Raw genomic sequence first — 101647 nt, 5'->3', positions numbered from 1 at the left:
CGCAGCCGCCGCACGGGCCCGGCTGCGCCCGGTGCCCCGCCGCGCCATCATCGGGACATGGACGTCACCCTTCACCTCGCCCAGGATCCCGAGGCCGACGCGTTCCTCGGGCGCAGTCCGCTCGCGCCGCTGATCGGGATGCTGCTGGACCAGCAGGTCCCGATGGAGTGGGCGTTCAAGGGGCCGTGGACCGTCGCGCGACGGCTCGGCACGGACGACCTCGACGCGCACGAGATCGCGGCCCACGACCCGGAGGCGTTCGCCGCGCTCCTCTCGGAGAAGCCCGCGGTGCACCGCTACCCCGGGGCCATGGCCAAACGCATCCAGCAGCTGTGCCAGTACCTCGTCGATCACTACGGCGGGGACCCCGAAGCCGTCTGGAAGGACGTCGACAGCGGACACGAACTGTTGCGGCGGCTCCAGGACCTGCCCGGGTTCGGCAGGCAGAAGGCGCAGATCTTCCTCGCGCTGCTCGGCAAGCAGCTGGGCGTACGGCCCGAGGGGTGGCGGGAGGCGGCCGGGCCCTACGGCGAACCGAAGGCGTTCCGGTCCGTCGCCGACATCACCGGGCCCGCGTCCCTCACAAAGGTCCGTGCGCACAAGCAGGAGATGAAGGCGGCGGCGAAGGCCGCCAAGGCCTCCGGGCGGTAGCCGTCAGCCGGTTGGACCGCCCCGGGTGGCAGGGCGCCGGCGGCCGCTCACAGCATGGATCATGACCGACGTACCGAGCGGCTCCTCCCAGGGACCCGAATTCGACGATCGCCGCGTTCATGCCGCGCGCGACGCCCACGCGACGAGGCCGCCGTCGGAGGAACTGGAGCCGCCCTTCGAGGGGCTCCTGCACGTCCTCTCCCGCACCGCCTGGCAGGTCGTCCTGGCCACGGGCGTCGCTTCCCTGATCCTGGGAATTCTGGTGCTGATCTGGCCCGGGCCGTCCCTCCTCGCCGCCGGGGTCCTCTTCGGCGTGTACCTCATCGTCAGCGGCGTGCTCCAGCTGGCGGCAGCGTTCGGCACGCACAGGGCGACCTCGCTGCGCGTCATGGCGTTCATCAGCGGCGCCCTGTCGATCCTGCTGGGCCTGTTCTGCTTCCGGGGCCCCATGGAGTCGATCCTGCTGCTCGCGCTCTGGATCGGCATCGGCTGGCTGATCCGCGGGATGACCCAGACCGTGGCGGCCGCCCATGACCCGTCGGTGCCCGCACGGGGCTGGCAGATCTTCCTCGGCCTCATCACCTTCCTCGCCGGGATGGTGCTGATCGTCTCGCCGTTCACGTCGATCGCGGTGCTCACCCTGGTCGCAGGCTGGTGGCTGCTCGTGGTCGGTGTCGTCGAGATCGTCACGGCGTTCCAGATCCGCGGCCGCGCGGAGCGGATCCCGCGCACGGTGTGACCAGCGTCAACCTCGTGCACGACAGGTACGCCGAGAGAGCGGTTTCGCGGCCGACACGATGAACGGGGTCCGTCCGGCGGGGAGATGACCTCGTGTGAGCCCCACCCCGCACGCCCAGCCCGCCGTTAGCCGGTGTGCCCGGCTGTGGGTGCTCCTGGTGCTCGTCGCCCTCCTCGCGGCCGGCGCTCACGCCGAGGCCATGGCGCCCGAATCCGACGCGGTGTCCGCGTCCCAGGCGTGCGACGCGGAGCACGACGTCCTGGCCATGGCGCCACGGCCCGAGGACCCTGAGGGACAGCGCACCGCCACGCCGCAGCGGCCTGGCCGCCAGAAGCCCGCCGGGCCGTCGGGCCCGGACCGCCCGGGCAGCCCGGCCACCGCTTCCGCACGGGCGCCGCACTCGGCCGCCCTGCGCGCTGTGCACACAGTCGTCCTGCGCTGCTGACAGATCCGGTCTCGCCCGGAACCGTCACCTCTCTCAGCAACGCGAGGACACCGTCATGTTCAGCGACCCCTATGCGGTCCTGCGCGCCCTGATGCGTGCCGAGGCCATGCGCGACAGGAAACCGCGACCGACCCCCGAACCGGAACCCGACGCCGGGCAGGAGGCAACGCCCGCCGCCCCACAGGAGAGGGAGCGCGAGTAGCGCACCCGGCGGCCGCCCGCACACCGGGCGGCCGTCCTGCCCCGTTCGCACAAGTCGGCGCCGCCCTCGGCCCGCGCACCCGCGTCCGCAAGCGGTACCGCGGATCCGGCCGAGCACGTGAGACACGCCGAGGGCCGGGCGGTCCCCCGGCTGCCAGGGAGCATCCAACGGCGCCCGGGCCGCCCGAACGCACAGAGTGCCCATCGGCCCACGAACACAGCCGACGCCCCGGCCCACCCCGCCAGTGCCCAGCCGCCCGCGCGCCCGCGCTCACGCCCTCACGCCCTCACGCCCTCACGCCCTCACGCCCTCACGCCCTCACGCCCTCACGCCCCTGAGGCTGCGCCGCGGTTGCCGCCGACGGGACGGAACCGGGCCGACAACCGGACGTTCCCCGGACGCGCGACGAACGCCTGCCCCGCCACCCACGAACGCCCGTCGACATCCCGGCCGCCGCCCCACCGGGCGCCCGCGGAACTCCCGTCAATGCCCAGCCCGCCCGCGGACCGGCCGACCCCTCACCCCACCGGCCGTCCGGGCGGCACGGTCCGCGCACTCACGCCCCAAGCCCGCACCCCGGCCCCCGCCGAGGACCGGGGACACGCCGAAGGCCGGACGTTCCCCGGCCGCCAGGACGCCTCCGCCGATTCACCGAAGCCCCTTCCGGCCCGCGGACGCCGCAAAGCCCGGTGCGGGAGGCCTCAGGAAGCGCCGGGCGCCAGATCCCCCGAGCGGGCCCGGACCGCCTCCCATCTGCGGCCACTGTTCCTGTTTGACCCCGTTTACCGCACCTTTTCCGGAGCCCCACTCCGTCTCCATGGCTGCGCCCGGAACGTCTTGACCGGTAGGCTTTCCGTGTGATCTTCAAGCGCATCGGAAACGGCCGGCCGTACCCCGACCACGGCCGGGAAAGCACCCGGCAGTGGGCGGACGTCGCGCCGCGCCCGGTCCGCCTCGATCAGCTCGTGACGACCAAGCAGCAGCTGGACTTGGAGACCCTCCTCGCCGAGGACTCGACCTTCTACGGCGACCTCTTCGCGCATGTCGTGAAGTGGCAGGGGGACCTTTACCTGGAGGACGGCCTGCACCGCGCGGTCCGCGCGGCGCTGCAGCAGCGTCAGGTCCTGCACGCGAGAGTTCTCGAACTCGACTGACTCGTCCGGCACCGGGTCCGCCCTGGGCACACCTGCCCACCCACCCACCCGCACACACGGACCCGTACGGATCACCTTTGACCCTTTCGGGTTGGACTGTGCGGCATCCAATGATCATCTAGTAGGCATTGCAGCCCAGGCGCACTACGCTGCGCCCATGAGCATGCTGACTCCCCCCGGCATGGGCGGCCAGTACCGCATCACGGGGGACAAGTACCCGCGGATGCGCCGGCCCCGCCGCCGCGGCAGGCTCGTGTTCGCCGTCGTCGCGTCCGTTGCCGCCATCGGCCTGATCGGCTGGGGCACCCTGCAGCTCATCGACGTCTTCACCGGCCGCGGCAAGACGTCGGCGACCGGTGCGAAGGCGGTCTGCGCGAAGGGGGCGAGCGCGTCGTCCACGGCCGCCGCCAGGGCACTGCCCCAGCCTGGCCGGATCACCGTCAACGTCTTCAACGCCACGCCCCGCGGCGGCCTCGCCAAGACGACCGCGGACGAGCTGAAGAAGCGTGGCTTCCAGATCGGAACCGTGGGCAACGCGACGAAGGAGTACGACAAGAAGGTCAAGGGCGTCGGGATACTGCTCGGCCCCAAGGCCTCCGCCGACACCTCGCTTCCGGTCCTCGGCACGCAGCTCGCGAATGCGGAACGGCGCACGGACGCCCGCACGAACGCGGCCGTCGACCTGATCCTGGGCGACGGCTTCTCCTCGCTGACGAGCAAGGCGGACGCGGACAAGGCGCTCGCGGAGCTGACCAATCCGGACGCGTCGCCGTCGCCCGGTACAAAGGCCGGGAAGGGCTGCTGAGCAGACGGGCTGCCGAGCAGAGGAACCGGAGCGCCCACGACGTTCCTTACGCGAGTCCGGAACCCCCGCGGCCGTGTGCGGTCCCCCTGGGAGAACCGCACCGCGTCCCGAACGCGCCTACTCCGCCGCCCCGTACAGCCGGTCCCCCGCGTCCCCGAGGCCCGGCACGATGTAGCCGTGCTCGTTGAGGCGCTCGTCGACGGCCGCCGTCACGACCGTCACCGGCCTGCCCGCCAGCTCGCGCTCCATGACCTCGACGCCCTCCGGGGCGGCGAGCAGCACCACGGCCGTCACATCGTCCGCGCCGCGCTTGATCAGCTCCTGGATCGCCGCGACGAGCGTGCCGCCGGTCGCGAGCATCGGGTCCAGGACGTACACCTGGCGGCCCGAGAGGTCCTCCGGCATGCGCGACGCGTATGTGGAGGCCTGGAGCGTCTCCTCGTTGCGGATCATGCCCAGGAAGCCCACCTCGGCGGTCGGCAGCAGCCTGACCATGCCGTCGAGCATGCCGAGCCCGGCCCGCAGGATGGGCACGACCAGCGGGCGGGGACGGGCGAGCTTGACGCCGGTGGTCCCGGAAACCGGGGTCTCGATGTCGACCTGCTCGGTGCGCACGTCCCGGGTGGCCTCGTAGGCGAGCAGGGTGACGAGCTCGTCGGCGAGCCGACGGAAGGTCGCGGAGTCGGTGCGGCGGTCGCGCAGCGTGGTGAGCTTGTGAGCGACCAGGGGGTGATCGACGACGTGGAGACGCATGTCCCCAACATTAACCGGGCTTTCCGCGCCCGCCGCGCCACCGTACGACCCGGCGCCACTCCCCGCCCGGCAGACCGCTCACCTCGGACCCCGCTCCTGGCATTGGACCCGCCATCAGAGGGAAAGTGGGAGACACGGAACTGGGGTGGTGTGCCTATGCCCGACCGGGAGTCCCACGAGGAACCCCAAGCACAGGACACGGACGCCGAGCGCAGGCGGCGCCGAGCCGTGTTCCTGCGTGAACTCGCCGAGGCACGTGAGCTGCGCGACCGCGTCCAGCCCCGCCGCGCCAAGGCCGCGCGCCTGCGTCACGCCATGCGCATGCGCACCTTCCGCTGGTAGCGACGCGGCCGCCTTGGGGGTGGCCGTGCGACCACATCGCCCCGGGCCGCGTACGATCCGCAGGTGGCGGCAATGAGTGCGCTGGTGAGTGGACTGCTTTGGTCGGAGCATCCGCGATCAAAACAGCCAGACACAGGGAGCCGAAGACGTCCCCTGAACGCCTTGTTTCTGCCACGATTCCGAGTGGGTGGGGCTCGGAGCAGCACTCCCCGCCCGCAACCTCCGCCGGGGGGACCCCCAACCGGCACGCCTATGACCAGTGGGAGAGTCACGGTGTACTTCGCCGCACTGCTCGCGCGCACCGAAGACGGGTGGGAAGCGAGCGACACGGAGCTCGACGATGTGGAGACCCTGTCGGATCTGACCGACCTGGCTCGCGACGCCTCGGTGGACGAGGACACGGTGCTCGTGCTCATCGAGCAGGAGGACGCGTGGTTCGGTGTCGTCCGCGTCGACGGCGAGGACGACCCTCGTATCTACGTCTCGGACGCCGCCGCCGCAGCCCGCAGCTCGTACGGCGAGATCCTGCTCACCGACGAACTGCTCGGGAGGGAGCCCGGCGACGACGGCGCCGACCTGGACTCCCTCGACCTCGACGGCACGGAGGACGGTGAGCCCGACGACTCCGACGAGGAGGCGGCGAGCCTGGACACCGCCGTCCCGCACGGCCCCGTGGGCGACAGCGAGATCCTCGACGACCTCGGCGTCGGCGAGAAGGAGCTGCGTGCCCTGGACGCCGAGGACGCCCTCAGCTCGATCGCCGACGCCCTGGGCGCCTCGGAGGTCCTGGAGACCGTCCGCTAGGTGCACCGGGTGAGCGAGGACGTGAGGCCGACGCCGGATCCGGTCCGCGACCGGTGGCGGGCCGCGATGTGGCTCGCCCTGGACGAGGCCGGACAGGCCGCCGAAGGCGGTGACGTGCCCGTCGGCGCCGTCGTGCTGTCCGTGGACGGCTCAGTGCTCGCCACCGGCCACAACGAGCGAGAAGCGACGGGCGATCCGTCGGCCCACGCGGAGATCCTCGCGCTCCGCCGGGCCGCGCTCGCACTCGGCGAATGGCGGCTGCCCGGCTGCACGCTCGTCGTCACCCTCGAGCCCTGCACGATGTGCGCGGGCGCGATCCAGCAGTCCCGGGTGGACCGCCTGGTCTACGGAGCGCGCGACGAGAAGGCGGGCGCGGTCGGGTCGCTGTGGGACCTGGTGCGCGACCGGCGCCTCAACCATCGTCCCGAAGTGATCGACGGCGTGCTCGCGGACGAGTGCGCCCGGCTCCTCACCGACTTCTTCCGGGCCCGCTGAGGCCCCGGTCCGGGGGTCCCGGAAACGGATTTCGGACCACGGCCCACCTTGGGGTAGGGTCTCCCTCGGTAGCGTGTCCGAGCGGCCGAAGGAGCTCGCCTCGAAAGCGAGTGTGGCGCAAGTCACCGAGGGTTCAAATCCCTCCGCTACCGCAGATGGACGAAGGGTCCGGCTCATCGAGCCGGACCCTTCGTGTGTCTCCGGCTCAGTTTCCGTCTCAGTTGACCCGTCAAGCGCGGAAACCCTCACCGTCCTGGTGCGTCCCCGCCCGGGTGACGGCTTTGCGTACCCGCTCCGCCCTGCGGCAGGCCCGATGGGCTTTCGAACCCCCAAGTGCGCCCTCAGCCGACGGCAGCGTCGAACCACTTCGGCAGTCGGCTCAGGAGGTCCCGCTGGTCTTCGCCGACCCACGCCACGTGGCCGTCCGCGCGCAGCAGCACGGCGGGCACGTCCAGTTCCTCGCCGACGTCGATGACGTGGTCGACACGATCCGCCCAGCCTGCGACGCAAGCCGGCCGGTCTGGTCGAGCAGTAGTCCGCGGCCGCCGTGCACCAGCTCGTAGAGGCGGCCCTGCTTCAGCTTCACGTCCCGCATCCGCCGACCGAGCAGTTCATGGCCGTTGCCGAAGTCGTAGCGGACCCCGACCGCGGTGATCATCTCGGCAACGTACCGGTTCACCTCCTCGAAGTCCATCAGCTTCGAGAACAGCTCCCGCAGCGCGGCCGCACCCGGATCGGTCCCCAGCAGAGCGATCTGCGCGCGGGTGTTGTCCAGCACGCGGGCGCCCACCGGGTGCCGTTCGGCGTGGTAGCTGTCCAGCAGCCCCTCCGGCGCCCAGCCGCCCACCGCCGCGGCAAGCTTCCAGCCCAGGTTGAACGCGTCCTGCACTCCGAGGTTGAGTTCCTGCCCGCCGGTCGGAGGGTGGATGTGCGCCGCGTCGCCGGCCAGCAGCACCCGGCCGACCCGGTAACGCTCGGACTGCCGAGTGGCGTCGCCGAACCGGGACAGCCAGCGTGGCGAGTGCGCGCCGAAGTCGGTGCCCGCCATGGTCCGCAGGTGCTGCTTGAACTCCTCGAGGGTCGCCGGGACCGTGCGGTCCTCGGCCACCTCTTCGGCGGGCACGACGAGGCGGTACACCCCATTCCCGTCGGGGGTGGCGCCGAACCGCGGTTGGGTCCTGCGGACCTCCGTGACGACGGCGGCAACCGTCGCCGGATCCTCCGTCAGCTCCATCTCCCCCAGCAACGTCTCGACCTTGGCCGACTCGCCGGGGAAACCGACGCCGAGCCGCTTGCGCACCGTGCTGCGGCCGCCGTCGCAGCCGACGAGGTAGCGCGAACGCAGGTGGGTGCCGTCCGCCAGCTCGACGGTCACCGCGTCCTCGTCCTGGTTCAGCCCGACCACCTCGCAGCAGCGGCGGATCTCGGCGCCGCTCTCGAGGGCACGCTCGTTGAGCAGCCTCTCGGTGACCGGCTGCGGCGTGGCGAGGCCGTAGGGGTGAGCCGTGTCCAGCCGCTCCGGCCACGGCTTGGCGATACCGCCGAAGAGACCGCCGAAGAGACCGCCGACCTGGAACTTCTCACTGACCGCGAGAAGCCGGTCCAGCAGCCCGCGCTGATCCATCATCTCGACGCTGCGCGCGTGCAGGCCCTGCCCGCGGGACTGCTCGCTCGGCTCGGTCAACTTCTCCAGTACGACCACGTGTACGCCGTGCAACCGCAACTCGCAGGCCAGCATCAAGCCGGTCGGTCCGCCGCCGACCACGATCACGTCAATCAGCAAAACCCCCCGTTCAAACGAGATTGGACTTCGGCCAGACGCTAGGCGAGTCCACCAGCGGTACCACGCCTGTTCAACCCATACGTCAGCAAAAGCAAATGCACGGCGTGAAACCGTCAATTTCCGCAGGTTCGGGCCCTGGTCGGTCATTCTGCGCACGCGGTGGCCCGGCTCGTGCGGTCGTCAGGTCCTCTTGCAGGTGAGGAACGCGGCACCGCTGGACAGCACCGTGTGGCCGGTCAGCGTGAACGCGCGCGGACCGCCCTCGGCCTTCCCCGCGAACAGGGGAATGCCCACGCCGACGGTGACCGGGTTGACCTTGAGCACGAGTTCGTCGATCTCCGGGTAGAGGGCCCCGGCCAGCTCGCCGCCGCCGACGAGCCATATCCCCTTGCCTTCCTGGGTCTTGAGCTCGCGGACCTTCGCCGCCGGGTCGGTGGAGACCACTTCCACGCCCGCATCCAGGCTCTCCCTGAGGCTGCGGGAGAAGACGTAGTGCCGCTTCGGGCGCACCGCCGAGCGAGTGCACATCTCTCCGTCCCGGGTCAGCCACGCCATCAAGAAGCAGGAACGGCGCATCGGCGCGCCGTTGTTCGAACGCACCTCCCGCACGGTCCGACTCACACCGGTCGGCCGGCAACTGCGCGACGACCTGCTGCCCGCGCATGTCCAGATCCAGCAGGCCGTCGGCCGGGCCGTCGCCAACGCGCGGGGCTTCACTGGTGCTCTGCGTATCGGCTACTCCACGCCCTGGTGCGCCGATCCCGTCTTCGAGGCCGCCGAGGCCTTCCGGGGCCGGTACGCCGGATGCACCGTACGGATCCAGGAGATCCAGTTCGACGATCCATAGGGCCTGCTGCGCCGCGGCGAGCTGGACCTACAGGTCGGCGAGGTGCCCGTCGCCGGGCCCGGCATCGCCGCCGGACCCGTCCTGCTCCGCGAGCCCCGGGCGTTGATGGTCCCGGCCGACCATCCCCTCGCCCGCCGCGACAGCGTGTCGCTGGAGGACCTGGCCGGCGTGCCGATGATCATCCCGGGCGGGAACGTCCCGAAAGCCCTGCTGGACATCCACGTGCCAACCCGCACCCCGATGGGCCGCCACATCCCGCGCGGGCCGTCCTGCACCTTCTGGCCCGAGGTAACCTCGCTGGTCGCCGCCGGTCTCGGCGTCTCCGTCGTGGCGGCCCGCGCAGCCCGCCACCACGATCGTCCCGGCATTGCCTTCGTCCCTTTCCGGGACGGGCCCACCCTGGACTACGGCGTGCTGTGGCGCACCGCCGGTCAGGCACCATCCGTCCCTTTGGCCTTCGTCGACTTCCTCCGCGACCTCTCCCACACCACCGAGACGACCTCGTCCTCCGTTGGATCGTCATGTGCACGACGCTGGGCCCAGACGTCGAGCTCCGTGGACGCGCGCCGAAGTGGTCACTCGTTGTCGGCCGTGCTCTCCGGCGGCGTGACCGCTGTTCCTGGCCCGGCCGCCCCAGCGCATGGCACGCCTCCAGGGATCAGGACGGACCGCGGACCTGCCGGGGTTCTGCCGCGGGCCGTTTGCGTCCTCAGCGAGGACCCGGGGGATCCTTCGTGACTGCCGCCTCGATGGCGACGGCGTCCACCACGCCATGCCGGGCATCGCCCGCCTGCACAACCTGCTCCACCGGATAGGTTCCGGCCGCGCAGATCCGCGCCGCTCAGGGGACTGTGCAATACCACCTGGGACGGTTCAGTCGGCCCCGCCGGGCACATCGTCTGCACTGGAATGAACAGCCCTGAACGGGGTCGGATCGCGCTCTGTTCTGCCGCAGTAGCCGCCTCGGCTTCCTCCAGGCAAGCGAGTCCGAGTCCGGGGACACACCCTGGGTAAGTAAGGAGCATATAGGATAAATAGTCGAGAAAAAGGACAGGCCATGAAGATCGCAGTTATCGGAGGAACGGGACTGATCGGGTCGCAGGTCGTGGAGAACCTGAAGACAGCCGGACACCAGGCCGTACCGCACTCCCTGTCCACAGGCGTCGACGTCATCACAGGCCAGGGCCTGGACAACGCCGTGGCGGGCGCCGACGTGGTCGTCAACCTGACCAACTCCCCGACGTTCGACGACGCCTCGACGGACTTCTTCCGCACATCCATGACCAACCTTCTGGCCGCGAGCGAGAAGGGGGGCGTCGGCCACTTCGTCCTGCTCTCCATCGTCGGCGTGGACCAGGTGCCCCAATTGGACTACTACCAGGCCAAGGTGCTCCAGGAGAACATCCTCGCCAGCGGTCCGATCCCGTACTCCATCGTCCGTGCCACGCAATTCATGGAGTTCATGGACGCGACCCTGTCGTGGACGGCCGACGGCGAGACGGTCCACCTGCCGCACACGCCGATCCAGCCGATCGCCGCCGCTGACGTCGCCGCCACCGTCGCCGAAGTCGCCACAGGCACGCCGCTGAACGGCATCCTCAACATCGCAGGCCCTGACGTCTTCGCCCTCGACGAACTCGGCCGTATCACCCTCACGGCCAAGGGCGACGAACGCTCGGTCGTCATCGATGACACCGCCGGCATGTTCGCGGCCGTCCAGGGTGACGTCCTGATTGCCCACGGTGACGCCCGCATTGCCCCGACCCACTACGCCGATTGGCTCGCCTGAGTCCGTCAAACCGACCCGGACCGGGGCTCGGTCACCCCTGCCCCGTGGCCGCGTCGCGCCGGGGTCCGCAGAATACGGTCACAGGGGCAGGGGCCGCGTGAGGACATGGTGCGTTACGTGATCTTTTGCGAACCCCGAACACCTGGCCGGGTTAGACTCACCGGCGGCGAACGGGCCCCGAGGGGCGGAGGAGACGGGGGAGGCGACCGTGGCGGTATCGGGAAAGAAGATCGCACTGTATGTGCTCGTGGTCTTCGTGCTGTACGTGATCATCACCGACCCGGCCAAGGCCGCCAGCTATGTCCAGATAGGGTTCGAGGGCATTTCGAGTGCCGCCAAGGCCATCGGCCACTTCATGACGTGGCTCGCCAACGGAGCGAAGTGAAGCTCCTCCCGGCCGGGCGGCCCCCGTCGTACCCCTGGGAGCGCCCGTGATCCGGCACCTGGTCCTCTTCAAGCTCAAAGAGGGCGTCCAGCGCGACGACCCCCGCGTCATGGAGGGGGTGCGCGCCTTCGAGGCCCTCGGCGGCCTGATCGACGAGCTGCGCATCTGGGAGTGCGCCTGGAACATCAGCGACCGGCCCATCGCCTACGACTACGCCATCAACTCGGCGGTCGACGACCTTGACGCGCTGCGGCGCTACATCGAGCACCCGGCGCACCAGGCGGGCGTCGCGCTCTGGCGCGAGTTCGCCACTTGGGTGATCGCCGACTACGAAATCTGAGCGACAGCACGCACCGATTCGGGCGACACCAGCCGCAAAGCCCTCCACCGCCGCGTTGGGGGGCTTTCCTGCGTGTGTACGCACCTCTCTCAACACGGAGTTATCGGGTGCTTGCACACAGTGTCCATTTCTTGTGATGCTATGACCGCTTTTGACGGTGAGTTGACGGATGTGTGGACGGACGAAGAGGTGGCGTTGACCGTGTCGGCCAGTACTGCGCCACCCCAGGACGGGGCTCCGGCCCCGATCCCCGACCGGCCCCAGGAATCCGCCACGACTCCCGCACCGTCCCCTCCGTCCGCCTCCGCACCCGCCTCCGCCTCCGCACCGGCACCCGCACCTGCCTCCGCACCCGCCTCCACACCCACACCCGCCTCCGCCTCCACACCCACACCCGCCTCCGCCTCCACACCCGCCTCCGCCTCCACACCGACCCCCGCCCCCAGCGCGCAGAAACGCCGCGGCGCCGACACCAGAGCCCTCACCCAGGTGCTCTTCGCCCAGCTCAAGGAACTGGAGCCGGGCACGCCGGAGCACCACCGCGTACGCGGGGCGCTCATCGAGGCCAACCTCCCGCTGGTGCGCTACGCCGCCGCCCGCTTCCGCTCCCGCAATGAGCCCATGGAGGACGTCGTCCAGGTCGGCACCATCGGACTGATCAACGCGATCGACCGCTTCGACCCCGACCGGGGCGTGCAGTTCCCGACGTTCGCGATGCCGACCGTCGTCGGGGAGATCAAGCGGTACTTCCGAGACAACGTCCGCACGGTCCACGTCCCGCGCCGGCTGCACGAGTTGTGGGTGCAGGTCAACAGCGCCACCGAGGACCTGACGACGACGTACGGGCGCTCCCCGACCACCGCGGAGATCGCCGAACGGCTCCGCATCACCGAGGAGGAGGTCGTCTCCTGCATCGAGGCGGGCCGCTCCTACCACGCCACGTCGCTGGAGGCCGCCCAGGAGGGCGACGGACTGCCCGGTCTCCTCGACCGGCTCGGCTACGAGGATCCCGCGCTCGACGGGGTCGAGCACCGCGACCTCGTACGGCATCTGCTCGTCCAACTGCCGGAGCGGGAACAGCGGATCCTGCTGCTGCGCTACTACAGCAATCTGACCCAGTCGCAGATCAGCGCCGAACTGGGTGTCTCCCAGATGCATGTGTCAAGACTCCTCGCCCGCAGCTTTGCGCGCCTGAGATCCGCAAACAGGATCGACGCTTAACTCACGAGGGCGAATCGCCCGCACGCGCATTTCCCGACAGTTCTGCACTGAAACGCCATCAGATTGCTTCCAACCAGGGCGCATTCGCATCTCGCATGTCGACATGTCACTACAGCGTGTTGCCGACATGTGACATTCTTCCGGAAGCGCGTTTGCCGCAGCCTCGCAGCCGGTATTCAGGTGGAGGCTGCGTTCCTCCGACGGGAGCGTCCGCCGCGACCGTCCCGCGACCCTAAGGGGGTGGCATGTCCGCAGATCAGGGCAGCTCGAAGGTGCTCACGCTCATGCAGAGCGACTCCGAGCCCGACGTGCTTCAGGACCCTCAGGCCCCTCAGGACCTCCCGAGTGCCGAGACCCTTCCCGCCCAGGACCTCCCGGGCGACGAGGGCCTGCCGGCGACCGCAGAGGTCCCGGACCTTCCGTCCTCGGAAGCCATCGACACCCGCACCCTGTCCCGCTCCCTGTTCCTGCGGCTCGCCACGCTCGACGAGGACAGCCCGGAGCGCGCCTACGTCCGGGACACGCTCATCGAGCTGAACCTCCCGCTCGTGCGGTACGCGGCCGCCCGCTTCCGCAGCCGCAACGAACCGATGGAGGACATCGTTCAGGTCGGCACGATCGGGCTGATCAAGGCGATCGACCGCTTCGACTGCGAACGGGGCGTGGAGTTCCCGACGTTCGCGATGCCGACGGTGGTCGGCGAGATCAAGCGGTTCTTCCGGGACACGTCGTGGTCCGTGCGCGTGCCGCGCCGCCTTCAGGAGCTGCGCCTGGCCCTCACCAAGGCGAGCGACGAGCTGTCGCAGAAGCTGGACCGCTCGCCGACGGTCTCCGAACTGGCCTCCGTGCTCGGTGTGTCCGAGGAAGACGTGGTCGACGGCCTCGCCGTGGGCAACGCGTACACGGCGTCCTCGCTGGACTCGCCGGCCCCCGAGGACGACGGCGGCGAGGGCTCGCTCGCCGACCGCCTGGGCTACGAGGACTCGGCCCTGGAGGGCGTGGAGTACCGCGAGTCCCTGAAGCCGCTGCTGGCCAAACTCCCGCCGCGCGAGCGGCGGATCATCATGCTTCGCTTCTTCGCCAACATGACACAGTCGCAGATCGGCGAGGAGGTCGGCATCTCGCAGATGCACGTCTCCCGGCTGCTGACCCGCACGCTGGCACAGCTGCGGGAGGGGCTCATCTCGGACTGAGGTGCGCGGGAGCCACGAGGGTTCTCCGGCGCCTTCCGTGCGCCTGAGGGTTCCGGATTGACGGAGCGTCAGCCACACTGGCGCGATGCTTCGAGCGACGTGGTTGCGGGGCCGTCGAGGGGCCGTGATCGGTGCCTCGACGGCTGTCGTGTGTCTGGGCGGCATCCTGGCCGCGTGCGCGGGCGGCGGGGGCCGTGACGGGTACGTCGCGGCCGGACCGGCGGGCGGCACGTCCGGTACGGCGGTGGCGCCGACGGGAGACGTGACGCTGGTGCCGCTCGAGGGGACGCAGAGCCCCGGGAGCGGGGTGACCCCGGGCTCGACCGGCGGTGCCGTCCCGGGTGACCCGGTCGCACCGGGCACGAGTGCGACCGGCACACACGCCCCGGGCAACGGCACACCGGGGAGCGCAGGCCCCTCGCCGCGCCCCGCCACGCCTGGGCCCACGAGCACGGATTCGCCTTCCGGGACGGCGACCGATCCTCGTACGACACCCGCTGGGCCCGCCGCGCTGAGCGTGGGCGAACCCGTGCGGCAGGCGACGGACCGGCGCTGGTGCGAGGAGGTGACCGTTTCCCTCCACAACACCGGGGGCAGCGCGATGCGTTCGGGCACGGTGATCTTCGGGAGCCATGTCATCGGGGCGCTCGGGATCGACTGGGCGACGGTCGAGTCCGCCGAGGCGCTGCCCGCGCCGATCGACGCCGGGGCATCGGTGAAGAAGACCTGGACGGTGTGCGTCGACGCCTGGAGGGTGCCGCTGGGCATGCACATCGAGACGCGGGACGTGTCCGTCCAGTGGAAGTAGGGCCTGGGCCTGCCCCGTCCTGCTCGCTTCGGCGTTACATCAGCGCGAGCCAGGCGACCGCGGCGACGATCACCACGGCGGCGACGACGCCGACGATCAGGCCGATCCGGGGTCCTGCCGGGGCGGCGGCCGTCTGACGGCCCTGTGGGGCCTCGTCGACGAACGCGCGGAACATCTGTGTGCTGCCAGCGGGGTCGTAGTTGCCCTGGGGGCCTTGGGTGTTAGCCATGGCCCCGGACCCTAGCGAATGCGTGTGGTGCTGCCCAAGGGGGGCCGGGCCTCCGCACTCCGCCCGCAACGGAGGGCCCCGCCGTTCGCAGCATGGAGGGGCTGGTCAGAGCCACTCCCACCTGCACGTTTACGTCCGCCAATGCTTGCCTTTGCCAAGTTTTTATTCCCGGCGGCCCCATTTCATTTGCCTGCAGCAACCAATTTTCCTATGGTTGCCCTAAGCAACGAATGATACCGGGAGGTGCGATGGCCGAGCGAGCGCAGTACGAGGAACTGGCGCGTCAGCTCAGCGCCATCGGCGCCGTGAAGAGGGACCTCGGGCGGATCCTGCCGCCCGACTGCCCGGGCGGCTCCGCCGCCGTGCTGACACTGCTCGGCCGTCACGGCGACATGCGCATGAGCAAGCTCGCGGAGCTGCTGGCCGTCGACATGTCGGTCACCAGCCGCCATGTCGCGCACGTCGCAGACCGCGGCTGGATCCAGCGCTCCCCCGACCCGGCGGACAAACGCTCACGCATCCTGCGCCTGACGGCGCCCGGCCGGGCCCAGCTCGACGAGCTGTCCCGGCGCATCGCCGAACTGCTGGCCGAGCGGCTGAAGGACTGGTCCGACGACGACGTCGGCCGGCTCATCCAGCTGATGGCACGGCTGCGGGAGAGCTTCGGCGACTGCCGCGCCGCGCCCCGGCTCGCGCAGACCGCACCCGCAGCGGACCCCGTTGCAGACCGGACCACCCGTACACCCGCATAAGGAACGTAAGAAAAGGAATCCCATGGCAACGACCACACCAGCCGGTGTGCGGGCTCACGCCAAGCACGGGGGAGGCTCCCCGCACGACGCTCCGATGACGCACCGGCAGATCATGGAGGCCCTCTCCGGGCTGCTGCTCGGCATGTTCGTGGCGATCCTGTCGTCCACGATCGTCTCCAACGCGCTGCCGCACATCATCGGCGACCTCGGCGGCGGCCAGTCGGCCTACACCTGGGTCGTCACCGCCTCGCTGCTGGCCATGACCGCGACCACCCCGCTGTGGGGCAAGCTCGCGGACCTCTACAGCAAGAAGGCACTCGTCCAGATAGCCCTGGTCATCTACGTCCTGGGCTCGATGGCCGCGGGTCTGTCGCAGAACCCCGGCACACTCATCGCCTGCCGTGTCGTCCAGGGCGTCGGCGTCGGCGGCCTGTCCGCACTGGCGCAGATCGTCATGGCCGCGATGATCTCGCCGCGTGAGCGAGGCCGTTACTCCGGCTACCTGGGCGCCACGTTCGCCGTCGCCACCGTCGGCGGCCCGCTGCTCGGCGGTGTCATCACCGACACCTCGTGGCTCGGCTGGCGCTGGTGCTTCTACGTCGGCGTGCCCTTCGCCGTGATCGCGCTGATCGTGCTGCAGAAGACCCTGCACCTGCCCGTGGTGAAGCGGGACGTGAAGGTCGACTGGGCGGGCGCGTTCTTCATCTCCGCCGCCGTCAGCCTGCTGCTGGTCTGGGTCACCTTCGCCGGTGACAAGTACGACTGGCTGTCGTGGCAGACCTACACGATGGTGGCCGGCGCGATCGTCCTCGGACTGATCTTCGTCCTCGTCGAGACCAAGGCCGACGAGCCGATCATTCCGCTGCGCCTGTTCCGCAACCGCACCATCACCCTGTCGTCGCTGGCCTCGCTCTTCGTGGGTGTCGCGATGTTCACCGGCACCGTCTTCTTCGCCCAGTACTTCCAGCTGGCGCGCGACAAGTCCCCGACGATGTCCGGTGTGCTGACGATCCCGATGATCGGCGGTCTGTTCGTCTCCTCCACCGTGTCCGGCCAGGTCATCACCCGGACCGGCAAGTGGAAGGCCTGGTTGGTCGCCGGTGGCGTGCTCGTCACGGCCGGTCTGGGTCTGCTGGGCACCATCCGCTACGACACGGCGTACTGGAAGATGGCGATCTTCATGGCGCTGCTGGGTCTCGGCATCGGCATGATGATGCAGAACCTGGTGCTGTCCACGCAGAACCAGGTGGCCCCAACCGACCTCGGCTCGGCCAGCTCCACGGTCACCTTCTTCCGGTCCCTGGGCGGTGCGGTCGGCGTCTCCGCGCTCGGCGCGGTCATGGCCCACCGGATCACCACGTACGTCAAGGACGGCCTCACCGACCTCGGCCCCAGGTACGCGCGCCTCGCGGCCCACTCCGGCTCCAGCGGCTCCATCCCGGACCTGAACAAGCTGCCGAAGCCGCTGCGCACGGTCATGGAGAGCTCGTACGGCCACGCCATCGGCGACGTCTTCCTGATCGCGTCCTGCCTGGCGTTCCTCGCCTTCGTGATCACCCTGTTCATCAAGGAGGTCCCGCTGAGGACCAAGGGCGCCCTGGCGCAGGCCGCCGTCTCCGAGTCCGAGCCGGAGCAGACGCCCTCGGCGGCCGAGGCTTCCCCGCCCGCCGAGGCTTCTGCCCCCACCGCGTCTTCCGCCGCCGAGGAGAAGGTCCCGAGCTGGGCCTCCCCCGAGCTCTCGGCTTCGGAGACCGGCCCGGAGGGCACGCAGCGGCTGGCCGCCGTCGCCACCATTGCCGCGCCCGGCGAGCCCGGTCCGTCCGGTGGCATCCCGGTCCGCGGCTTCGTCCGCGGCGCCGAGGGCACGCCGGTCGCGCAGGCCGCCGTCACACTGATCTCCCTCGGGGGACGGCAGCTGGGCCGGTCGGTGGCGCACGGTGACGGTTCCTACGGGGTGCAGGCGCCCGGCACGGGCTCGTACGTCCTGATCGCCTCCGCGGACGGCTTCCAGCCGCAGGCCTCCACGATCGTCGTGCACGAGGACCCGGTGTCGTACGACATCCTGCTCAGCGGCACCAGCGGCCTGAGCGGTGTCGTCCGCGCCGCCGGAACCGCGCTGCCGGTCAAGGACGCGATGGTGATCGTCACGGACGTCCGCGGTGATCTGCTGGCCACCGCCGTCACCGGCGAGCAGGGCGAGTTCGCCTTCGCCGAGCTGGTGCCGGGTGCCGTGACCGTCGCGGTGAACGCCGCCGGCCACCGGCCGCGGGCCCTGCCCGTCGAGATCGGTGCGGCCGGGGTCACCCGACTCGAGGTCGACCTGGACTCCGGTGCCCAGCTCCAGGGAGTCGTGCGGGCCCCGCACGGCCCCCTCGCGGATGCCCGCGTGACGCTGGTGGACGCGGCGGGCAACGTGGTCGGCACGGCCACCACCGGCGCGGACGGGGCGTACGCCTTCACGGACCTGAGCAGCGGCGAGTACACCGTCATCGCGACGGGCTACCCCCCGGTGGCCACCGCGGTGGCCGTCTCCGGCCGCGGGATCGACGACCACGACGTCGAACTCGCCCACCCGGGCGAGTAGGACGGACCCCGGCCCGTGGGGGCGCGCTCCGAGCGGAGGTGCGCCCCCACGGGCCGGACTTTTTGAGCCTTCTACGGGGATGTTCAAGGATTTAGAGGGAGACCACACGATGGGACTGACCGCACGGATCCGTACGCGGGACGGATGGGCCGTGTCGCACGCGGTCGTCACCGTGACCGACATGACCGGCACGCAGATGCTGCGCGCCGAGGCCGACGCCGAGGGGACGGTACGGGATGCCACCGCGCTGGCCCCCGGCGCCTACACCGTGATCGTGACCGCCGTCGGGTACGCGCCCGCCGCCTCCAGCGCGATCGTCACGGCGAGCGGGCGGGCCGAGATCGGGACCGTGACGCTGGCCCGCAAGGGCGGCACCGAGCTGCCGCCGCCCGGACCGTGGACCGTCGACCCGGTGCACTCCTCGGTGGCCGCGGTCGCCCAGCACCTGGGGATCTCCAGCGTGCGGGGCCGGTTCACGGAGTTCGCCGGGCGTATCGAGATCGCCCCGGACGAGGTGGAGAAGTCCCGCGTCGAGGCGGTCATCCGCGCCGCGTCCATCGACACGGGCAACGGAATGCGCGACGACCACCTGCGGTCGGCCGACTTCCTGGACATCGAGCGCCACCCGGAGATCAGCTACCGCTCGACCGGTCTGACGGCGGCGGGCTCAGACCGCTGGACGGTCCACGGGGAGTTGGACATGCACGGTGTCCTGCGCCCGGTCGACCTGGACCTCGCCTACCTCGGCACCGGCTCCGACCCCTGGGGCGGAACGCGAGCGGCCTTCCGCGCGACGGCGGAACTGCGCCGTGAGGACTTCGCGATGAACTACAACCAGGTCGTCCAGGCGGGCATCGCCGCGATCGGCACCTCGCTGAGGGTGGAACTGGACATCCAGGCGGTGCAGGGGGAGTCGCTGCCGCAGGCGTAGGCACAGCAGGATCAGCCGGGCCCGGCCCGACTGCCCCTAGGCTGCCGGCATGGCACCGAACATCGCGAGGAACACCGCCGTATCGCTGGACGAGCTGCTGGACTTCGTACGACCCCGTCACCGCGCGATCCTGCTGACGCGGCGCGCCGACGGGAGCCCCCAGGGGTCGCCTCTGACCTGCGGGGTCGACGACTCCGGGCGGATCGTGGTCTCCACGTACCCGGAGCGCGCCAAGACGCGCAACGCCAAGCGGGACGAGCGGGTCAGCCTGGTCGTGCTCAGCGACGAGTGGAACGGGCCGTGGGTCCAGATCGACGGCACGGCCGAGGTCATCGACACGCCGGACTCCGTCGAACCGCTCGTCGAGTACTACCGCAACATCGCGGGAGAGCACCCCGACTGGGACGAGTACCGACAGGCCATGGTCGAGCAGGGCAAGTCGATCATCCGGGTCACCCCGGTCCGCTGGGGGCCGGTGGCGACGGGCGGCTTCCCCGCCAGGCTCGCTCCGCAGGAATGACTAGCCCCGGGCCACCATCGCCTCGATTCCCGCGATCAGCGTCTCCAGCGCGAAGGTGAAGTCCCGTTCGCGCATCTCCTGCACCGTGTCGCCGCCGCGGGCCTCCATGAGGTTCGCGGAGTGGTGCACGACCTCGCTCAGGTCGGGACTCTGCGTCACCGCGCTGACGGCCTGACGGAAGTACTCGTCCTGGCTCATCCCGGCCGCCGCGCAGCGCTCGATGAAGTGGCCCTCGATGGTTCCGAAGCCGTACACGAACTGGAAGACGGCCGAGATCGCGCCCATCTGGCCGTGCGCGGGCAGTCCGGTCAGCCGGATCACCCGCTGCACGGCCAGCGAGAAGGCGGTCGAGTGCGGACCGATGTTGAGGAAGGTCCCGGCCAGCGGAGACAGCCAGGGGTGGCGCACCAGCAGCGTCCGGTACTCCGCCGCGAGCGCCCGCAACTGGTCACGCCAGTCCTCCTGCGAGTCGGCGGCCGGCAGCCCCATCTCACCGAAGGCCGCGTCCAGCGCCAGCTCGAGCAGGTCGTCCTTGGTGTCCACGTACCAGTACACCGACATCGCCGTGACCTTCAGCTCGGCGGCCAGGCGGCGCATGGAGAACTTGGCGAGGCCCTCCGCGTCCAGCAGCCGCACGGTCGCCTCGGTGATCCGGTCGCGGTCCAGGCCGGACGGCTGACCGCCGCCACCACGAGAGCCACCGCCCCGGGGCGCCTTGCCCTCCAGCCAGACGCTGGTCCGGGCCGCATGCCCCGCCCGCTGGGCTGCCTTCACCATGGCGCACCTCTCTCGACACTCCGACCACTGCTCACGATGCTAGGCCCCCCCTGGGGGCGCGATGCCGTCCCGTCATGCGGCCCCGCCCTGCGGGCACGGCCTGCCATGAACGCCCCGCAGCCGCACAGCCACCCCGCGGACCGAGCTACCGGGCGACCGGCACCTCGGAGTCTGCCCGCTCCGCCCCACGCACCAACGCCACCGCTGCCTGGTCGTCCACCTCGGGGACAGGCCGGGGAAGTTGAGCGCCATGGCCGGGAGCGCGAGCGGTGTCGTGCGCAGGCCCGCCTCCAACTCCCCCTGTCGAGCATGGCCCGGAGCGTCCGTGCGCCCCGGGCCACCGCCTGCGGAAGGAGACCGTCGGCCCCCCGAACCGTCAGCCGCTCGTCTTCTGCGTGAGGTCGTAGAAGGTGGCCGAACCGACCGTCACCTTCTTGAAGTTCTTCTCGACCCACGAGGTGATCTGCGAGGAGACGCTCGAGGCGCTGCTGCCCCGCCCCCCGCCGAAGCCGCCGCCGGCGATGAAGTAGTGGATCCTGCCCTCCTTCACGTACTTCTGGAACTGGGCCGGCGTCGGGGAGGGGTCACTGCCGTTGAAGCCGCCGATCGCCATCACCGGGTCGCCGGTGGCGAGTTGGTAGCTCGCGGCGTTCTGCGAACCGATGGACGCGGCCACCCAGGTGTAGTTCCCTGCGTCCTTCTCCAGCAGCTTCCTGGCCGCGGAGCTGACGTTCGCGCCGTTGAGCAGTCCGCCGCCGACGCCGCCACCGCCCATCGCGCCCTCGCCCGTGCGGCCGCCGCCCGGGAATCCTCCCTGCTGGTTCGAGCCGTTCCGGCCGGGCATGCCTCCGCCCGGCATACCGCCGCCGGGCGCGCCTCCGCCGGGGAAGCCGCCGACTCCACCGGCGCCGCCCGGGAAACCTCCGCCCTGCAGGCCGTTGGGGCCCTGGGCGTTGCCGTTGCCGTTCCGCCGGTTCCGGCCCGGGATGCCGCCGCCGAAGCCGCCGCGCATACCGGCGCCGGGACCGCCCCGGCCGCCCATCATGCTCGCGCCGGCCGGACCGGCCGTGACGATCGAGCCGGTGTGGCCCTGGCTCACCGTGGAGAGTGTGTACGCCGTCGGACCCGCGAGCGAGGCCACGAAGCTCACGCCCACCGCAGCCAGGGCGAGCTGCCGTCCGAGCCGGGCCGCGAAGATGAGACCGAGGGCGCCCGCCAGTCCTCCGACGAGGACGAGCCACTTCAGCCAGGGCAGATAGTGCGGGGTGCGGTTGAGGAGCACGTACCCCCAGGCCGCGGTCGCCGTGACGGCGCCCGCGAGGGTGAGCGACGCCCAGGTCCTGGACCGCTCCTCCCACAGAACCGTGGCGCCCATGCCGACCAGGGCGGCGATGTAGGGGGCCAGGGCCACCGTGTAGTACTGGTGGAAGATGCCAGCCATGTAGCTGAAGACCACCGCGGTCATCAGCAGCGACCCGCCCCAGGCAAGGAAGGAACTGCGGGCGAGATCCGTGCGCCGTGCCCGCCGGGTCAGCACGAGGCCCGCCACGAGAAGGATCAGCGCGGCCGGCAGCAGCCAGGAGACCTGGGAGCCGATCTCGGAGCTGAACATCCTGTTCCAGCCGGTCGCGCCCCACTGGCCGCCGTTGCCGCCGCCCCTACCGCCCATGCCGCCGACGCTGCCGGTCTCGTCGCCGTTGATGCGGCCGAGGCCGTTGTAGCCGAAGGTCAGCTCCAGGAAGGAGTTGTTCTGGGAGCCGCCGATGTACGGGCGTGAGGACGCGGGCCACAGCTCGACGATCGCCACCCACCAGCCGCCCGAGACGACCAGAGCCACGGTCGCGAGGGCCAACTGACCGAGCCGCTTCTTCAGCTTCACGGGCGCGCAGACGCCGTACACGACGGCCGGCGCGGGCAGGATCAGGAAGGCCTGCAGGGTCTTCGTCAGGAAGGCGAAGCCGACCGCGACCCCCGCCCACACCAGCCAGGAGGTGCGACCGTCCTCCAGGCCCCGGATGACGAAGTAGACCGTGACCGCCATCAGCAGCGCGAGCAGCGCGTCCGGGTTGTTGAACCGGAACATCAGCGCCGCGACGGGGGTGAGCACGAGCACCGCGCCCGCGATCAGGCCGGCCGCGGGGCTGAAGCGGCGCCGGACGGCCGCGTACACCACGGCGACCGTCAGGACGCCCATGACGACCTCGGGGGCGAGGATCGCCCATGAGTTGAGACCGAAGATCCGCACCGACAGAGCCATCGGCCACAACGCGGCCGGGGGCTTGTCGACGGTGATCGCGTTGGCCGCGTCCAGCGAGCCGAAGAAGAACGCCTTCCAGGACCTGCTGCCGGCCTGGACCGCCGCCGAGTAGAAGGAGTTGGCGTATCCGGAGGCGCTCAGGTTGTACAGGTACAGCAGCCCTGTCGCGAGCAGCAGACCGAGCAGCGCGGGGCGCGCCCAGCGCGGGTCCTCGGACCGCCCCCGCAGGCATCTGCGCAGGAACGGCTGCTCCGGCTCGCCGGCACCCGGGGCCGGAGTCGGCCCGGTCATCGGCTCCCGCACGGCCGTCGGGTGCGGCGGCCCCCAGGAGGACGACCCCGTACCCCCCTGATGACTCGTGTGGTCGTAGTCAGTGGTCATCGTGAGTCCTTCGGGTCGGTGTCGTGCGGACGCACCGGCTGCAGTGGCATGGTCGCGTCCCTCCAGGGGGAGCCGGCCGCGTCGCTACCGGCGGGGAACTGTGCTGTGTCGTACGGGGCTTGGGGCGCCGTGGGTCGCTGAGGCAGCGGCGCCTGCTGGTACCCCTGGTCCTGGGGGGACTGGGGGGACTGGGGGTCGTACCGGAACGCCCCGGTGAGGTAGGCGGGCGAGGACGCGCCCTGGGCCACGACGGGCGACGGGAGCGCCGGGAAGTCGTCGCGCCGGTCCGGGAACACCCAGGCCCTGAAGAGCAGGAACCGCAGCACCGTCGCCGCGAGGTTGGCGGCGATCAGCACCGCCAGTTCCGTGGAGTGCGAGGGGTTGCCGGTCGCCGCGTTCAGGGCGGCCAGGGAGCCGCTGGTGAGGACGAGGCCGATGCCGAGGACGACCAGACCCTGCGCCTGGTGACGGACGGCACCGCCCCGGCCGCGCACCCCGAAGGTGAGCCGGCGGTTGGCCGCCGTGTTGGCCACGGCGGAGACCAGCAGGGCGAGCGCATTGGCGATCTGCGAACCCGAGAACTGCCGGAAGACGCTGTAGAGCCCCAGATAGAAGAGGGTGGACAGTCCCCCGACCACACAGAACCCGACGAGCTGACGGGCCAGCCCCCGCGGCACGTCCTGGATCTCCCGGTCGCGCGGATCGTCGCCGAAGGGCCGAGTGAGCCGATCCAACGGCAGTGACCCGGTGGCCATGGCCTTGCCGATCCGCCACACGCCCTTGAGGTCGTCCGTCGCCGTCTTCACGATGTGCACCGTGGAGTCGGGGTCGTCGACCCAGTCGACCGGCACCTCGTGGATGCGCAGGCCCGCGCGCTCGGCGAGGACCAGCATCTCGGTGTCGAAGAACCAGCCGGTGTCCTCGACCAGCGGCAGCAGCGCCTGGGCCACATCACGGCGGATCGCCTTGAAACCGCACTGCGCGTCCGAGAAGCGGGCCTGCAGCGAGCCGCGCAGGATGAGGTTGTACGCGCGGCTGATGAGCTCGCGTTTGGGGCCGCGTACGACGCGGGAGGTGCGGGCGAGCCGGGAGCCGATGGCCAGGTCGGAGTGGCCCGAGATGAGCGGGGCCACCAGGGGCAGCAGTGCGTTGAGGTCGGTGGACAGGTCCACGTCCATGTAGGCGAGGATCGGGGCGTCCGAGGCCGACCAGACGGTCCGCAGCGCCCTGCCGCGGCCCTTCTGGTCCAGCCGGAAGGACTTCACCTCCGCGATCTCCGCCTCCAGCCGCGCGGCCACCTGGGGGGTGGTGTCCGTGGACGCGTTGTCCGCGATCGTGATGCGGAACGCGTACGGGAACGTGCGCTTGAGGTGCTCGTGCAGTCCGAGCACACATGGCTGGAGGTCCTTCTCCTCGTTGTAGACGGGGATCACTACGTCCAGGACAGGCGTACCGGCTCCTGCGGCCGGGAGGTGCTCCCGCGCCGGCAGAGTGCCGGGAGAAGTGTCGGTTCGCATGGAACCGACTCTTCTCAAGTGCCCTGTTGCACCCGTGTGGTGGCGCTGTGCTGTACCTGTGAGTCCCGTTGCCAGTTCGTTTCCGGAGCGGGCGTCGGCACGTAGGGGGTGAGCGCTGGCAGATGCACGGTGAACACCGTTCGTCCGGGAACGCTGTCGACCGTCACCGCGCCGCCGTGTGCGGTCGCGACAGCCTGCACGATGGCAAGGCCGAGTCCGGTCGAGCCGGTGGACCGGGAGCGCGCGGAGTCACCTCGCGCGAACCGCTCGAAGACGTGCGGCAGCAGATCGGGCGGAATGCCCTGGCCGTCGTCCTGGACGTCCACGCACAGCCACGGCCCGCGCCGCCGCACACGCGCGGTGACGGTCGTACCGGGCGGGGTGTGGGTGCGGGCGTTGGCGAGCAGGTTGACGAGCACCTGCTGCAGTCGTGCGGCGTCGGCGGACGCGAGGGCGGGCTCGTCGGGCAGTTCCAGACGCCAGTTGTGACCGCGTCCGGCGGCGCGCGCGTCGCTGATGGTGTCCACGACCAGCGGTACGAGGTCGGTCCGCTCGAACTGGAGCGGGCGCCCCGCATCCAGCCGGGCGAGCAGCAGCAGGTCCTCGACCAGCAGGGTCATGCGCCCCGCCTCCGACTCGATCCTGCCGAGGGCGTGCCGGGTGTCGGGGCCGGTCTCTTCGCGTCCTCGCCTGGTCAGTTCGGCGTATCCGCGGATGGACGCGAGCGGAGTGCGCAGCTCATGACTGGCGTCCGCGACGAACTGCCGTACGCGCGTCTCGCTCTGCTGCCGCGCGTGCAGGGCGCCGTGAACATGGTCGAGCATGCGGTTGAGGGCGGCCCCGACCTGCCCGACCTCGGTGTGCGGGTCGGTCTCCGACTCCGGGACCCGCTCGTTGAGGGTCACCTCGCCGGTGTGCAACGGGAGTTCGGAGACACGGGTGGCGGTCGCGGCGACCTTGCGCAGCGGTCGCAGAGCGAGCCCGACGAGTACGGACCCGGCGATCCCGGCGGCGACGAGCCCGGCGGCGGTGACGCAGACCTCGACGAGGATGAGGGTGTCGAGGTTGTCGGTGACGGCCCGCGTGGGGAGGGCGACGTAGTAGTTGCCCTTTGCGCCGGAGAGGTACTTGACGCGGTACTCGCCGAGACCCGGGACCGTGACGGTGTGCAGCTTGTTGTCACGGGGGACGGAGGCGAGCGCGGACGTCTGCGCCGCGCTGAGGTCGACGGCGTTCATACGCTCGAAGCCTCCGCCCGTGGAGGAGACCTCCTTGGCGATGACCGCCCTCCTGATCACGCCACTGGAGTCGATCTGGGCGGCGACGGTTTCGGGCTGCGTCGGGCCACGGGTGACGAATTCGTCCAGCCTGTCCTGTGCCGTGACGGGGCCGGAGGAGTTCCTCGACGAGTCACCGTTCAGGTTGCCGGGACCCTGATTGCCGGGCCACTGACCGTCGTTGCCCGGGACCAGGTTTGCGGACGGCCCCGCGGCCCGCCTGGCCGAATCGGTGACCTGTCCGTCCAACTGCCCGTACAGGCGCTGACCCAACGCGATGGTCGTGACCGTACCGATCACGGCACCCACCACGGCGATCAGGGTGACCGCGGAGACGACCAGCCGCGTTCGCAGCGTGCGCGGCTGTCGTCCTCGCTTCTGCGTACGCGGCCGTCGTCGTCGCCTCATGACGCCGCGGGCTTGATCAGGTAGCCGGCGCCGCGCCGCGTGTGGATCATCGGCTCACGGCCCGCGTCGATCTTCCGCCGCAGATAGGAGATGTAGAGCTCGACCACATTGGCCTGCCCGCCGAAGTCGTACGACCACACGCGGTCGAGGATCTGCGCCTTGCTGAGTACCCGCCGCGGGTTGCGCATCAGAAAGCGGAGCAGCTCGAACTCGGTGGCGGTGAGGTGGATGGAGTCACCGGCCCGCACCACCTCGTGGCTGTCCTCGTCCAGCGTCAGGTCCCCCACCACCAGCACGGATTCCGACCGCCGGTCCGCGGCACCGGCGCGGCGGATCAGCCCGCGCAGCCGGGCCACGACCTCTTCCAGGCTGAACGGCTTGGTGACGTAGTCGTCCCCACCCGCGGTCAGACCCGCGATCCGGTCCTCGACCGCGTCCTTGGCGGTGAGGAAGAGGACCGGCACGTCCGGCAGCTCGCGCCGCAGCCGCCCCAGGACGGCAAGACCGTCCATGTCCGGGAGCATCATGTCGAGGACGACGGCGTCGGGCCGGAACTCACGCGCTGTCTGGAGCGCGCCGTGCCCGTCACCCGAGCTGCGGATCTGCCAGCCTTCGTAGCGCAGGGCCATGGACAGCAGTTCGGTGATCGACAACTCGTCGTCCACTACCAGCACGCGGACGGGGCTCCCGTCCGGCCTCAGCAGTTCGGTGCGCCCCTGGGGCGAGGTCGTGGTCATGGTGGACACCTTGTCGGGGCCCTCTGAGAGCACGCTTTCACTAATCTGTGATTTCCCTAAGAAACACACAGGCGCCTCTCAGGGAACTCCTGGGAAGACCTCCAAACCACCTGGCCTCAGGGGCCGGTGGCCTCTCCGCGTGGCGCCGACGAGAACGGGATGAACGGGCTTGCCCTCATGAACTCCCTGTGCATCACCTGGAGGTGACGGTGACGGTTCCTCAGTCGGTCATCCCGTCCGTCACTCGGTCGCGCGCCCGCTCGAAGGTGTGACTGCGCTCGACCTTGGCGACGTGCGGGCTGCGGCTTCGGCTGCGACTCGCCCCAGGGCAGGAACCCGCCGACCTCGCTGCTTCGGCTGAGCGGCTGCGGCATGCCTGGGGTGTTCACGCCGTGTACGTCACGACCGTCAAGCCGGGTGTGGTTGAGCTGCGGCTCGTCGGCTTCGACGTGCTGCGGCGGGTGCAGATGCCCCGTAAGGCCGGTGGGGGGTTTCTCAAGGTGCCGGTGGCGCTGCGGGAGGACGCCACGCCGTTCGTGCGCGACTACCGCACCATCCCGCATCAGCTAACCCTTGGCGCCACGCTGTCGGGTAAGTCCATGTACTTGCGTCACCTGATCGCCGGGCTCGCCCCTCAGCCGGTCGCCCTGGTCGGCATCGACTGCAAGCGGGGCGTCGAGCTGGCACCGTTTGCCGCCCGGCTCTCGGCGCTGGCCACCGACCCGGAGCAGGCGGCCGAGCTGCTGCCCGTGCTCGTCAAGGAAATGGAGGACCGATACGACCTGATCAAGGCCCGGCAGGGCATCGCCCCGGGCATCCCGGACGAGGAGATCACCTCCGACATCTGGGGCCTGCCCGAGGAGGAACGGCCGGTGCCGATCGTGCTGTTCGTCGACGAGGTGGCCGAACTGTTCCTCGTCGCCACGCGCAAGGACGAGGAACGGCGAGACGAGATGGTCACCCAGCTCATCCGCCTCGCCCAGCTCGGGCGCGCCGCCGGCATCTATCTGGAGGTCTGCGGGCAGCGCTTCGGCGCCGAACTCGGCAAGGGCGCCACCATGCTGCGGGCACAGTTGACCGGCCGGGTCTGCCACCGCGTCAACGACGAAGCCTCCGCCAAGATGGCGCTCGGCGACATCGCGCCAGAAGCGGTCTATGCCGCCTGCGCCATCGCGCCCGAACGGCCCGGCCTCGCCGTGGCCGGTGACACCTCCGGCGGCTGGTCCCGCATCCGCACGCCCTACCTGTCCCTCGGCGACGCTGCCGAAATCTGCCGCGAGTCAGCGCACCTGATGCCCGACCTGCCCGCACTCAAGCCCTTCCGGCCCGACGTGCCCCTACTGCCGCCGGTTGAAGCTCCGGTGTCGCTGGTCAAACCGCGACCGGTGACCGACTGACGTACTGCCCCAACACGGTTGGCGTGACCGTCTCGCGCCATGTCCCTACCCCTCCCATGCCCGAATCCGAAAAGGAGCCGCAGCATGCGCGCCCACCTGGCCCGCGTCGACGCGGTACTCATCCAAGCGGTCATCGCCGCCGCGCTGTCCTTCGCCCACCTGCACGACATCGCCTCGGCCGCCGGACAGGGCGGGTGGAAAGCGTGGGCCTACCCGATCAGCGTTGACCTGCTCCTCGTCGCCGCCTGGCGTCGGCTGCGATCCGGCGATGCGAAAGCGGCCGGGTGGTGCTGGTTCGTCATCGCTCTGACCGCGTCCCTCGGCGCGAACGTCGCGACCGCCGGACTGCTCGACATGCACCAGGTGCCGGCATGGCTGCGCATCCTCGTCGCGGGCTGGCCCGCGGTCGCCTTCCTCGGCGGCACGCTCCTCGCCCACTCCGCCCCGACCGCGACCACGGGGACTGGTGTTGAGGTCATCGAGGACCAGGAGCACGCGCCCGAACCCTCTCCCGAGCCACCCACCCAACCCGCCATCGAGGCACCACCGGAACGACCGGCACAACCGGCCGTAGCCGTCCCGACCGCCCTCGTCGAACACGCCCGCAAGGTCGCCGCCGACCACCACACCCGCACCGGAACACCCATCGACACCCCGACCCTCCGCGCCCGCCTCGGCGTCCCGGCACCCATGACCGAAGCCATCGCCGCCCGCCTCACCCCGACAGGGAGCTGACCTGTGCCCCTCTTCTCCTTCAACACGGTCGCCGACTACCTCAAAGCCGCCCACGAGATGGCCGCAAGCGGCCGGACGGCACTCGCCCGGCTTCTCGCCGAAGCCGCCGCCGAGTTCACCCCTGACCCCGTCGAAGCCGCCCGCATCCTCAACGGCTTCCCCGCCTCGACCCAGCGAGAGGAGGACTGAACGCATGACCGCAAACCGACGATTCCGGGACGTCACCCGCATCGGTCCCGTCCAGGTCGGCACCGCCTACGACCACCGGGGCCGCGAGAAGCACACCGCCGCCTGCACCGCGCCGCGCTGCGGTTTCTCCGCCGACTACGACAGCCGCGCCGCCGCTGAGCTGGCCGCCCGCACTCACGGCTGCCCTGTGCGCTGAAAGGACTCCACACCTCGTGACCGTCAGCCTGCCGCTCGTCGTCGTCCTCGGCCTCTTCGCCTGGGGAGCGGTCAAGTTCCTCGGCGTCCGCACCTGGATCGTCGTCCTGATCGCCCTCTTCGGGTTCTGGCTCGCGCACACCTTCCTCGCCCCCGCCATCGAGTCCGGCACGCGCTCCGGAGTCGACGTCATAAACGGCTCACATGCCTAGACGAGTAGATAAGGAGATCGGCTCGTGTTCCTGCCCAAGTACCCCGACAGCCCGACCCCGCCGCCCGCGCACACCCACGCCCCGGCCGACCCGGCGCCCGTACGACGCTCGCTCCCGCCGCTGTCCATCGACCACAAGGCGGTCATAGCCCTGGTCGTCGGCGGGGTCGTCCTCACCGCGCTCCTGGCCGCCGTCGCCGTCACGGCCATCTCCGTGGCCGTCGCCGCCGTGGTCCTGCGCTCCATGCTCCGCGACCACCACCGCCGCTGAACCCCGCCCGGCACCCGGGGCGGCACGACACGACCAAGCATCCGCCGCCCCGGGTCCGATCACTCCTGACCGAGCCAGCCAGAAGGAGAACCGCCATCTTCACCGGCAACACCCCGCCACCGCTTCCGGAACTGATGAACCTGGCCGAGGGCGGCACCCTGCCCGGTATCCTCCGCCAGCTCTCCGGACTCGGCGGCTGCACCCACCCCATCCGCCTCGACGGCCACCGCACCGAGTACGACCTCAACACCACCACCGGCGAGATCGGCCGCGTCCTTCAGCACCTCGACTCCTCCAGCCTCCCCGCCGGCCAACTCCTCGTCCGCTGCAACAACCGCCGCACCACCCGCTGCCCAGCCTGCGCCGAGGTCTACCGCCGCGACACCTTCCACCTGATCACCTCGGGCCTGCACGGCGGCAAGGGCATCCCGGAACACGTCGCCGCCCACCCGCGCGTCTTTGCCACCGTCACCGCCCCGAGCTTCGGCCCGGTCCACAACCGCCCCTCCAGCGGGCGCCCCTGCCGCTGCGGCGTCCACCACGACCAGGACGACGACACCCTTGGCACCCCGCTCGACCCGGACAGCTACGACTACGAAGCCGCCGTCCTCTGGAACGCCCACGCCGGTGCCCTGTGGCGGCGCTTCTCGACCTACCTGCGCCGAGAGGTCGCCAAGCGAGCGGGGCTGTCCCAGCGCCGGTTCCGCGAGCACGCCCGGGTCTCGTTCGCCAAGGTCGCCGAGTACCAGAAGCGCGGCGCGGTCCACTTCCACGCCGTCATCCGCATCGACGGCCCGACGGGAGGCGACACCCCGCCGCCCGCCTGGGCAACCGCCGAGCTGCTCACCGACGCCATCGGCGCTGCCGCTGGCAAGGTCCGCGTCGACGGCCCGGTCATCGACGGCCGCACCCACACCTTCACCTTCGGCCGCCAACTCGACGTCCGCACCATCCGATCCGCCGACTTCAACGACGGCCAGGAGCTGACCGAACGGGCCGTAGCCGCGTACATCGCCAAGTACGCCACCAAGGGCGCCGAGACAGCCACGGGAGCTCTCGACCGCCCCCTCAAGTTCCTCGCCGAACTCGCCCAGCTCGACATCAGCGACCATGCCCGCCAACTGGTCCGAACCGCCTGGACCCTCGGCGCACGCAAGGACCTGGAACACCTCCGCCTGCGCGCCTGGGCCCACATGCTCGGCTTCCGCGGCCACTTCTCCACCAAGTCCCGCCGCTACTCCACCACCCTCGGCGCCCTCCGCGACGCCCGCGCCGAATGGCGACGAGCCCAAGCCGCTGCCGCAACGGAGACCACCTCGGACACGACCCTCGTGCTCGCGCACTGGGTCTTCGCCGGGACCGGTCTCTCCGACGCCGAGGCCTGGCTTGCCGCATCCCTCGAACCCGCCCCCGGAACGGAAGGAGAACCGACCAAGTGACCTCGGTGACGATCCAGCGGAAATGGCACACGACGGCCGAGGTCGCCGAAATGCTCGGCTTCGGCCTCTCCAAGACCAAGGCCCTCGTACTCAGCGGGGAGATCCGTTCCGTGAAGGTCGGCCGCAACCGACGCATCCTCCCGGCGTGGGTCGACGAGTACGTGAACCGCTGTGCGGCTGACACCGAGGAGTGGGCGGCATGAGCGGCAAGCGGGCAAACGGCGAAGGCTCGATCTACCCGTACAAGAACGGCTTCGCCGCGTACGTCTGGGTCACGACCCCCGACGGCGACCGCAAGCGGAAGTACGTCTACGGCAAGACCCGCGAGGAGACGCACGAGAAGTGGATCAAGCTTCACGGCGAAGCCACCAGGGGCCCGGTGCAGACCCGTCACCGGACGGTGCAGGCCTTCCTCTCGTACTGGCTTGAGTCGATCGTGAAGCCGAACCTCGCCCCGCTGTCGTACGTCTCGTACGAGGGCTCGGTGCGGCTCTACATCGTTCCGCGCCTGGGCGGGAAGCGGCTCGACAAGCTGACCGTCCGGGACGTGCGCGAGTGGCTCACCAAGCTGGCCGGCATCTGCCAGTGCTGTGCTCAGGGCAAGGACGCGAAGCGGCCTATGGAAAGGCAGCGCTGCTGTGCCGTCGGGGAGTGCTGTGAGGCGTACCCGTCCCGACGAGTGGTCCAAGCCGCACGCGATGCCCTCCGCGCCGCCCTCACCCACGCCGTGACCGAGGAGGAGATCAGCAAGAACGTGGCCTCCTTGGTCAAGGTCCCCAAGCCTCGTCGCCGCCGGATCAAGCCGTGGTCCGTAGTCGAAGCGGGGCGCTTCCTCGCTGATTCCCTGACCCGGGAGGATCCGCTCTTCGCAGCCTGGGTGTTGGTCCTCTGCCTGGGGCTGCGCCGGGGTGAGGTCCTGGGCCTCACCTGGAAGTCGATCGACTTCGAGACGGGAGAGCTATACGTGGATCACCAGATCCAGCGCGCGGGCCGCCAGATCCTCCACCGAGAGACCAAGACGGAGGAATCCGACGACTACCTTCCCCTCCCCGAGTTCTGCCTCAAGGCGCTCCGCATGCGTCGCGCTCAGCAGTTCGGCGACCAGAAGGCGGCCGGGGAGCTCTGGCAGGACACTCGCGGCCTGGTCTTCACCACGAAGTACGGGACGGCCATCGAGCCGGGGAACCTCACCCGCATGTTCGCCCTGCGTGCCCGTCGCGCCGGACTCCGCGTGATCCCGCTCCGGAACACCCGGCACACGTGCAGCTCGCTCCTGGTCGCGCTGAAGGTGCACCCGAAGGTGGCGCAGCGCATCCTCCGGCACTCGCAGATCGCCATGACGATGGAGGTCTACGCGGAAGCGAGCGAGGAGGAGGTGCGGGCCGCGCTCGGCAAGCTGTCCGCTGCGATGGGCGGCACCGGTACGGGAACCGGCTGACATCAACCGTTGCTGTACTTCGCTGCTGTACGCCCCCGAAATGCCAGAGGCCCCGGAGTGATCCGGGGCCTCTGAGCTGCGCGCACTCGGCAGGATTCGAACCTGCAACCTTCTGATCCGTAGTCAGATGCTCTATCCGTTAAGCTACGAGTGCTTGTTATGTTTTTCTTCCCCGCTCCCGGCCCTTCCGACCCGCTCGCGGCGACAGGAAGAACATTACATGACTGCCGCCGCCATGTGAAATCCGTTTGCCCTACCCCTTGTGACCTGCGGAAACGTGCTGGGCGGACGGTGGAGGAGTGGTGCTCGCGGCGGCCCCGGAAACGCCGAAACCCCGGTCGCGGAGACCGGGGCTTCGTGATCAAGCGCGGAGGCGGAGGGATTTGAACCCTCGATGGGCTTTAAGGCCCAAACCGCATTAGCAGTGCGGCGCCATAGACCGGACTAGGCGACGCCTCCAGCACAACCGCCCGCGCAAGCGCGAGTGGTGCGTGCAGATGATGACACAGCCGAGCGGGGTGTCACCAATCGCCCCCCACGGTACTAGGCGGAAAGGCCGCAGGGCAAAGCATTGGGCCGCAATCCGTGGCCGGATCCGGTGGTGATCGCTCCGGGAGCCGCGCAACCTCTTCCTCCAGCCGCTTCGAGCCGCTTTCCTTGCTTGCTCGAAGAGCTTCCTCACGGTTTCGTCGAACAGCTTCCTCACGGTTTCGTCGAGCAGCTGCCCCGAGCAGCCTCCCCGAGCCACTTCGCTGGGCCTTGCCTCGGGGCATCCCTGGAGCCCCTCCCGGGACGCCCCGGGACGCCGGTCCCTCCTGCCCCACCGGCAACAGGCGCCACACAATCCCGCGCAACCCTCCCGCCTTGTCCGCGTTAGTCACGGCATGTTCGAGTTCATGCCTCGCGGCACGCTCCTCGGTGCCGTCGCACTCCTCGCCGCCGCCACGGCGCCCCTGACGGCGTATGCGCACGGCCGTCCCCCCGTCCCCCGCGGTGACCGGCTCGTCGTCACCATCGCGCATGCCGGGCGTGCCGACGGGACGTATGTGCTGCGGTGTCATCCGGGGAGCGGCAGTCACCCGGACCCCGCCGGAGCGTGCGCCATCCTCGACCGGCGGACCATCTGGGGCCGGAACCCTTTCGCCCCGGTGCCGAGGGGCCGGATGTGCTCGATGGAGTACGGCGGCCCGGCCACCGCCCGCATCTCCGGCGTCTGGGCCGGGCGTCCGGTCGACGCACGGTACGACCGCCGGGACGGCTGTCAGGTCGCCCGGTGGAACGACCTGGTGCCGCTGTTGCCGGACGTTCGTTCGTGGACTCCGCCCCGCCGGACCCCGGCCGGAGCGGGCGGGCGTCACGGGTGAGAGCGGGGTTCCGCCCGGCGACCTGCGCGGTCACAGCTTCTGCGTCACTTCCGCGTGCGACCTCCCTCTCATCCGGCATCGCCGACCGGGCCGCTGCCCGTAGACTCCCTCGCGTGACACGCTGCGGGCCGGTTGGCAAGATGGCCTCCGCGGTCGGAAGGGTGCGGTAACAGGGAGGAAGCGTCTCGTGAGCAGCAGGCCATCCCGAGGCGCTGCTCGCCTCGCTGCGATACTGGACGCGCTCCCGGACGCGTTGGTACTGGTCAACGCGAACGGGACCGTCGTCAACGCCAACACCATCGCTCTGGAAGCCTTCGAGACGCCCGGAACCGCCCTGGTGGGGCGCGGGCTGCTCGACCTGCTGCCGGAGTTCGACTCGCGGCTGATCCCCGGGTCCATGCGGCGTCCCGACTCCATCGACCCGCACGGGCGCACCAAGCCGACGCGGATGACCGCCCGGCGGACGGACGGCAGCGAGTTCCCCGTCGAGGTCACGAGCGCCAACCTCGAGGACGGCCGGCAGGCGTACGACGGCTACGGCTACACCGGCGACGAACTGCTCATGCTCGTGGTGCGTGATCTGTCCGGAACCGTTGACACCGAGGCCGAACTCGCGCGCTCCCAGCGGCAGACCGAGATGATCCTTCGGGCCGCGGCCGAGGGCGTGGTGGGCACCGACACCGACGGGCGGATCGTGCTCGTCAACCCGGCCGCCGCGCAGATCCTCGGCTACCGCGCCAGCGATCTGGGCGGCAAGGAGCTGCACACCCTCGTGCTGCACTCCCGGGAAGACGGCTCCCCCTTCCCGTACGGTGAATCTCCGCTGCACGACACCCTGCGCTCCGGGCGCAAGCACCGGGTGCGCGGGCAGGTGCTGTGGTCCAAGAGCGGCGACAAGGTGCCGGTCGACCTGACGACCGCGCCGGTGCGCGACGGCGACCAGCTCGTCGGTGCCGTGTTGACCTTCACCGACCGGCGCCCGCTCGACTCGCTCGTGGCGGAGAAGGACGAGGCCGACAAGCAGCACCTGCAGGAGCTGGACCGGGTCGCCAAGGAGCATCGGGAGGAGCTGGAGCGGCTGCGTGAGGAGCATGCCGCCGAGCTCGCCGAGCTGCACGAACGGCACGCGGAGGAGATCGCGGCCGCCGACGAGCGCCACGCCGCGCTCGGCGAACGCGAGAAGGACCGCTACGAGGCGCTGACCGCCCGGCACGATCAACTGCTCGCCGTACTCGGCCAGTCGCTGCGCGGTCCGCTCGACGAGCTGCGCGGTGAGCTGGCCAAGCTCGCCGCGGACGACGCCGGCCAGCTTTGGCCCGAGGCCAACCAGGTGCTCCACCACCTCGCGGCCGGCTACTCGCGCATCACCACGCTCGTCGACAACGTCCTCGGCTACCAGCGGCTGGACGCCGGCGCCGACGAGCTCGTACGGACGGCCGTCATGCTCGACGCCGTCGTCGCCGCCGGTGTGGACGGCGCCGTCGAACTGATCGGGCCCGGACGCGTGCAGTTCGCCGTCCACGCCCCGCCCATCGAGGCAGAGGTCGACCCACAGCGGCTCGCGCAGGCCCTCGCGCACCTCGTCGCGGACGTGGCGGGCGTCGACTCCACGGGCAACGCGCCCGTCTCGGCGGGCGGTTACATGGACAACACCGTCGTCGTGGCGGCCGCGCAGCGCGGCGAGGTCGTTCGGATCGAGGTGCGCGGCCCGTATGCCGGGGGAGACCCGGTGCACCAGCCGATCGTCGGCGGGATCGTGCGGGCGCACGGCGGTGTACTGCAGACGCACGAGGTGCCGGGGATGAGCGGCAGCGCGTACGTGCTCGAGGTGCCGCTGGGCGGCGGCGCCGGGGCCGTGGCGGCGCCGCCGGCCGGGACGCCTGCCGAGGAGTCCGCGGCGTCCGAGGCCAAGCTCACGATCCCCGAACAGGCCACTCAGCAGGGCGGCGGACGGCGGCGGGCCCGCCGGTCGTCCGTGGACGCCTTCCTGGGGAGCGAGGTGGGCGACGCTGCCGCCTCCTCCGGTTCGGCCCCGACGGCGCCCACCGGGCGACGTCGGCGGAGGGCGGCGGAGGAGCCCGTCGAGGAGACGTCGGTTCCGGACGAGGTGACCGCGGACGAGGGTGTGGAGGCCCCGGCATCCAGCGGTACGGGACGGCGGCGCGGACGGCCGAGCCCGGCCGAGAACGGCGCCGGGGGCGTGGCCGAGGGGTCGGTGGTGACCGCTGCCGAGCACGCCGCAGGGGCCCCGGCCGCCGCGAACGGGCTGGGAGCGGCCGTGCCGCCGCAGGGCGTTCCCGCGCCCACCGGCCGACGCGCCCGCCGGGAGGTGGAACCGCAGGCGCTGCCGGCCGCGCTGCCCGCGGCCTCCGGTAAGCCGTCCCCGAACGACGCCCAGGCCGCCCCCGCACCGACGGGACGCCGTCGCCGCGCCCTGGCCGCGGCGAACGAGCGTGCCGCCGCCGCGGATTCCGGCGCCCGGACGGTGTTCGCGCTGCCGCCCGCCGAGGCGGACCGCACACCGGAGCCCGCGCCCGGGCCCGACGAGGGCCGTCATGACGCGGTGCCACGCGATCAGGCCGAGGACCACACGCCGCCGCAGCCGCACCCGGTGGCCGCTCCCACGGGTCGCCGCCGCGCTCGCCGGGAGACCGCGCCCGGGCAGCGGCCGAGCGGACCGGACGGGGTCGCGGCCACGACGTCCCCGCAGGACGCGCCCGCACAGACACCTCCGCACAGCGCACCCGCGCAGATGACGCCCGCGGCGCCTGCCCAGGACGAGCCGGCTCCCACGCCGGAAGGGCCGGGGCCCCTCCCGGCACCGCGGATGCCCGCCCCGGCGCAGGGCACGCCCGCCCCGCAGACCGCTGCCGCGCAGGGACTTGCGGTTCAGGGCGCACCCGGCGGACAGGGAGCGCCCGGCCTGTCGCAGCCGACGCAGAAGGCTCCCGGTCAGCCCGGCCCTGGTACCCAGCCCGCGCTGTCGGCACCGGGCCGGCCGGTCCCCGCGGCGCCCGCTCAGTCCCTCCCCGGGCAGAGCGCCGCGACACCGGCTCAGTCCCTTCCCGGTCAGCCCCCTGCCCCGGCGCAGACCGGCCCGCATCCGGTGCCCGACGGGGCGACCCCCCCGGGTGGTGTTCCCGCCGGGGCCACGCCCGCTCCCGGCGTGGCCGTGCCCCCGGGAGCCGCCCAGCCGGGGCCCTGGCCCGGTTCCGGTGACACCTCGGGCGCCGGGATGCCGGTATCGGGGCCCACCCCTTCGGCGGGCACCCCGCTGCCCCCGGAGCGCGGCGCCCAGCCACGGGCCGCTCAGCCGCTGCCCGCCGAGGCGTCCGCGCCCGTCGACCCCAACTCGACGCAGGGGCGGGCAATCAGCGTGCGGACCCTCGGGCAGGGAGTGCCCTTCGCCCGTCAGGGGGCGCAGCCGGAGGCCCAGCCCCGCTCCCAGTCGGCCACGCCTCCACCGCACCAGTCGAACGGTTCGGGCCGTCGCCGCAAGCTCGGCACGCCTCCCGAGCCCGCGGGTGAGCGTCCGGAGACGGCAGCGCGCCCGCATCCACAGGCCGCTTCGACCCCGCCCCCGGCGCAGCCGTCCCTGGCCGGGCAGTCTCGTCTGGCCGCGGTCACGGAGGGCGCCGGACGGTCGTACGCCATAGGAGCTCCCGACGAGAACGCCGACGAAGGTCCCGAGCCGCTCGACGGCCCCGGTGGCGCCGTCGAGATCGCCGACCGGCCACACCTGCAGCCGATGGACGACGAGCTGCCTCCGGAGCCGCTCGACAACCCGCGACGGCTGCTCGTGTGGCCCGCGCCGGACGTGACGACCCAGCAGGCTCTCAGTGACCGTGGCTACCGGCCCGTCACCGTCAACTCCCGTGAGGAGGTCGACGCGCAGATCGCCGCCTTCCCGGCCGCGCTCTTCGTGGACCCGCTCACCGGCCCGATCACACGGACCGCGCTGCAGTCGCTGCGTCAGGCGGCGGTGGCCGCCGAGGTCCCCGTGCTGGTCACGGCGGGGCTCGGACAGGCCACGCGCGAGGCGGCGTACGGCGCCGACCCGGCCGTACTCCTGAAGGCGCTCGCCCCGCGCGACTCCGAGCAGCACCCGCCGCGCGTCCTGCTCATCGAGGAGCACGCCGAGATCGCGCTCGCGCTCACCGCGACGCTGGAGCGACGCGGCATGCAGGTCGCGCGGGCCGCGTCGGACACGGACGCGGTCACGCTGGCCGCGCAGATGCGGCCGAACCTCGTGGTGATGGACCTGCTCCAGGTGCACCGCCGCCAGGCCGGAGTCGTCGACTGGCTGCGCGCGAACAACCTGCTCAACCGCACCCCGCTCGTCGTCTACACCGCCGCAGTGGACCAGGCCGATCTGCCCCGCCTGGTCTCCGGGGAGACGGTCCTGTTCCTGGCGGAGCGCTCGACGAGCCCCGAGGTGCAGGAGCGGATCGTGGATCTGCTGGCACGGATCGGCACAAACTGAGCGCGCCCGTAACACGAACTGAACGCGCCCGAAGGGGAATTGGCTCCCCATAAGCGGTGTGGGGCGCTGTTTCACGTGAAACAGCGCCCCAACGTGCCGATGTACAGCGCTAGATGTGAGTGACGTCCAGCTCACCGTCCGCGTACCGTCGACGCAGCACCTTCTTGTCGAACTTGCCGACGCTCGTCTTGGGCACGGCGTCGATGATCGTCCAGCGCTCGGGAAGCTGCCACTTGGCGATGTTGGCCTCCTCGACGAGGAACAAGCGGAGGGTGGCGAAATCGACGTTCGCCCCCGCCTTCAGCACGACAGTGGCAAGCGGGCGTTCGCCCCACTTGTCGTCCGGGACGGCGACGACCGCGGCCTCGGCGACCTCCGGATGGGACATCAGGGCATTCTCCAGATCGACGGACGAGATCCACTCGCCGCCGGACTTGATGACGTCCTTGGCGCGGTCGGTCAGGGTGAGAAAGCCATCAGGGCTGATGGTGCCGACATCACCGGTCTTCAGCCAGCCGTCCTCGCTGAACTTGTCCGCGGGACGCAGGGGTTCGGCGTCCGGCCCGTTGTAGTACGCGCCCGCGATCCACGGTCCACGCACCTCCAGCTCTCCGGCGGATTCGCCGTCCCAGGGGAGGCGTTCGCCGTCGGGGCCGGTGAGCCGGGCCTCGACACCGGCGGGGAAGCGGCCCTGGGTGAGCCGGTAGGAGAACTCCTCGTCCGTGCCCACCGCATGGGCCGGGGGACGGGACACGGTGCCGAGCGGAGAGGTCTCCGTCATGCCCCAGGCGTGGCAGACACGCATGCCGAGCTTGTCGAAGGCTTCCATGAGCGAGGGCGGGCAGGCCGAGCCGCCGATGGTGACCTGAGTGAGGGACGAGACATCACGGGGACGGGCGGTCAGCTCGGCGAGCAGGCCCTGCCAGATGGTGGGGACGGCGGCGGCGTGCGTGGGCCGCTCGCTCTCGATCATCTCGGCGAGCGGCGCGGGCTGCAGGAAGCGGTCCGGCATCAGGAGATTGACGCCGGTCATGAAGGTGGCGTGCGGCAGGCCCCAGGCGTTGACATGGAACTGGGGGACCACGACGAGCGAGGTGTCCTGATCGGTCAGGCCCATGGACTGGGTCATGTTGACCTGCATGGAGTGCAGGTAGATCGAACGGTGGCTGTAGACCACACCCTTGGGGTCGCCGGTGGTGCCGGAGGTGTAACACATGGCGGCGGCCTGGCGTTCGTCGATCTCCGGCCACTCGAACCTCGTCGGCTTGCCCGCGATCAGCTCCTCGTACTCGTGCACCCGTGCATGAGCGCCCGCGAGCGGGGAGCGGTCGCCGGGGCCGGAGACAACGATGTGCTCGACCGTCGGCAGCTTGGGCAGGAGCGGCGCGAGCAGGGGGATCAGCGAGCCGTTGACGATGATCACGCGGTCCGCGGCGTGGTTGACGATCCAGGTGAGCTGCTCGGCGGGCAGACGCAGATTGAGCGTGTGCAGCACCGCACCCATGGCGGGGATCGCGAAGTACGCCTCGACGTGCTCGGCGTTGTTCCACATCAGCGTCGCGACCCGGTCGTCCTCGCGGATGCCGAGGTCGTCACGCAGGGCGTTCGCCAGCTGTACCGCGCGGACACCCGCCTCGGCGAAGCTGCGCCGCTGCGGCTCGCCCTCTCCGGTCCACGTGGCGATCTGGGACCGTCCGTGCACCAGTACCCCGTGCACGAGGATGCGGGTGACGGTCAGCGGTACGTCCTGCATGGTGCTCAGCACGGCGTCCTCCTGGGCGGCATTGCCAACGCGGTAGTAGAGGTTGCGCTGATTCTGCGCACATACCGCGCGGTATGTCACTAGGCCCCGACATGATCGATCAGAGCACATGCCGGGTGACTAGCGCACCGGCTCCAGTTCGGGATCGTCGCGGAGCTTGCCCAGGGCACGGGAGACCGCCGACTTGACCGTGCCGATGGAGACGCCGAGCACCTCTGCCGTCTGGGCCTCGCTCAGGTCCTCGTAGTAGCGCAGGACCACCATCGCCCGCTGCCGCGCGGGCAGTTTCATGATCGCGCGCCACATGGCGTCGTGCAGGGCCTGGCCCTCGGCCGGGTCCACGGCCGGCGCCCCCTCCGGCTCGGGCAGCTCGTCGCAGACGAACTCGTCGACCTTGCGCTTGCGCCACTGCGAGGTCCGCGTGTTCAGCAGCGCCCGGCGCACGTACCCGTCGAGCGCGCGATGGTCCTCGATCCGGTCCCAGGCGACATACGTCTTCGTCAGGGCGGTCTGCAGCAGATCCTCCGCGTCGCTCGGGTTCGCGGTCAGCGACCGGGCGGTGCGCAGCAGCACCGGCTGGCGGGCCCTCACGTACGACGAGAACGACGGGTAGAAAAGAGTCTGCCTCGCTGATGCAGCGGCGTTCGAAGCGCTGGTGCAGACGGGTGTGGTCATGGCTCAACGCTAGGGTCGCCACCTGCTGCGGCGGATCGGCCGCAGGTCCCGAAGCGGCCTCCCCCTCAGGTTGTACGCGGAGGGCCGCATCCACCTCCTGAAGGTGGACTGTCTTGTACGTACGCCTGAGGGTTCACCCCTCAGGGACGCGTACGGGAGCAGTGCCCTTCATCGGTCTGCCGTCAAGATCAGGCCAGAGGTGGGGACGCCGGTGCCCGCGGTGACCAGGGTGCGGGCGGCGCCCGGTATCTGGTTGGCCGCCGTGCCGCGCAGTTGGCGTACGGCCTCCGCGATGCCGTTCATCCCGTGCAGATACGCCTCCCCCAACTGCCCTCCGTGCGTGTTCAGCGGCAATCGCCCGGCGGCCACGAAGTCGGCCGCCGCGCCCGGCGCGCAGAAGCCGAACTCCTCCAGCTGCATCAGCACGAATGGCGTGAAGTGGTCGTAGAGGATGCCCACGTCGATGTCCGCCGGTCCCATCCCCGACGTCCGCCACAGCTGGCGGGCCACCACGCCCATCTCCGGCAGCCCCGTCAGGTCGTCCCGGTAGAAGCTGGTCATCTGCTCCTGGGCGCGGCCCGCGCCCTGCGCGGCGGCCGTGATCACCGCGGGCGGATGCGGCAGGTCGCGGGCCCTCTCCGCGGTGGTGACCACCAGCGCCTGGCCCCCGTCCGTCTCCTGGCAGCAGTCGAGCAGCCGCAGCGGCTCCACGATCCAGCGCGAGGCCGCGTGGTCGGCGAGCGTGATGGGCCGACCGCAGAAGTACGCCGCCGGATTCGTCGCCGCGTAGCGACGGTCCACGACGGCCACATGGCCGAACGCCTCGGGCGACAGGCCGTACGTGTGCAGATACCGCTGGGCCGCCATCGCCACCCAGGACGCCGGGGTCAGCAGCCCGAACGGCAGGGACCAGCCCAGTGCCGTTCCCTCCGCCGACGGTTCGCGATGCCGCACCCCCGAGCCGAAGCGGCGGCCCGAGCGTTCGTTGAACGCGCGGTAGCAGACGACGACTTCGGCCACCCCGACCGCCACCGCGAGCGCGGCCTGCTGGACAGTCGCGCATGCCGCCCCGCCCCCGTAGTGGATCCGGGAGAAGAAGGACAGCTCGCCGATCCCCGTCGCCTGGGCCACGGTGATCTCGGGACTGGTGTCCATCGTGAACGTGACCATGCCGTCCACGTCGGCGGGCCGCAGCCCGGCGTCGTCCAGCGCGGCCCGCACCGCCTCCGCCGCGAGCCGAAGCTCACTGCGCCCCGAGTCCTTGGAGAACTCGGTCGCCCCGATCCCGACGACCGCCGCCCGTCCGCCGAGGGCGTCCTTCGACCGTACGCTCATCCGGCGCCCCCTTCCGGAACGGTGACGGTGACGGTGCCCGTGACGTGCAGGCCGATGCCGTTCGCCCCGACCACCCTGACCGTGGCCGTGTCCCCCTCGACCGACTCGACCGTTCCGGTCAGCACCATCGTGTCGCCCGGATGGTTCGGCGCGCCCAGCCGGATGGCCACCTTGCGCAGGACCGCGGCCGGGCCGAGGTGATCGGTGACGTACCGCCCGACAAGGCCGTTGGTGGTCAGGATGTTCATGAAGATGTCGGGGGAGCCCTTCCGGCGGGCCAGTTCCGCGTCGTGGTGCACGTCCTGGTAGTCGCGGGAGGCGATCGCCCCGGCCACGATCAGCGTGCGTGTGATCTCGATCTCGAGCGGCGGCAACCGTGTCCCCGCCCGCACCGCTCCCGCCCCCGCTCCACCGGCCGTCATCGCGTCTCCTCCCCGTCGCGGGCCCGGAACACCGGGAGCTCGAGCTCCTCGTCGTACCGCACGAACGCGAGGCGCACGGGCATGCCGATGCGCACCTTGCCGGGCGCCACGCCGATCACGTTGCTGACCATCCGCACGCCCTCGGCCAGCTCGATCAGCCCGACCGCATAGGGAGGTTCGAAGGCCGGGAAGGGCGGATGGTGCATGACGACGTACGAGTACACCGTCCCCTCGCCGCTCGCCTCGACCGTGTCCCACTTGGGCGAGCCGCACGCGTTGCACCCCGGGAGCCAGGGCAGGCGCAGGGTGCCGCAGCCCACGCATCGCTGGATCAGCAGCCGGTGCCGGCCCACGCCCTCCCAGAATCCGGCGTTGTCCCGGTTGACCACCGGGCGGGGCCTTGTCCCGCCGGGTTCCCTGCGCGCGGGCGCATACTTGAGGATCCGGAACCGGTGTGTCCCCACGGGCTCGCCGTCCACGCGTACGTCCATGCGTGTGGTCACGAAATAGCCCGTGCCGAGCTTCGTCCGCTTCCGGTCCGAGACCGACTCGATCACCGCATCGAAGGTGACCTCGTCCCCGGGCCGCAGCGGGCGCAGATACTCCTGCTCGCAGTCGGTGGCGACGACCGAGGTGCAGCCGGCCTCGTCGAGCAGTCCCAGCAGTTCGTCGTACGCCCCGGTGCGGCCCGTACGACCGGAGAGGCCGCCCATCGTCCAGACCTGGAGCATGGTGGGCGGGGCGATCGCGTCCGGGCCGGTGTACGCGGGATGGGTGTCGCCCATCGCCTCGCACCAGTGCCGGATCATCGGCACGTTGACCGGGTCCTTGCCGACGCCCGTGACCGCGGCCGACAGCCCCTCGTACGCCTTCAGCCGCGCGCCGAACGCCTCCTCACCCTCGTTGCTCATCGTCATCCCTTCCCCTCAGGGTTTCTGACTGTCCGTCAGACAGCCCTGGGTGTCAAGGTCGCGACGATCCCGGGAAGCCGGGGTGCACGCGACCGGACCGCTTGCACGGGGCCGAGCGAAAACGCCCGCGCGGCGGCACCGAAGTACCGCCGCGTGGACGTGTGATGACCCGGAAAGCGCACCCTGCAGGGAGGTTCAGGGCCGATGACGGAGCATCGGCCCATCGCTCACCACAGCTTGGTGAAGTTGATGGCCAGGTTCTCGCTCCGCTGGTCGATGGCCGTGAACGCGGAGCGGTTCACCTGAGCGGTGTTGCTCTGGTTCGAGGCGTGCGAGCCGACCGCCTGCTGTTGCGTGGTGGACGAGTTGCCGCTGTTGTCGTGCCCGACCCCGCTGTGGCCGATGCCGGCGGCCGCCGCGTTCGATCCGTCGTCCGCGAACGCTCCGTCGTCCGCCGAGGCGACGCCCGTGAAGAGGGCGGCCGCCAGGGGCAGGGCCGCTACGGCGGCCAGGACGCGAGCGGTACGGATGCTTGCCATGTGTTTCCTCCAGACCCGGTACGCACCCGCCTCGCGGCCGGGGCGTACGTGAAGTGGGGCTTGCACCAAGGCAGTTGGCCGACCGCCTCGGACAGTGCACGACGTCGCGACTTCAGAGTTGCCCACCGAACCCCGGCGAATCACCCTGGAAGCCGTGATTCGCCCTCAAGCGTGAGGATGCGTCGATAAACCCCTTTAACTACGCTTCCTCACCTGGAAGCGGAGCGTTGAGCGCCCGTCCCCCGTCGAGCCCGCCGACCGCTGCCCCCGATCGTCCCCCGTCGAGCCCTCAGTTCAGCCGAGCCCATCAAAAGCCCCTTCCCATCTTCGAACAAATGTACGAGCATAGAGTCATGGCCACCACCGACCGGCAGGCCACAACCCTGACCCTGGCCCATGCCCTGTCCGCCGCGGAGCGGGGACTGGCGGTGATCCCGCTGTCCAAGACGAAGCTGCCGGCCCTGCGCTCCCCGCACCACGACCACCCCGATCCGACGGCGCCCGCCTGCCACGGCGAATGCGGCCGTTTCGGACACGGTGTGTACGACGCCTCCACCGACCCCCGCCGCATTCGCGAACTGTTCGCCGCCGCGCCCCGGGCCACCGGCTACGGCATCGCCTGCGGACTGCACCCCCACCATCTGATCGGCATCGACCTCGACACCAAGTCCGGAACCGACTCCTCCGCCGCCCTGCGCGAACTCGCGCTGCGCCACCTCTTCACCATCCCCGCGACGGTGGTCGTGCTGACTCCGAGCGGCGGCCGCCATCTGTGGCTGAGCGGCCCGCCGCACGTCGTCGTGCCGAACTCGGCGAGCCGCCTGGCTCCCGGCATCGACGTCCGGGGTGCCGGCGGCTATCTGGTCGGCCCCGGTTCGCGCACCGAACACGGCGTGTACAGCACGGCGCCGGGCACCGCCCAACTGGCGCCCGCGCCCTGCCCACCCGCCCTGCTGCGTCTGCTCGCACCTCCGCAGCGCACACGCCACCCCACACCCTCCTCGACGGGCCGACACGGCCAGGGCCTGGTCCAGTTCGTCCTGGCCGCACACGAGGGCCAGCGCAACACCCGCCTCTTCTGGGCCGCCTGCCGGGCGTACGAGAACGGCATCGGCCCCGACCTGGCCGCCGCCCTGGTCGACGCGGCGGTCCGCACCGGCCTCACGGAACGCGAGGCCCGCTCGACGATCGCGTCGGCGGCCCGGATGACGGGGCAAGGGCCGCGATGACGGGACAGGGACGGCCCGGATGACAGCGCAGAGGCCCGGATGACGGGACCGACGGTGGCCTGGGAGGCGGCATATTCGAAGTCGGCGGCGCCCTGGCGCGCGGCGGAGGACGGGTGCTACTTCAGGCCGATTGCCGCGCAGTCCGCCTCGAACTTCGGGGTGCAGATGTCCTTTACGGAGTAGACGCCGTCCGCGATCACCGTGTCCTTGATGTTGTCCCTCGTGAGGACAACCACCGGGACGAGCATCGCGGGGATCTTCTTCTTCGTCGGGCTGTCGACCGTGTCCCGGGTCAGCGCGTCGAACAGGATGTCACGGCCCTGGACCTTGTCCACCGCCATCCTCGCGGCGTTGGTGGCCTCGTCCAGGAACGACTTGTACACGGTCATGGACTGCTCGCCCGAGACGATCCGCTGCACCGCGTCCAGATTCGCGTCCTGCCCGGTCACCGGCGGGATCTTGGTGGCGCCCGCCTCCTTCAGCGCGTCGATGACGGCGCCCGCCATGCCGTCGTTGGCCGAGTAGACGGCGGCGATGTTGTTGAGGCCGATGGCCTGGATCGCCTTCCTCATATTCGCCTTGGCGACCGCCGGCGACCATTTGTCGGTGTCGTACTCCTTGGCGATCTGGACCCTGTTCTGGAGTTCGCCGAGGGCGCCCTCCTTGAACTTCGCCGTGTTCGGGTCCGCGGGGTCGCCGTTCATCATGACGATCTTGCTGCTCGACGCATTCGAGCCGAGCGCCTCGATGATGGAGCGGCCCTGCACCTCGCCGACAAGCTCGTTGTCGTGGGAGACGTACGCGTCGATCGGACCCTGCGCGAGCCGGTCGTACGCGATGACCGGTATGCCCGCGTCCTTGGCCTTCTGCACATCCGGCGCGATGGCCGTTGCATCCACCGCGTCCACCAGAATGATGTCGACCTTCCTGTCCACCATCTGCCGGAACTGCCGACTCTGCGTGGCCGGGCTCGCCTCGGCGTTGGCGTAGACGACCTTCCCCTTGCCTTGCGTGAGGGAGGCGACCTCCTGCTTGATGATGGGGTGGTCGAACTTCTCGAAGCGCGCCGTGTCCTTGTCGGGCAGGAGCAGCCCGACTGTGATGTCGTCGCCCTTCTTCGGGGATGCGGAGCTGCCGCTTCCGCCGACGTTGTCGATGACGCCGCACGCGGCGAGCGCAAGAGCCGACGTGGAGGCGGCCAGGGCTACCGCGATATGACGCACGGGGGTCCTGTAGGTGGTGGGAGCGCTCACGTCAGGTGCCTTCCGAATGAGGGAACATCATGGCAACCCATGCGACAGAAGCAAACGCGGAATCAGCAGGGAACGTCAAGATGTAAGGACAACAGGATGGTTAAGACATGTCGTTCACATCGCCGTCGATGACAGCGGCTACCGCTGCTTTCGGCGCGACCAGGTCCGGACAACGCAGCTGATCCGTGCCCTGCGGCAGTTGGACGTTCCGATCGACGAAGTGCGTTGCCTGCTCACGCGCCACGAGGACGGTGAGAACCTGGCTTCGGCCCTGCATGCGCACCTGAAGGTCGCGGAGCGCCGACCGGAGATCCAACGCTCGGTGCTCCACAGCCTGTTGGCCCCTCTCACCGAGGGAGCAGGGGTGAACCACATTCTCGGCGACAGGTGCGCAGCCGGGGGACTTGCCCGAGGGTGTGTACGTGCTGGAGGCCGCCTACGCCGGCACGATGATGGAAGGCGAGACGGCAGCGCTCCCAGAGATCCACACCGCATACGATGCCGTCGCGGGCCGGATCACCGAGCTGTCCGCCTGCCGTACAGCAGTGAGTACAGCAACCCAGAAGCCGACAACGTCCGGCAGCGGCTCCCGTGGCCCTGGCGCGACCTACATGAGCTTCGCTGAGCGATCTCCTCAGAGCTACGGATCAGAAGCTACCCGTGTCCCATCCGCGCCCGATGGCGCGGCAGACCACGGAGCACCACGGTGACGAGCGGGCACCCAACAGCACAACGGCCCCTGACAGTCTTGCCTGGTCAGGGGCCGTCACTCGTGCGGTGGGTGTGGGATTTGAACCCACGGTGGCTTGCGCCACGACGGTTTTCAAGACCGTTCCCTTAGGCCGCTCGGGCAACCCACCTTCGCCCCGTCCCACCTGGGGCGGAGCGGGTACAGCGTACCGGTCTCGGGCCTCGTGCGGAGGCTGTGGTCCACACAGGGTCCACTACCGCTCAGCTCTGGCTCACGGTGTCAGTAGCGACCGACCAGCACCGTGTTGGAAACCTGCCGAGTACCGTTAGGCAACGAGGGGCGGGATCCATCGCGATTGAGGTTCTTGCTCATCTGATCATAGGCCGACCCGTCCATGAGGACGACGTACATTCTCCTCACCGAGCCGTGCGCCGCCTTCGACAAGTTGACCTCATAGGTGTACTTACCGGGCTGCCCCAGGTCATCCCGCTGGTAGTAGTTGGGGTGCGGGTCGGGAGTCCCGACATCGTCGAGTTGCACGATCCAGAGCAGGTGCCATCCCGGCTGAAGTCGGCACGCGACGTTCGCCGTGAGAGTCCCTGTCGAAGCGACGGACAGCTGTCGGGGTTCGATGGTCACTTCGTCGCCGGACCCCTCACCACATATCGCCGTGCTCGCCGTAGGCGTCGCAGCAGCGGACGCGCCACCAAGAGGCGAAGCGGTCGAACCAGCGCTGCCGACGCCATGGCTTTCGCCACCAAAGGCACCGGACCACAGACCAATGATCGCAGCAATGATCGCTGCTGCCGCTGCGATGTACGCCCCCTTGACAGTGACGTGCAGGCCACCCCACCAACTGCTGACCCCGCTCACGGCGCGCCCCCCAGCTCCTCGCCGATGTCCGGCCACCGGTGGGTGGAACTCGTCACGCACCAGCCTCACCGGACGCCAACTACGCAAAGGAGGATAACCACCCTTTGTAATGGGGCACTCACAATTCGGATACAGATCTATCCGCATCCGTCGGCGGGGGCAGCATGGCGTCGCAGCATCCTGAAAGGCAGCATGAGCACAGCCATGAGCACACCAATGGCCTGATCACCGCATGTGAATCGATTGCTTGCTTGAGCTGGGTACTCCTCTCCCCCAACCCCGCCAGCTTCACATCCGCCCCCCGGTTCCCGCGTCCCCAGTTGCGGCCCCGAGAAGCTGTGTCACAACCTCTTTTCGCAGGTCACGGTGACCTGAAGAGCGGTAGTGATCCCGTTTGCCGTTCGGTTGGGCGTCGATGGACGTACGCGCCTCAACCGCCCGGCGTCACCAGCCCCGTTTCGTACGCGACGACGACGGCCTGCGCCCTGCTGTTCAGGTCGAGCTTGGTCATGGTGCGGTTCAGGTGCGTCTTGACGGCCGCTTCGCTGATGTAGAGGCCGTCGGCGATCTCCAGGTTGGACAGCCCCCGCGCGGTCAGTTTCAAAACCTCCACCTCGCGCGTGGTCAACGCGGCCAGGCCCGGGGGCGGTTCGGCCCCGTCCCCGGCTCCAGTCGAATCTGCGCAGGTAGCACGACCAGACGAAGTCGGCGTCGGCCGGGATGGCGCCGGTGGCGGAGGACCACAGCCAGACCGGCGGTGCGTCAAGGTCGCCGGGGCAAGTGCTCGACCTTGAGCTTGACTCCGTCAACGCCCAGCGGGTACGCGGACGCGTCGTTCTCCCTCGTCGTCTCCCAACCCGGCGGCGGCATCGTCGCCTTGCTGGCAGAGGGCTGATCAGGCGGCCTGCGCCAGGTAATTCGGGTTCACGTCGCGTCGGTCGGCGGGCAACCCACCCCGCGTCCACCGTGATCGGCGGCGCGGGGCAAGAGCAACGGGTTGGCAGGCGCGCGCGTGGGTCACCATGGATCACGCTGCCCGGCGCGGCCCCTCGGGCTCAGTTGTCGCCGACGCGAGCGCCCAGGGTGAGGTCGACGGTGTGGGAACTGCCGTCCCGCTGGTAGGTGACCGTGACCTTGTCACCCGGCTTATGGGTCCAGATCTCGCCGATCAGGGTCGGGCCGCTGTCGATCACCGTGTCGTCGAGCTTCGTGATCACGTCACCCGGCTTCAGACCCGCCTGGTCCGCGGGACCGCCCGACTCCACCGCGGCGGAGCCGCCCGCGCCCTGGTCGGTGATCTTCGCGCCGCTGGTGCTCTCCTCCAGCGAGACGGAGGCACCGATCTTCGCGTAGACGGGCTTACCCGTTTTGATCAGCTGCTGGGCGACGTACTTCGCCTGGTTGATCGGGATCGCGAAGCCCAGACCGATCGAACCGGACTGGCCGCTGCTGCCCAGACCGCTGCTGCCCGTGGACTGGATCGCCGAGTTGATCCCGATGACGGCGCCCTGTCCGTCCAGGAGGGGGCCGCCGGAGTTGCCCGGGTTGATCGAGGCGTCCGTCTGCAGGGCGTTCATGTACGACGCCTTGTTGCTGGAGCTGCCGTCGCTGGAGGCCACCGGGCGGTTCTTGGCGCTGATGATGCCTGCGGTCACCGTGTTCGACAGGCCGAAGGGCGCGCCGATCGCAATCGTCTCGTCGCCGACCACGACCTTGTCCGAGTCGCCGAGGGCGAGCGGCTTGAGGTCGGACGGGGCGTTCTTGAGCTTGATGACGGCGACGTCATAGCCCTGCGCGTGCCCGATGATCTCCGCGTCGTACTTCTTGCCGTCGGGGAAGGTCGCCGTGAGCTTGCCGCCGTTGACGGCGTCCGCGACCACGTGGTTGTTGGTGATGATGTGGCCCTGGGTGTCGAAGACGAAGCCCGTGCCGGTACCGCCCTGGCCGTTGGAGCTCTCGGACTCGATGGTGACGGTGCTCGGCAGCGCCCTGGCGGCCACGTTCGCGATCGAGCCGGTGGCGCGCTTGACGTCGCCTCCGGTGGTGGCGGCGGAGACGGTGGTCGAACCGCTGGAGTCGTCGCTCTTGGCCAGCTGGTAGCCCAGGCCTCCGCCGATGCCGCCCGCGACCAGCGCGGCCACCAGGACCGCGGCCACCAGTCCGCCGCGGCCGTTCCTCGGCTTGGGCGCCTGCGCCTGGTAGGAGGCGCCCCAGACGTCGCCCGCTCCGCCGCCGCCCGCGTACCCCGGGGTGGCCGGAGGAGGCGGCGGCCAGCCCGCCTCGGACGCCGAGGGAGCGGCCCCGTGCCCCGGCGGCACGGGCGGGAGCTGGGCGGTCGACGGCTCCGGCTGCGGAGCGCCCGGCGCGTTCCCCGCCGGCGGAGCGCTGCCCGCGTCGGGACCAGGCGTCCCCGCGGACGCACCAGGCGTCCCCGCGGGCGACGCGTGTCCTTCGGGGGTCACGCCCGACGCGGAAGCGGGAGCGTCCACCGGCACGGGAGGTGCAGACGGGGCCGGGGGTACCGCAGTGCCCTCGTTCTCGGTGCTCACAGCTCTTCTCCTCGTTCCACGGCTGTTCTTCTTGGGTCGCACTCGGCCACACTCATTCGCCCTGCGCGGCGTCGGGCGCGCTTCAGCTGTGCATGTCCTTTTGTACGCCGTCAAGCTTTTCCCACGGGACGTCAGGGCACCATAAGCGGTGGCTGTGGGTCCCTGACCTACCTTTATATCTGACCTTTCCGAACAAAAATCTGCATTCCCGACACCTCGCCGATGCTCCGGCGTCGCCTTCCGACCCCACACTTTCCCTCTGACGGTGGCACCATGACGCGGTGACCCATGCACGACAGCACCCGATCCAGGTGGTCGCCCACCGGGGAGCCTCCGAAGAGGCCCCGGAGCACACCCTGGCCGCGTACAAGAAGGCGATCGAGGACGGTGCCGACGCCCTCGAGTGCGACGTCAGGCTGACCGCGGACGGACACCTCGTGTGTGTCCACGACCGGCGAGTCAACCGTACGTCCAACGGCCGCGGCGCGGTCTCCGCCCTGGAGCTCGCCGACCTGGCCGCCCTGGACTTCGGCTCCTGGAAGAGCCGCGACGAGGAGCCCGACTGGGAGCACCGGCCGCAGGACCCCGAGGACACCTCCGTCCTCACGCTGGAGCGTCTGCTCGAATTCGTCGCCGACGCCGGACGCCCCATCGACCTGGCCATCGAGACGAAACATCCGACTCGCTGGGCCGGGCAGGTCGAGGAACGGCTACTGATCCTGCTGAAGCGATTCGGCTTGGACGCCCCGGAGTCCCCGAGCGAGTCGTCGGTACGGATCATGAGCTTCTCGGCGCGCTCGCTGCACCGAGTGCGGTCCGCGTCCCCGCACCTGCCGACGGTCTACCTGCTGCAGTTCCTCTCACCTCGTCTGCGCGACGGACGACTGCCCGCGGGTGTCCGGATCGCGGGCCCTTCGATGCGGATCGTGCGCAGCCACCCGGCGTACATCCAGCGGCTGAAGCGGGCCGGTCACCAGGTGCACGTATGGACGGTGGACGAGCCCGAGGACGTCGATCTCTGCGTGGAGCTGGGTGTCGACGCCATCATCACCAACCGCCCGCGCGCGGTGCTGCGCCGGCTCGACCGCTGAGCTGCGCACGCCCTCCCCTGCGCATTCCTCCTCAAAGCGGCTGGGATCCCGCCGGATGATTACGGAGAGTGCTCCGGCGCGTTCAGAAAGTGTTCGCCCAGGACGAGTGCGTCGGTGGACGGACAGGGGTCGGTTTCCGGTCCAGTCCTATGGGGCATCCACACCGTGGCGTGGGGCGAAGGAGGTCTCGGGGGTGGCGTTGGTGGTGGCACAGGAGGTGCCCACGTCGTCGAGCATGGCCGTACCCCATGGTCCTGCGGGCGTGGGGGAGGCACGACACCGGATGCGCGATCAACTGCGTACGGGCGGCGTGTCGGAAACGGTCATCGACGATGCCGTATTGATCCTTTCGGAACTACTCAGTAATGCGTGTCGCCATGGCAGACCACTCGGCGGCAGCCTGACCGGGGACGGGGACGTGCGCGCCGCGTGGCGTGTGGACACCTCCGGTCGGCTCACGGTCGAGGTGACGGACGGCGGGGGCCCCACTCGTCCCGTTCCCTCGACACCCTCGGTCACCGCCCGCGGCGGCCGCGGGCTGAACATCATCACGGCACTGGCCAAGGACTGGGGCGTCCGGGACGACGTCCACGGCGAGGTCACGGTCTGGGTCGTCGTCCAGGACGACGCCGTCTCGGCGCACCGTCGCGACGACTTCGCTACGCGCGTCACAGCGCCCTCCGTGGCGCAGCTGCCCGATCTGGACTTCGCGGACGCGTTCGACAACCTCGACTGAGACGGCCCGTGCCACGGTACGGAGCGAGACGGACCCCGAGTGAAGCGGGTCCCTGCCACGGTCCCGAGTGAGACGGTCCCGCCCGAGTGAGACGGTCCCGACCCAGACAGCTCGGACCGAGACGGCTCGGACCGAGACGGCTCGGACCGAGACGGCTCCTACGGAAACGGCTCAGACGGAAACGGCTCGGATCATGGTCTCCGCCCCGGCGCCCAGGCGGTCCGCCCCGAGAGCGCCGGAATCGGCCGGGAGAGCCCGAACCAGCCGGGAGAGCCCGGGCCGGGAGCCCGGACCGACCGGGACGGCCAGGACCGTCCCCGACACGCTCGTAGGACGCCGCGACGCCCTCGGACAGATGTTGCCGACCTGGAGCGAAGCCCGTTCCGGCGACGACTCGGTGCGTTGTCCACAGGATCCCTTCGGGCGTCGTACAAACGGCTAGGCTCGCGCCAGTACGAAACGAGCCGTAACCGGGAGACACCCACGATGGCCAAGAAGCGAACCCAGACCAAGGCCAAGCGCCCGCAGCTCACCGAGGGTGCCCGCGCCGTAGGCGCTGATGGGAGCATTCCGGTCGTCGGCGCGCGGGAGCCCTGCCCCTGCGGCAGCGGCCGCCGCTACAAGGCGTGTCACGGTCGTGAGGCCGCGCACGCGGTTACCGAGCTGGTGCAGCGACCGTTCGAGGGGCTTCCCGGCGAGTGCGACTGGGTGGCGCTGCGCGAGCTGGTGCCGGCGGCGACCGTCGAGCTGAAGCTCAGGGGCGGCCTCCCCGCAGACGTCCCCGCGGTCACGTTGGCCACGGTCCTGCCGATGGCGTGGCCCGCGCTGCGCCGCGACGACGGCTCGGTCCTGCTCGGCCTGCAGAACGACACGGCGTCGGGCGACATCAGCCGCGACCTCGCGGACACCCTCCAGCGCGCCCTCACCGCCGAACCGGGCACCCCCGTCCAGGGCCGCCGCGCGCCGTCCGACAGCCCGCGGCTCCAGGATCTGCTCGACCCGGAAGGCACCTTCGAGCCAGTCGTGCACAGCGGCTTCGAGTTCTGGGTCCCGGACGCGGAGCATGCGACGCCGGAGGTGGCCGCCTCCCTGGAGCGGGCCAACGCGGCCGCCATCCCCACCGTCAAGCTCCAGAGCGTGGACGCCGCATACTGGTGCGAGACCCCGGACAAGAACCATCTGCGATGGGTCATGCCGCACCCCGAGGAGCAGCTTCTGGACGCTCTCGCGCGGCTGCACGCGGCCGGGCGGTCGAGCCTCGGCGAAGGCACGCGCCTGGTCGGCTCCTTCCGCGCGCACGGGCTCACCGTGCCGGTCTGGGACCTGCCGAGCGGGATGAGCGCGGACGATGTCGAGAAGCCGGCGGCCGAGTTCGCAGAGCGTCTCGCGGCTGCCCTGGCGTCGGACGCACCGCTCACGGCGGAGGAGCGCCGGGCACGCGGCGGGCTGACCAACCGACAGGTGACGCTCAGCTGAGGCACAGCCCTTCGGCTGACCGACCGGTCAGCTGGTGCAGGAGTCTCGTCGCGGGTGACTCCTGTCACAAGTCGTCGTTGTGACGGGTAAATCCGTGTCCGAATAGCCGAGATCGAATTTGCGAACCGCCGATCTCTTGTTACGGTTCCAGTAGCCCGGTTGCTGGTGCATCCCCCGTCGCCAGCAACCGGGTCTTTCCATGTCCGCAGGCGCTCCGTCACCGTGGTGTCCTCAACTGCCCTGCTGGACCGTAGAGTTACTGTCCATCCGGCTCGACGGAGTCACTTCCCGAGCGCAGCAGCAGCGGCCCGCTCCCGTCGCCCCCGGCGAACTCCGCGACGGCCGAGTACGCCCCCGTGTCACCCACCACGTGCTGCCGTGGCGTCTCACAGGTCTCCGGATCGTCCGCGGCGCTCACCGCACAGTGCATTTCGACGCTGCGCCCACCGGGCCCCATGAAGCTCAGGACGGAACTCAGCGTCGCACCGGTGGCGTTGCGGTAGTACGTGCGCGCCCAGGTCTCCCGCCCCTGCGTCACGACGCAGGTCTGCGCCTCGATGCCGTCGAGGGAGGAGAGTTGGGGACCACAGCGGACGGCGGTGGCGAGACCGGTGCCCAGCATCGGTGAGCCGGAGGAGACCGGCCTCTTCGCGTCATCGTGCGCGGGTGCGCGGGTCGCGGCGCGGCCCGCGTCGCCGAGCGGCCCCGCGGCCTCGTCCCCGACCGGCACGGCGGACCTGTCGCCCACCGGTCCGGCGGACGCGACGGCGATCGGCAGTGCGGCCACGACCGTCACCACGCCCATGAGCGCGAGCAATCGCACCCTGCGGGGGTCGGGCCGGCCACGGCCCGGCGCGTCGCTCTCGTGCCCCAGATTCCCGCGTCCCCCAGGACGAATCAGCATGAGGCCGAAGATATCCGCCGATCACGGGCGCCCTGTCCGCCGCGCGCCCGACACCCCTACAACTCGGGGGCGCTCACACCCGTACGAGTGAGGGCTTCCACGACGGCGTCCACGACCGCCTCCACATCGGGCACCCAGGGCGAGGCGGAGCCGGGCAGCGGCGCGCGCTCCCAGCGGATCTCGCCGTGGCCGGTCCCGGACGGGGGCAGCGCCAGATAGCCGCCCTCGCCGTGAAAGCGCAGCGACCCGGGGACGAAGTCCTTGGCGTAGAGCAGCTCGCCCAACTGCTCCATGGAGTACGGCGCCACGAGGATCGCCCAGCGGTGCGGTGCCGCCACCACCGGGCCGAGGCGCATGCCCTGACGGTCAAGTGCGGCGAGAGCCCGCGAGGCCGCGAGGGCAGGCAGGCTCACCGCACACGGCGCCCTGCCCCCGGTGGCCATCACGATCGGTGCGGACGGCCGGTTGGACCACCACCAGCGCACCATGCGCTCGTCGGTGGTCGCCGCGAACAGCCCGGGATCGAAGGGGTGCGCGCCGGGCACCGTGCACTCCGGGTCAGGGCATCCGCAGCGGGCGAGCCCCCGCGGGTCCGGGGCCACACCCGGGAGAACGGGCCACTGCCATTCCGTCGCGAAGGTCAGGGCCGCGCTGATCATGTCAGGCCTCCCGTCATTCCGCCTGGACAGGAGCCTGCGTCGCCTTCCGAGGATCTCGCGCATGAGCGCTCGTTCCTTTCCGTTGCACGCCTGGCAACACCGAGGACCACATCACACCATGTGTCGATCACTTCACTGTGCGTACCTGCTGGCGCATCACACCCCTGTCCTGGACAGGGGGAACCCCTATGGGCCGAGCGTTGGCTGCGTCCGCGTCCATACTGCGCCCATCACAAGCATGGGCATGGCGTGGGGTGGCGGCGCCTGGCGATTTGCCGTCCCGCTCTTACTCGCCGCCTCCACCACGGGAGGATGGGGCTCGGTCATCGGTGGTTAAGACGCCCGGGTCCTGCGCCAGGTTCCGGGTGGTCCCCAGCCACCCCTGGCCTTCACCGAGTACGTACCCATCACGACCGCTGTGACGCTCCGTCGAACAAGGCCAGTCGACCGCAATACGGCGATACCCGAGGCAGTTTTAAGCCAACTTTGCTGGCGCGTAAGAGAGTAGGAATGCCCCACGGACACCAGGAATCCCAAGAGGACAATGCTGGACATCCCCTCTCGAGTGCGTGTACATGTGGAGACACTGCTAGCGGCGCAGATTGACATGGGGGTTTGCGATGCTATCGAGCAATACGCGCCGGTCCGAGAGCCGGACGCCATGAACGCCCCTCACCCTCCGAAAGTGGCTGGAATCGATTCAACGGTTCCATCGCCCGCACACACTGTCGCGCCGACGCCTGCCGCCACGGACGTCCCCTCGGCCACCTCGCCGTCCGTCGTCGGCCCGGGAGCCCTCCTCCAGGACCGCCTCGCCGGCTGGGTCTCGGACCTCACGACTCTTCACGAACTCACCGAGCGCCTGGCGCGTACGGACTCACTCGCCGAAACGCTCGAGGAAGTGCTGCGTGCCGGAGCCGCCCTCGTGGGTGCCCGGCGCGGTCTCGTCGTCCTGGAGCCGCACGACGGACTCGGCCCCGACACCACGATCGGCCTCGGCCTGGCCCGTGCCGACCTCGGGCACATCGAGACCGTGCCGCGCAGCTCCATGTCGTACGGCAGGATCCTGGACGGGCTGCCGGGCGGTGAGCGCGAGATCGCCGAACCCGACCTGCTCGCCGAGGACGGCCTCGACCCCCGCCACCGCGAGGTGGCCGCCCGTCTCGGCTACGCCGCCAGCTACGCGCTCCCCCTGTCCACGGAGACGGCCGACCGCCTGGGTGCCGCCGTATGGCTCTACGACGAACCGGCCGAACCGGTCGAGCGCCAGCGCTACCTCGCCGGTCTGTACACCCGCTACGCCGCCGAGCACGTGGCGCGGATGGTCGAGATCGAGCGCACGCGCGCGTGCATGGCGACGATCTCCGAGGAACTGCTCCCCGCCCGGCTGCCCAGGGTCCCCGGCGTCCAGCTCGCCGCGCGGCGCCGCACCGGTCCACGCGGGGGCGGCGACTGGTACGACGCGTTGCCGCTGCCCGACGCCGCGCTCGGTCTCGCGGTCGGCTCCGTCACCGGGTCGGGGCCCAGCGCGGTCGCCGCAATGGGCCGTCTGCGGGCTTCGCTGCGCGCCTACGCCGTGATGGAAGGGGAGGATCCCGTGGCGGTCCTCTCCGACCTGGAGCTGCTCCTGAGGCTCACCGAACCGGCTCGCTCGGCCACCGCCCTGTTCGCCTACTGCGAGCCCCAGCTGCGCAAGCTCACCCTCGCCGGGGCCGGGCACAGCCCGCCGCTGCTGATCGGACGGCGGCGCACGGAGTTCGTGGAGACATCGCTGTCGGCACCCCTGGGGATGCTGGCCTGCTGGGAGGCGCCGAGCGTCGAACTGACCGCGGAACCCGGCGAAACCGTCCTGCTCTACACCGACGGACTGCTGCAGCGCACCGGCGACCCCCTGGACCGTGCCTTCGCCCGGCTGCACGCGGCGGCCGCGAGCGTACCGAGGCCGGTGCGCGCCGACCCGGGAGCGGTCGCCGACCACATCCTGCGGACGGTGCTGCCGGAGGGGCTGGACCAGATGGAGAGCACGGAGGACGTGGTGCTGCTGGCGGCGCGGTTCGAGTGAGTCCGGAGCCCCGCGTGTGAGTGCCCGGTAACAGGCCTTCCGGCCCTGGGCCCCCTTCCGTACGACCGTACGATGGGGGAGGCCCAGTGCCGTATCCAAGGAGGATGACCGTGGCGGACGAGCTCACTCCGGAGACCCCGGAAGAGACCGAAGAGCCGATCAAGCAGCGCAAGAACGGCCTGTACCCGGGCGTGTCCGACGAGCTGGCCGAGAACATGAAGGCCGGCTGGGCCGACACCGAGCTGCGCGACCTGAAGCCGATCGCCCAAGCCGCCGAGACCGCCGCCCGCCGCGCCGCGCTCTCCGCGCGCTTCCCTGGCGAGCGTCTGGTGATCCCCGCGGGCAACCTGAAGACCCGCTCGAACGACACCGAGTACCCCTTCCGCGCCTCCGTCGAGTACGCGTACCTCACCGGCAACCAGACCGAGGACGGCGTCCTGGTCCTCGAACCGGCCGGGGACGGCCACAGGGCGACGATCTATCTGCTGCCCCGCTCCAACCGGGAGAACGGCGAGTTCTGGCTCTCCGGCCAGGGCGAGCTGTGGGTCGGCCGCCGCCACTCGCTGGCCGAGGCTGAGCAACTGCACGGCATCCCTGCCTCGGACGTGCGCGAGCTGCCCCAGAAGCTGAAGGAGGCCACCGGCCCGGTCCGGCTGGTCCGCGGCCACGACGCCGGCATCGAGGCGTCGCTGCACGACAAGGTGACCGCCGAGCGCGACGAGGAGCTGCGGGTCTTCCTCTCCGAGATGCGGCTGGTCAAGGACGCCTTCGAGATCGGCGAGCTGCAGAAGGCCGTCGACTCGACCGTGCGCGGCTTCGAGGACGTGGTGAGGGTCCTCGACAAGGCGGAGGCCACCTCCGAGCGCTACATCGAGGGCACGTTCTTCCTCCGCGCGCGCGTGGAGGGCAACGACGTCGGCTACGGCTCCATCTGCGCGTCGGGCCCGCACGCCTGCACGCTGCACTGGGTGCGCAACGACGGACCGGTCCGCTCCGGCGACCTGCTTCTGCTGGACGCGGGGGTGGAGACCCACACGTACTACACGGCGGACGTCACGCGCACGCTGCCGGTCAACGGCACCTACAGCGAGATCCAGATGAAGATCTACGACGCCGTGTACGAGGCCCAGGAGGCAGGTATCGCGGCTGTGAAGCCGGGCGCCAAGTACCGCGACTTCCACGACGCCGCACAGCGCGTCCTGGCCGAGAAGCTCGTCGACTGGGGCCTGGTCGAGGGCCCGGTGGAGCGTGTCCTGGAGCTGGGCCTGCAGCGTCGCTGGACCCTGCACGGCACGGGCCACATGCTCGGCATGGACGTCCACGACTGCGCGGCCGCGCGGACGGAGACGTATGTGGAGGGCACGCTGGAGCCGGGCATGGTGCTCACGGTGGAGCCGGGCCTGTACTTCCAGGCGGACGACCTGACCGTCCCGGAGGAGTACCGAGGCATCGGCGTGCGCATCGAGGACGACATCCTGGTGACGGACGACGGCAACCGGAACCTCTCGGCGGGCCTTCCGCGGCGCTCCGACGAGGTCGAGACGTGGATGGCGTCCCTGAAGGGCTGATGTGGCGTCCGTGAAGGGCTGATACGGAAGTGAACGGCCGGGTACCGATGCAGGGTGCCCGGCCATTCGTGTGACATACGGGGGGTTTCGTTGGTTTCCGGTCCCGGCTCCGCGGACGACTTCTGGTCCTGTGTCGGTGTCGACCTGCACCTCGAGCCGGACGCCGCCGACGGGCGACGGGCCGGCCTGGAGCGGGCGTTGCGGGACGCCGTACGGGACGGGCGGCTCACACCCGGTACGCGACTTCCGGCGACGCGGCGGCTCGCGGCCGACCTCGGCGTCTCCCGCGGCACGACGAAGGCCGTCTACGACCAGCTGGTGGCCGAGGGGTACCTCACGGCGCGCCAGGGCTCGGGCACCCGGGTCGCCCGGCTCCCCTCACAGGTGCCCGCGGCGCCCCACGGGTCTCCACGCGCGCGTGCCCCGCGTTTCGACCTGCGGCCCGGCAGCCCGGACGTCGGCGCCTTCCCTGCGGCGGCCTGGCTGCGGGCGCTGCGCCGCGCGATAGCGACGGCACCCTCACGCGCGTACGACTACGGAGATCCGCGCGGCCGGATCGAACTGCGCAGGGCGCTCTCCGGGTATCTGGGGCGGGCGCGGGGGGTGATCGCGCCGCCCGAGCAGATCGTGATCACATCGGGGTATGTGCAGGGGCTGGCTCTCCTCACCCGCGTGCTGGGCGGCGCGGCGGTCGCCATGGAGGACCCGGGGCTGCCGTTCCACCGGGACGTGGTGCGGTACAACGGCGGGAGCGTGGTGCCACTGCGCGTGGACGAACGAGGCGCCTGCGCCGGGGATTTGGGGGATGCGGCGGCCGTCGTGGTCACGCCGGCTCATCAGTACCCCACCGGGGTCACGCTGCACCCGGAGCGGCGGCGGGCGCTGACGGACTGGGCACGCGCGCGGGGCGGGCTGGTCGTCGAGGACGACTACGACGGGGAGTTCCGCTACGACCGGCAACCCGTCGGCGCGCTCCAGGGCATGGCGCCGGGACACGTCGTGTACCTCGGCACCGCCTCCAAGACGCTCGGGCCCGCGCTGCGGCTGGGCTGGATGGTCCTGCCGCCGCACCTGGTGGACGCGGTGGCCGACGCCAAGCTGCACAGCGACCACCACACCGAGTCCCTCGGGCAGTTGGCCCTCGCGGATTTCGTCGACAGTCATGCGTACGACCGGCACATCCGCGCGTGCCGGCTGCGCTACCGGCGCCGGCGCGACCAGCTCCTGGACCGTCTGGGGGCGCGCTGGAGCGTCCGGGGGATCGCGGCAGGGCTGCACGCGCTGGTCGACGTCCCGGACGAGGAGGCGGCAGTGGCGCGTGCCGAGGCGGAGGGGCTCGCGGTGGGACGGCTCGGCGACCACTGGCACACGGCGGGCGAGGACCGGCCGCAGGGGCTGGTGGTGGGGTACGGGACACCCCGGGAGAGGACGTATCCGGAGGCGCTCGAGGTGCTGGGGCGGATACTGGAGGGGGATCAGGCGCTCTAGGTACTGGGGCGGATGCGGGGGTTGAGGCGCCCGAATCCTCCGCCCGCGGAAGGGAGTCCGCGAACAGCGGCCACTCGAGCGGCTCCCCCGCGAGCGGCACCCCGCTCCCCCTGGGCTCCGGCCGCGGCCATAAGGCACCCGGCACTAGACGGCCATCAGGGGTGTGTCCGCCTTCCACTTGAGGATCTTGTCGAAGCTCACCACTGCCCCGCCCTTGTCCGGCTTGTTGCCGATGTGGACGTGGTCGGCGAGTTCCTGGATGAGGCACAGGCCCCGGCCGTGCTCGGCGTCGGCGCGGGCCGGTCGCGTCAGGTTCCGAGGTCTGCCGGAGGGGAAGCCCGGGCCCGAGTCGGCGACTTCGATGCGGCACTTCTCACCGTCGAGGTAGGCCGTGACCCGGTACGCCTCGGACATACCGCCGTGTGCTGCGTCGCCCCCGTGCTCGACCGCGTTGGCACAGGCCTCGCTCAGGGCGACGGAGAGGTCGTAGGAGATGTCCGGGTCGACGCCCGCGGTCTCCATCGTGCCCAGCAGGAGCCGTCGGGCGAGCGGCACGCTCGCAGCTTCACGCCGCAGATGGAGTGACCACCAGATGCTCATGCTCCAGCCTCCTGGCCGCGGCTCGACATACCGTTACGTATTGCCACGAGTACCCGTTCGCAATCGCCCGAGCGACGAGATCCCGCCCGTACGGCGGATGCGCCGGAGCGCGGTTCGGTGTATGCGGGCGCAGCCATCACCGGAATGCGATCGTCCAGTTCGCGACCTTTCTGCACTTTTTGTCGTGTTGTCACTTTTGTCGCGATTAACGCGATCACCGCGATCACCGCGATCACTGTGAATACCGCGATCACCATGATTGCCACACGAACACCACCTTGCGGACCTGCCGTACGGCGCCGACGGACCCAGTGGGATGATGAGGCCGCCATGAGTGCCCCCGACCAGCGCACGACACGCGCCGGATGCGATCTCCGGATTCTGCGGGCCGCGGTGTTCGCCGCGGTCTGCGTCGTGCTGGCCGCGGCAGGGCACGGCATCGCCTCCTGCGCCCCTGTTCCGCTGTGGACGCTGGGCGCCGGTTTCCTCGGCGTGTTCTCTGTGGCCGCCGTACTCGCCGGGCGGGAGCGCTCGCTGCCGGGCATCGCCGCGGTCCTCGCGGTGGGTCAGGTGCTGCTGCACTCGCTGTACGGGCTCGGGCAGCACTCCGGTGCCCCGGCGATGACGTCGAAGGCGATGTCCACGGCCGACGCCACGCTCGTGGCCCGGGCCGCGCACATCCTGTGCGGCACCACCGCCGCGGCGATCTCCCCCGCTCAGGCCCAGAAGATCCTCGTCGACGCGCGGCTCACCACGGTCGCGGACACGGCCGCCATGCATCATCCGGCGGACGCCCTGCCGATGACGGCCGGCTCCTGGTGGCCGATGCTGCCGTCCGTGCCCATGCTGCTCGGCCACGTCCTCGCGGCGGTGGCCGCCGGGTGGGTGCTGCGCCGGGGGGACATGGCGCTGCTGCGGCTCATGCGGCTGTCGGCGCAGGGAGTCTCGGAGGGGGCGCTCGTACGATCCCTGCGGTCGTCGTGCGCTCTTGTGTGCGCCCTGCTGGCCGGGCTCCCCGGGGCACCCGCGGCGGGGCTCCGCGTTCCGCGCACCGCGTTCCACGTCCCGTCGAAGCCGCGGACGACCGCACTGCAGCACACGGTGATCCGGCGCGGACCGCCGTCCTGCGCTCCTCTCGTCCTCGCTGCCTGACGCGACGCGCCGCTCCCCTCGTCCTTGCGAAGGAACCGCCGTCGCGCGGCACGCGCGCGTGCCCGTGCTGCGCCCCGAGATGGCCGATGCCGCGCACGCGTACCTCTCTTCGTCAACGGACTCTCACTCGGAGTGGAGTGCTTCCTTCCATGAAGGCCATCAAGGGTTCCCTGAAGGCTTCCCGCGTCGCCGTCGTCGGTGCCGCCGCCGCATCGGCCGTCCTCGTTCTGTCCGCGCCCGCGTTCGCGCACGTCACCGTGCAGCCGGAGGGCACGGCCGCCAAGGGCGGCTACGCGACGGTCGACTTCAAGGTTCCGAACGAGCGCGACAACGCCTCGACCACCAAGCTGGAGGTCAGTTTCCCGGCCGACCACCCGCTCGCCTCGGTGATGCCGCAGCCGGTCGACGGCTGGACCGTGCAGGTCACCAAGGCCAAGCTCGCCAAGCCGCTCACGCTGCACGGACGGAAGATCGACGAGGCCGTCACCAAGGTCACCTGGAACGCCACCGGCAAGGGCATCGAAGCGGGCTACTTCCAGAAGTTCCCGCTCTCGGTCGGCCCGCTGCCCGAGGACACCGACCATCTCGTCTTCAAGGCCCTGCAGACGTACTCCGACAACGAGGTCGTCCGCTGGATCGAGCCGCAGCAGGCGGGCCGGGCGGAGCCCGAGAACCCGGCCCCGGCGCTCGAGCTGACCGCCGCCTCCCCGTCCGGCCACCACGGCTCCACGGCCGAGGACGCCTCCGCCACGACCGCCAAGGACACCGCGGCCACGGCCTCCACCGGCGGCAGCGACACCCTCGCCCGTGTGCTCGGCATCGTGGGCATCCTCGTCGGCGCCGCGGGCGTGGCGTACGGCGTCCTGGCCGGCCGTCGGCGTACCACCAACGCCTGAGGCACGACTCGTCTCCGGACGCGGGCCGGGGTCGTACGACATCGCCGTGACGCATCGCGTACGACCCCGGCGCTCGCCGGAGCCCTCACATCTGGGACATCTCTCCATGCACAAGAAGAAGACGCTCGCCGCTGCCGCCCTTCTCGCCGCCGCCGCGTTCACCCTGTCCGCCTGCGGGTCCGGCAACAGCGGCGACAAGCCGGTCGCCGAGGTCTCCGCCGAGTCCGGCTCGGGCAAGGCCGCGACCGTGCTCGACCAGCCGTTTGAGAAGCCGGACCTGGTCCTCACCGACACCCACGGCAAGAAGTACGACCTCCGTGCCGAGACCAAGGGCAAGCCGACGCTGATCTACTTCGGCTACACCCACTGCCCCGACGTCTGCCCGCTGACGATGAACAACCTCGCCGTCGCGAAGAAGGAGTTGCAGAAGAACAAGCAGCTGACCCAGGCGCAGAAGGACTCGCTGCGGATCGTGTTCGTCACCACCGACCCGGAGCGCGACAACCCCTCCGCGCTCGGCACCTGGCTCAAGGGCATCGATCCCGATGTCGTGGGTCTCACCGGTGACTTCTCCACCATCCAGGCCGGTGCCCGCACCCTCGGCATCAGCATCGAGGCACCGCAGAAGCAGAAGGACGGCAAGGTCGTCTCCACCCACGGCACCCAGGTCATCGCGTTCTCGCCGAAGACCGACGGGGGCTATCTGGTCTACGGCCAGAACGCCACCGTCGACGACTACACCAAGGACCTCCCCAAGATCATCAAGGGGGAGAACCCGTGAACCGATGCCTCGGTGGGACCGCCGTCGTGATGGCCGCGGGGCTCGCGCTCGCGGGCTGCGGCGGCTCGGCCGGCTCGTCCTCGGCCGGCTCGTCCTCGGCCAAGCCCGCGCTGAGGATCACCAGCGCCTACATGCCCGCGCCCGTCACCAGCGACATGGCGGCCGGCTTCTTCACCGTCACCAACTCCGGCGGCGCCGACACCCTCACCTCCGTCACCAGCGCTCTCGCCGGCGACGTCACGCTGCACTCCACCAAGGGCGGCGCGATGGAGGAGGAGAAGTCGTTCGCCGTGCCCGCGGACGGCACCCTCGACTTCGCGAGCGGCGGCAACCACCTCATGTTCGAAAAGCTCACCCACAAGCCGAAACAGGGCGAGAAGGTGGCCGTGCAGCTGCACTTTGCCAAGTCCGGAACGGTCACTGTCGAGATACCGGTGAAGTCGGCGACGTACAACCCGACGACCGGTCACTGAGGGAGGGATCACCGTGACACAGGCCATCGCTCCCGGCGGGCACATCGCGGGGAACGTCCGCACGGCGCCCCGGCGCGCGTTCCGCGTCCTGGCGGTGCGCGGGCTGCTGGCGCTGCTGCTCGCCGTCGCGGGCGCGCTGTTCGGCGGGGCCGCTCCCGCGTCCGCGCACGCCGCGCTGACCGGCAGCGACCCCGCGCAGGGAACGGTGGTCGACAAGGCGCCCACCGAGGTCTCGCTCACCTTCTCCGAGCAGGTCACCCTCTCCGACGGCTCGCTGCGCGTCCTGGACCCCAGGGCGCAGCGGGTCGACACCGGCAAGGCTTCCCACCTGGACGGGACGACCTACGGGGTGAACGTGCGCCCGGGGCTGCCCGACGGCACCTACACCGTCACCTACCAGGTGGTGTCCGCGGACAGCCACCCCGTCTCCGGCGCCTTCACCTTCTCCATCGGCGCCCCGTCCTCGACCACGGTCTCGCCCTCCGGCCCGACGGCAGGCGGCGGGGTGGTCGGGGACCTCTACGGGTTCGCGCGGTACGTCTCCTACGCCGGGTTCATCGTCCTGGTCGGCGGCGCGGCCTTCGTGCTGGCCTGCTGGCAGCGGGGCGCCGGGGTGCGGCCGATGCAGCGGCTCGTGGTCTCCGGCTGGGTAGCGCTCACCGCGGCGACGCTCGCGCTGCTGCTCCTGCGCGGCTCGTACGCCGGCTCGGGGAAGGTCGCCGACATCTTCGACCTGTCCCTCGTCGGACAGGTGCTGCAGACCAAGACCGGGGCGGCACTGGTCTCCCGGCTGCTGCTGCTCGCGGCGGGTGCGCTGTTCATCGCGGTGCTCTTCGGGGCGTATGTGAAGCGGGACGCCGACGACACCACCGACACCGACACCACCGACGGCGCTCACGATGCCGGCAGTGGGTCCGTTGGCGGCGATGCCTCCGTCGAGGAGACCGACGACCGGGCCGCCGAGAAGCAGGACCTCACCTTCGGGCTCGCCGTCGGCGGGACCGTCGTCGCCGCGGGGCTCGCGGCGACCTGGGCGATGGCCGAGCACGCCTCGACCGGAATCCAGCCGGGTATCGCGATGCCGGTCGACGTGCTGCACCTGCTGGCGGTCGGCGTCTGGCTGGGCGGGCTCGCTGCGCTGCTCGTGGCCCTGTACCGGGTGCCGTCGATCGACGCCGAGGCCGTACGGCGCTTCTCCCGCGTCGCGTTCGGAAGTGTCCTGACGCTGGCCGCGACGGGGGTCTACCAGTCGTGGCGCCAGGTCGGCTCGTGGTCGGCGCTGACCGGGACGACCTACGGGCAGCTGCTGCTCGTGAAGGTCGGACTGGTCGCGCTCGTCGTCGGCATCGCCTGGATCTCACGTCGCTGGACCGCGCAACTGGCGGACGCCCCGGCCACGGCGGTGGCGACGCGGCGTAGGGCGCAGGACGGGGAGAAGAAGGAGAAGAAGCGGGCGATGGTGGCGGCGAAGGCGTCGGCCGGAAGCGGCGTGTCCGCAAAGGCCGGTGGCTCGGAGAAGGGTCCCGCGACGGCCTCCGGCACGGGCAAGGGATCCAGGGCTTCGGGCAACGGTACGGACGCGGGCCCGGGGGCGTCCCGTAAGCGTGGTGGCTCGGGAGCCTCCGGTAAGGGAGCCGCAGGCAAGGGCGGCGGCTCCGGGAGCCGGGCTTCGGCCGCCCCCGGGCGCGCCGCCCAGTTGGCGCGGCAGCAGGCTGCCATGGCCACGGCGCGGACCAAGCGGGACCGGGACGCCGACCCCGTCCGTGCCGGTCTGCGCCGATCCGTGCTCGCCGAGACGGCCGTCGCGGTCGTGTTGCTCGCCGTCACCACCGCACTGACGACCACCGAGCCGGGACGGACGGAGGAGGCCGCCAAGACCGGCATCGCCTCCGCATCACAGCGCTCCGGACCCCTGTCACTGAAGATCCCCTTCGACACGGGCGGCCAGGACGGCAAGGGCACCGTGCAGGTCACCATCGACCCCGCCCGCGTCGGCGGCAACCAGATGCACGTCTATGTGGTGCGCCCCAATGGCAAGGCCTTTGACGTCCCCGAGGTGAAGGTCGAGTTCACGCTCGCCGCGAAGGGCATCGGCCCGCTGCCCGTCGCGCCCGACCGCATCGCCACCGGGCACTGGTCGGCAGGCGGCGTACAGATCCCCATGGCGGGCGACTGGCAGATCGCGGTGACCGTGCGGACGTCCGACATCGACCAGGTGACCGTGAACAAGAACGCGAAGATCGGCTGAACCCCACCATGGCTGACCAGACCACGCCGGAAACGACCGCCAAGAGCAACCCTGCCCGGAAGACCCGCACCCCCGGGGACGCCTCTTCCGACGGCCCCTCCTCCCGAAGGGTCGTCTCGCGGCGGCGGCTGCTTGGAACCGCCGGTGCCACCGGGCTCGCGCTGGGTGCCGCGGGCGGGGCCGCCGGATATGCCGCCGCGCCCTCCGAGAAGGCCGCACCCCTGACCTCGCTCGGTGCGGACAGCGTGATGTTTCACGGGAAACATCAACCCGGCATCACCGAAGGCCTTCAGGCCCGTGGCCACCTCGTCGCCTTCGACCTGGCGGCGGGCGCGGGCCGCAAGGAGGCCGCCGCGCTGCTGCGGCGCTGGTCGGCCACCGCCGAGCGGCTGATGGCGGGAGAGGCGGCGGTGCACGACGACACCTACGTTGCCCATGACGCCGGACCGTCCTCCCTGACGATCACCTTCGGCTTCGGAAACAGCTTCTTCTCCCGTACGGGACTGGAGAAGCAGCGCCCCTCCGCCCTGGACCCGCTGCCCGACTTCTCCTCCGACCGCCTCGACAAGTCCCGCAGCGACGGCGACCTCTGGGTGCAGATCGGCGCCAACGACGCGCTCGTCGCCTTCCACGCCCTGCGCGCGATCCAGAAGGACGCAGGCGGCGCGGCCCGGCTCCGCTGGCAGATGAACGGGTTCAACCGCTCGCCGGGCGCGACCGCGCATCCCATGACGGCCCGCAACCTGATGGGCCAGCTCGACGGCACCCGCAATCCGAAGCCGGCCGAGCCCGACTTCGACCAGCGCATCTTCGTGCCCGCGTCCGGCGACCCGGCCTGGATGGCGGGCGGCTCGTACGCCGTCGTACGCCGTATTCGGATGCTCCTCGATGACTGGGAGAAGCTCTCGCCCACGGCCCAGGAGGAGGTCATCGGGCGCCGCAAGTCCGACGGGGCACCGCTGAGCGGCGGTACCGAGACCACCGCGATGGACCTCGAGAAGACCGGCACGGGCGGCCAGCCGGCCGTGCCCATCAACGCGCACGCGCGCATCACCCGGCCCGACCAGAACGGCGGCGCGGCGATGCTCCGCCGCCCGTTCTCCTTCCACGACGGCTTCGACGCGGACGGGACCCCTGATGCGGGTCTGCTGTTCATCTGCTGGCAGGCGGACCCGCTGCGCGGCTTCGTCCCGGTGCAGCGCAAGCTCGACCGCGGCGACGCGCTCTCCCAGTTCATCCGCCACGAGGCGAGCGGCCTGTTCGCGGTGCCGGGCGGAGCGGCAAAGGGGGAGTACGTGGGCCAGCGGCTGCTGGAGGGATGACAGCGGCTTCCCTCGGACGGGTCGCGGTTTCCACAGGTGTCGGCCGAGTCGGCCCGGGCCCATTAGGGTGAGGTCATGCCAGCCAGCTATGCGTATCTCGGCCCCGAGGGCACCTTCACCGAGGTCGCCCTGCGTACGCTGCCGGAGACAGCGACCCGGGAGCTCGTTCCGATGGTGTCGGTGCCGGCGGCGCTGGACGCCGTTCGCAACGGCGAGGCCGAGGCCGCTTTCGTACCGATCGAGAACTCGGTGGAAGGCGGCATCACCACCACGCTCGACGAGCTGGTCGCGGGCGAGCCGCTGATGATCTACCGCGAGGTGCTCCTCTCGATCACCTTCGCGCTGCTGGTCCGGCCCGGCACAAAGCTCTCGGAGATCAAGACGGTCACCGCGCACCCGGCCGCGCAGCCGCAGGTGCGCAACTGGCTTAAGGCCAACCTCCCGGACGCCCTCTGGGAGTCCGCCGCCTCGAACGCGGACGGCGCCCGTCTGGTCCAGGAGGGGCGCTACGACGCAGCGTTCGCGGGTGAGTTCGCCGCCGCGCGTTACGGTCTCAAGGCGCTGGAGACCGGCATCCACGACGCGGAGAATGCGCAGACACGGTTCGTGCTGGTCGGCAGGCCCGCCCGGCCGTCGGCACCCACGGGTGCGGACAAGACCTCCGTCGTCCTGTGGCAGCGCGACGACCATCCCGGTGGGCTGCGCGACCTGCTGGGCGAGTTCGCGGTGCGCGGCGTCAACCTGATGCTGCTGCAGTCACGCCCGACCGGCGCGGGCATCGGGAACTACTGCTTCTGCATCGACGCCGAGGGCCATATCTCGGACCGTCGCGTGGCCGAGGCGCTGATGGGGCTCAAGCGGATCTGTCTGGGGGTGCGGTTCCTGGGCTCGTATCCGCGCGCGGACATCAAGCCGGACGATGTCCGTGTCCCGCCGCCGGGCACTTCGGACGACGAGTTCATGTCAGCCTCCGACTGGGTGGCGCGCTGCCAGGACGGCCGGTTCTAGACTGCTGGCGCCAGGACATCCAGTCCTACCTGCCGATTTTCGTTGTCCACAGAAGTTATCCACAGGTGGGCATCTCGATCTGGGGACAAGTCGACACCATGGCGTCGCGGGGTCGACAAATCTCTCTTCGGATCTCCCGTCCGTCCATCACCGCGTTCCTCACCGTTGTCCACCCGTTTCTTTCGATCAACCCTTTGGAGCGACCCCTTTCCACCCGAAAGTGCGTGTAGTGGTGGTTTGAACCGGGAATTCTCCGCCCCGTGCATCGCTCTGAGAATGATCATTTCCGAAGTCCACAGATCTTCCGCACAGCCTGTGGATAACTCCATGGCGACTGTGGACGCCTGTGGACAAGCGCAACCCAAATCCCGTTCCCCATAAGGAATTCGAGTCAACAAGCCGCCCCCGTATCGCCCCTTCCGGGCGTCAGTACTCCTTTTATTGACACACAGCGTAATTGCCTCATAACGGAAAATTGGCCACGGATGGGAAAACAGAGTCGTGGGCCGGAACTCCGCACCGGTAGCCTTGAGGGGTGATTGACCTTCGCCTGCTCCGTGAGGACCCCGACCGTGTTCGCGCTTCCCAGCGCGCCCGTGGTGAGGACGTCGCGCTCGTCGACGCCCTTCTCTCCGCCGACGAGCGGCGCAGGTCGTCCGGCGTCCGCTTCGACGAGCTCCGTTCCGAGCAGAAGGCGCTCGGCAAGCTGATCCCCAAGGCCTCCGGCGACGAGAAGGCCGAACTGCTGCAGAAGGCGAGCCGGCTCGCCGCCGACGTCAAGGCGGCCGACGCCGAGCAGCACGAGGCCGAGGAGGAGACCCGGCGGCTTCTGGAGCAGCTGGGCAACCTCGTGCACCCGGACGTCCCGGTCGGCGGCGAGGAGGACTTCGTCGTCCTGGAGACGCACGGCACCATCCGCGACTTCGGCGCCGAGGGCTTCGAACCCAAGGACCACCTGGAGCTCGGCGAGGCACTCGGGGCGATCGACGTCGAGCGCGGCGCGAAGGTCTCCGGCTCGCGCTTCTACTACCTGACGGGCGTCGGCGCCCTGCTGGAGCTGGCACTCGTCAACGCGGCGATCGCGAAGGCCGTGGCGGCCGGGTTCACCCCGATGCTGACGCCGGCCCTGGTCCGCCCTCGCGCCATGGAGGGCACCGGCTTCCTCGGCCAGGCCGCCGAGAACGTGTACCACCTGGAGAAGGACGACTTCTACCTGGTCGGCACCTCCGAGGTCCCGCTCGCGGCGTACCACATGGACGAGATCATCGACGCGGAGAAGCTGCCGCTGCGTTACGCCGGCTTCTCGCCGTGCTTCCGCCGCGAGGCGGGCACGTACGGCAAGGACACCCGGGGCATCTTCCGCGTGCACCAGTTCGACAAGGTCGAGATGTTCTCGTTCGTCGACCCGGAGGACGCCGAGAACGAGCACAAGCGGCTCCTCGAGTGGGAGAAGGACTGGCTGAACGCCCTCGAGCTGCCGTTCCAGGTCATCGACGTGGCCACGGGCGACCTCGGCGCCTCCGCGTCGCGTAAGTACGACTGCGAGGCCTGGATCCCGACCCAGGGCAAGTACCGCGAGCTGACCTCGACCTCCAACTGCGACTCATTCCAGGCCCGTCGGCTGTCGGTCCGCATGCGGGACGGCAAGAAGGTCCAGCCGCTCGCGACGCTGAACGGCACGCTGTGCGCCGTACCGCGCACGATCGTGGCGATCCTGGAGAACCACCAGCTGGCCGACGGCTCCGTGCGGGTGCCCGAGATCCTGCGCCCCTACCTGGGCGGCCGGGAGCTGCTGGAGCCCGTGGCCAAGTGACGGCCGAGCCCCCCGGTTTTCCGTACCAGCTGATCGCGACCGACCTCGACGGGACGCTCCTGCGCTCCGACGAGACGGTTTCGGAGCGCACCCGTGCGGCGCTCGCCGCAGCCACCGCGGCGGGCGCCGCGCACATCGTCGTCACCGGACGCGCGGTCCCGTGGACGCGCCCCATCCTCGACGAGCTCGGCTACCAGGGCATAGCGGTGTGCGGTCAGGGAGCGCAGGTGTATGACGCGGGGGAGCACCGGCTGCTGACCTCGCTGACGCTGGACCGGCAGATCGCGGCGCTCGCGCTGGCGAAGATCGAGGCCGAGGTCGGCCCGCTGCTGCTGGCGGTCGGCCGGGACGGGCTGGACGGGGAGGTCCTGGTCGGACCCGGCTACCGGGTCCACGACGGGCCGCTCCCCCACCAGCCGATCAGGGACGCGGCGGATCTGTGGGCGGCGCCGCTGAACAAGGTGTACCTCCAACACCCGTCGCTGGGCGACGACGAGCTGGCCGAGGCGGCGCAGCAGGCCGCCGGCGGACTGGTCGGAGTGACGATGGCCGGCGAGGGGATCGTGGAGATCCTTCCGCTGGGCCTGTCCAAGGCGACGGGACTGTCGCTGGCCGCGCGCCGCCTCGGGATGAAGGCCGCGGACACGATCGCCTTCGGCGACATGCCCAACGACATCCCCATGTTCGCGTGGGCGGCACACGGTGTGGCCATGGCCAACGCCCATGAGGACCTCAAGGCGGTCGCGGACGAGGTGACGCTCTCCCACGAGGAGGACGGCATCGCGGTGGTGCTGGAGCGGTTGCTGGGGCAGGCCGCTTAGCCCTGGCAACAGCATGGTGCGGAGGATGCGCGGATCGAACGCGCGCGGGGGTTGACCCCGACCACGACTTGCTTGTGACGGAGCACTGCGCAAGCCGGTGCCTTACCACTCGGCCAATCCTCCGGGTGGGCGGCCCGCGCGAAGCCAGTCGCGCGCTCGAAGCGGCCGCCCCGGGCAGCTCCCCGTAGGAGCGGGCTCGACGGAGGGGTAACTACTCCGGAGACCGCCGCGGGCCGCCCTGTCGGGAGCTCGACGGACTGCCGTGCATGGACATCGCCCAGCTCCTCTCCCAGAACGTGGCGCCGGCTCGGCCCGGCGTCGTGGACACCACTGTGCCCGTCAGCCGAATCGGACGCCACCGAATAAAACGCACCCGCATCGCGGAGCGAACGACGCTGCCGTCACCGCATGTCCGACCGCTACCGGCGGCGCCACCTGCGGCGGCGGGCCTTGCTGAAGAACCAGCCGGCGGGCGGTTCGTCGGAGCGCCAGGGCTGAGGACCGGGCGCCTCATTGCGCCAGCGGGCGGACAGCATCCGGGCGCGCGCGGACGGCTCGGTGGTGGACGCGGACCGTATGAAGTCCTCGTCGAACACGACGTCGTCCCAGGCGTCCCCCGCCTCGCCCGCGCCGTCGCCCCGTGGTGCCTCCGCTGCCATCCCCGGTCCCTTCCGCTGCGCATCCCCTCTGCCCAGTGTGCCCGGGCAGATGTGAAGCCGCTGTCAAAAATGCCTTCGAAAAAGCAAGAAGAGAGACCCGGTTCCTTCTCCGCCCGCGGGTGCGGTCCGTTTCCGGCCCGCACCCGCACGGCATCCCTGCCGAAGCCCTGCGGGGACGACGGTCACTCCACCCCGCTGGGACGAGGGTCACTCCACGCCCGCCGGGACGACGGTCACTCCACCCCGCTGGGACGAGGGTCACCCCTCGCCCGCCGGGACGACGGTCACTCCTCGCCCGCGAGTGTCAGCGCCCGCAGCTTCTGGCCCGCGTACCAGGTCGCGGCCACGGTCACTGCGATCAACAGCACGGTCGCGGTGGGCAGCCCCACGTCCGAGGTGACGAGCGAGCTGGCGGAGACCTTGTGCGCCACGGCGAGCGCCCACTGCTGAACGCTGAGCGTGCGCGCCCCGGAGACCAGCGAGCCGAAGAGCGCCTCCCAGACCAGTGCGTAGACCAGGCCGAAGACCACCGCGTGCCGGCTGACCGTGCCGAGCAGCAGGAACAGCGCGGCGTACGCGATCGAGGCGACCAGCGCCGCCACGGTGTACGCGACCGCGATCTGCTGGCCGTTGCCGTTGAGGATCATGCCCGCGATGAACGTCGGCAGAGCCGAGAACGCCATGGTGACCGCGATGGCGACGATCAGCTTGGTGAAGATGATCGTGGGCCGTTTCACCGGCTTGGCCAGCAGGTACACCACCGAGCCGTCGTCGATCTCGGGCCCGATGGCGCCGGTGCCCGCGATGACACCGATGATCGGCACCATCGTGGCGAGCGCGAAGCCGCCGAGGACGTCGTGGGCCACCTGGTCGTCGGCGCCGGTCAGCGCGCGAACGACCGCGGAGATCACGATCAGCAGCACGGGCAGCGCACCGAGGATGAGCGCCCGCCGGCGGCCGAGCAGGCCCCGGTAGGTGAGCCGGGCGACTGTGGGGTCGTACATCTTCGGCCTCCTACGCCGCGACCAGATACGAGAAGACGGACTCGAGGGACTCGTCCGACGGCGACACGGTGAGCAGCCGGATGCCGTGCTCGCGCGCGACCTTCGGCAACAGGGCAGTGAACCGGCCGAAGTCGACCGCCTGGATGAGCAATGCGCCCTCGGCGAGGTCGACTTCGATGCCGGAGGTCGACGGGTCGGCGATCAGCGCGGCCGCGAGCGTCCGGTCGTCGCTGGAGCGCACCAGGTAGCGGTGCGGGCGGTCGGTCATCAGGCGGCGGATCTTGCGGAAGTCGCCACTCGCCGCGTGGCGTCCGGCGACGATCACCTCGATGTGGGCGGCGAGCTGCTCGACCTCCTCGAGGATGTGGGACGAGAACAGCACAGTGCATCCCTCGGCGCCCATCCGCTTCAGCAGCTCCATGAGCTGCATGCGCTGGCGCGGGTCCATCCCGTTGAACGGCTCGTCGAGCAGCAGCAGGGACGGGTCGTGCACCAGGGCGGACGCCATCTTCACGCGCTGCCGCATGCCCTTGGAGTACGTGGAGATCTTCCGGTCCTGTGCGTACTCCATCTCGACCGTGGCGAGCGCCCGCGCGGCGGCCTTCGCGCCCAGTCCGTGCAACTCGGCGTTGGCGACGACGAATTCGCGCCCCGTGAGGAAGTCGTACATCGCCTCGCGCTCGGGGACGATGCCGATCTGCCGGTAGATCTCCTCGTTGCGCCACACGGGCTGGCCGTCGAGGGTGACGGTACCGGTGGAGGGAGCGAGGAAGCCGCCCATCATGTTGATGAGGGTGGACTTCCCGGCTCCGTTCGGGCCGAGCAGGCCGGTGACACCGGGGCCCACGGTCATGGTGATGTCGTTGACGGCGACGACGTTGCCGAACCAGCGCGAGACGTGGTCGATGGAAAGCGTGCTCATGGGCGCAGCCCATTCCTTGGAAGGGTGGTGGCGGGCGACGGGATCAGGAGGGGCGGCGCGGAGCGCCTCATCAGAAGGGTGGTGGCGGGCGACGGGCGGGAGGTCACAGTCCGGCCTTTCGGTAGCGGCGCATCAGCAGGCCGTGGCTGCCCGCGATGAGTCCCAGGACGACGAGGAGGAAGACGACTCCCTGTGCGGACGAGGGACCGTGCCCTCCGGGGAAGGAGGAGGACGCGCCGAGGAACGCGGTCTGCACTCCGTCGATGAGCGTGACGGGGGAGAACAGTCCCATCCACACCAGCGCCGTGGAGTCGGCCGCGTGCACATGGGCGATGGCCTGGATTGTGGAGACGGCGCCGTAGGAGATGGTCAGCACCGCGATGACGGCCGCGATGCCGAAGCCGCGCCGGGGCGTGGCCGCCGCGATGACCAGGCTGATGCCGGAGAACAGCAGGGAGAGCAGTGCCACGGAGACCAGCCCCTCGGCGAATCCCTTCGTCTGGTGGGCGAAGTCCAGTTTGGAGAGCAGCGCACCCACGTAGAGGACGATCAGGGGCGCGGCCGTCAGGATGAACATCGCCGACGCCAGGGCCGCGTACTTGGCGCGGACGTAGTCGGCGGTCTCGATGGGGCGCGAGAAGTACAGCGGCACCGTCTTGAAGCGCAGGTCGCGGGAGACCGACTGGGGCGCCTGCGACGCGACGTACAGACCGATGACGGCCTGCATGATGATCGCGTAGCGCGTGTACTCGACGGGCAGATCCTTCGCCTTGGTGGCGACCGCGACCGCGACCATGATCAGCGCGGGCACGCACATCACCACGAACAGCAGCATCGGCAGCACCTTGGACTTCACCGAGCGGCCGAGGCCGTAGGCGCCGCGCAGGGACTGCGAGTACAGCGACCGGCGGGCGTAGGCACGGCCCAGGCGCGGGCCGTCGTACGAGCGGTAGCCGATGTTGTGGATCCGGGTCTGCTCGGCCTCGCGGGCCGTGGGCTGCTCAACCGCCATGGCCGACCGCCTCCTTCCGCTGCGCGTCGCTCTCCTTGAAGACCTCCGCGATGTGGTGCCTGCGCTGCTCCATGCGGACCAGGCCGAGGCCCAGGTCGGCGACAACGTCCCGGACGAGGTCGTACGTCTGCTCGCCCTCTGCGGTCACGAGCAGGATGCGACCGGCTCCCGGCAGTCCGCTGCCGTCCTGTGCGGTCAGCCCGCGCGCGTGGAGCGCGTCGCGCACCGCGCTGGTGCCGTCCGGGTGCTCGTCGGTGTCGGTGACCTCGATCGCGAGGGTCGTGGTGGTCTGGGTGAAGTCCAGGGTGGAGCTGGACCGCAGGAGCTTGCCGCCGTCGATGACGACGACATGGTCACAGGTGCGTTCCAGCTCGCCGAGCAGATGGGAGGTGACCAGCACCGAGATGCCGAAGTCCGTGTGGATGCGGCGGATCAGGCCGAGCATCTCGTCGCGGCCGACCGGGTCGAGGCCGTTGGTCGGCTCGTCCAGGAAAACCAGCTGCGGGTCGTGGACCAGGGCCTGGGCGAGCTTCACACGTTGCTTCATGCCGGTCGAGTAGCCGCCGATGGGACGGTAGCGCTCCTCGTACAGGCCGACGTGGCGCAGGGTGTCCGCGGTGCGCTCGCGAGCGGCCGCCGGAGGCAGTCCGGACATGCGCGCCATGTGGACCACGAACTCGGTGGCCGACACGTCGGGCGGCAGACAGTCGTGCTCCGGCATGTACCCGACGCGTTCCCGGATGGCGCCGCCCTTGGTGGCGACGTCGAGTCCGAGCACCTCGGCGCGGCCCTCGGTGGCGGGGGACAGACCCAGCAGGATCTTGATCAGTGTGGACTTGCCGGCTCCGTTGGCACCGACGAGCCCCGTCACACCGGGTTCGACGTCCACGGAAAGCCGGTCAAGCGCGGTCACCCTCGGGTACCGCTTGCTCAGGCTCTCGGTCGCGATCACAGTCACGTCGTCGACGGTAGTGAGGCAGGCCACTGCCGTCGTCAGACCGCAGAGCGGGATACGCGTCAGACTCCAGTCGTACGGGCCCGTAGGGGTCACCCCAGAGGCCGACCTTCCCCGATGCCATGCAGGCCGTGTTGTCCACATTGCCGTGGTTGTCCACAGCCGCGGCGTTCCCTGTTGACGCAGCCTCTAACAACTGCCACATTCGCCGGTGTCATGTTGCCGACACGTAGTGCGGTCGGGTCGACGGTCGGGACGGTCCTGCTCGAGGGAGGACGTGTGAGTCTCACGGGGGCGCGGGAGCGCCGGGTGCGGACGGGTGGAATCGAGCTCTGTGTCGCCGAGTTGGGAGATCCCGGGCGGCCGACGGTGGTGCTCGTGCACGGCTACCCCGACAGCAAGGAGGTCTGGTCGGAGGTGGCCACGCGCCTTGCCGACCGGTTCCACGTCGTGCTGTACGACGTCCGCGGCCACGGCCGGTCGACGGCGCCGAAGCCGCTGCGCGGCGGCTTCACGCTGGAGAAGCTGACGGACGACTTCCTGGCGGTCGTGGAGGCGGTCAGCCCGGACCGGCCGGTGCATCTGGTGGGGCACGACTGGGGCTCGATCCAGTCCTGGGAGTTCGTCACCGTCCGGCGCACCGAGGGCCGGATCGCGTCCTTCACCTCGATGTCGGGACCGTCCCTGGACCACTTCGGGCACTGGATCAAGCAGCGGATGCGCAGGCCCACCCCGCGCCGAGTGGGCCAACTGCTGGGCCAGGGCGCCAAGTCCTGGTACGTGTACCTGCTGCACACGCCGGTTCTGCCGGAACTCGCCTGGCGCGGTCCCCTCGGCAGGCGCTGGCCCGCTCTCCTCGAGCGCGTCGAGAAGGTCACCGGTGACGGCTATCCGGCCCCGTCGCTGCCCACGGACGCGGCCCACGGCGCCTGGCTGTACCGCGACAACGTACGGTCCCGGCTGAGCCACCCCCGCCCCGACGCTTACGCACACGTACCCGTGCAGCTCATCACGCCCCTCGGGGACGCGTTCCTGTCGGAGCGGCTCTACGACGGACTGGAGCGGTGGGCTCCGCGGCTGACCCGCCGCACTCTGCCCGACAAGCACTGGATCCCGCGCACCCGGCCCGACCAACTGGGCGCCTGGATCACCGAGTTCGTGACCACGGTCGAGAGCGGCCGACCGGTGCCGGTGACCGACAGGCGGTACGCGGACCGGTTCGGCGGACAACTCGTGCTGGTCACCGGCGCGGCAGGCGGCATCGGGCGGGCCACGGCTCTGGCCTTCGCCGAGGCCGGCGCGCGCGTGGTGGCCGTCGACCGGGACACGGAGGGCGCGGCCCGTACGGCGAGGCAGGCTCGGCTGACCGGCGCCCCCGAGGCCTGGGCCGAGACGGCCGACGTCTCGGACGAGCAGGCCATGGAGAAGCTCGCCGAGAAGGTCGCCACCGAGTACGGGGTGGTGGACGTACTGGTCAACAACGCGGGGATCGGTCTGTCGGGGTCCTTCCTCGACACGACCACCGAGGACTGGCGGAGGGTCCTCGACGTCAATCTCTGGGGCGTCATCCACGGCTGCCGGCTCTTCGGCAAGCAGATGGCCGACCGCGGACAGGGCGGCCACATCGTCAACACCGCGTCCGCGGCTGCGTATCTGCCCTCGAGGGCGCTGCCTGCCTACAGCACCTCCAAGGCGGCGGTCCTGATGCTCAGCGAGTGCCTGCGCGCGGAGTTGGCCGGGAAGGGCATCGGGGTGTCGGCGATCTGCCCCGGTCTCGTCAACACCGACATCACGTCGACCGCGCGCTTCACCGGCATGGACGCGGAGGAGGAGAAGCGACGGCAGCGGCGGGCGGCGCGGCTGTACGGCCTGCGGGGATATCCGCCGGAGAAGGTCGCCGACGCGATCCTGCGGGCCGTCGTGCGCAACCAGGCCGTCGTGCCGGTCACTGCGGAGGCGCGCGGCGCGCACCTCATGTCCCGTTTCGCACCGAGGGCGTTGCGTGCGATCGCGCGATGGAAGCCGCCCATGTAAGCAGAGTTGACGTCTCGTCACTTTTCGGAAGCCAAGGTCGTCTCACGCGGATGCGAACAATGCGACCGATGCGACCGGCCAGCTCGATTTTGAAGGGTCGTGCTTCGTCCGGACCCCAAGTCAGCGCGGTGAAACGTCACTTCACAGGGCGAGATCCCGAGCTGGAGACGTTTCGGGTCTCGATGCAGGTGAAGGTGATCTAAAGTGGCCGTGAAGGCCAGTTGAATACGCAGCACTGGCCAGTACCACTCGCGCCACCCATGAACACGCCTGCCTGCGGCTTCCTTTTGAGTGGATCACCAATCCTGCGCAAAGCACGCTTAGTTGGCTAACAACACAAAGCGGGCGGCTTGTTGTCCACAGAATCGCCAAGTCCCCTGTGGATAACCGCACTTGGTTGTGGATCAAACATCCGGAGCAAAATCATATGCGTGATCCGCATCTCTCCCGCACGCTGGACACATGACGGAAAGGTACGACGAGAGACGCACCGTGAAGGTGTCGAAGTACCTCTCGAAACATCTGCGGCACCAGCCGGAGCGCATCGGCCTCACCCTCGACGAGGGCGGCTGGGTGGAGATCGACACGCTGCTCGCGGCGGCGGCCGCGCACGGCTTCAGGATCACACGCGACGAGCTGGACCATGTGGTCGCCGCCAATGACAAGAAGCGCTTCGCGATCCAGGGCACCCGCATCCGCGCCAGCCAGGGCCACACCATCGACGTGGAGCTCGGACTGCCCCCGGCCACCCCGCCCGCGTACCTCTACCACGGAACCGTGGCCCGCAATCTGGACGCGATCCGCGAGGAGGGCCTCAGGCCCATGAGCCGGCATGACGTGCACCTCTCGCCGGACCGCGAGACCGCGACCCGTGTCGGAGCCCGCCGCGGACGTCCGATCGTCCTGGCGGTGGACGCCGGAGCCATGTACCGCGACGGCCATGTCTTCCATGTCAGCGCGAACGGGGTGTGGCTCACCAAGGCCGTACCACCGCAGTACCTGCGCTTTCCGGGTCCGCACTGACCCCCCGCCTGCGATTCCCGGTCCGTTGTGATCACGTCGGGGACGCGACCACGCTTCGCCTCCGCTTACGCTCGATGCATGAGTCTGCGTCTGAGCACCGTGATCCTGCCGTACGTCCGCTGGCACGAGGGCGGGCGTTCCGCCTGGCAGCGTGCGGAGCAGCTCGGCTTCCACACCGCGTTCACCTACGACCACCTGTCGTGGCGGTCCTTCCGCGACGGCCCCTGGTTCGGCGCCGTGCCGACGCTCACGGCCGCGGCCGCCGTCACCGACCAGCTGCGCCTCGGCACCCTGGTGACCTCGCCCAACTTCCGGCACCCGGTCACCCTCGCCAAGGAGCTGATCTCCCTCGAAGACATCTCCGGCGGCAGGATCACGCTGGGCATCGGCGCGGGCGGCACCGGCTTCGACGCCACCGCGCTCGGCCAGGAGCCCTGGACGCCGCGCGAGCGCGCCGACCGGTTCGCCGAGTTCGTGAGGCTGCTCGACCGCCTGCTCACCGAGGACTCCGTCTCGTACGAGGGCGACCACTACTCCGCGCACGAGGCCCGCAACATCCCCGGCTGTGTGCAGCGCCCCCGGCTGCCGTTCGCGGTGGCCGCGACCGGGCCGCGCGGCCTCAGGCTCGCCGCCCAGTACGGTCGGGCATGGGTGACCACCGGCGATCCGAAGCTGTACGAGACCGGCACCCCCGAGCAGTCGCTGCGGGCCCTGCGCGCGCAGACCGAGAAGCTGGCCGACGCGTGCGCCGAGATCGGGCGCGACGTGTCCGGCCTCGACAAGATCTTTCTCACCGGTTTCACCCCGGACCGCGGTCGTCCGCTGGAGTCCCTCGACGCGTTTGTCGACTTCGCCGGCCGGTACGCGGAGCTGGGCTTCACCGACCTCGTGATCCACTGGCCCATTCCCGATTCCGAGTTCGCGGCCGACGCGAAGGTCTTCGAACAGATCGCCATGGAGGCCCCGGCCCAGCTGGCCTGAGCAACGGGGCACGGGGCGTGACGGCGCTGGTGAGCAGCGTCACCACTCACCTGTGCCATCTCTCGCACGGCCGTGCGGGCATATGCGCCAGAATGAGGCCCGTGACCTCAGCGACCAGACAGCCCGAGACCCCTGCCGCCACCGTTCCGCCCCGGCTGATCGCGACAGACCTCGACGGCACTCTCCTGCGCGACGACAAGTCGGTCTCCGAGCGCACGGTCGCCGCACTGGCCGCCGCGGAGGAGGCCGGCATCGAAGTGTTCTTCGTCACGGGGCGTCCGGCCCGCTGGATGGACGTCGTCAGCGACCATGTCCACGGTCATGGGCTGGCGATCTGCGGCAATGGCGCCGCCGTGGTCGACCTGCACGGCGGCCCGGGCACCCACCGCTTCGTCAAGGTCCGGGAACTGACCAGGGACAACGCACTCGACGCCGTACGACTGCTGCGGGACGCCGCACCCGGCACGGTGTACGCCGTCGAGCAGACGTACGGCTTCTACCAGGAGCCGGCCTACCCGAAGCTGCACATGGAGATCCCGGACCTCCTCGCGCCCGCCGAGGAGCTGCTGGCGCCGGACGCCCCCGGCGCCCACGAGCCGGTCCTCAAGATCCTCGCCTACCACCCGGAGCTGGACCCGGACGCCTTCCTCACCCTGGCCCGGCTCGCCGTAGGAGACCGCGCGAACATCACCCGGTCCAGCCCCAGTGCCCTGCTCGAGATCAGCGGCCCCGGCGTCTCCAAGGCGAGCACGCTCGCGCTGTGCTGCGCCGAGCGGGGCATCTCCCACGAGGAGGTCGTCGCCTTCGGGGACATGCCCAATGACGTGGAGATGCTCACCTGGGCGGGTCAGTCGTACGCGATGGGCAACGCGCACCCGGACGTGGTGGCCGCGGCCTCCGGCCGGACGGTCGCCAACAACGAGGACGGGGTGGCCGTGGTGATCGAGCACATCCTCGCGGAACGGGCGTAGGCCACGACCGGAGCCGGCGCGCGGCGGCCCGGCAGAGCGTGCCGTCACTTGGACACCGGCCCCCGCACCTGTACGCCCCGGGCCGTCAGCCATGGCACCGGATCGATGCTGGACTCCAGGTCCTCGGTGGTCCGCACCTCGAAGTGCAGGTGCGGGCCGGTCGAGTTGCCCGTGGTGCCCGACTGGGCGATCCACTGTCCTGGGGTCACCCGTTCGCCCTGGTCGACGGTGACGGCGGCCAGATGGGCGTACTGGGTGCAGTAACCGCCCGGATGCCGGATGACGATCTGGATCCCGAACGCGCCCCCGCACTCCACCTTCACGACCTTGCCCGCCCCGACCGCCCGCACCGGCGTCCCGATCGGCACCGCGAAGTCCTGGCCGGTGTGCCGGTTCGCCCAGTGGTCGCCGCCACTGCCGAATCCGGCCGACAGGCGGTAGGTCTCCACCGGCGCGACCCAGGTCCGGGTGGTCTTCGCGCGGGGCCGGCCCAGTCGTACGGCGCCCTGGCACGAGCCCGCGGCGGCTGACTCGTCGGCCCGGCCCTGCAGTACCTGCCGTGCCTCCTCCAGCTGCGTCTGGAGGGTGCGCTGCTTCCCGGCCAGTTCACCGTTCCGTTTCTCCAGGGCCCGCCACTGCGCGGACGCCCGTGCCTCGTCCACGGCCAGCCGGGCCTGGGCCCCCAGACTCTTCACGACCGCGTGCTCCACGGCGAGATCCGCCTGCTCATGCACGTGCTCACTTCGCATCAGTTCTTCGGGGGTGCCCGAGAACAGGGTCCGCGCGGTGCACGGCAACCCGCCGCCCTGGCGGTACTGGGCGCGCGCGATCCGGCCCAGATCCTTGCGCAGGACCGCGACGCGCCTCCGCTCCCGTGACAGCAGCCGACCGGACCGCAGCGCCTTGGCGCGCTGCTTCGCGGCCTCCCGGCGCCCCGCGTCGTACCTCCGTGTCACCGCGCCGGCATCCTCGGACAGCCGCGCCACCCGAGCGCTGACGCCGGAGTCCGTCTCACCGCCGCCCGCCCCGCTCTCGGCCGCCGTGGGGCGCGCCAGGAACACCGCGAGCGCGCACAGGAGCAGCGGAACGAACAGGGAGCTGCCGCGAGATGAGCCCATGTCAGCGAGCATGACGCGCGGCGGGGACCATGGTCCTGTTCGCGTCGTACGGATGGGGTAACGGGCGACCACGGATGGCCCATGCCGTCCCCCATCCGATGGGAACTCCGGTCCCACGTCGAGGTGTCCTATGCGCCCGCGAAGGTGCCGGCCGGCGGCCCCGCGTCTCGCGCCGGGCCTCCCAGCAGATCCCCGCGGGCCTCCCGCTCCGCCATCTCACGCAACGGCCCGTCCACCGCCGCGAGTTCCGCGTAGGGGCCCCGCTGGGCCACCCGGCCGTCCGCGAGCACGATCACCTCGTCGACCGCTTCAAGACCGGCCAGCCGATGAGTGATCAGCAGCGTCGTACGGCCTTCCGTGGCGGCCAGCAGGTCCGCCGTGAGCGCGTCCGCCGTCGGCAGGTCGAGGTGCTCCGCGGGCTCGTCGAGGACGAGGACGGGGAAGTCGGCCAGCAGGGCACGGGCCAGCGCGAGCCGCTGCCGCTGGCCGCCGGACAGCCGTGCGCCATGCTCGCCGATCAGCGTGTCGAGACCGTCGGGCAGCCCGTCGGCCCAGTCGAGGAGCCGCGCCCGCGCGAGCGCGTCACGCAGTTCCCCCTCACTCGCGTTCTTCCGCGCCAGCAGCAGGTTCTCCCGAACCGAACTGTCGAAGAGATGCGCGTCCTGCGCGCACAGCCCGACCAGACGTCGTACGTCGTCGCCGTCGAGCGCGTACGCGTCCGCGCCGCCCAGCGTGTAGGAGCCCTTGGCCGCGTCCAGGAACCGCAGCAGTACCTGCGCGAGCGTCGTCTTGCCCGCACCCGAGGGCCCGACCACGGCGATTCTGCGGCCCTGTTCCAGAGTGAGGCCGAACCCGGTGAGGGCGTCCCGCCGCTGACCGTCGTGACGCGCCACCAGCCCTTCCAGGACGAGCGGGAAGGGCGACACGGGAGCCCGCCGCGGCCGCTCCGGTTCACGTACGGGCTCGCGGGCGTCCAGCACCTCGTACACACGCTCGGCGCTCCTGCGCACCCGCTGCCGGTGCTGCACGGCCGACGGCATTCCCAGAACCGCCTCGAAGGCGGCCAGCGGAGTGAGCACCACGACCGCCATGGCAACGCCTCCGAGCCGTCCGTCGGCAACGGCCTGCGCGCCCACGAGGGCGGCAGCCGCGACGGTCAGCCCGGTGACGAGCGCGGCGAGCCCGTCACCGAGGGCGGTGGCGGTGGCGGCCCGGGAGGCGATGCGGGTGAGCACGCCGTCGGCCCGCCGAGCCTCGTCGGTCCGCGCGGGCAGGGCCCCGGCGACCGCCAACTCGGCCGTCCCGGTGAGCAGGTCCGTCACCCGGGTCGCCAGCACGCCACGGGCGGGCGCCAGCCTCCGCTCCGCGCGGCGCGCCACGGCACCGGTCACCAGGGGCACCCCGGCCCCGGCCGCGAGCAGCCCTGTGGCGAGGACCGCACCGGCCTCGGGCAGCAGCCATGCGGTGAAGCTGATGGATGCGGCCGACACGAGGAGCGCGGCGCCGGCCGGCAGCAGCCAGCGCAGCCAGTAGTCCTGCAGTGCGTCCACGTCGGCGACCAGCCGCGACAGCAGATCACCGCGCCGGGTCGTACGCAGCCCGGCCGGTGCCAGGCGCTCCAGGCGCCGGTAGACCCCAACCCGCGTGTCGGCCAGCATCCGCAGCACGGCGTCGTGCGACACGAGCCGCTCCGCGTACCGGAACACCGCCCGCCCGATCCCGAACGTCCGTGTCGCCGTCACGGCGACCATCAAATACAGCACGGGGGGCTGCTGGGAGGCCCTCGAGATCAGCCAGCCGGAGGTGGCCATCAACCCCACGGCGCTGCCGACCGCGAGAGCGCCCAGCAACAGGGCGAGAACGAGCCGACCGCGGCGGGGACCGGCCATGGCGCGGACGCGGCTGAGCACGTCGCCGCGGTTCGCGGGGGAGTGGACGGAGGTCCGCCCCTGAGGGGGCGGTGACGCGTCCGGCATCCCGTCGCTCGGCGAGGCAGCGGCTGGAGCCTGCGGGGTATCGCTCGTCGTGGCGTGTTCCTCGGCGTCCAGCCGGATGACCCGGTCCGCCACCCCGAGCAGCGCGGGCCGGTGCACAACCAGCAGCACCGTCCGCCCGACCGCCAGCCGGCCCACCGCGTCCACGACCTCCGCCTCGGTCGCCCCGTCCAGAGACGCCGTCGGCTCGTCGAGCAGCAGCACCGGACGGTCGGCGAGGAACGCGCGTGCCAGGGCGAGCCGTTGCCGCTGACCGGCCGACAGCCCCGTGCCGTCCTCGCCGAGCACCGTGTCGGCCCCGGCGGGCAGCGCCTCCACGAACTTCAGCGCCCCGGCGTCGGCCAGTGCCCTCCGTACCGACGCGTCGTCCGCCTCCGGCCGCGCAAGCCGTACGTTCTCGGCGATGCTGACCGCGTACAGATGCGGCCGCTGCGACACCCAGGCGATCCTCGAGCGCCACTCCTCCAGATCGGCCGAGGCGAGATCGACTCCCCCGACCCGTACCCGTCCCCCGGTGGGCTGCACGAACCCCAGCAGGACGTTCAACAGAGTCGACTTGCCCGCGCCGCTCGGTCCGACGAGGGCGACCGTCTCACCGGGTACGACCGTCAGCGTGACCTCGGACAACGCGTCGGACGAGCGACCGGGGTAGCGCACGGTCACGTCCTCGAAGGCGATCTCCCCCTCCGGCAGGCGCCGAGTGCCGGAGGCCGGCACCGGCGTCTCCAGCACCGCGAAGATCTCCTCGGCGGCGGAGAGGCCTTCCGCTGCCGCGTGGTACTGCGCGCCCACCTGCCGCAGCGGCAGATACGCCTCCGGCGCGAGGACGAGGATGACGAGCCCGGTGTACAGGTCCAGGTCGCCATGGACGAGCCGCATGCCGATCGTCACCGCGACGAGTGCGACCGAGATCGTGGCCAGCAGCTCCAGCGCGAAGGACGACAGAAAGGCGATGCGCAGCGTCCGCATGGTCGCCTGCCGGTACGCGCCGGTGATCCGCTTGATGGACTCGACCTGTGCCTTGGCTCGTCCGAAGACCTTGAGGGTCGGCAGTCCGGCGACCACGTCGAGGAAGTGCCCGGACAGCCGGGACAGCAGCCGCCACTGACGGTCCATCTGGGAGCGGGTGGCCCAGCCGATCAGCACCATGAAGAGCGGGATCAGCGGCAGCGTGCCGACGATGATCGCCGCCGACACCCAGTCCTCGGTCACGATCCGCGCAAGCACCGCCACCGGTACGACGACGGCGAGCCCCAGCTGCGGCAGATAGCGCGAGAAGTAGTCATCGAGGGCGTCGACTCCCCGCGTGACCAGGGCCACCAGCGAACCCGTCCGCTGTGTGCCCAGCCATCCGGGACCGAGTGCCCCCGCCCGCTCCAGCAGCCGCCCCCGCAGCTCGGACTTCACCGCCGCGCTCGCCCGGTGAGCGGCGAGTTCGGTGAGCCATGAGACCAACGCGCGGCCGACCGCCACGGTCAGCAGGAGCAGCAGCGGCGTGCGCAGTTCACCGGCCGACTGATGGTGCTGGAAGGCGCCGACCACCACCTCGGCGATCAGCATCGCCTGGGCGATGACCAGTGCCGCGCCCACGGAGCCCAGGGCCACGACCGACCCGAGGAAGAGGCGGGTGGCGCGGGCGTGGCGGAGCAGTCGTGGATCGATCGGTTTCACGTGAAACACACCCACCGGTTGGAATCAGTGCGCCGCTTCAGTGGCGATGTGCTGGGTGCCGATGCGCTTGCGGAACACCCAGTACGTCCAGCCCTGGTAGAGCATGACGATCGGCGTCGCGACCCCGGCGCACCACGCCATGATCTTCAGGGTGTAGGGGCTCGACGAGGCGTTGCTGACCGTCAGGCTCCAGTCCGCGTTGAGCGTGGACGGCATGACGTTCGGGAACAGCGTCAGGAAGAGCATCGCGACCGCCGCCACGACGGTGATGCCGGAGAACGCGAACGACCAGCCCTCGCGCCCGGCCCGGTTCGCCACAAGCGCCGCGACGAGCGCGGCGACCGCAACGGTCATCGCGACCAGACTCCTGCCGTTGCCCCGGTCGATCTGCGCCCAGGCGAGGAAGAGCACCGCCAGAACAGCGGTCACCAGTCCGACCCACAGAGCCACCCTGCGCGCCCGCTCCCGGATCTCCCCCACGGTCTTGAGCGCCGTGAAAACCGCTCCGTGGAAGGTGAACAGCGTCAGCGTCACCAGACCGCCGAGAAGCGCGAACGGGTTGAACAGATCCCAGACGTCACCCACGTACTCGAAGTGCTGATCGATCTTCACGCCCCGCACGATGTTGCCGAAGGCGACACCCCACAGGAACGCGGGAATCAGTGAGGTCCAGAAGAGGGCGGTCTCCCAGTTCCGCTGCCAGCTCTCCTCCGGCCGCTTCACCCGGTACTCGAAGGCGACACCGCGCACGATCAGGGAGACCAGGATGACCAACAGCGGCAGGTAGAAACCGGAGAAGAGCGTGGCGTACCAGTCGGGGAACGCGGCGAAGGTTGCGCCACCCGCACTGAGCAGCCACACCTCGTTGCCGTCCCACACCGGACCGATCGTGTTGATCAGTACGCGCCGCTCGAGGCGGTCACGGGCCAGCAGCCGGGTGAGGATGCCGACCCCGAAGTCGAAGCCCTCCAGGAAGAAGTAGCCGATCCAGAGAACCGCGATGAGGACGAACCAGACGTCGTGAAGTTGCATGATGTGAGCGCTCCCTCGGCCTAGTACGAGAAGGCCATCGGCTTGTCGGCGTCATGGGAGTCGCCGCCGATCCTGGTGGGCGGGTTGAGATCGGACTCGCTGAGCTCGGGCGGTCCGGCCTTCACGTACTTCGCGAGCAGCTTGACCTCCACCACCGCGAGAATGGCGTAGAGCAAGGTGAACACGGTCATCGACGTGATGACCTCGCCCTGGGAGACACCGGGGGAGACCGCGTCACGGGTGCGCAGCACGCCATAGACGACCCATGGCTGACGGCCCATCTCGGTGAAGATCCAGCCCCAGGAGTTGGCGATGAGCGGGAAGGCCAGGGTCCAGATCGCGATGCGCCAGTACCACGTGGTGAGCGTCGGGCCGAGTGCCTTCTCCCTGAAGAGGACCAGGTGCGGCACCTCGTCCTCACCGACCCGCAGATGGTCCGGCAGCATGAACCTCTTGCGGGTCAGCCAGAGTCCGGCGAGGCCGATGGCGAAGGACGCCATACCGAAGCCGATCATCCAGCGGAAGCCCCAGAAGGTGACGGGGATGATGGGACGGTAGTCGCCGGGGCCGTACTTCTGCTGCTCGGCCTTGTTGGTGTCGTTGATGCCGGGGACGTAGGAGCTGAAGTCGTCGTCGGCCAGGAACGACAGCACCCCGGGGACGGAGAGTTCCACGGTGTTGTGGCCCTTGCTGACATCGCCGTACGCGAAGATCGAGAACGGGGCGGAGCTCTGACCGTCCCAGAGGGCCTCGGCAGCGGCCATCTTCATCGGCTGCTGCTTGAACATGACCTTGCCGAGCAGGTCACCGCTGACAGCGGTGAGCAGGCCGGCTATGACCACGGTGACCAGACCCAGCCTCAGCGAGGTCTTCATCACACGGATGTGCTTCTTGCGGAACAGGTGGTAGGCGGAGATGCCGACCATGAACGCGCCGCCCGTGAGGAAGGACGCGGTCAGGGTGTGGAAGGCCTGGGTGAGCGCGGTGTTCTGGGTCAGGACGTGCCAGAAGTCCGTGAGCTCGGCGCGCCCCTTCACCTTGTTGATCCGGTAGCCGACGGGATGCTGCATCCAGGAGTTGGCCGCGAGGATGAAGTACGCGGAGAGGATCGTGCCGATCGAGACCATCCAGATGCAGGCGAGATGGAGCCTCTTCGGCAGCTTGTCCCAGCCGAAGATCCACAGCCCGATGAAGGTGGACTCGAAGAAGAAGGCGATGAGGGCCTCGAATGCGAGCGGCGCACCGAAGACGTCGCCGACGAAGCGGGAGTAGGCGGACCAGTTCATGCCGAACTGGAACTCCTGGACGATGCCGGTGACGACGCCCATCGCGATATTGATCAGGAAAAGCTTGCCCCAGAACTTGGTGGCTCGGAGGTACTTCTCCTTCTCCGTCCGCACCCAGGCGGTCTGCAGGCCGGCCGTCAGGGCGGCCAGCGAGATCGTCAGCGGTACGAACAGGAAGTGATAGACGGTGGTGATGCCGAACTGCCATCGCGCCAGTGTCTCTGGCGCCAGAGCCAGGTTCACGTCGTCCCTCCTTACCTCACCGCGATCACAAGCGGCCGGTTCGGGCCGCTCGTCACGCGTATCGCCGGCACAATCCGGCGCGCTTGTGAACGCGTTCACATTCACAAGCAATTATGGCGCATAGGGGTTCGAGGCCGGATGGGCGGGGGGTCCTTAACAGGCCAGGCCCGGTCTCCAACAGGCCGGACCCCGTCTTCGACTCTTCGACGGGATGCGGAAGAGGCGGCGGCCCCGACCGGGAGTCCGGGGCCGCCGCCTCGCGAGCGCGCGGAACGAGCGCGTGGAACCTCCGGGGCTAGTCCTCCTTGCGGTAGCCCTCCGCCGCCTTGACGAAGATGTCGTTCGCCTCGGACTCGCCGATCGTCACGCGCACCCCTTCGCCCGGGAAGGGCCGCACGACCACGCCGGCACGCTCACAGGTCTCCGCGAAGTCCATCGTGCGCTCCCCCAGCCTCAGCCACACGAAATTCGCCTGGGTCTCCGGCACCGTCCAGCCCTGGGCGCGCAGTGTGTCGACCACACGGGTCCGCTCGCAGACCAGCGAGCCGACCCGGCCGAGCAACTCGTCCTCGGCGCGGAGCGAGGCGATGGCCGCCTCCTGCGCCAGCTGGCTCACCCCGAACGGCACCGCCGTCTTGCGCAGCGCCGAGGCCACCGGCTCATGGGCGATCGCAAAGCCGACCCGCAGCCCGGCGAGGCCGTACGCCTTGGAGAAGGTGCGCAGTACGCAGACGTTCGGCCGCCGGCGGTACATCTCGACTCCGTCGGGCACCCGCGCGTCGCGGATGAACTCCCGGTACGCCTCGTCCAGCACCACCAGCACGTCGTCGGGCACCCGGTCGAGGAAACGCTCCAGCTCGTCCCGGTGCACCACCGTGCCGGTCGGGTTGTTGGGGTTGCAGACGAAGATCAGCCGGGTCCGGTCGGTGATCGCGTCGGCCATCGCGTCCAGGTCGTGGACCTCGCCCGCGGTCAACGGAACCCGCACCGACGTCGCGCCACTGATCTGGGTGATGATCGGGTACGCCTCGAAGGACCGCCACGCATAGATCACCTCGTCACCCGGACCGCTCGTGGCCTGCAGCAGCTGCTGCGCGACACCGACCGAGCCCGTGCCGGTCGCAAGGTGGGCCTGGGGCACCCCGAAGCGCTCCGAGAGCTCTCTCATCAGCCCCGAGCACGCCATGTCCGGGTAACGGTTGAAGGAGCAGGCCGCCGCGGTCACGGTCTCCATCACGCCCGGCAGCGGCGGGTAGGGATTCTCGTTCGAGGAGAGCTTGTAGGCCACCGGGCCACCCGCCGCGGCGGGCTTGCCGGGCCTGTACGTGGGGATACCCTCCAGCACGGAACGCAGCCTCGGGCTTGTCTCGCTCACCGCAGTCCTCCTCGCGCACACCACGGCTCATGACGCCGCCGGCTTCCAATGCTTCTCACCTTATGAGGATTCGGCGCCGCTGCGAATGGGCTGTGGACAACCGCATCCGTCCCGGGGCGGCTCGCTGAACGAACGGGGGCGCTTCACCGTATGAAGCGGGGGTGCATCCCCGCTCGAAAGGCGCGCATATCAGGGGGCGCATCTCTCTTTGTCCCATGCGCCGGTAGCTCACGCCGTGGCGCGCATCCCTCGTGAAGGTGAGTTGAGACCTCTTCGAAATATGGGCACCTTGGCAGGCTCATGCGCGCCAACACGCCATCTATCACCGTTGGATCGCACAACTCCTTTGTCTTCTAAGGCATTTGATGACTCTTGACCTTGCAGAAACGTGCCTGTCAACGAGTGCATATGCGTCCGCGCTACCCCACCACATGAGCCCTACTATCGGCTCGCCATGACAGCAGCAGGGAAGCACCAGGTGAGCCGGGCGGAGACCTCCCGCCGAGGCAGCCGGCCGGGCCGGGCGGGCATCAGAGACGTGGCCGCCGCCGCCGGGGTCTCCATCACGACCGTCTCCGACGCCCTCAACGGCAAGGGCCGGCTGCCGGACGCCACCCGACGCCATGTCCGCGAGGTCGCCGACCGGCTGGGCTATCGCCCCTCCGCCGCGGCCCGCACCCTCCGTACCGGAAAGTCGGGCCTCATCGGCCTGACCGTGACGACATACGGGGATGAACCTTTCACCTTCACCGAGTTCGCGTACTTCGCGGAGATGGCCAGAGCAGCCACCTCGGCCGCGCTCGCCCGGGGCTATGCCCTGGTCATCCTGCCCGCGACCTCGCGCCACGACGTCTGGTCGAACGTCGCCCTGGACGGCACGGTCGTCATCGACCCCTCCGACCAGGACCCCGTGGTCAGCGAACTGGTCCGGCAGGGCTTACCCGTCGTCTCCGACGGTCGCCCGGCCGGTTCGCTCCCCGTCACCGCGTGGGTCGACAACGACCACGAGGCCGCGGTCCTCGGCATCCTCGACCACCTGGCGGAGGCAGGCGCGCGCCGGATCGGGCTGCTGACCGGCACCACCACCGACACGTACACGCACCTGTCCACGACCGCCTACCTGAACTGGTGCGAGCGCGTCGGACAGGACCCGGTCTACGAGGCGTACCCCGCCCACGACCCTTGCGCGGGAGCGGTCGCAGCCGACCGGCTGCTGGCCCGCCCCGACCGCCCCGACGCGGTCTACGGGCTCTTCGACCCGAACGGCACCGACCTGCTGGCGGCCGCACGCCGCTACGGACTGCGCGTCCCCGACGACCTGCTGCTCGTCTGCTGCAGCGAGTCCGCCGTGTACGCCAACACCGAGCCGCCCGTGACGACGCTCTCACTGAAGCCGCGCCGGATCGGCACGGCCGTGGTCCAGCTCCTCATCGACGCGATCGAGGGGGTGGAGTCGGAGCAGCCGGTCGAGCAGGTGATACCGACGGAGCTGATGGTGCGTACGTCGTCCGAGCGGCGCCCGCCCCGTACGACGGTCAGCCCGCCGCGGTCGCCCGAGCAGGGGTAGCCCGTCGGTGGCGCACGGGTGACACACGGGTTGCCCGCGGAAGGCACCCTGTCGGGCTCCCGGCAGGGAAAGGACCACCCAATTGGGGCGAAAGCCGCGGTGAACCGGGGTCTCGCCCCGATTCACCGCCCCTGGGTCATCACATGGCGCGATCCGCATTCCTATGATGGGCCCACGGCACCGCGGGCCGCTGCGACCAGGCAGTCCGAGTCGGTGCAGATGCGGCGCGATGGTGGAGGGGTCGATGACTCAGGGGGCCGGTCAGGGACAGGGACCCGAGGCGGAGCGGACGGCGACGTTGCGCGACTTCCGGGTGCCCGCGTACGTCCACGAGACCGGTCCGTACGCGCAGGGCACGCCGCCGGGCGAGGTCACCGCAGCCGCCACGGCGCCGGCTGGCCACCCCCAGGGGTATTCCGACGAATACACACCCACCGAGCGCGACCTCCCCGTCATCACCCGCAGTGACACGCTCCAGGTGGCCGTCGATCCCGCGACCGCACCCGCCCCGGAGCCCGCCGACGGCCCCGGCCCGCTGTTCGTCGTCGGAGACGTCCACGGCTATCTCGACCAGCTCGTGGCCGCCCTCCAGGAGAAGGGCCTCATCGACGCCCAGGGCCGCTGGTCCGCCGGCACGGCGCGGCTGTGGTTCCTGGGCGACTTCACCGACCGGGGTCCCGACGGCATCGGCGTGATCGACCTGGTGATGCGACTGTCCGCGGAGGCGGCCGCGGCCGGCGGTTACTGCAAGGCCCTCATGGGCAACCACGAACTGCTGCTACTCGGCGCCAAGCGGTTCGGCGACACGCCCGTCAGCTCCGGCGCGGGCACCGCCACCTTCCAGGCGGCCTGGCTGCTCAATGGCGGCCAGAAGACGGACATGGACCGCCTGCAGGACCACCACCTCCAGTGGATGGCCCGTCTGGACGCGGTCGAGGAGGTGGACGGACACCTTCTGGTCCACTCGGACACCACCGCCTACCTCGACTACGGCGACTCCATCGAAGCGGTCAACGACACCATCCGCGAGACGCTCACGCGCAACGACGCGGACGAGGTGTGGGACCTCTTCCGGAAGTTCACCAAGCGCTTCTCCTTCCGCGACGAGGGAGGCGCCGACGCCGTGCGGTCCCTGCTGGACACCTACGGCGGCAGTCGCATCGTCCACGGCCACAGCCCCATCCCGTACCTCCTGGGCGAGGTCGGCTCGGAGGACGACGAGGACGGCCCGGGTCCGGTTGTGGAGGGTCCCCACATCTACGCGGACGGGCTGGCGATCGCGATGGACGGCGGCGTGACCATGGCCGGAAAGCTGCTGGTCCAGCAACTCCCCTTGGCCGGCTGAGCGTTCATCGGCAGGGCATCCGCCCGGACTCAGACCCGTAGCGGGCCGCGCCGGGCGGGGGCAATTTCCGGAAACCCCCTGTCACCGCGCGCCGTCGCCGCTCTACCATCGGCTTATCCGTAGCAGGCTCCCCTCCGTTTCTGCCCGACGGCTCGTCAGCATGCCGAGCCCCAAGCCCTACGGAGCATCGGGGGATGCACATGAACAGCGTTCCGCAGCACCTGCTGAGCGAGGACCGCCAGGACTACGAGCGGATCCTCGATGAGGCGCTGCGCTCCGCACCACACCACCCGGATCTGGCCGCTGTGGGACAGCGGCTCAACCCCGAACAACTGCGCACCATGGCCTTGAACGCCACCGCCCTGATCACCGCGGCGGCAGCCACCGAGTACCACCACTACGTGAGGGTCCGCGAGGAACTGCGCCGGCCGGCGCCGGCCACCTCGTCCGTCCACGAGAGCACGCCCGGCGTCACGGAGCCGGACGTGGATGCCCAGGGGCTCGCCGCCACCGTGGGAGAGGCCGCCGCGAGCGCCGGAGCCGGTGCCGTCGCCGCTGTGCTCGCTCCCTTCCTGGCCGGTGCCGCCGCGGTGATCTTCCTGCTCGTGGGCTACATCCTCAAGATGGTCAACCCCGAGCAGCCCTTCGCCCGGACCCTTCTGATCACCGGGTGGGTCTTCGGCGCGGTGACTGCGGCGGCGATCCTGATCGCCGCGATCGGCCTTCTGCTCACCGCCCTGCGCAACAGCTCCTCCGGCCAGGAGGCGGGTGTCCGGGGCGAGTTGACGGCGGAGGTGACCCGGGCCAGGGAAGCCTGGCACGAGGCGCTGCTGGAGCGCGGCATCCTGCCGTTCCTTCGCGAGGCCCTCACGGACCCGGGCGCGGCCTCACTGAGCCGGAAGGCGCCGGAACCGACACCCAGCCGCATCCCGCAACTCGGCTACGACCGTCCAGGCTTCAGCAGTCCCGAGAGCGGCCCCGCCGCGGGGCCGCGTCCCAGCTTCAGCAGCCCGGACTTCACCAGCCCGGACTTCGGGGGACCGGAACACCAGCCGGAGTGAGAATCTCCTGCCGCCCGGCGCCGCCGCACCGTCCGCAGGCGACGGTGCCGGTGCATGCGGCGGGTGGCAGTGTCGGTGCCTGCGGCGAAGCGGACACCACGACCGGGAACAACGAACGCCGTCCGAGAAGTTGACATCTCGAGGCGGCGTTTGTCTCGCCTGGTTCACTGCAAGCCCACCGTTGGCCCTGATCCGCGAACCGTCACCCCGCATGACGACATCGCCAGGACGGTTTCGGGTGCCGCCCCGACGTCGTGGCGGAAACACCTCGGGCCGCAACTCCCCTACGCGCTCAGTATCGTTACCGGCGAAGATCGTTCTCCGCCTACGCTCCCTGTTCGCACGACGGACATGGGAAAAGGAATCGAATGTTCACCTTCGTCATACCCGCTTACAACGAAGAGGCCACTGTGGCGACGATCGTCGAGCAGGCATGTGCCGCCGCACAGGCCGGCGACCGCGTCGTGGTCGTCGACAGCGCTTCGACCGACGGCACCGCGAGGGAGGCGGCAAAGGCAGGGGCAGAGGTCCTGCACGGGCCGCGCGGCAAGGGAGCGGCCATGAACGCCGCTCTCGCGGAGGTCCGGGCCGAGTGGGTCTGCTTTCTCGACGCCGACCTCGTCTCTTCGAAGAACGACGTGCCGGCCATGCTTCGCGACGCTGCGGCGTCGGGCACGGCCGACCATGTGGTCGGCGACTACGAATACGACTACCCCGGGACGATACTGAGTTCCACGTTCACCATCTACGAGCCCCTGACAGCCGCGCTCTTTCCGGAAGTCGGATTCCTCGGCGCCAATTCCCTGACGGGATATCGGGCGATCAGGACGTCACGCATCCGGAAACCGCTGCCGCCCCACTTCGGTGTGGAGGCCTTCCTCAACATCTCCACGGCCCTGGACGGCGGCACGGCGAGCGTCTGTCACCTGGGCATCATCGAGAGCCGTTTCCGCTACAACGGAGGCAGCATGGCTCACGAGATCGGCGGGACGATCCTCGACATGGCCGTCGCACACGGCCGGCTGAAGCCGGAGGACCGGCCCGCATGGAACCGCTGGCTCGACGATGGTGTCCGAGCCATTGCCCCGCACAAGGCGGACAGCGGGCGATCAGCGACCTTGGCACGCCTGTTCACCGCAGCCCGCCGACCAATGCCGCTGTCGCAGCCGCGCCGGGCCCAATCGGCCTGAGCCGACGGCAGGCAGACCCTGTTGCCCGCGGCTGCGACAGCGGCATTGGCACGGATCGCGATGACGTCGGAGTACCACTTCCGGCGGCTCTTCTCGACCCTGGCAGGGATGCCACTGTCGGAGTACATGCGTCGCAGGCGGCTGACTGTTGCGGAGCGGGAAGTGCTGGCCGGTGACCGGACGCTGCTGGAGATCGCGATGCGCTACGGCTACTCATCGGGGAGGCGTTCGCGCGGGCGTTTCGCGCCATGCACGGCATCGGTCCCAGCGAGGCCAGGCGCACCGGTGCGGTCCTGTGCTCACAACCCCGGATGTCCTTCCGCCTGACCATCGAAGGGAAGAGCACCACGCGGTACAGCCTCACCCTCCCTGCGGGCACATGGGTCGTCTTCGAGAACACCGGCCCCTATCCTCAGGCCCTCCAGAACCTCTCGCGGGGCGTGGCCACGGAATGGTTCCCGTCCAACCCGTATGCGAGCCGGCCGGGGCCGGAGATCCTGCGTACGCGGCCGTCGCAGGACGGTAGGGAGTTGGACACTCAGCTGTGGATCCCGGTGGAACGGACCCCGGTCTGACGGGAATGCGCCCCAAGGTCCAGTGCCGGCCGTACCCCGCCCGGTACTGGACCGCCGGGAGGCACCGAGCGCCTCGGCAGCACCGCGCCGCGGTATGACCGAGGCAAGGCGCTGCCCGAGACAGCCTCAGCGGCATCCCGGGCTCAGCGCCCTGCATGACCGCGACCGCGCGTCAGTCAGCGATGGGCAGGTACACCCTGTTCCCGCCGTCCGCGAACTCCTTGGACTTCTGGAGCATCCCCTCAGCGACCTCCTCCGGCGACGCCCCCTCAGCCGCGCCACCACCGAACCGCTCTGTGATGCTTTGGCTGATCTTCATCGAGCAGAACTTCGGCCCGCACATCGAGCAGAAGTGGGCCGTCTTGGCCGGCTCCGCCGGGAGCGTCTCGTCGTGGAACTCACGAGCCGTGTCCGGGTCGAGGGCCAGGTTGAACTGGTCCTCCCAGCGGAACTCGAAGCGTGCGTCGGAGAGCGCGTCGTCCCACTCCTGCGCACCCGGATGGCCCTTGGCCAGGTCGGCCGCGTGGGCGGCGATCTTGTAGGTGATGACACCGGTCTTGACGTCGTCACGGTTGGGCAGGCCCAGGTGCTCCTTGGGCGTGACGTAGCACAGCATGGCCGTGCCCCACCAGGCGATCATCGCGGCGCCGATGCCGGAGGTGATGTGGTCGTACGCCGGCGCGATGTCGGTGGTCAGAGGCCCGAGCGTATAGAAAGGAGCTTCATCGCAGACCTCCTGCTGAAGGTCGATGTTCTCCTTGATCTTGTGCATCGGGACATGCCCCGGGCCCTCGATCATCGTCTGTACGTTGAAGCGCCTGGCGATCCGGTTGAGTTCACCGAGCGTGCGCAGCTCCGCGAACTGCGCCTCGTCGTTGGCATCAGCGATCGAGCCGGGCCGCAGACCGTCCCCCAGCGAGTATGTGACGTCGTACGCCGCGAGGATTTCGCACAGTTCCTCGAAGTTCTCGTAGAGGAACGACTCCTTGTGGTGGGCGAGGCACCAGGCCGCCATGATCGAACCGCCCCGCGACACGATGCCGGTCTTGCGGTTCGCGGTCAGCGGCACATACGGCAGACGCACGCCCGCGTGCACCGTCATGTAGTCCACGCCCTGCTCGGCCTGCTCGATGACCGTGTCCTTGTAGATCTCCCAGGTCAGCTCCTCGGCCTTCCCGTCGACCTTCTCGAGGGCCTGGTAGAGCGGCACCGTGCCGATCGGCACGGGTGAGTTGCGCAGCACCCACTCGCGCGTTGTGTGGATGTTGCGGCCGGTGGACAGATCCATGACCGTGTCGGCGCCCCAGCGGGTCGCCCAGGTCATCTTCTCCACCTCCTCCTCGATCGAGGAGGTCACCGCGGAGTTGCCGATGTTGGCGTTGACCTTCACCAGGAACCGCTTGCCGATGATCATCGGCTCGATCTCCGGGTGGTTGACGTTGGCCGGGAGAACGGCGCGACCCGCCGCGATCTCCTCTCGTACGGCCTCCGCGGAGACGTTCTCCCGAACCGCCACGAACTCCATCTCGGGCGTGATCTCGCCGCGTCGTGCGTAGGCGAGCTGCGTGACCGCCTTGCCGTCCCGGCTGCGACGCGGCTGACGCGGCCGCCCCGGGAACACCGCGTCGAGGTTGCGCAGTCCGCCACGCGGCGAGGTGTGCTTGATCCCGTCGTCCTCGGGGCGGACAGGACGGCCGGTGTACTCCTCGGTGTCGCCGCGAGCGATGATCCAGTTCTCCCGCAGCGGCGCCAGGCCCCTACGGACGTCGGTCTCGATGAGCGGATCGGTGTACGGGCCGGAGGTGTCGTACAGCGCGACCGACTGCCCGTTGGTGAGATGCACCTGACGGACCGGCACCCGCAGGTCGGGGCGCGAACCCCCGACATACGCCTTGTGCCAGCCGATGGACTTTCCGGCCTCCTGGGACTGTTCGCCCTGGACGGAGGCAGGCGTGCGTGCGTCCTTCATGGTCATGAGACCTACTCCCTACGCCGGCATTACCCGGTAACAGGTTCAGCGGTCGACGCAGCGGCTTCCGCCGGCGATGTTCCACGTGAAACATCGCGCCTGCGGAGGTCAGCGCCCTCTCAGCCCGGTGCTCCGAGCTCCCGCGTGTGCAAAGGTCCTCCCACGCTAGCGCCCAATGTGGCCCACTGAACAGTGGTCCTCGCCCGTTCTTGCAATGATGCGGCGGTGACCGCAACGCAGGATCCACCTCCGTACCCGCCCTCCGAGCCACCTCATCGCCGTGGCACGGGCAGCCGACACGGCCATGGCCCCGGAGGCGGCCACGGTCCCGGAGACACGCACGAAGACCTCAGTGGAGACCGTGGTCATGGGTCCGGCGGCGGACACGGCCACTCCCACAGTCACGGCCCCGCGGCCCCGGTGTCGCGGCACCTTCGCAAGGTCATCGCGGCGATCCTCATTCCGTTCACCGCGGCGGTCGTGGTGGGTCTGGTGGTGCTGTGGCCCGGCGGTGTTCCTTCTCACAAGCGCACCGGAGTCGGCTTCGACCGACAGACCCAGCAGGCCACGGTCACCAGGGTCGTGGAGGTGGACTGCAAGTCCGTGAACGCCTCGAGTGAGACCCCGACCGGCGACACCTCCACCGCCGAGGGCTCCTCGGCCCAGCAGCAGTCGGCCGGCACCTGCAAGAAGGCGACGGTCCGCGTCGACACCGGCAAGGACAAGGGCCGCACATTCACGGAGATAGTCCAGCCGGACCAGTCACGCCAGTTGCATGAGGGCGAGAAGGTCGTGGCCGCGTACGAGCCCTCCGCCCCCAAGGACCTGCAGTATTCGGTGACCGATGTGAACCGCAAGTTCCCCATGGCGCTGCTCGCCGGGATCTTCGCCGTCGCCGTGGTGGTCGTGGGCCGGATACGCGGTGTCATGGCGCTCGTCGCGCTGGCCGTCAGCTTTCTGCTGTTGAACCTCTTCGTTCTGCCCGCGATTCTGCAGGGCTCGAATCCGCTGCTCGTGGCCGTGGTCGGTTCAAGTGCGATCATGCTGATCGCCCTCTACATGTGCCACGGCCTCTCGGCTCGTACCTCCGTAGCGGTGCTCGGCACGCTCATCTCGCTGTCGCTGATCGGTGTCCTGGGCTCACAGTTCATCGGCTGGGCCGCGCTGACGGGCAACACGGACGACAACACCGGTCTGATCCACGGCCTGTACCCGCACATCGACATGAGCGGTCTGCTGCTTGCCGGAGTCATCATCGGTTCGCTGGGCGTTCTCGACGATGTGACGGTGACGCAGACATCGGCAGTCTGGGAGCTGCACGAGGCGAACCCGACGATGGGCTGGCGCGGCCTGTACCGCGCGGGCATCCGCATCGGACGGGACCACATCGCCTCGGTCGTCAACACGCTGGTCCTCGCGTACGCGGGCGCCGCCCTCCCCCTGCTGCTGCTCTTCTCGATCGCGCAGAGCAGTGTCGCCGCGGTCGCCGACAGCGAGCTGGTGGCCGAGGAGATCGTACGCACCCTCGTCGGTTCGATCGGTCTGGTCGCCTCGGTACCGGTGACCACGGCCCTCGCCGCCCTCGTGGTGGCGGCAGACCGTCCGGCCCCGGCGGCCGCGCCGGCCGCGGCACCGGGCCGCGGGGGGAAGGGGCGCCGCCGCAAGCGCTGAGCCGCGCCGGTCCAGGGGAGATGCCACGCAGAAGCGTTACGGCGCTCTGCCGCGCCTCAACGCCTCGACATTCCCGAGGAACCGTTACGGCACCCACCGCGCCCCCGCACTCCCGCGAGGAACCGTTACAGCGCCGCCTACGGCCTCAGCCCGCACTCTGCTCCTCGGCCAGGATCCGGTCCAGCGCCTCGTCCAGATGAGCGTCGAAGTCTGCGAGGGAGCCCTCCTGCCCGAGCGGCACCAGCTTGTCGGTGCGGTCCAGAAACGCCACGAGCGGCACCGCTCCCGACCGGAACAGCGCCCGGTCTCCGCCCACCTGAAGCCGGATCAGCACATCACCGAAGGTGTCCGACTCGGCGGGCGCGATGTGCACGTCCCCGTCCCCGCACGGCCGGCCCACGCCGTCGACCAGGAGCTCACGCCCGAATGCCCAGGTCACGGGCGCATCGCCAGGCAGGTGGAAAGTCAGCCGCACGGCATAGGGATCGCAGGTCTCGTAGCACAGCTCCACCGGAATACGAAACGAGAGCTCCTCCGACACGAGAAAGCTCATCATGACCTCTGCCTGTACCGACTCGCGCATCGCCTACCCCGTCAGTAGCCGTCGACTGGCCAGGAATGATCCCCCTGACACCTGCTGGAAGTTTGCTGAACGTACACGACAGATCACAAGGAGTGAGTTTTCAGATGCTGATAGAGATGGCGAGTGTCCCTAGCAGCCTGCCGATCTCGGCCTGCAACTGATGTGCCGCCGGCAGCAGCCGGTCGGCCTGGTGGGACGGAAGGGAGATGGCCATCGTCGCGGCCGTCACCCCGGCCATCAGGGGAATCGCCGCACAAACCGTCCCCAGCGCGTACTCCTGGCGCTCGACGACCGGTTCCATCCGCCCCAGCCGGTCCAGCCGCCGCAGAAACGCTTGTTCGTCACGAACCGTGTACGGGGTGATGGACTGCACGGGATAGCGGTGCAGGTGGTCCCGGCGGGCCTCCTCGTCGAGCTGCGACAGCAGGCACTGGCCGACCGCGTGGGCATGCCCCGTCTCCCGGAAATCCGCCCACTCCTCGACTGCCGGGCTGCCCGGGCTGTCGGCAACGCTGAGGACCTCGATCTCACCCTCGCGGTAGACCGCGTAGTACACGGGAGCACCGATCGCATCACGCCATTGTGCGAGCGCGTCGTTCACCATGCTGCGACGTTTCTGCTGGGCTGCGCTGCCGCTGAGCCGCTCAGCCGCCTCTCCGAGGAAGAACAGGCCCTTCTCGCGGCGCAGGTAACCCTCATGGGTCAGAGTGCGCAACAGGTGGTACGCGGTGGGGAGCGCCAGGCCGACCTCGCGGGCCAGTTGTTTGGCGGGCGCCCCGTACTCATGGTCGGCGACGGCTTCCAGCAGCCGCATCGCCCGCTGCACGGATCCGATGAGCGTGGTGGACTGCTGCTGCACGGGCGGGAAATGCGCTTCCGCCGGTGATGAACGTCGCTGTGCGGGTGGGGCGGGTGAGTCTGCGGGTGCGGTGCCAACCGTGGCCAAAGGTCACTCCCGGAGCGCGAGGTGGGCCTCCCGTGCGAGGACACAGGAGGGGATGCGCCGCGCGCGGGGCCTGCCGCGCGCCGAGTTCCGGACTCTAACGGTCCGCCATGGCCCGCCGACGGCTTCACCGGGAAAACTTCCCTCGCCCGAGGGAACCTCGGTTTGCTGTTACCTGCCCGCCCGTTACGACTCTCTGCCCGGCCACGCCCGTCGCGTGGCGCGCCCCGCCGCCCTACCCGCTCCGAAACGGCTCACCAGTCGCTGCGTGACGTCGA

General features: G+C 70.3%; 92 protein-coding genes, 5 tRNA genes, 4 pseudogenes and 1 riboswitch (1 of these 102 running past the window's edge). Of the genes and pseudogenes, 60 read left to right on the top strand and 41 right to left on the bottom strand.

Going from position 1 to position 101647, the window contains the following annotated elements; all coding sequences use genetic code 11:
• The first annotated feature begins 57 nt into the window (after positions 1-57).
• The 6 genes from AAW14_RS08355 to AAW14_RS08330 all read left to right on the top strand — a co-directional run bounded on the left by AAW14_RS08355 (position 58) and on the right by AAW14_RS08330 (position 3996).
• Positions 58-651 carry an HhH-GPD-type base excision DNA repair protein gene (locus AAW14_RS08355; RefSeq protein WP_265561462.1) on the top strand — a complete coding sequence of 198 codons (594 nt, stop codon included), beginning with the start codon at positions 58-60 and terminating at the stop codon, positions 649-651.
• Positions 652-712: 61 nt separating this feature from the next.
• Positions 713-1390 carry an HdeD family acid-resistance protein gene (locus AAW14_RS08350; RefSeq protein WP_265561460.1) on the top strand — a complete coding sequence of 226 codons (678 nt, stop codon included), beginning with the start codon at positions 713-715 and terminating at the stop codon, positions 1388-1390.
• Positions 1391-1484: 94 nt separating this feature from the next.
• Positions 1485-1835 carry a hypothetical protein gene (locus AAW14_RS08345; protein ID WP_265561458.1) on the top strand — a complete coding sequence of 117 codons (351 nt, stop codon included), beginning with the start codon at positions 1485-1487 and terminating at the stop codon, positions 1833-1835.
• Between the two features lie 55 nt (positions 1836-1890).
• A complete protein-coding gene (locus tag AAW14_RS08340) occupies positions 1891-2037 on the top strand; it encodes a hypothetical protein (protein WP_265561456.1) in 147 nt (48 codons plus the stop codon).
• 857 nt (positions 2038-2894) lie between these two features.
• Complete coding sequence (locus AAW14_RS08335; RefSeq protein ID WP_004943146.1) at positions 2895-3191, top strand: type II toxin-antitoxin system VapB family antitoxin; 297 nt, start codon at positions 2895-2897, stop codon at positions 3189-3191.
• 157 nt (positions 3192-3348) lie between these two features.
• Positions 3349-3996 carry a LytR C-terminal domain-containing protein gene (locus AAW14_RS08330; protein WP_265561455.1) on the top strand — a complete coding sequence of 216 codons (648 nt, stop codon included), beginning with the start codon at positions 3349-3351 and terminating at the stop codon, positions 3994-3996.
• A gap of 117 nt (positions 3997-4113) precedes the next feature.
• On the opposite strand, the gene upp is transcribed toward AAW14_RS08330, so the two are convergent.
• A complete protein-coding gene (gene upp / locus AAW14_RS08325) occupies positions 4114-4749 on the bottom strand; it encodes a uracil phosphoribosyltransferase (protein ID WP_265561453.1) in 636 nt (211 codons plus the stop codon).
• 156 nt (positions 4750-4905) lie between these two features.
• Here upp and AAW14_RS08320 point away from each other — a divergent pair, with 156 nt between their 5' ends.
• The 4 genes from AAW14_RS08320 (at position 4906) to AAW14_RS08305 (ending at position 6542) form a co-directional block, all read left to right on the top strand.
• Positions 4906-5091: a hypothetical protein gene (locus AAW14_RS08320; RefSeq protein ID WP_265561451.1), complete on the top strand. Its 186-nt coding sequence runs from the start codon at positions 4906-4908 to the stop codon at positions 5089-5091.
• Between the two features lie 273 nt (positions 5092-5364).
• Positions 5365-5895, top strand: coding sequence for a hypothetical protein (locus tag AAW14_RS08315; RefSeq protein ID WP_265561506.1), 531 nt, complete (start codon positions 5365-5367; stop codon positions 5893-5895).
• 66 nt (positions 5896-5961) lie between these two features.
• Positions 5962-6390, top strand: a complete 429-nt coding sequence (gene tadA, locus AAW14_RS08310) for a tRNA adenosine(34) deaminase TadA (protein WP_265561504.1) — start codon at positions 5962-5964, stop codon at positions 6388-6390.
• Positions 6391-6457: 67 nt separating this feature from the next.
• Positions 6458-6542 (top strand) — tRNA-Ser (locus tag AAW14_RS08305).
• A 189-nt stretch (positions 6543-6731) separates the two neighbouring features.
• Here AAW14_RS08305 and rox read toward each other — a convergent pair.
• Both rox and AAW14_RS08295 read right to left on the bottom strand, forming a co-directional pair.
• Positions 6732-8170: pseudogene (gene rox, locus AAW14_RS08300) on the bottom strand (rifampin monooxygenase).
• 183 nt (positions 8171-8353) lie between these two features.
• Positions 8354-8701 (bottom strand): dihydrofolate reductase family protein, encoded by a 348-nt coding sequence (locus tag AAW14_RS08295; protein ID WP_322741021.1) that lies wholly within the window; start codon positions 8699-8701, stop codon positions 8354-8356.
• On the opposite strand from AAW14_RS08295, the gene AAW14_RS08290 reads away from it, so the two are divergent.
• The 9 genes and pseudogenes from AAW14_RS08290 (at position 8694) to AAW14_RS08250 (ending at position 14756) form a co-directional block, all read left to right on the top strand.
• Entirely contained in the window at positions 8694-9020 is a 327-nt protein-coding gene (locus AAW14_RS08290; RefSeq protein ID WP_265561449.1) for a LysR family transcriptional regulator, read from the top strand. The genes AAW14_RS08295 and AAW14_RS08290 overlap by 8 nt on opposite strands.
• Positions 9021-9023: 3 nt before the next feature.
• Positions 9024-9758: a LysR substrate-binding domain-containing protein gene (locus AAW14_RS08285; RefSeq protein WP_322741024.1), complete on the top strand. Its 735-nt coding sequence runs from the start codon at positions 9024-9026 to the stop codon at positions 9756-9758.
• A pseudogene (locus AAW14_RS08280) lies at positions 9736-9822 on the top strand (IS5/IS1182 family transposase); the annotation flags it as partial. The gene AAW14_RS08285 and the pseudogene AAW14_RS08280, both read left to right, overlap by 23 nt.
• 255 nt (positions 9823-10077) lie before the next feature.
• Complete coding sequence (locus AAW14_RS08275; protein ID WP_265561447.1) at positions 10078-10809, top strand: SDR family oxidoreductase; 732 nt, start codon at positions 10078-10080, stop codon at positions 10807-10809.
• A gap of 208 nt (positions 10810-11017) precedes the next feature.
• A complete protein-coding gene (locus tag AAW14_RS08270; RefSeq protein WP_265561445.1) occupies positions 11018-11194 on the top strand; it encodes a hypothetical protein in 177 nt (58 codons plus the stop codon).
• A gap of 46 nt (positions 11195-11240) precedes the next feature.
• Positions 11241-11534, top strand: a complete 294-nt coding sequence (locus AAW14_RS08265) for a Dabb family protein (RefSeq protein ID WP_265561443.1) — start codon at positions 11241-11243, stop codon at positions 11532-11534.
• 141 nt (positions 11535-11675) lie between these two features.
• Entirely contained in the window at positions 11676-12755 is a 1080-nt protein-coding gene (locus tag AAW14_RS08260) for an RNA polymerase sigma factor SigF (protein ID WP_416223269.1), read from the top strand.
• A 245-nt stretch (positions 12756-13000) separates the two neighbouring features.
• On the top strand, positions 13001-13948 hold the full coding sequence (locus AAW14_RS08255; RefSeq protein ID WP_265561442.1) for an RNA polymerase sigma factor SigF: 948 nt from the start codon (positions 13001-13003) through the stop codon (positions 13946-13948).
• An 85-nt stretch (positions 13949-14033) separates the two neighbouring features.
• Positions 14034-14756, top strand: coding sequence for a hypothetical protein (locus tag AAW14_RS08250; RefSeq protein WP_265561440.1), 723 nt, complete (start codon positions 14034-14036; stop codon positions 14754-14756).
• Positions 14757-14790: 34 nt separating this feature from the next.
• Here the strand turns inward: AAW14_RS08250 and AAW14_RS08245 are convergent, their stop codons facing one another.
• The gene (locus tag AAW14_RS08245; RefSeq protein ID WP_265561437.1) at positions 14791-14985 is read right to left on the bottom strand and encodes a hypothetical protein; all 195 of its coding nucleotides are present in this window, start codon (positions 14983-14985) and stop codon (positions 14791-14793) included.
• A gap of 248 nt (positions 14986-15233) precedes the next feature.
• Between AAW14_RS08245 and AAW14_RS08240 the strand changes: the two genes are divergently transcribed.
• The 4 genes from AAW14_RS08240 (at position 15234) to AAW14_RS08225 (ending at position 19772) form a co-directional block, all read left to right on the top strand.
• Entirely contained in the window at positions 15234-15737 is a 504-nt protein-coding gene (locus AAW14_RS08240) for a MarR family winged helix-turn-helix transcriptional regulator (RefSeq protein WP_265561435.1), read from the top strand.
• A 22-nt stretch (positions 15738-15759) separates the two neighbouring features.
• Positions 15760-18321 (top strand): MFS transporter, encoded by a 2562-nt coding sequence (locus tag AAW14_RS08235; RefSeq protein WP_265561433.1) that lies wholly within the window; start codon positions 15760-15762, stop codon positions 18319-18321.
• Between the two features lie 109 nt (positions 18322-18430).
• Entirely contained in the window at positions 18431-19252 is an 822-nt protein-coding gene (locus AAW14_RS08230; protein WP_265561431.1) for a YceI family protein, read from the top strand.
• 49 nt (positions 19253-19301) lie between these two features.
• Positions 19302-19772 (top strand): PPOX class F420-dependent oxidoreductase, encoded by a 471-nt coding sequence (locus AAW14_RS08225; protein WP_265561429.1) that lies wholly within the window; start codon positions 19302-19304, stop codon positions 19770-19772.
• Here the strand turns inward: AAW14_RS08225 and AAW14_RS08220 are convergent, their stop codons facing one another.
• The 5 genes from AAW14_RS08220 to AAW14_RS08200 all read right to left on the bottom strand — a co-directional run bounded on the left by AAW14_RS08220 (position 19773) and on the right by AAW14_RS08200 (position 27126).
• Positions 19773-20549 carry a TetR/AcrR family transcriptional regulator gene (locus AAW14_RS08220; RefSeq protein WP_265561427.1) on the bottom strand — a complete coding sequence of 259 codons (777 nt, stop codon included), beginning with the start codon at positions 20547-20549 and terminating at the stop codon, positions 19773-19775. It abuts the gene before it with no gap.
• A gap of 376 nt (positions 20550-20925) precedes the next feature.
• Positions 20926-23187 (bottom strand): glycosyltransferase family 39 protein, encoded by a 2262-nt coding sequence (locus AAW14_RS08215; protein ID WP_265561425.1) that lies wholly within the window; start codon positions 23185-23187, stop codon positions 20926-20928.
• On the bottom strand, positions 23184-24704 hold the full coding sequence (locus AAW14_RS08210; RefSeq protein ID WP_265561423.1) for a bifunctional glycosyltransferase family 2/GtrA family protein: 1521 nt from the start codon (positions 24702-24704) through the stop codon (positions 23184-23186). The genes AAW14_RS08215 and AAW14_RS08210 overlap by 4 nt, the downstream gene beginning before the upstream one ends.
• A gap of 14 nt (positions 24705-24718) precedes the next feature.
• Entirely contained in the window at positions 24719-26389 is a 1671-nt protein-coding gene (locus AAW14_RS08205; RefSeq protein ID WP_265561422.1) for a sensor histidine kinase, read from the bottom strand.
• A complete protein-coding gene (locus AAW14_RS08200; RefSeq protein WP_322741020.1) occupies positions 26386-27126 on the bottom strand; it encodes a response regulator transcription factor in 741 nt (246 codons plus the stop codon). The genes AAW14_RS08205 and AAW14_RS08200 overlap by 4 nt, the downstream gene beginning before the upstream one ends.
• Positions 27127-27398: 272 nt before the next feature.
• On the opposite strand from AAW14_RS08200, the gene AAW14_RS08195 reads away from it, so the two are divergent.
• The 9 genes from AAW14_RS08195 to AAW14_RS08155 all read left to right on the top strand — a co-directional run bounded on the left by AAW14_RS08195 (position 27399) and on the right by AAW14_RS08155 (position 33001).
• Entirely contained in the window at positions 27399-28523 is a 1125-nt protein-coding gene (locus tag AAW14_RS08195) for an FtsK/SpoIIIE domain-containing protein (protein WP_265561495.1), read from the top strand.
• Positions 28524-28607: 84 nt separating this feature from the next.
• A complete protein-coding gene (locus AAW14_RS08190; protein ID WP_265561420.1) occupies positions 28608-29258 on the top strand; it encodes a DUF2637 domain-containing protein in 651 nt (216 codons plus the stop codon).
• A gap of 3 nt (positions 29259-29261) precedes the next feature.
• A complete protein-coding gene (locus AAW14_RS08185; protein WP_265561418.1) occupies positions 29262-29447 on the top strand; it encodes a hypothetical protein in 186 nt (61 codons plus the stop codon).
• 4 nt (positions 29448-29451) lie between these two features.
• On the top strand, positions 29452-29643 hold the full coding sequence (locus AAW14_RS08180) for a mobile element transfer protein (RefSeq protein WP_265561416.1): 192 nt from the start codon (positions 29452-29454) through the stop codon (positions 29641-29643).
• Between the two features lie 16 nt (positions 29644-29659).
• Positions 29660-29854: a hypothetical protein gene (locus tag AAW14_RS08175; protein ID WP_265561415.1), complete on the top strand. Its 195-nt coding sequence runs from the start codon at positions 29660-29662 to the stop codon at positions 29852-29854.
• A gap of 24 nt (positions 29855-29878) precedes the next feature.
• Positions 29879-30124, top strand: coding sequence for a SpdD protein (locus AAW14_RS08170; protein ID WP_265561413.1), 246 nt, complete (start codon positions 29879-29881; stop codon positions 30122-30124).
• 134 nt (positions 30125-30258) lie between these two features.
• Positions 30259-31563 carry a replication initiator gene (locus AAW14_RS08165; RefSeq protein ID WP_265561411.1) on the top strand — a complete coding sequence of 435 codons (1305 nt, stop codon included), beginning with the start codon at positions 30259-30261 and terminating at the stop codon, positions 31561-31563.
• The gene (locus AAW14_RS08160; protein ID WP_265561409.1) at positions 31560-31766 is read left to right on the top strand and encodes a helix-turn-helix domain-containing protein; all 207 of its coding nucleotides are present in this window, start codon (positions 31560-31562) and stop codon (positions 31764-31766) included. The genes AAW14_RS08165 and AAW14_RS08160 overlap by 4 nt, the downstream gene beginning before the upstream one ends.
• The gene (locus tag AAW14_RS08155; RefSeq protein WP_416223268.1) at positions 31763-33001 is read left to right on the top strand and encodes a site-specific integrase; all 1239 of its coding nucleotides are present in this window, start codon (positions 31763-31765) and stop codon (positions 32999-33001) included. The genes AAW14_RS08160 and AAW14_RS08155 overlap by 4 nt, the downstream gene beginning before the upstream one ends.
• An 81-nt stretch (positions 33002-33082) precedes the next feature.
• Here AAW14_RS08155 and AAW14_RS08150 read toward each other — a convergent pair.
• Both AAW14_RS08150 and AAW14_RS08145 read right to left on the bottom strand, forming a co-directional pair.
• Positions 33083-33155 (bottom strand) — tRNA-Arg (locus AAW14_RS08150).
• Between the two features lie 214 nt (positions 33156-33369).
• Positions 33370-33460 (bottom strand) — tRNA-Ser (locus AAW14_RS08145).
• 437 nt (positions 33461-33897) lie between these two features.
• Between AAW14_RS08145 and AAW14_RS08140 the strand changes: the two genes are divergently transcribed.
• Together AAW14_RS08140 and AAW14_RS08135 are read left to right on the top strand one after the other, a co-directional pair.
• On the top strand, positions 33898-34365 hold the full coding sequence (locus tag AAW14_RS08140) for an SSI family serine proteinase inhibitor (RefSeq protein ID WP_265561405.1): 468 nt from the start codon (positions 33898-33900) through the stop codon (positions 34363-34365).
• Positions 34366-34552: 187 nt separating this feature from the next.
• Positions 34553-38848 (top strand): PAS domain-containing protein, encoded by a 4296-nt coding sequence (locus tag AAW14_RS08135; protein WP_265561403.1) that lies wholly within the window; start codon positions 34553-34555, stop codon positions 38846-38848.
• Positions 38849-38957: 109 nt separating this feature from the next.
• Here AAW14_RS08135 and AAW14_RS08130 read toward each other — a convergent pair whose 3' ends face one another.
• The 6 genes from AAW14_RS08130 to AAW14_RS08105 form a co-directional block, all read right to left on the bottom strand.
• Positions 38958-40613, bottom strand: coding sequence for a long-chain fatty acid--CoA ligase (locus AAW14_RS08130; protein WP_265561401.1), 1656 nt, complete (start codon positions 40611-40613; stop codon positions 38958-38960).
• Positions 40614-40730: 117 nt separating this feature from the next.
• A complete protein-coding gene (locus AAW14_RS08125) occupies positions 40731-41285 on the bottom strand; it encodes a SigE family RNA polymerase sigma factor (RefSeq protein ID WP_265561398.1) in 555 nt (184 codons plus the stop codon).
• A gap of 168 nt (positions 41286-41453) precedes the next feature.
• Positions 41454-42620 (bottom strand): lipid-transfer protein, encoded by a 1167-nt coding sequence (locus AAW14_RS08120; protein WP_265561396.1) that lies wholly within the window; start codon positions 42618-42620, stop codon positions 41454-41456.
• Positions 42617-43042, bottom strand: a complete 426-nt coding sequence (locus tag AAW14_RS08115; protein ID WP_416223267.1) for an acyl dehydratase — start codon at positions 43040-43042, stop codon at positions 42617-42619. The genes AAW14_RS08120 and AAW14_RS08115 overlap by 4 nt, the downstream gene beginning before the upstream one ends.
• On the bottom strand, positions 43039-43953 hold the full coding sequence (locus tag AAW14_RS08110) for a bifunctional MaoC family dehydratase N-terminal/OB-fold nucleic acid binding domain-containing protein (protein WP_265561394.1): 915 nt from the start codon (positions 43951-43953) through the stop codon (positions 43039-43041). Before AAW14_RS08110 ends, AAW14_RS08115 begins: the two co-directional genes overlap by 4 nt.
• A gap of 227 nt (positions 43954-44180) precedes the next feature.
• Entirely contained in the window at positions 44181-44492 is a 312-nt protein-coding gene (locus AAW14_RS08105) for a hypothetical protein (protein ID WP_265561392.1), read from the bottom strand.
• A gap of 353 nt (positions 44493-44845) precedes the next feature.
• Between AAW14_RS08105 and AAW14_RS08100 the strand changes: the two genes are divergently transcribed.
• Entirely contained in the window at positions 44846-45721 is an 876-nt protein-coding gene (locus tag AAW14_RS08100) for a bifunctional DNA primase/polymerase (RefSeq protein WP_265561390.1), read from the top strand.
• Between the two features lie 116 nt (positions 45722-45837).
• Here the strand turns inward: AAW14_RS08100 and AAW14_RS08095 are convergent, their stop codons facing one another.
• From AAW14_RS08095 to AAW14_RS08075, 5 genes and pseudogenes are all read right to left on the bottom strand, one after another.
• Entirely contained in the window at positions 45838-46944 is a 1107-nt protein-coding gene (locus AAW14_RS08095; protein WP_416223272.1) for a sugar ABC transporter substrate-binding protein, read from the bottom strand.
• A gap of 805 nt (positions 46945-47749) precedes the next feature.
• Positions 47750-47834 (bottom strand) — tRNA-Ser (locus tag AAW14_RS08090).
• Between the two features lie 110 nt (positions 47835-47944).
• Complete coding sequence (locus tag AAW14_RS08085; protein ID WP_265561386.1) at positions 47945-48538, bottom strand: hypothetical protein; 594 nt, start codon at positions 48536-48538, stop codon at positions 47945-47947.
• A gap of 430 nt (positions 48539-48968) precedes the next feature.
• Positions 48969-49190: pseudogene (locus tag AAW14_RS08080) on the bottom strand (response regulator transcription factor); the annotation flags it as partial.
• Positions 49191-49593: 403 nt separating this feature from the next.
• On the bottom strand, positions 49594-51087 hold the full coding sequence (locus AAW14_RS08075; protein WP_265561384.1) for a S1C family serine protease: 1494 nt from the start codon (positions 51085-51087) through the stop codon (positions 49594-49596).
• 281 nt (positions 51088-51368) lie between these two features.
• Between AAW14_RS08075 and AAW14_RS08070 the strand changes: the two genes are divergently transcribed.
• From AAW14_RS08070 to AAW14_RS08060, 3 genes are all read left to right on the top strand, one after another.
• Positions 51369-52178: a glycerophosphodiester phosphodiesterase gene (locus tag AAW14_RS08070; protein ID WP_265561382.1), complete on the top strand. Its 810-nt coding sequence runs from the start codon at positions 51369-51371 to the stop codon at positions 52176-52178.
• Between the two features lie 235 nt (positions 52179-52413).
• Entirely contained in the window at positions 52414-52914 is a 501-nt protein-coding gene (locus AAW14_RS08065) for an ATP-binding protein (RefSeq protein ID WP_265561491.1), read from the top strand.
• A gap of 486 nt (positions 52915-53400) precedes the next feature.
• Positions 53401-54390: a DUF5926 family protein gene (locus AAW14_RS08060; RefSeq protein ID WP_265561380.1), complete on the top strand. Its 990-nt coding sequence runs from the start codon at positions 53401-53403 to the stop codon at positions 54388-54390.
• A 256-nt stretch (positions 54391-54646) separates the two neighbouring features.
• Here AAW14_RS08060 and AAW14_RS08055 read toward each other — a convergent pair whose 3' ends face one another.
• Positions 54647-55294 (bottom strand): hypothetical protein, encoded by a 648-nt coding sequence (locus AAW14_RS08055; RefSeq protein ID WP_265561379.1) that lies wholly within the window; start codon positions 55292-55294, stop codon positions 54647-54649.
• A gap of 56 nt (positions 55295-55350) precedes the next feature.
• Positions 55351-56016 (bottom strand): bifunctional DNA primase/polymerase, encoded by a 666-nt coding sequence (locus AAW14_RS08050; protein WP_265561376.1) that lies wholly within the window; start codon positions 56014-56016, stop codon positions 55351-55353.
• 481 nt (positions 56017-56497) lie between these two features.
• On the opposite strand from AAW14_RS08050, the gene AAW14_RS08045 reads away from it, so the two are divergent.
• The 3 genes from AAW14_RS08045 to AAW14_RS08035 all read left to right on the top strand — a co-directional run bounded on the left by AAW14_RS08045 (position 56498) and on the right by AAW14_RS08035 (position 61071).
• Positions 56498-58015, top strand: a complete 1518-nt coding sequence (locus tag AAW14_RS08045) for a PP2C family protein-serine/threonine phosphatase (protein WP_265561375.1) — start codon at positions 56498-56500, stop codon at positions 58013-58015.
• A 110-nt stretch (positions 58016-58125) separates the two neighbouring features.
• Positions 58126-59583: an aminopeptidase P family protein gene (locus tag AAW14_RS08040; RefSeq protein WP_265561373.1), complete on the top strand. Its 1458-nt coding sequence runs from the start codon at positions 58126-58128 to the stop codon at positions 59581-59583.
• A 90-nt stretch (positions 59584-59673) separates the two neighbouring features.
• A complete protein-coding gene (locus AAW14_RS08035; protein WP_265561372.1) occupies positions 59674-61071 on the top strand; it encodes a PLP-dependent aminotransferase family protein in 1398 nt (465 codons plus the stop codon).
• A gap of 144 nt (positions 61072-61215) precedes the next feature.
• On the opposite strand, the gene AAW14_RS08030 is transcribed toward AAW14_RS08035, so the two are convergent.
• A complete protein-coding gene (locus AAW14_RS08030) occupies positions 61216-61671 on the bottom strand; it encodes an ATP-binding protein (RefSeq protein ID WP_265561370.1) in 456 nt (151 codons plus the stop codon).
• A complete protein-coding gene (locus tag AAW14_RS08025) occupies positions 61668-61937 on the bottom strand; it encodes a hypothetical protein (protein ID WP_265561368.1) in 270 nt (89 codons plus the stop codon). Before AAW14_RS08025 ends, AAW14_RS08030 begins: the two co-directional genes overlap by 4 nt.
• Before the next feature lie 64 nt (positions 61938-62001).
• Between AAW14_RS08025 and AAW14_RS08020 the strand changes: the two genes are divergently transcribed.
• From AAW14_RS08020 to AAW14_RS07980, 9 genes are all read left to right on the top strand, one after another.
• Positions 62002-62823 carry a hypothetical protein gene (locus AAW14_RS08020; protein WP_265561366.1) on the top strand — a complete coding sequence of 274 codons (822 nt, stop codon included), beginning with the start codon at positions 62002-62004 and terminating at the stop codon, positions 62821-62823.
• Between the two features lie 149 nt (positions 62824-62972).
• On the top strand, positions 62973-63719 hold the full coding sequence (locus tag AAW14_RS08015; protein ID WP_265561364.1) for a YcnI family protein: 747 nt from the start codon (positions 62973-62975) through the stop codon (positions 63717-63719).
• 106 nt (positions 63720-63825) lie between these two features.
• Entirely contained in the window at positions 63826-64500 is a 675-nt protein-coding gene (locus tag AAW14_RS08010) for an SCO family protein (RefSeq protein ID WP_265561362.1), read from the top strand.
• Positions 64501-64529: 29 nt separating this feature from the next.
• Positions 64530-64973 (top strand): copper chaperone PCu(A)C, encoded by a 444-nt coding sequence (locus AAW14_RS08005; RefSeq protein WP_265561489.1) that lies wholly within the window; start codon positions 64530-64532, stop codon positions 64971-64973.
• Positions 64974-65067: 94 nt separating this feature from the next.
• Entirely contained in the window at positions 65068-67221 is a 2154-nt protein-coding gene (locus AAW14_RS08000; protein WP_265561487.1) for a copper resistance CopC/CopD family protein, read from the top strand.
• Positions 67222-67229: 8 nt separating this feature from the next.
• Positions 67230-68543, top strand: a complete 1314-nt coding sequence (efeB, locus tag AAW14_RS07995; protein ID WP_265561360.1) for an iron uptake transporter deferrochelatase/peroxidase subunit — start codon at positions 67230-67232, stop codon at positions 68541-68543.
• A gap of 75 nt (positions 68544-68618) precedes the next feature.
• Positions 68619-69551, top strand: a complete 933-nt coding sequence (gene pheA / locus AAW14_RS07990; protein ID WP_265561358.1) for a prephenate dehydratase — start codon at positions 68619-68621, stop codon at positions 69549-69551.
• A gap of 535 nt (positions 69552-70086) precedes the next feature.
• Positions 70087-71364, top strand: coding sequence for a serine--tRNA ligase (serS, locus tag AAW14_RS07985; protein WP_265561356.1), 1278 nt, complete (start codon positions 70087-70089; stop codon positions 71362-71364).
• The gene (locus AAW14_RS07980) at positions 71361-72185 is read left to right on the top strand and encodes an HAD family hydrolase (protein ID WP_265561355.1); all 825 of its coding nucleotides are present in this window, start codon (positions 71361-71363) and stop codon (positions 72183-72185) included. The genes serS and AAW14_RS07980 overlap by 4 nt, the downstream gene beginning before the upstream one ends.
• Positions 72186-72204: 19 nt before the next feature.
• Here the strand turns inward: AAW14_RS07980 and AAW14_RS07975 are convergent.
• From AAW14_RS07975 to AAW14_RS07950, 6 genes are all read right to left on the bottom strand, one after another.
• A tRNA-OTHER gene (locus AAW14_RS07975) sits at positions 72205-72308 on the bottom strand.
• 296 nt (positions 72309-72604) lie between these two features.
• Positions 72605-72844 (bottom strand): hypothetical protein, encoded by a 240-nt coding sequence (locus tag AAW14_RS07970; protein WP_265561354.1) that lies wholly within the window; start codon positions 72842-72844, stop codon positions 72605-72607.
• Between the two features lie 284 nt (positions 72845-73128).
• Positions 73129-73848, bottom strand: a complete 720-nt coding sequence (locus AAW14_RS07965) for an ABC transporter permease (RefSeq protein ID WP_265561353.1) — start codon at positions 73846-73848, stop codon at positions 73129-73131.
• Between the two features lie 10 nt (positions 73849-73858).
• Positions 73859-74770: an ABC transporter ATP-binding protein gene (locus AAW14_RS07960; protein WP_265561352.1), complete on the bottom strand. Its 912-nt coding sequence runs from the start codon at positions 74768-74770 to the stop codon at positions 73859-73861.
• 103 nt (positions 74771-74873) lie between these two features.
• The gene (locus AAW14_RS07955; RefSeq protein ID WP_265561351.1) at positions 74874-75782 is read right to left on the bottom strand and encodes an ABC transporter permease; all 909 of its coding nucleotides are present in this window, start codon (positions 75780-75782) and stop codon (positions 74874-74876) included.
• Complete coding sequence (locus tag AAW14_RS07950; RefSeq protein ID WP_265561485.1) at positions 75772-76734, bottom strand: ABC transporter ATP-binding protein; 963 nt, start codon at positions 76732-76734, stop codon at positions 75772-75774. The genes AAW14_RS07955 and AAW14_RS07950 overlap by 11 nt, the downstream gene beginning before the upstream one ends.
• 282 nt (positions 76735-77016) lie before the next feature.
• Between AAW14_RS07950 and AAW14_RS07945 the strand changes: the two genes are divergently transcribed.
• From AAW14_RS07945 to AAW14_RS07930, 4 genes are all read left to right on the top strand, one after another.
• On the top strand, positions 77017-78771 hold the full coding sequence (locus AAW14_RS07945) for an SDR family oxidoreductase (protein WP_265561350.1): 1755 nt from the start codon (positions 77017-77019) through the stop codon (positions 78769-78771).
• 462 nt (positions 78772-79233) lie between these two features.
• Complete coding sequence (locus AAW14_RS07940) at positions 79234-79794, top strand: RNA 2'-phosphotransferase (protein WP_265561348.1); 561 nt, start codon at positions 79234-79236, stop codon at positions 79792-79794.
• 78 nt (positions 79795-79872) lie between these two features.
• Complete coding sequence (locus AAW14_RS07935) at positions 79873-80775, top strand: LLM class flavin-dependent oxidoreductase (RefSeq protein WP_265561346.1); 903 nt, start codon at positions 79873-79875, stop codon at positions 80773-80775.
• A gap of 101 nt (positions 80776-80876) precedes the next feature.
• The gene (locus tag AAW14_RS07930; protein WP_265561345.1) at positions 80877-81746 is read left to right on the top strand and encodes an HAD hydrolase family protein; all 870 of its coding nucleotides are present in this window, start codon (positions 80877-80879) and stop codon (positions 81744-81746) included.
• Positions 81747-81790: 44 nt separating this feature from the next.
• Here the strand turns inward: AAW14_RS07930 and AAW14_RS07925 are convergent, their stop codons facing one another.
• From AAW14_RS07925 to hisC, 5 genes are all read right to left on the bottom strand, one after another.
• The gene (locus tag AAW14_RS07925) at positions 81791-82864 is read right to left on the bottom strand and encodes a peptidoglycan DD-metalloendopeptidase family protein (RefSeq protein ID WP_265561343.1); all 1074 of its coding nucleotides are present in this window, start codon (positions 82862-82864) and stop codon (positions 81791-81793) included.
• 128 nt (positions 82865-82992) lie between these two features.
• Positions 82993-86529: a thiol reductant ABC exporter subunit CydD gene (gene cydD, locus AAW14_RS07920; protein ID WP_265561341.1), complete on the bottom strand. Its 3537-nt coding sequence runs from the start codon at positions 86527-86529 to the stop codon at positions 82993-82995.
• 24 nt (positions 86530-86553) lie between these two features.
• Positions 86554-87561, bottom strand: a complete 1008-nt coding sequence (gene cydB / locus AAW14_RS07915) for a cytochrome d ubiquinol oxidase subunit II (RefSeq protein ID WP_265561339.1) — start codon at positions 87559-87561, stop codon at positions 86554-86556.
• A 20-nt stretch (positions 87562-87581) separates the two neighbouring features.
• The gene (locus AAW14_RS07910) at positions 87582-89090 is read right to left on the bottom strand and encodes a cytochrome ubiquinol oxidase subunit I (protein WP_265561337.1); all 1509 of its coding nucleotides are present in this window, start codon (positions 89088-89090) and stop codon (positions 87582-87584) included.
• Between the two features lie 295 nt (positions 89091-89385).
• Positions 89386-90465: a histidinol-phosphate transaminase gene (gene hisC / locus AAW14_RS07905; RefSeq protein ID WP_265561336.1), complete on the bottom strand. Its 1080-nt coding sequence runs from the start codon at positions 90463-90465 to the stop codon at positions 89386-89388.
• Positions 90466-90919: 454 nt separating this feature from the next.
• Here hisC and AAW14_RS07900 point away from each other — a divergent pair, with 454 nt between their 5' ends.
• From AAW14_RS07900 to AAW14_RS07880, 5 genes and pseudogenes are all read left to right on the top strand, one after another.
• Entirely contained in the window at positions 90920-92032 is a 1113-nt protein-coding gene (locus tag AAW14_RS07900) for a LacI family DNA-binding transcriptional regulator (protein WP_265561334.1), read from the top strand.
• A 244-nt stretch (positions 92033-92276) separates the two neighbouring features.
• Positions 92277-93377 carry a metallophosphoesterase gene (locus AAW14_RS07895; protein ID WP_322741019.1) on the top strand — a complete coding sequence of 367 codons (1101 nt, stop codon included), beginning with the start codon at positions 92277-92279 and terminating at the stop codon, positions 93375-93377.
• A 194-nt stretch (positions 93378-93571) separates the two neighbouring features.
• Positions 93572-94438, top strand: a complete 867-nt coding sequence (locus AAW14_RS07890; RefSeq protein ID WP_265561330.1) for a hypothetical protein — start codon at positions 93572-93574, stop codon at positions 94436-94438.
• A 368-nt stretch (positions 94439-94806) separates the two neighbouring features.
• Entirely contained in the window at positions 94807-95628 is an 822-nt protein-coding gene (locus tag AAW14_RS07885) for a glycosyltransferase family 2 protein (RefSeq protein WP_265561328.1), read from the top strand.
• 39 nt (positions 95629-95667) lie between these two features.
• A pseudogene (locus AAW14_RS07880) lies at positions 95668-96203 on the top strand (AraC family transcriptional regulator); the annotation flags it as partial.
• Between the two features lie 172 nt (positions 96204-96375).
• Here the strand turns inward: AAW14_RS07880 and thiC are convergent.
• Positions 96376-98178, bottom strand: a complete 1803-nt coding sequence (gene thiC / locus AAW14_RS07875; protein WP_265561326.1) for a phosphomethylpyrimidine synthase ThiC — start codon at positions 98176-98178, stop codon at positions 96376-96378.
• A riboswitch (TPP riboswitch) is annotated at positions 98171-98326 on the bottom strand. Its footprint overlaps the gene before it by 8 nt.
• A 71-nt stretch (positions 98327-98397) precedes the next feature.
• Here thiC and AAW14_RS07870 point away from each other — a divergent pair.
• Positions 98398-99843, top strand: a complete 1446-nt coding sequence (locus tag AAW14_RS07870) for a YibE/F family protein (protein WP_265561324.1) — start codon at positions 98398-98400, stop codon at positions 99841-99843.
• A 145-nt stretch (positions 99844-99988) separates the two neighbouring features.
• On the opposite strand, the gene AAW14_RS07865 is transcribed toward AAW14_RS07870, so the two are convergent.
• The 3 genes from AAW14_RS07865 to AAW14_RS07855 form a co-directional block, all read right to left on the bottom strand.
• Positions 99989-100426 carry an SsgA family sporulation/cell division regulator gene (locus AAW14_RS07865; protein WP_265561322.1) on the bottom strand — a complete coding sequence of 146 codons (438 nt, stop codon included), beginning with the start codon at positions 100424-100426 and terminating at the stop codon, positions 99989-99991.
• Between the two features lie 100 nt (positions 100427-100526).
• Complete coding sequence (locus tag AAW14_RS07860; protein WP_416223266.1) at positions 100527-101372, bottom strand: IclR family transcriptional regulator; 846 nt, start codon at positions 101370-101372, stop codon at positions 100527-100529.
• 251 nt (positions 101373-101623) lie between these two features.
• Positions 101624-101647, bottom strand: partial view of a DUF5326 family protein gene (locus AAW14_RS07855; RefSeq protein WP_265561318.1) — the end only. The gene runs 189 nt beyond the window's last position; 24 of the gene's 213 nt are visible here — the last part of the coding sequence; its start codon lies off the right edge, out of view — the gene reads right to left on this strand; its stop codon occupies positions 101624-101626.

The organism is Streptomyces hygroscopicus, assembly GCF_026168105.1.
In the GTDB taxonomy this organism is placed as follows: domain Bacteria; phylum Actinomycetota; class Actinomycetes; order Streptomycetales; family Streptomycetaceae; genus Streptomyces; species Streptomyces hygroscopicus_D.
The sequence above is the reverse complement of the archived record's forward strand: the minus strand, read 5'-3'. Positions and strand labels throughout refer to the sequence as shown.

Excerpts from the sequence above, each read along its gene's own strand:
- AAW14_RS08355 (WP_265561462.1), top strand. The coding sequence starts at position 58 with ATGGACGTCACCCTTCACCTCGCCCAGGATCCCGAGGCCGACGCGTTC.
- AAW14_RS08350 (WP_265561460.1), top strand. The coding sequence starts at position 713 with ATGACCGACGTACCGAGCGGCTCCTCCCAGGGACCCGAATTCGACGAT.
- AAW14_RS08340 (WP_265561456.1), top strand. The coding sequence starts at position 1,891 with ATGTTCAGCGACCCCTATGCGGTCCTGCGCGCCCTGATGCGTGCCGAG.
- AAW14_RS08330 (WP_265561455.1), top strand. The coding sequence starts at position 3,349 with ATGAGCATGCTGACTCCCCCCGGCATGGGCGGCCAGTACCGCATCACG.
- upp (WP_265561453.1), bottom strand. The coding sequence starts at position 4,749 with ATGCGTCTCCACGTCGTCGATCACCCCCTGGTCGCTCACAAGCTCACC.
- AAW14_RS08320 (WP_265561451.1), top strand. The coding sequence starts at position 4,906 with ATGCCCGACCGGGAGTCCCACGAGGAACCCCAAGCACAGGACACGGAC.
- tadA (WP_265561504.1), top strand. The coding sequence starts at position 5,962 with ATGTGGCTCGCCCTGGACGAGGCCGGACAGGCCGCCGAAGGCGGTGAC.
- AAW14_RS08295 (WP_322741021.1), bottom strand. The coding sequence starts at position 8,701 with ATGTGCACTCGCTCGGCGGTGCGCCCGAAGCGGCACTACGTCTTCTCC.
- AAW14_RS08275 (WP_265561447.1), top strand. The coding sequence starts at position 10,078 with ATGAAGATCGCAGTTATCGGAGGAACGGGACTGATCGGGTCGCAGGTC.
- AAW14_RS08260 (WP_416223269.1), top strand. The coding sequence starts at position 11,676 with ATGACCGCTTTTGACGGTGAGTTGACGGATGTGTGGACGGACGAAGAG.
- AAW14_RS08255 (WP_265561442.1), top strand. The coding sequence starts at position 13,001 with ATGTCCGCAGATCAGGGCAGCTCGAAGGTGCTCACGCTCATGCAGAGC.
- AAW14_RS08250 (WP_265561440.1), top strand. The coding sequence starts at position 14,034 with ATGCTTCGAGCGACGTGGTTGCGGGGCCGTCGAGGGGCCGTGATCGGT.
- AAW14_RS08245 (WP_265561437.1), bottom strand. The coding sequence starts at position 14,985 with ATGGCTAACACCCAAGGCCCCCAGGGCAACTACGACCCCGCTGGCAGC.
- AAW14_RS08240 (WP_265561435.1), top strand. The coding sequence starts at position 15,234 with ATGGCCGAGCGAGCGCAGTACGAGGAACTGGCGCGTCAGCTCAGCGCC.
- AAW14_RS08235 (WP_265561433.1), top strand. The coding sequence starts at position 15,760 with ATGGCAACGACCACACCAGCCGGTGTGCGGGCTCACGCCAAGCACGGG.
- AAW14_RS08230 (WP_265561431.1), top strand. The coding sequence starts at position 18,431 with ATGGGACTGACCGCACGGATCCGTACGCGGGACGGATGGGCCGTGTCG.
- AAW14_RS08225 (WP_265561429.1), top strand. The coding sequence starts at position 19,302 with ATGGCACCGAACATCGCGAGGAACACCGCCGTATCGCTGGACGAGCTG.
- AAW14_RS08220 (WP_265561427.1), bottom strand. The coding sequence starts at position 20,549 with ATGGTGAAGGCAGCCCAGCGGGCGGGGCATGCGGCCCGGACCAGCGTC.
- AAW14_RS08215 (WP_265561425.1), bottom strand. The coding sequence starts at position 23,187 with ATGACCACTGACTACGACCACACGAGTCATCAGGGGGGTACGGGGTCG.
- AAW14_RS08210 (WP_265561423.1), bottom strand. The coding sequence starts at position 24,704 with ATGCGAACCGACACTTCTCCCGGCACTCTGCCGGCGCGGGAGCACCTC.
- AAW14_RS08205 (WP_265561422.1), bottom strand. The coding sequence starts at position 26,389 with ATGAGGCGACGACGACGGCCGCGTACGCAGAAGCGAGGACGACAGCCG.
- AAW14_RS08200 (WP_322741020.1), bottom strand. The coding sequence starts at position 27,126 with ATGACCACGACCTCGCCCCAGGGGCGCACCGAACTGCTGAGGCCGGAC.
- AAW14_RS08190 (WP_265561420.1), top strand. The coding sequence starts at position 28,608 with ATGCGCGCCCACCTGGCCCGCGTCGACGCGGTACTCATCCAAGCGGTC.
- AAW14_RS08180 (WP_265561416.1), top strand. The coding sequence starts at position 29,452 with ATGACCGCAAACCGACGATTCCGGGACGTCACCCGCATCGGTCCCGTC.
- AAW14_RS08165 (WP_265561411.1), top strand. The coding sequence starts at position 30,259 with ATGAACCTGGCCGAGGGCGGCACCCTGCCCGGTATCCTCCGCCAGCTC.
- AAW14_RS08155 (WP_416223268.1), top strand. The coding sequence starts at position 31,763 with ATGAGCGGCAAGCGGGCAAACGGCGAAGGCTCGATCTACCCGTACAAG.
- AAW14_RS08140 (WP_265561405.1), top strand. The coding sequence starts at position 33,898 with ATGCCTCGCGGCACGCTCCTCGGTGCCGTCGCACTCCTCGCCGCCGCC.
- AAW14_RS08125 (WP_265561398.1), bottom strand. The coding sequence starts at position 41,285 with ATGACCACACCCGTCTGCACCAGCGCTTCGAACGCCGCTGCATCAGCG.
- AAW14_RS08120 (WP_265561396.1), bottom strand. The coding sequence starts at position 42,620 with ATGAGCGTACGGTCGAAGGACGCCCTCGGCGGACGGGCGGCGGTCGTC.
- AAW14_RS08115 (WP_416223267.1), bottom strand. The coding sequence starts at position 43,042 with ATGACGGCCGGTGGAGCGGGGGCGGGAGCGGTGCGGGCGGGGACACGG.
- AAW14_RS08110 (WP_265561394.1), bottom strand. The coding sequence starts at position 43,953 with ATGAGCAACGAGGGTGAGGAGGCGTTCGGCGCGCGGCTGAAGGCGTAC.
- AAW14_RS08105 (WP_265561392.1), bottom strand. The coding sequence starts at position 44,492 with ATGGCAAGCATCCGTACCGCTCGCGTCCTGGCCGCCGTAGCGGCCCTG.
- AAW14_RS08100 (WP_265561390.1), top strand. The coding sequence starts at position 44,846 with ATGGCCACCACCGACCGGCAGGCCACAACCCTGACCCTGGCCCATGCC.
- AAW14_RS08065 (WP_265561491.1), top strand. The coding sequence starts at position 52,414 with ATGGCCGTACCCCATGGTCCTGCGGGCGTGGGGGAGGCACGACACCGG.
- AAW14_RS08060 (WP_265561380.1), top strand. The coding sequence starts at position 53,401 with ATGGCCAAGAAGCGAACCCAGACCAAGGCCAAGCGCCCGCAGCTCACC.
- AAW14_RS08055 (WP_265561379.1), bottom strand. The coding sequence starts at position 55,294 with ATGCTGATTCGTCCTGGGGGACGCGGGAATCTGGGGCACGAGAGCGAC.
- AAW14_RS08050 (WP_265561376.1), bottom strand. The coding sequence starts at position 56,016 with ATGCGCGAGATCCTCGGAAGGCGACGCAGGCTCCTGTCCAGGCGGAAT.
- AAW14_RS08045 (WP_265561375.1), top strand. The coding sequence starts at position 56,498 with ATGCTGGACATCCCCTCTCGAGTGCGTGTACATGTGGAGACACTGCTA.
- AAW14_RS08030 (WP_265561370.1), bottom strand. The coding sequence starts at position 61,671 with ATGAGCATCTGGTGGTCACTCCATCTGCGGCGTGAAGCTGCGAGCGTG.
- AAW14_RS08020 (WP_265561366.1), top strand. The coding sequence starts at position 62,002 with ATGAGTGCCCCCGACCAGCGCACGACACGCGCCGGATGCGATCTCCGG.
- AAW14_RS08015 (WP_265561364.1), top strand. The coding sequence starts at position 62,973 with ATGAAGGCCATCAAGGGTTCCCTGAAGGCTTCCCGCGTCGCCGTCGTC.
- AAW14_RS08010 (WP_265561362.1), top strand. The coding sequence starts at position 63,826 with ATGCACAAGAAGAAGACGCTCGCCGCTGCCGCCCTTCTCGCCGCCGCC.
- AAW14_RS08005 (WP_265561489.1), top strand. The coding sequence starts at position 64,530 with ATGGCCGCGGGGCTCGCGCTCGCGGGCTGCGGCGGCTCGGCCGGCTCG.
- efeB (WP_265561360.1), top strand. The coding sequence starts at position 67,230 with ATGGCTGACCAGACCACGCCGGAAACGACCGCCAAGAGCAACCCTGCC.
- pheA (WP_265561358.1), top strand. The coding sequence starts at position 68,619 with ATGCCAGCCAGCTATGCGTATCTCGGCCCCGAGGGCACCTTCACCGAG.
- AAW14_RS07970 (WP_265561354.1), bottom strand. The coding sequence starts at position 72,844 with ATGGCAGCGGAGGCACCACGGGGCGACGGCGCGGGCGAGGCGGGGGAC.
- AAW14_RS07965 (WP_265561353.1), bottom strand. The coding sequence starts at position 73,848 with ATGTACGACCCCACAGTCGCCCGGCTCACCTACCGGGGCCTGCTCGGC.
- AAW14_RS07960 (WP_265561352.1), bottom strand. The coding sequence starts at position 74,770 with ATGAGCACGCTTTCCATCGACCACGTCTCGCGCTGGTTCGGCAACGTC.
- AAW14_RS07955 (WP_265561351.1), bottom strand. The coding sequence starts at position 75,782 with ATGGCGGTTGAGCAGCCCACGGCCCGCGAGGCCGAGCAGACCCGGATC.
- AAW14_RS07940 (WP_265561348.1), top strand. The coding sequence starts at position 79,234 with ATGACGGAAAGGTACGACGAGAGACGCACCGTGAAGGTGTCGAAGTAC.
- AAW14_RS07935 (WP_265561346.1), top strand. The coding sequence starts at position 79,873 with ATGAGTCTGCGTCTGAGCACCGTGATCCTGCCGTACGTCCGCTGGCAC.
- AAW14_RS07925 (WP_265561343.1), bottom strand. The coding sequence starts at position 82,864 with ATGGGCTCATCTCGCGGCAGCTCCCTGTTCGTTCCGCTGCTCCTGTGC.
- cydB (WP_265561339.1), bottom strand. The coding sequence starts at position 87,561 with ATGCAACTTCACGACGTCTGGTTCGTCCTCATCGCGGTTCTCTGGATC.
- AAW14_RS07900 (WP_265561334.1), top strand. The coding sequence starts at position 90,920 with ATGACAGCAGCAGGGAAGCACCAGGTGAGCCGGGCGGAGACCTCCCGC.
- AAW14_RS07895 (WP_322741019.1), top strand. The coding sequence starts at position 92,277 with ATGACTCAGGGGGCCGGTCAGGGACAGGGACCCGAGGCGGAGCGGACG.
- AAW14_RS07890 (WP_265561330.1), top strand. The coding sequence starts at position 93,572 with ATGCACATGAACAGCGTTCCGCAGCACCTGCTGAGCGAGGACCGCCAG.
- AAW14_RS07885 (WP_265561328.1), top strand. The coding sequence starts at position 94,807 with ATGTTCACCTTCGTCATACCCGCTTACAACGAAGAGGCCACTGTGGCG.
- thiC (WP_265561326.1), bottom strand. The coding sequence starts at position 98,178 with ATGACCATGAAGGACGCACGCACGCCTGCCTCCGTCCAGGGCGAACAG.
- AAW14_RS07865 (WP_265561322.1), bottom strand. The coding sequence starts at position 100,426 with ATGCGCGAGTCGGTACAGGCAGAGGTCATGATGAGCTTTCTCGTGTCG.